The organism is Paenibacillus sp. 11B (assembly GCF_030487755.1).
Classification (GTDB): Bacteria; Bacillota; Bacilli; order Paenibacillales; family Paenibacillaceae; genus Paenibacillus; species Paenibacillus vandeheii.
This window is the reverse complement of the sequence record NZ_JAUKNS010000003.1, coordinates 173,015-288,357: the sequence shown is the minus strand read 5'-3', so window position 1 is coordinate 288,357 and position 115,343 is coordinate 173,015. Positions and strand designations below refer to the sequence as shown.

Annotated in this window: 106 protein-coding genes and 1 other annotated feature (2 of these 107 running past the window's edge); of the genes, 89 read left to right on the top strand and 17 right to left on the bottom strand. The window is 46.3% G+C overall.

All coding sequences use genetic code 11. The features are described 5' to 3' along the window. Positions 1 to 892, top strand: the 3' portion of a protein-coding gene (locus Q0V21_RS16335; protein WP_079350999.1) for a helix-turn-helix transcriptional regulator. The gene continues 74 nt to the left of window position 1, outside the view; 892 of the gene's 966 nt are visible here — the last part of the coding sequence; its start codon lies beyond the left edge, outside the window; it ends in the stop codon at positions 890 to 892. A gap of 54 nt (positions 893 to 946) precedes the next feature. On the opposite strand, the gene Q0V21_RS16330 is transcribed toward Q0V21_RS16335, so the two are convergent. Beyond that, on the bottom strand, positions 947 to 1,618 hold the full coding sequence (locus Q0V21_RS16330; RefSeq protein ID WP_285077932.1) for a 3'-5' exonuclease: 672 nt from the start codon (positions 1,616 to 1,618) through the stop codon (positions 947 to 949). 527 nt (positions 1,619 to 2,145) lie between these two features. Between Q0V21_RS16330 and Q0V21_RS16325 the strand changes: the two genes are divergently transcribed. Next, positions 2,146 to 3,927: a proline--tRNA ligase gene (locus Q0V21_RS16325; protein ID WP_301879715.1), complete on the top strand. Its 1,782-nt coding sequence runs from the start codon at positions 2,146 to 2,148 to the stop codon at positions 3,925 to 3,927. A 617-nt stretch (positions 3,928 to 4,544) separates the two neighbouring features. On the opposite strand, the gene Q0V21_RS16320 is transcribed toward Q0V21_RS16325, so the two are convergent. The 3 genes from Q0V21_RS16320 to Q0V21_RS16310 all read right to left on the bottom strand — a co-directional run bounded on the left by Q0V21_RS16320 (position 4,545) and on the right by Q0V21_RS16310 (position 7,429). Next, a complete protein-coding gene (locus Q0V21_RS16320) occupies positions 4,545 to 6,344 on the bottom strand; it encodes a 5'-nucleotidase C-terminal domain-containing protein (protein ID WP_301879714.1) in 1,800 nt (599 codons plus the stop codon). A 191-nt stretch (positions 6,345 to 6,535) separates the two neighbouring features. Beyond that, positions 6,536 to 6,943: an ImmA/IrrE family metallo-endopeptidase gene (locus tag Q0V21_RS16315; protein ID WP_285077937.1), complete on the bottom strand. Its 408-nt coding sequence runs from the start codon at positions 6,941 to 6,943 to the stop codon at positions 6,536 to 6,538. A 42-nt stretch (positions 6,944 to 6,985) separates the two neighbouring features. Then, complete coding sequence (locus Q0V21_RS16310; protein ID WP_301879713.1) at positions 6,986 to 7,429, bottom strand: helix-turn-helix domain-containing protein; 444 nt, start codon at positions 7,427 to 7,429, stop codon at positions 6,986 to 6,988. Positions 7,430 to 8,299: 870 nt separating this feature from the next. Between Q0V21_RS16310 and Q0V21_RS16305 the strand changes: the two genes are divergently transcribed. From Q0V21_RS16305 to Q0V21_RS16275, 7 genes are all read left to right on the top strand, one after another. Then, positions 8,300 to 8,782, top strand: coding sequence for an ArpU family phage packaging/lysis transcriptional regulator (locus tag Q0V21_RS16305; protein WP_053783401.1), 483 nt, complete (start codon positions 8,300 to 8,302; stop codon positions 8,780 to 8,782). 96 nt (positions 8,783 to 8,878) lie between these two features. Further along, positions 8,879 to 10,549, top strand: a complete 1,671-nt coding sequence (locus Q0V21_RS16300) for a GAF domain-containing sensor histidine kinase (protein ID WP_301879712.1) — start codon at positions 8,879 to 8,881, stop codon at positions 10,547 to 10,549. Positions 10,550 to 10,567: 18 nt separating this feature from the next. Continuing rightward, entirely contained in the window at positions 10,568 to 11,290 is a 723-nt protein-coding gene (locus Q0V21_RS16295) for a response regulator (protein ID WP_301879711.1), read from the top strand. A 180-nt stretch (positions 11,291 to 11,470) separates the two neighbouring features. Then, positions 11,471 to 12,046: an NADPH-dependent FMN reductase gene (locus tag Q0V21_RS16290; protein WP_079350992.1), complete on the top strand. Its 576-nt coding sequence runs from the start codon at positions 11,471 to 11,473 to the stop codon at positions 12,044 to 12,046. A gap of 61 nt (positions 12,047 to 12,107) precedes the next feature. Further along, positions 12,108 to 12,578 (top strand): VOC family protein, encoded by a 471-nt coding sequence (locus tag Q0V21_RS16285; protein WP_301879710.1) that lies wholly within the window; start codon positions 12,108 to 12,110, stop codon positions 12,576 to 12,578. Beyond that, positions 12,575 to 13,210 (top strand): VOC family protein, encoded by a 636-nt coding sequence (locus Q0V21_RS16280; protein WP_301879709.1) that lies wholly within the window; start codon positions 12,575 to 12,577, stop codon positions 13,208 to 13,210. Before Q0V21_RS16285 ends, Q0V21_RS16280 begins: the two co-directional genes overlap by 4 nt. Positions 13,211 to 13,354: 144 nt before the next feature. Further along, a complete protein-coding gene (locus Q0V21_RS16275; protein WP_301879708.1) occupies positions 13,355 to 14,308 on the top strand; it encodes a hypothetical protein in 954 nt (317 codons plus the stop codon). Positions 14,309 to 14,364: 56 nt separating this feature from the next. On the opposite strand, the gene Q0V21_RS16270 is transcribed toward Q0V21_RS16275, so the two are convergent. Then, positions 14,365 to 14,847 carry a hypothetical protein gene (locus tag Q0V21_RS16270; RefSeq protein WP_301879707.1) on the bottom strand — a complete coding sequence of 161 codons (483 nt, stop codon included), beginning with the start codon at positions 14,845 to 14,847 and terminating at the stop codon, positions 14,365 to 14,367. 353 nt (positions 14,848 to 15,200) lie between these two features. Here Q0V21_RS16270 and Q0V21_RS16265 point away from each other — a divergent pair, with 353 nt between their 5' ends. The 32 genes from Q0V21_RS16265 (at position 15,201) to Q0V21_RS16110 (ending at position 49,431) form a co-directional block, all read left to right on the top strand. After that, positions 15,201 to 17,054, top strand: coding sequence for a DUF4127 family protein (locus Q0V21_RS16265; protein WP_301879706.1), 1,854 nt, complete (start codon positions 15,201 to 15,203; stop codon positions 17,052 to 17,054). Between the two features lie 332 nt (positions 17,055 to 17,386). Then, entirely contained in the window at positions 17,387 to 18,448 is a 1,062-nt protein-coding gene (locus Q0V21_RS16260; protein ID WP_301879705.1) for a matrixin family metalloprotease, read from the top strand. Positions 18,449 to 18,501: 53 nt separating this feature from the next. After that, on the top strand, positions 18,502 to 18,861 hold the full coding sequence (locus Q0V21_RS16255; protein WP_301879704.1) for a hypothetical protein: 360 nt from the start codon (positions 18,502 to 18,504) through the stop codon (positions 18,859 to 18,861). 325 nt (positions 18,862 to 19,186) lie between these two features. After that, complete coding sequence (locus Q0V21_RS16250) at positions 19,187 to 20,152, top strand: hypothetical protein (protein WP_301879703.1); 966 nt, start codon at positions 19,187 to 19,189, stop codon at positions 20,150 to 20,152. A gap of 164 nt (positions 20,153 to 20,316) precedes the next feature. Beyond that, positions 20,317 to 20,517 (top strand): YqzN/YkzM domain-containing protein, encoded by a 201-nt coding sequence (locus Q0V21_RS16245; protein ID WP_301879702.1) that lies wholly within the window; start codon positions 20,317 to 20,319, stop codon positions 20,515 to 20,517. Beyond that, positions 20,517 to 21,980, top strand: a complete 1,464-nt coding sequence (locus Q0V21_RS16240) for a phage tail sheath family protein (RefSeq protein ID WP_301879701.1) — start codon at positions 20,517 to 20,519, stop codon at positions 21,978 to 21,980. Before Q0V21_RS16245 ends, Q0V21_RS16240 begins: the two co-directional genes overlap by 1 nt. A 94-nt stretch (positions 21,981 to 22,074) precedes the next feature. Further along, positions 22,075 to 22,482 carry a phage tail tube protein gene (locus tag Q0V21_RS16235; RefSeq protein WP_062323853.1) on the top strand — a complete coding sequence of 136 codons (408 nt, stop codon included), beginning with the start codon at positions 22,075 to 22,077 and terminating at the stop codon, positions 22,480 to 22,482. Positions 22,483 to 22,665: 183 nt separating this feature from the next. Then, a complete protein-coding gene (locus tag Q0V21_RS16230) occupies positions 22,666 to 23,100 on the top strand; it encodes a phage tail assembly chaperone (RefSeq protein ID WP_053783415.1) in 435 nt (144 codons plus the stop codon). A gap of 26 nt (positions 23,101 to 23,126) precedes the next feature. Then, positions 23,127 to 23,258: a hypothetical protein gene (locus Q0V21_RS16225; RefSeq protein WP_301879810.1), complete on the top strand. Its 132-nt coding sequence runs from the start codon at positions 23,127 to 23,129 to the stop codon at positions 23,256 to 23,258. Between the two features lie 25 nt (positions 23,259 to 23,283). After that, complete coding sequence (locus Q0V21_RS16220; RefSeq protein ID WP_301879700.1) at positions 23,284 to 25,074, top strand: hypothetical protein; 1,791 nt, start codon at positions 23,284 to 23,286, stop codon at positions 25,072 to 25,074. A 54-nt stretch (positions 25,075 to 25,128) separates the two neighbouring features. Beyond that, entirely contained in the window at positions 25,129 to 25,758 is a 630-nt protein-coding gene (locus tag Q0V21_RS16215) for a LysM peptidoglycan-binding domain-containing protein (protein ID WP_301879802.1), read from the top strand. Continuing rightward, positions 25,755 to 26,741: an XkdQ/YqbQ family protein gene (locus Q0V21_RS16210; protein ID WP_301879699.1), complete on the top strand. Its 987-nt coding sequence runs from the start codon at positions 25,755 to 25,757 to the stop codon at positions 26,739 to 26,741. Before Q0V21_RS16215 ends, Q0V21_RS16210 begins: the two co-directional genes overlap by 4 nt. Next, complete coding sequence (locus Q0V21_RS16205; RefSeq protein ID WP_301879698.1) at positions 26,734 to 27,144, top strand: hypothetical protein; 411 nt, start codon at positions 26,734 to 26,736, stop codon at positions 27,142 to 27,144. The genes Q0V21_RS16210 and Q0V21_RS16205 overlap by 8 nt, the downstream gene beginning before the upstream one ends. Then, complete coding sequence (locus Q0V21_RS16200) at positions 27,137 to 27,592, top strand: DUF2634 domain-containing protein (protein WP_301879697.1); 456 nt, start codon at positions 27,137 to 27,139, stop codon at positions 27,590 to 27,592. The genes Q0V21_RS16205 and Q0V21_RS16200 overlap by 8 nt, the downstream gene beginning before the upstream one ends. A 4-nt stretch (positions 27,593 to 27,596) precedes the next feature. Next, positions 27,597 to 28,736, top strand: a complete 1,140-nt coding sequence (locus Q0V21_RS16195) for a baseplate J/gp47 family protein (protein ID WP_301879696.1) — start codon at positions 27,597 to 27,599, stop codon at positions 28,734 to 28,736. 209 nt (positions 28,737 to 28,945) lie between these two features. Then, positions 28,946 to 29,536, top strand: coding sequence for a YmfQ family protein (locus Q0V21_RS16190; protein ID WP_301879695.1), 591 nt, complete (start codon positions 28,946 to 28,948; stop codon positions 29,534 to 29,536). Next, entirely contained in the window at positions 29,536 to 30,777 is a 1,242-nt protein-coding gene (locus Q0V21_RS16185; RefSeq protein WP_301879694.1) for a pyocin knob domain-containing protein, read from the top strand. The genes Q0V21_RS16190 and Q0V21_RS16185 overlap by 1 nt, the downstream gene beginning before the upstream one ends. Further along, entirely contained in the window at positions 30,778 to 31,419 is a 642-nt protein-coding gene (locus Q0V21_RS16180; protein ID WP_301879693.1) for a hypothetical protein, read from the top strand. It begins immediately after the preceding gene. Next, on the top strand, positions 31,419 to 31,982 hold the full coding sequence (locus tag Q0V21_RS16175; protein WP_301879692.1) for a hypothetical protein: 564 nt from the start codon (positions 31,419 to 31,421) through the stop codon (positions 31,980 to 31,982). Before Q0V21_RS16180 ends, Q0V21_RS16175 begins: the two co-directional genes overlap by 1 nt. Before the next feature lie 401 nt (positions 31,983 to 32,383). Next, positions 32,384 to 32,542, top strand: a complete 159-nt coding sequence (locus Q0V21_RS16170; RefSeq protein ID WP_301879691.1) for a hypothetical protein — start codon at positions 32,384 to 32,386, stop codon at positions 32,540 to 32,542. Between the two features lie 327 nt (positions 32,543 to 32,869). Continuing rightward, positions 32,870 to 33,157, top strand: coding sequence for a phage tail terminator family protein (locus Q0V21_RS16165; protein ID WP_367620531.1), 288 nt, complete (start codon positions 32,870 to 32,872; stop codon positions 33,155 to 33,157). A 125-nt stretch (positions 33,158 to 33,282) separates the two neighbouring features. Continuing rightward, positions 33,283 to 33,396, top strand: a complete 114-nt coding sequence (locus tag Q0V21_RS16160) for a CD1375 family protein (RefSeq protein WP_301879689.1) — start codon at positions 33,283 to 33,285, stop codon at positions 33,394 to 33,396. A gap of 81 nt (positions 33,397 to 33,477) precedes the next feature. Further along, complete coding sequence (locus tag Q0V21_RS16155; RefSeq protein ID WP_301879688.1) at positions 33,478 to 33,972, top strand: phage holin family protein; 495 nt, start codon at positions 33,478 to 33,480, stop codon at positions 33,970 to 33,972. 456 nt (positions 33,973 to 34,428) lie between these two features. Further along, on the top strand, positions 34,429 to 35,367 hold the full coding sequence (locus Q0V21_RS16150) for a glycoside hydrolase family 25 protein (protein WP_301879687.1): 939 nt from the start codon (positions 34,429 to 34,431) through the stop codon (positions 35,365 to 35,367). Between the two features lie 819 nt (positions 35,368 to 36,186). Beyond that, entirely contained in the window at positions 36,187 to 37,839 is a 1,653-nt protein-coding gene (locus Q0V21_RS16145) for an ABC transporter substrate-binding protein (RefSeq protein ID WP_024632913.1), read from the top strand. Between the two features lie 156 nt (positions 37,840 to 37,995). Next, positions 37,996 to 39,000: an ABC transporter permease gene (locus Q0V21_RS16140; RefSeq protein WP_024632912.1), complete on the top strand. Its 1,005-nt coding sequence runs from the start codon at positions 37,996 to 37,998 to the stop codon at positions 38,998 to 39,000. A gap of 291 nt (positions 39,001 to 39,291) precedes the next feature. Beyond that, complete coding sequence (gene nikC, locus Q0V21_RS16135; protein ID WP_301879686.1) at positions 39,292 to 40,191, top strand: nickel transporter permease; 900 nt, start codon at positions 39,292 to 39,294, stop codon at positions 40,189 to 40,191. Positions 40,192 to 41,439: 1,248 nt separating this feature from the next. Continuing rightward, positions 41,440 to 43,320 carry a molecular chaperone HtpG gene (gene htpG, locus Q0V21_RS16130; RefSeq protein WP_301879685.1) on the top strand — a complete coding sequence of 627 codons (1,881 nt, stop codon included), beginning with the start codon at positions 41,440 to 41,442 and terminating at the stop codon, positions 43,318 to 43,320. A gap of 576 nt (positions 43,321 to 43,896) precedes the next feature. Beyond that, the gene (locus Q0V21_RS16125; protein WP_301879684.1) at positions 43,897 to 45,312 is read left to right on the top strand and encodes a deoxyguanosinetriphosphate triphosphohydrolase family protein; all 1,416 of its coding nucleotides are present in this window, start codon (positions 43,897 to 43,899) and stop codon (positions 45,310 to 45,312) included. Positions 45,313 to 45,341: 29 nt separating this feature from the next. Then, entirely contained in the window at positions 45,342 to 46,340 is a 999-nt protein-coding gene (locus Q0V21_RS16120) for an MsnO8 family LLM class oxidoreductase (protein ID WP_301879683.1), read from the top strand. A gap of 361 nt (positions 46,341 to 46,701) precedes the next feature. Continuing rightward, a complete protein-coding gene (locus tag Q0V21_RS16115; protein ID WP_301879682.1) occupies positions 46,702 to 48,414 on the top strand; it encodes a methyl-accepting chemotaxis protein in 1,713 nt (570 codons plus the stop codon). Positions 48,415 to 48,453: 39 nt separating this feature from the next. Continuing rightward, on the top strand, positions 48,454 to 49,431 hold the full coding sequence (locus Q0V21_RS16110; RefSeq protein ID WP_301879681.1) for a TRM11 family SAM-dependent methyltransferase: 978 nt from the start codon (positions 48,454 to 48,456) through the stop codon (positions 49,429 to 49,431). A 136-nt stretch (positions 49,432 to 49,567) separates the two neighbouring features. Here Q0V21_RS16110 and Q0V21_RS16105 read toward each other — a convergent pair whose 3' ends face one another. After that, on the bottom strand, positions 49,568 to 50,524 hold the full coding sequence (locus Q0V21_RS16105) for a D-2-hydroxyacid dehydrogenase (RefSeq protein ID WP_301879680.1): 957 nt from the start codon (positions 50,522 to 50,524) through the stop codon (positions 49,568 to 49,570). Positions 50,525 to 50,713: 189 nt separating this feature from the next. On the opposite strand from Q0V21_RS16105, the gene thpR reads away from it, so the two are divergent. Both thpR and Q0V21_RS16095 read left to right on the top strand, forming a co-directional pair. After that, positions 50,714 to 51,316 carry an RNA 2',3'-cyclic phosphodiesterase gene (gene thpR / locus Q0V21_RS16100; protein ID WP_301879679.1) on the top strand — a complete coding sequence of 201 codons (603 nt, stop codon included), beginning with the start codon at positions 50,714 to 50,716 and terminating at the stop codon, positions 51,314 to 51,316. Positions 51,317 to 51,446: 130 nt separating this feature from the next. Then, the gene (locus Q0V21_RS16095; RefSeq protein ID WP_079350947.1) at positions 51,447 to 52,304 is read left to right on the top strand and encodes a cell wall hydrolase; all 858 of its coding nucleotides are present in this window, start codon (positions 51,447 to 51,449) and stop codon (positions 52,302 to 52,304) included. A 277-nt stretch (positions 52,305 to 52,581) separates the two neighbouring features. On the opposite strand, the gene Q0V21_RS16090 is transcribed toward Q0V21_RS16095, so the two are convergent. Beyond that, positions 52,582 to 53,802, bottom strand: coding sequence for an MGDG synthase family glycosyltransferase (locus Q0V21_RS16090; RefSeq protein ID WP_301879678.1), 1,221 nt, complete (start codon positions 53,800 to 53,802; stop codon positions 52,582 to 52,584). A 358-nt stretch (positions 53,803 to 54,160) separates the two neighbouring features. Here Q0V21_RS16090 and Q0V21_RS16085 point away from each other — a divergent pair, with 358 nt between their 5' ends. The 4 genes from Q0V21_RS16085 to Q0V21_RS16070 all read left to right on the top strand — a co-directional run bounded on the left by Q0V21_RS16085 (position 54,161) and on the right by Q0V21_RS16070 (position 62,881). Continuing rightward, positions 54,161 to 54,742 carry a TetR/AcrR family transcriptional regulator gene (locus Q0V21_RS16085; RefSeq protein ID WP_024632901.1) on the top strand — a complete coding sequence of 194 codons (582 nt, stop codon included), beginning with the start codon at positions 54,161 to 54,163 and terminating at the stop codon, positions 54,740 to 54,742. 208 nt (positions 54,743 to 54,950) lie between these two features. Continuing rightward, complete coding sequence (locus Q0V21_RS16080) at positions 54,951 to 57,233, top strand: YhgE/Pip family protein (protein ID WP_301879677.1); 2,283 nt, start codon at positions 54,951 to 54,953, stop codon at positions 57,231 to 57,233. A gap of 672 nt (positions 57,234 to 57,905) precedes the next feature. Next, positions 57,906 to 62,504 carry a glutamate synthase large subunit gene (gene gltB / locus Q0V21_RS16075; RefSeq protein ID WP_301879676.1) on the top strand — a complete coding sequence of 1,533 codons (4,599 nt, stop codon included), beginning with the start codon at positions 57,906 to 57,908 and terminating at the stop codon, positions 62,502 to 62,504. A gap of 221 nt (positions 62,505 to 62,725) precedes the next feature. After that, on the top strand, positions 62,726 to 62,881 hold the full coding sequence (locus Q0V21_RS16070) for a hypothetical protein (protein ID WP_161634243.1): 156 nt from the start codon (positions 62,726 to 62,728) through the stop codon (positions 62,879 to 62,881). A 101-nt stretch (positions 62,882 to 62,982) separates the two neighbouring features. On the opposite strand, the gene Q0V21_RS16065 is transcribed toward Q0V21_RS16070, so the two are convergent. Beyond that, positions 62,983 to 63,351 (bottom strand): helix-turn-helix domain-containing protein, encoded by a 369-nt coding sequence (locus Q0V21_RS16065; RefSeq protein WP_024632898.1) that lies wholly within the window; start codon positions 63,349 to 63,351, stop codon positions 62,983 to 62,985. A gap of 332 nt (positions 63,352 to 63,683) precedes the next feature. Here Q0V21_RS16065 and Q0V21_RS16060 point away from each other — a divergent pair, with 332 nt between their 5' ends. The 24 genes from Q0V21_RS16060 to Q0V21_RS15945 all read left to right on the top strand — a co-directional run bounded on the left by Q0V21_RS16060 (position 63,684) and on the right by Q0V21_RS15945 (position 88,683). Then, the gene (locus Q0V21_RS16060) at positions 63,684 to 64,118 is read left to right on the top strand and encodes a hypothetical protein (protein WP_079350943.1); all 435 of its coding nucleotides are present in this window, start codon (positions 63,684 to 63,686) and stop codon (positions 64,116 to 64,118) included. Positions 64,119 to 64,267: 149 nt separating this feature from the next. Continuing rightward, positions 64,268 to 65,044 (top strand): tyrosine-protein phosphatase, encoded by a 777-nt coding sequence (locus tag Q0V21_RS16055; RefSeq protein WP_301879675.1) that lies wholly within the window; start codon positions 64,268 to 64,270, stop codon positions 65,042 to 65,044. Between the two features lie 57 nt (positions 65,045 to 65,101). After that, positions 65,102 to 65,854 (top strand): YveK family protein, encoded by a 753-nt coding sequence (locus tag Q0V21_RS16050; RefSeq protein ID WP_301879674.1) that lies wholly within the window; start codon positions 65,102 to 65,104, stop codon positions 65,852 to 65,854. Further along, positions 65,835 to 66,518, top strand: a complete 684-nt coding sequence (locus tag Q0V21_RS16045) for a CpsD/CapB family tyrosine-protein kinase (RefSeq protein WP_301879673.1) — start codon at positions 65,835 to 65,837, stop codon at positions 66,516 to 66,518. Before Q0V21_RS16050 ends, Q0V21_RS16045 begins: the two co-directional genes overlap by 20 nt. A gap of 255 nt (positions 66,519 to 66,773) precedes the next feature. Beyond that, positions 66,774 to 67,682 (top strand): UTP--glucose-1-phosphate uridylyltransferase GalU, encoded by a 909-nt coding sequence (galU, locus tag Q0V21_RS16040; RefSeq protein WP_024632893.1) that lies wholly within the window; start codon positions 66,774 to 66,776, stop codon positions 67,680 to 67,682. After that, the gene (locus Q0V21_RS16035; RefSeq protein WP_301879672.1) at positions 67,679 to 68,347 is read left to right on the top strand and encodes a sugar transferase; all 669 of its coding nucleotides are present in this window, start codon (positions 67,679 to 67,681) and stop codon (positions 68,345 to 68,347) included. The genes galU and Q0V21_RS16035 overlap by 4 nt, the downstream gene beginning before the upstream one ends. Before the next feature lie 33 nt (positions 68,348 to 68,380). Next, positions 68,381 to 69,343, top strand: a complete 963-nt coding sequence (locus Q0V21_RS16030) for an SDR family NAD(P)-dependent oxidoreductase (RefSeq protein ID WP_483312377.1) — start codon at positions 68,381 to 68,383, stop codon at positions 69,341 to 69,343. A gap of 4 nt (positions 69,344 to 69,347) precedes the next feature. Then, entirely contained in the window at positions 69,348 to 70,541 is a 1,194-nt protein-coding gene (locus tag Q0V21_RS16025) for a glycosyltransferase family 4 protein (protein WP_301879670.1), read from the top strand. A gap of 41 nt (positions 70,542 to 70,582) precedes the next feature. Then, positions 70,583 to 71,836, top strand: coding sequence for an O-antigen ligase family protein (locus tag Q0V21_RS16020; RefSeq protein WP_301879669.1), 1,254 nt, complete (start codon positions 70,583 to 70,585; stop codon positions 71,834 to 71,836). A gap of 17 nt (positions 71,837 to 71,853) precedes the next feature. Beyond that, positions 71,854 to 73,020: a glycosyltransferase gene (locus Q0V21_RS16015; RefSeq protein ID WP_301879668.1), complete on the top strand. Its 1,167-nt coding sequence runs from the start codon at positions 71,854 to 71,856 to the stop codon at positions 73,018 to 73,020. Then, on the top strand, positions 73,013 to 74,095 hold the full coding sequence (locus Q0V21_RS16010) for a glycosyltransferase family 4 protein (RefSeq protein WP_301879667.1): 1,083 nt from the start codon (positions 73,013 to 73,015) through the stop codon (positions 74,093 to 74,095). Before Q0V21_RS16015 ends, Q0V21_RS16010 begins: the two co-directional genes overlap by 8 nt. A gap of 75 nt (positions 74,096 to 74,170) precedes the next feature. Further along, entirely contained in the window at positions 74,171 to 75,361 is a 1,191-nt protein-coding gene (locus Q0V21_RS16005; RefSeq protein ID WP_301879666.1) for a glycosyltransferase family 4 protein, read from the top strand. Between the two features lie 21 nt (positions 75,362 to 75,382). Then, positions 75,383 to 76,753: an oligosaccharide flippase family protein gene (locus Q0V21_RS16000; RefSeq protein WP_301879665.1), complete on the top strand. Its 1,371-nt coding sequence runs from the start codon at positions 75,383 to 75,385 to the stop codon at positions 76,751 to 76,753. A 20-nt stretch (positions 76,754 to 76,773) separates the two neighbouring features. Then, complete coding sequence (locus Q0V21_RS15995) at positions 76,774 to 78,162, top strand: sugar phosphate nucleotidyltransferase (RefSeq protein ID WP_301879664.1); 1,389 nt, start codon at positions 76,774 to 76,776, stop codon at positions 78,160 to 78,162. After that, positions 78,159 to 79,490 carry a UDP-glucose dehydrogenase family protein gene (locus Q0V21_RS15990; protein ID WP_301879663.1) on the top strand — a complete coding sequence of 444 codons (1,332 nt, stop codon included), beginning with the start codon at positions 78,159 to 78,161 and terminating at the stop codon, positions 79,488 to 79,490. The genes Q0V21_RS15995 and Q0V21_RS15990 overlap by 4 nt, the downstream gene beginning before the upstream one ends. 66 nt (positions 79,491 to 79,556) lie before the next feature. After that, positions 79,557 to 80,474, top strand: coding sequence for an LCP family glycopolymer transferase (locus tag Q0V21_RS15985; RefSeq protein ID WP_301879662.1), 918 nt, complete (start codon positions 79,557 to 79,559; stop codon positions 80,472 to 80,474). A gap of 44 nt (positions 80,475 to 80,518) precedes the next feature. Next, a complete protein-coding gene (locus Q0V21_RS15980) occupies positions 80,519 to 81,085 on the top strand; it encodes a VanZ family protein (protein WP_301879800.1) in 567 nt (188 codons plus the stop codon). An 87-nt stretch (positions 81,086 to 81,172) separates the two neighbouring features. Next, a complete protein-coding gene (locus tag Q0V21_RS15975; RefSeq protein WP_301879661.1) occupies positions 81,173 to 81,691 on the top strand; it encodes a hypothetical protein in 519 nt (172 codons plus the stop codon). A gap of 527 nt (positions 81,692 to 82,218) precedes the next feature. Further along, a complete protein-coding gene (locus tag Q0V21_RS15970) occupies positions 82,219 to 83,127 on the top strand; it encodes an ABC transporter ATP-binding protein (protein ID WP_301879660.1) in 909 nt (302 codons plus the stop codon). Next, positions 83,120 to 83,914, top strand: coding sequence for an ABC transporter permease (locus tag Q0V21_RS15965; RefSeq protein ID WP_301879659.1), 795 nt, complete (start codon positions 83,120 to 83,122; stop codon positions 83,912 to 83,914). The genes Q0V21_RS15970 and Q0V21_RS15965 overlap by 8 nt, the downstream gene beginning before the upstream one ends. Positions 83,915 to 84,138: 224 nt before the next feature. Beyond that, complete coding sequence (locus tag Q0V21_RS15960; RefSeq protein WP_301879658.1) at positions 84,139 to 85,212, top strand: AI-2E family transporter; 1,074 nt, start codon at positions 84,139 to 84,141, stop codon at positions 85,210 to 85,212. A 306-nt stretch (positions 85,213 to 85,518) separates the two neighbouring features. Next, on the top strand, positions 85,519 to 85,914 hold the full coding sequence (locus Q0V21_RS15955; protein ID WP_301879657.1) for a GntR family transcriptional regulator: 396 nt from the start codon (positions 85,519 to 85,521) through the stop codon (positions 85,912 to 85,914). A 24-nt stretch (positions 85,915 to 85,938) separates the two neighbouring features. Further along, positions 85,939 to 87,039, top strand: a complete 1,101-nt coding sequence (locus tag Q0V21_RS15950; protein ID WP_301879656.1) for a DUF1648 domain-containing protein — start codon at positions 85,939 to 85,941, stop codon at positions 87,037 to 87,039. A 54-nt stretch (positions 87,040 to 87,093) separates the two neighbouring features. Beyond that, positions 87,094 to 88,683, top strand: coding sequence for an alpha/beta hydrolase family protein (locus Q0V21_RS15945; RefSeq protein WP_301879655.1), 1,590 nt, complete (start codon positions 87,094 to 87,096; stop codon positions 88,681 to 88,683). A 140-nt stretch (positions 88,684 to 88,823) separates the two neighbouring features. On the opposite strand, the gene Q0V21_RS15940 is transcribed toward Q0V21_RS15945, so the two are convergent. Then, positions 88,824 to 90,170: a hemolysin family protein gene (locus Q0V21_RS15940; protein ID WP_301879654.1), complete on the bottom strand. Its 1,347-nt coding sequence runs from the start codon at positions 90,168 to 90,170 to the stop codon at positions 88,824 to 88,826. A gap of 377 nt (positions 90,171 to 90,547) precedes the next feature. Here Q0V21_RS15940 and cls point away from each other — a divergent pair, with 377 nt between their 5' ends. Together cls and Q0V21_RS15930 are read left to right on the top strand one after the other, a co-directional pair. Continuing rightward, complete coding sequence (cls, locus tag Q0V21_RS15935; RefSeq protein ID WP_301879653.1) at positions 90,548 to 91,987, top strand: cardiolipin synthase; 1,440 nt, start codon at positions 90,548 to 90,550, stop codon at positions 91,985 to 91,987. A 346-nt stretch (positions 91,988 to 92,333) separates the two neighbouring features. Next, the gene (locus Q0V21_RS15930) at positions 92,334 to 93,242 is read left to right on the top strand and encodes a YitT family protein (RefSeq protein WP_079350919.1); all 909 of its coding nucleotides are present in this window, start codon (positions 92,334 to 92,336) and stop codon (positions 93,240 to 93,242) included. A 61-nt stretch (positions 93,243 to 93,303) separates the two neighbouring features. Here Q0V21_RS15930 and ligD read toward each other — a convergent pair whose 3' ends face one another. The 5 genes from ligD to ku form a co-directional block, all read right to left on the bottom strand. Then, entirely contained in the window at positions 93,304 to 94,194 is an 891-nt protein-coding gene (ligD, locus tag Q0V21_RS15925; RefSeq protein ID WP_301879652.1) for a non-homologous end-joining DNA ligase, read from the bottom strand. 85 nt (positions 94,195 to 94,279) lie between these two features. Further along, positions 94,280 to 95,245: an ATP-dependent DNA ligase gene (locus Q0V21_RS15920; RefSeq protein ID WP_301879651.1), complete on the bottom strand. Its 966-nt coding sequence runs from the start codon at positions 95,243 to 95,245 to the stop codon at positions 94,280 to 94,282. A 69-nt stretch (positions 95,246 to 95,314) separates the two neighbouring features. Continuing rightward, positions 95,315 to 96,412, bottom strand: coding sequence for a GerAB/ArcD/ProY family transporter (locus tag Q0V21_RS15915; protein WP_301879650.1), 1,098 nt, complete (start codon positions 96,410 to 96,412; stop codon positions 95,315 to 95,317). Positions 96,413 to 96,627: 215 nt separating this feature from the next. Next, a complete protein-coding gene (locus Q0V21_RS15910) occupies positions 96,628 to 97,497 on the bottom strand; it encodes a VOC family protein (protein ID WP_301879649.1) in 870 nt (289 codons plus the stop codon). 269 nt (positions 97,498 to 97,766) lie between these two features. Further along, a complete protein-coding gene (ku, locus tag Q0V21_RS15905; protein WP_024632869.1) occupies positions 97,767 to 98,678 on the bottom strand; it encodes a non-homologous end joining protein Ku in 912 nt (303 codons plus the stop codon). A 194-nt stretch (positions 98,679 to 98,872) separates the two neighbouring features. On the opposite strand from ku, the gene Q0V21_RS15900 reads away from it, so the two are divergent. The 8 genes from Q0V21_RS15900 to Q0V21_RS15870 all read left to right on the top strand — a co-directional run bounded on the left by Q0V21_RS15900 (position 98,873) and on the right by Q0V21_RS15870 (position 105,507). Next, on the top strand, positions 98,873 to 99,169 hold the full coding sequence (locus Q0V21_RS15900) for a hypothetical protein (protein ID WP_301879648.1): 297 nt from the start codon (positions 98,873 to 98,875) through the stop codon (positions 99,167 to 99,169). Positions 99,170 to 99,174: 5 nt separating this feature from the next. Then, positions 99,175 to 99,351, top strand: coding sequence for an H-type small acid-soluble spore protein (locus Q0V21_RS15895; protein ID WP_024632867.1), 177 nt, complete (start codon positions 99,175 to 99,177; stop codon positions 99,349 to 99,351). 196 nt (positions 99,352 to 99,547) lie between these two features. Continuing rightward, positions 99,548 to 100,030, top strand: coding sequence for a tRNA (adenosine(37)-N6)-threonylcarbamoyltransferase complex ATPase subunit type 1 TsaE (gene tsaE, locus Q0V21_RS15890; RefSeq protein ID WP_024632866.1), 483 nt, complete (start codon positions 99,548 to 99,550; stop codon positions 100,028 to 100,030). Positions 100,031 to 100,032: 2 nt separating this feature from the next. After that, a complete protein-coding gene (gene tsaB / locus Q0V21_RS15885) occupies positions 100,033 to 100,881 on the top strand; it encodes a tRNA (adenosine(37)-N6)-threonylcarbamoyltransferase complex dimerization subunit type 1 TsaB (protein WP_301879799.1) in 849 nt (282 codons plus the stop codon). A gap of 239 nt (positions 100,882 to 101,120) precedes the next feature. Continuing rightward, on the top strand, positions 101,121 to 101,642 hold the full coding sequence (rimI, locus tag Q0V21_RS15880) for a ribosomal protein S18-alanine N-acetyltransferase (protein ID WP_301879647.1): 522 nt from the start codon (positions 101,121 to 101,123) through the stop codon (positions 101,640 to 101,642). After that, on the top strand, positions 101,639 to 102,694 hold the full coding sequence (gene tsaD, locus Q0V21_RS15875) for a tRNA (adenosine(37)-N6)-threonylcarbamoyltransferase complex transferase subunit TsaD (protein WP_301879646.1): 1,056 nt from the start codon (positions 101,639 to 101,641) through the stop codon (positions 102,692 to 102,694). The genes rimI and tsaD overlap by 4 nt, the downstream gene beginning before the upstream one ends. 534 nt (positions 102,695 to 103,228) lie before the next feature. After that, positions 103,229 to 103,420 (top strand): hypothetical protein, encoded by a 192-nt coding sequence (locus tag Q0V21_RS33015; protein WP_443146108.1) that lies wholly within the window; start codon positions 103,229 to 103,231, stop codon positions 103,418 to 103,420. Beyond that, positions 103,395 to 103,738, top strand: a binding site (T-box leader). Its footprint overlaps the gene before it by 26 nt. A gap of 212 nt (positions 103,739 to 103,950) precedes the next feature. Next, positions 103,951 to 105,507, top strand: a complete 1,557-nt coding sequence (locus Q0V21_RS15870) for a 2-isopropylmalate synthase (protein WP_079350909.1) — start codon at positions 103,951 to 103,953, stop codon at positions 105,505 to 105,507. A 560-nt stretch (positions 105,508 to 106,067) separates the two neighbouring features. On the opposite strand, the gene Q0V21_RS15865 is transcribed toward Q0V21_RS15870, so the two are convergent. Further along, entirely contained in the window at positions 106,068 to 108,026 is a 1,959-nt protein-coding gene (locus tag Q0V21_RS15865) for an ABC-F family ATP-binding cassette domain-containing protein (RefSeq protein WP_024630752.1), read from the bottom strand. Positions 108,027 to 108,302: 276 nt separating this feature from the next. On the opposite strand from Q0V21_RS15865, the gene Q0V21_RS15860 reads away from it, so the two are divergent. From Q0V21_RS15860 to Q0V21_RS15825, 8 genes are all read left to right on the top strand, one after another. Beyond that, a complete protein-coding gene (locus Q0V21_RS15860; RefSeq protein WP_301879645.1) occupies positions 108,303 to 108,941 on the top strand; it encodes a 5-formyltetrahydrofolate cyclo-ligase in 639 nt (212 codons plus the stop codon). Positions 108,942 to 108,956: 15 nt separating this feature from the next. Further along, positions 108,957 to 109,460 carry a cyclic pyranopterin monophosphate synthase MoaC gene (moaC, locus tag Q0V21_RS15855; protein WP_301879644.1) on the top strand — a complete coding sequence of 168 codons (504 nt, stop codon included), beginning with the start codon at positions 108,957 to 108,959 and terminating at the stop codon, positions 109,458 to 109,460. A 37-nt stretch (positions 109,461 to 109,497) separates the two neighbouring features. Then, positions 109,498 to 109,983: a MogA/MoaB family molybdenum cofactor biosynthesis protein gene (locus Q0V21_RS15850; protein ID WP_024630749.1), complete on the top strand. Its 486-nt coding sequence runs from the start codon at positions 109,498 to 109,500 to the stop codon at positions 109,981 to 109,983. Positions 109,984 to 110,182: 199 nt separating this feature from the next. Further along, entirely contained in the window at positions 110,183 to 110,434 is a 252-nt protein-coding gene (gene tatA / locus Q0V21_RS15845) for a twin-arginine translocase TatA/TatE family subunit (protein WP_301879643.1), read from the top strand. A 79-nt stretch (positions 110,435 to 110,513) separates the two neighbouring features. Then, positions 110,514 to 111,296, top strand: a complete 783-nt coding sequence (gene tatC / locus Q0V21_RS15840; protein ID WP_079350907.1) for a twin-arginine translocase subunit TatC — start codon at positions 110,514 to 110,516, stop codon at positions 111,294 to 111,296. A 457-nt stretch (positions 111,297 to 111,753) separates the two neighbouring features. Then, positions 111,754 to 112,035, top strand: coding sequence for a co-chaperone GroES (gene groES, locus Q0V21_RS15835; RefSeq protein ID WP_024630746.1), 282 nt, complete (start codon positions 111,754 to 111,756; stop codon positions 112,033 to 112,035). 73 nt (positions 112,036 to 112,108) lie between these two features. Further along, positions 112,109 to 113,740 (top strand): chaperonin GroEL, encoded by a 1,632-nt coding sequence (gene groL, locus Q0V21_RS15830; protein ID WP_301879642.1) that lies wholly within the window; start codon positions 112,109 to 112,111, stop codon positions 113,738 to 113,740. Positions 113,741 to 113,926: 186 nt separating this feature from the next. Next, positions 113,927 to 114,163: a hypothetical protein gene (locus Q0V21_RS15825; RefSeq protein WP_079350857.1), complete on the top strand. Its 237-nt coding sequence runs from the start codon at positions 113,927 to 113,929 to the stop codon at positions 114,161 to 114,163. Between the two features lie 124 nt (positions 114,164 to 114,287). Here Q0V21_RS15825 and Q0V21_RS15820 read toward each other — a convergent pair whose 3' ends face one another. Together Q0V21_RS15820 and Q0V21_RS15815 are read right to left on the bottom strand one after the other, a co-directional pair. Then, positions 114,288 to 114,980, bottom strand: a complete 693-nt coding sequence (locus Q0V21_RS15820; RefSeq protein WP_301879641.1) for a hypothetical protein — start codon at positions 114,978 to 114,980, stop codon at positions 114,288 to 114,290. A gap of 207 nt (positions 114,981 to 115,187) precedes the next feature. Beyond that, on the bottom strand, positions 115,188 to 115,343 hold the 3' portion of the coding sequence (locus Q0V21_RS15815; RefSeq protein WP_301879640.1) for a DUF2642 domain-containing protein. The gene runs 117 nt beyond the window's last position; only the last 156 of its 273 coding nucleotides appear in the window; its start codon lies beyond the right edge, outside the window; the stop codon is at positions 115,188 to 115,190.

Here is a 115,343-nt window from a genome sequence, read left to right as displayed (position 1 = left end):
GCTTGCCGAGCGGTGCGAGACAACGGAAAGGACGATATACCGCGACATGGAGGCCCTCAGTGCAATGCATATCCCCATCGCCAATATGGGACACGGGAGAGGATACATGTTTATCAGCCACTTTGCCATGTATCCGCTGAATTGGTCTGATGATGAAGCTCAAGCCTTTATGCACCTGGCAGAAGTCATGGAGAATATTCGTCCGTTGCTGAAGCCTGCTTTTGAGAGCGCGTATGAGAAAGTGGTTGCTTCGAGTCAGAAAAACAAAACAGAGCGAGTGGAATGGTCTGAGCAAATTAGCGGGATGTTCAAAGTGGGTACTTCTGCATGGCAGAATGAAAGTACCGAACTTCTGAATCATTCACTGGTGATGTTGCTTCAGGCTGGAATTTCCCAGAACACTATTGAAGGAGAATATCTGTCTCAAGGTAAAAAGGGGATTGTGCGAATGGATCCCTACTGTCTTATTCCGCGTGAATACCGATTTGATCTGTTGGCGTATTGTCACCTGTCAGAGAAACTGACATTATTTCAAGTGAATCGTTTACACAGGGTTCGGATTTTGCCACGCACGTTCCGCAAAGATGATTACCTTTTACAATCTCACTTCCGTACGCCACGGGAACTTGGCAGCAGTACGGAGTGGACTGCATTCAAAATCAGATTTTCGCCGCACGCTGTAGAGCGTGTCATGCAGGAGCAGTTTTTTGCACGCCCCATCTTGACGATTGAACCGGAAGGCACATTGTTGTTTGAGGCCATATTGAGTGATGAGCAAGGGTTTCTAACCTGGCTGTCTCAATATGGACCCGATGCCGAAATTCTGGAACCTGAGAAATACCGCCTCATAATGAAAGAACGTCTGGAGCGCTGGAGGGAGATATACAACTGAACTTCTATGTAGCTCATGGCTGGTTCGTCTTAGTTCAAAATACGTTATATGCAGTTACTCTTTAGTCTTGAACAGGTGTGCCAGGTTACCAAAAGGGGAATCGTTGTCATCGTCTTCTGTACTGCTCGAATAGACCACTTTGGACGTGATGCCTTCATCATCTGCGGCGCAATTGGTTTCCAGGTTGAACTGGTCAAATTGATGCATGAATACTTTGGCTGTATTAATAGCATCATCCAAAGCGCGATGCTGGGTGCCATCGAATTCAATACCGCACAGCTCAAGAGCCTGAGCGAGTCCAAGCTGACGGAATTTCCCTTCTTTGCGCACTGTGCGCGACCATTGCTGCTGAAGATCATTGTGATTGGTGATCCAGGCGACATCAAGCTGATGCGTGCGACAATGAGAGATCAGTTTGGTGCGGTCATCCGGTCCCCAGGAGCACATGTAATAGGATTCACTTCCCATCCAGGCAATAAATTGATTCAGCGCTTCCGGAAAAAGGGGAGATGCGTCGATATCTTTCTGCGAAATACCCGTAAATTGAATTGTATCGGCGGACAGCACCGATTTATTGGATGGACGAACATACGTATGGAACGTGTCTGAAACGTACAGGCCGTTCTCACTTTCCGTTACTTTAACGGCACCGATATCTATAATTTCAGAAGAGTAACGTGTATTGCGGCTTACTGTGAATTCAAGATCGTAAATAATATATGGCATAGGACAAACTCCTTTATCAATTAATACATGGTTTCTATTTCTCTATATTACAGGTAACGCACGGCCATGTCAGCCATCGCTCAGGAATTCATTTTAACGTAAAGCTGGCAAGCGTATGGTTGACAATTTCTTGTAAATACACTATGGTGATCAAAATGATAACAGCGATCAACGAGGACATAATGACGTTAGCCAGCTTCGGCAGAGAGGAAACCGCTTAGTGCAAGGTTTCTGTTGCTGTTTCGTTATTCCTACCTCGCGAGCTGCGGAGGAGAATGTCCAATTGGGCTGTACCCTCCGCCGGATGGGCCCGTTATGCCCTGAAGGACTGTAAGTTCACGTTTGGCACAGGTTGCAAACGGGGAACCGGTTATGGCAAATGCTCTGTTGATTGAATGGCAGGTCAGCCGGCAAAATGCAGTTAAATAAGGGTGGTACCACGACACATTCGTCCCTTGACGGATGTGTCTTTTTGCTGTTTATAACCTGATTCACAATAACGAATAGAAGGTAAGGGGTGTGACAAGATGCGTCAAAGTGAAATGCTTGTTCCAACATTACGTGAAGCACCAGCAGAGGCAGATGCAGCAGGACATCGCTGGTTACTGCGCTCTGGCATGATTCGCCAACTCGCAGCAGGGATATACAGTTATCTGCCCTTGGGACGTCGTATCTTGCTGAATGTCGAGCGTATCGTTCGGGAAGAAATGGACCTTGCAGGATGTCAGGAAGTATTGCTGCCAATCATGCAGCCTGCTGAGCTATGGGAGGAATCCGGAAGATATACACAGTATGGTCCTGAGCTGATGCGTCTGAAGGATCGCCATGCACGGGAATTCGCCCTGGGTCCAACCCATGAAGAAGTCGTAACTGCACTGGCTCGTGACGAAGTTAATTCCTATCGGAAGCTGCCGTTTACACTTTATCAGATTGGAACCAAATTCAGAGATGAACGTCGTCCAAGATTTGGATTACTTCGGGGACGGGAGTTCATCATGAAGGATGCGTACTCTTTTGCATCAGATTGGGAAGAGCTGGATCGCACCTATCAGGCTATGAATACAGCATACTCGCGCATTTTGGAGCGTTGTGGACTGGAATATATTCGCGTGGAAGCCGATGCAGGCACCATTGGTGGTCAGGGGGAGACCCATGAGTTTATGGCACTTGCCGATGTGGGAGAAGATACGATCGTAACCTGCAAACATTGTGGATATGCCGCAAATCTGGAGAAGGCAGGATATCAGACTTCTGAATCTTCTGCTAATCATGCAGGACCAGCTGATACTTCTACTGACCCCAAAACAGTCGATAAAGCCGATGGGAATACTAAAGGGGACACACTGGTTCGTATCGAAACTCCAGGGGTACGTACGATCAATGAGCTAAGCGCCTTTGTGGGTGAGGACGCTCGGCATATGATCAAAACGCTTCTTTATCAAGCGGATGGTCAACTAATCGCTGCGCTTGTTCGTGGGGATCATGAAGTGAATGATATCGCTCTGAAGCAGGTACTAGGTGCAGAGGAGCTGATCTTGGCTGATGAAACTGCACTTGCAGTTCATCCGAAATTAACTGTAGGCTTCCTGGGTCCGATTGGACTGGATCTGCCGATTGTAGTGGATGCGGATGTCGCTGTTATGGAACATGCAATTACAGGAGCGAATGAAGTCGATATACACTATTCGAATGTACGTCCGGGTATAGATTTTACTTTGGACAAAGTAGATCGAATTCGTTTCGCTGCTGAAGGTGACGGCTGCCCAACCTGTGGAGAATCGCTTGTATTCACAAAAGGAATCGAAGTGGGGCATATCTTTAAACTGGGAACCAAGTACAGTGACGCCATGGGAGCATCCTTCCTGGATCGCAATGGACGGCAGTGCGCACCAGTAATGGGTTGTTACGGGATCGGTGTGTCTCGTCTGATGGCGGCTATTGCTGAACAATATGCCGGAGAAGATGGTATCCGTTGGCCAGCAGCTGTCGCACCTTATCATGTACATCTGATTCCAATGAGTTGGAAGGAAGAGCAGCAGCGCGAGCTTACGCTGCAGCTGGAACAACAACTTACAGATGCCGGATACAGTGTATTGGTCGATGATCGTGATGAACGTCCAGGAGTGAAGTTCAAGGATTCGGAATTGATCGGATTGCCTGTCCAAATTGTAATTGGTCGAGGTGCGGCAGAAGGACAAGTGGAATTTGGATCACATGTTCTTGCAGTCCAAGGTGAATCCAAACGAATCAGTATGACGGCACAAGAGGCTGTAAGTCAGGTGAAAGTTCAGCTTATAGTCCGGAATTAAAAAAAGCCATCCTTATGGCACTGTGCACGTGTCTCTATATAATAGAACGATCTATAATAGGTCCGGATATTATGCGATAAGAGCTGCTTGTGGTTATGTAACGGAGTAAAGCGCTAAAAAGAGGGCTATAGTCACATAAGGATGCAACAATATTTGCGTATTGTCATACCAAGTAACTAGAATTTGAAAAATTGTATTCTGTATACAGTAGGTTTGTTCAGAAGAGCTACAGATATGGTGTGTTAGCAAAGTATGCATGTGCAAATATGCAAATCATGGACGATAAATATGTCGATTCAAATGTGAAATATCCGCATGAGAGTGGCAATTATAGAGATTTCTTCTATAGTCCATGATTGGGGACAAGGGATGAAGTGATTTCTCAAAGTGAATCAAGAGATTTATTTTTGCAGCAAAGCTATATTCACGTAGACATGAATTGTACAACTCAGCAGATTAACCATGGGTGAAGTAATTTGTAAATTAGAAAAGGGTGTCCATCAGCCGGTTATGGCTTGAGGGACACCCTTTCTTTGGAATGGATTGATGGCTACAACTATTTCTGATTCTGTCGCATCCTGGAGATCATCGGTTCGAGCTGTTTTTCTCTGATAATCTTAAGAGGCTGCAGGCAGTTTCAATTGTTGACCTGGATAGATCCAGTGTGGATTTTTGATTTTATTCAGCTTTTGCAGAGCTTGCCAAGTTGTACCGTATTGTTTGGAGATGGAGTACAGGGAATCTCCGGATTTAACAACATGCACTTTGGCTGGAGCTGGTTTGCTTGGTGTCGGTTTCGACGGTGTTTCTGGTTTTGGTGTCTCTGGTTTCGGTGTAGTTGGTGCTGGTGTTTCGGTTACTGGAGCTTCCGGTTGAACCGCAGGAGCTTTTGCTTCCTTGATTCGGCCGTCTGTTTTGATATCAACAGCGCCCAGTTTTTGCATGTATCCGATCAATGCTTCATCCATAGCACCGTACATGCCTGACGTTGCGTATTTTGCGAACATGGTGTACTCGTCACCACCAACAGCAGTGAAATCATTTGTAGCCAGCGTATACGTTGCTTTCGGGTCAAGGGCTTTATCGCCGATCATGACGGAATGTACACGGCTGCCTTTTGCAGCGGAAGAATCAATGCTGAATGTCATGCCGGATACTTGCGGGAATCCACCGCTTGGTTCCGGATAAGATCCTACACCGTTTTCAAGGGCTGCAAGTACATCAGAGCCTTTTACTTCAAGCGTTACAACCTGATTACCAAAAGGAAGTACTGTGATAACATCACCTTTGGTTACGATACCTTTTTCAATGGAAGAACGAATACCGCCACCGTTTGTGAGTGCGATATCAGCTTTGCTGACGTCACGGATGGCATCTGCCAGCAGGTCACCCAGGTTAGTTTCACCTGCACGTACTTGTTCACGTTTGCCGTCCAGCAGAATCGCTGTATTGGCTACTTCTTCTTTCAGAATAGGCTCTTGTTCTTTCTGAATGGAATTCACCAATGCGGCTACTTTCTCATTCGGTTTGATGTCTTTTGCTTCGGTTTCATCAATCAATGTTGCTTGTTTTTTGGTTACTTTACCGCCGTCAACCCACAGGTCGATAACACCTACAAAGTTAGTATACTCACCGGCGCTGGCGATCAGTGTTCCGTTATCGGATACAAGTCCATCCTGCAGAACCGTATGGCTATGACCATCGATGAATACATCAATGCCAGGCACTTCTTTCACAACTTTGAGGCTAGTATCGGTGCTGGACGCGTCTTGTCCAAGGTGTCCCAATACCACAACAACATCGACTTTGCTGCGAATTTCGTTTACGAGCACTTTAGCTTCCGCAGATGGGTCTGTAATGTCCAGACCTTCCATATTTTTCGGGTTCGTTTTGTACATCGTTTCCGGTGTGGAGAGGGCGATAATACCAATCTTCACGCCATCTACTTCTTTAATAAGATAAGGTTCAAACAGACGAGTACCGTCTTTTTTCTTCACATTGGCACTGATCATTGGAAAATTCATCATATCCGCCAGTTCAAGCAAACGCTTGGAACCGTAGTTGAATTCATGGTTGCCCGGAACGATGGCCTGATAGCCCATTTCGTTCATGACTTTGACAATGCTCTCACCGTTAACGAGCGTAGCAAAGGTTGTACCATGCACTGCATCTCCGGCATCCAGCAGAAGGGTGTTTGGGTTTTCGCTACGGTATTTGTCCGCAATTCCAGCAACCTTGGCGAAACCCATCGCAGGTGAGGACTCAACTGCGCGTGCGTGCATGTCATTCGTATGTAGAATAGTAATGTGCTTACCTGTGCCCGAAGTCGTATCTGTTGCAGCAGAGGCGAAGCCTACACTGCCAAATAACAGACAGAGCGTTAGCACAAGTGAAACGTAAGTCTTCCAGATTTTCATATGAATCAGTAACCCCCCAAAAAATAATAATCTCGTGAGCGTTTGCACAACTCATGTTGTATTTTACCAGACTATTATTAGGAAATCTCGAGATTTGTGTAAAAATAGGTAACCTGAAAGTGACATCTGATTTTAATAGTGGAAGATTAAGAGATGAATTGACTTATAAGGAACGTATGTTCTTAGGAAGACTAAAAAAAATGCTGCACTTCACGTGGCAGTCCTGTACGTAAACAAAATTTCTCCAGTGATTCATCCGGCTCAGGCCTTAATCCGGAAGTGAGAAGCTGTATGGCAAAACGATTGGCCTGTCTTTCCAGCTTGCCTGGTGCAAAATAGGAGTGTTCCTCCAGAAAGAACCGGTTTATGCCTTTGTGTAATCGGTCATGTCCAAGCTCATGGGCACACACGAAACGCTGCCATTCCGGCGGTAAATCATTGTGAATGACGATAAATCTGCGACGGAGCTTTCGGAAATACAGTCCTTTGGTAGACTTGCCCAGATTGGTGAACCGGATCTGTATTCCAATGGCTCTGGCAATGCTGAAAGGGCAGTTGGTCCGGTGTTTTCGAATCAGCTTTGTTACAATGTCATCCATATCATCTCACCTGCTGCTTTAGTTTATTCAGCTTGAAATGCTTCATGGGCGCTCGTCCGGATCATTCGTTTTTTTGCGTTTGTTCATCTGCTTGGCTTCCCAGAACAGACCTGTCAGGACATCCTTGATTCGTTTCTTGTCCTCATCATCCAGCGGGATGCCGTCAAACATCAGATCATCCTCGTCCTCCAGCATCCTTTTGAAGTCCCGACGGTCCTTGTACGTTGCCCATTCCGGAGCCTGCAACTCGATTGCTGTATTTGAGACTTCCAGATACCCGGCCTGCTTCATCATATCTGCGTAAGGAACCGAAAGCGCGTCAGAGATTTTGCGGATGGTGGCGGGCTTGGGAACACCGCGAACCCCATTCTCAATGCGTGAAATTTGCGAGTTGCTGATTCCTGCTGCTTCGGCGAGTTGATTGATGCTGTATCCCTGTTGCTCGCGCAGTTGTTTCAGATAAGGACCAAAAGCGTGCTCCACCATTCATGCCACTCCTTTGATTCGTACAAGTATGTTAACAATTATTAAGAAGACAGTTGGACGGGGGAGGTAGATGCGCACTCTAAGCCCGTTCCGGATTCGGATCGTTCTTTCGATCGCTGTTATCCCCAGATTTCTTTGTTTCCCTTTCCTAAAAGGGAGAAATCCGGTGATAAAGGCGAACGCTTCGCTTCTTCAGAATCGATTCCGTCTCCTTCACTACGTTTGCTCGTGATACGTACCTAAACACGACGCAGGACAATTCTCGGTAGCTTCTTAATAAAAATCAAATGACTTATACGAGGATCTTTAATTATCTGTACTATATCGTATATATACCATTAGGTAAAGGGATATGAAACAATTATGCCAAAAGGTAAAGGAAATGAGAGCGCGGCTTTTATTTTATAGTTAAAACGACCCAAAATGAAGGTTTACGCCGATCCCCAGAAAGTGGTATCCTCAAATAGAAATACGAACAAAATACGAACAAAATGTAAATTGGAGACAAGTTGAGTGATCGGGAAAATGAATTATTCCTGCTTCATAGCTGGCTTAAATTGATTCCAAAAGGCAACAGGAAAAATTGAAAAATGCCGTTACTATTTCAGAGAACTGGATAACCCTAATAAAGATGAGATGAATGCGAGTTTAATTTTTATAGAATGAACTTTAAGTTACGCAAAACGAAGAGGACAGAAAAAAGCTGGAGAAGCGAAGCGTTCGCATTTATCACTGGATTTTTACATTAGAAAATATAATCAAAAAAATCTGGGGATAACAGCGATCGTAAGATTTTTCTGTCATCGGAGTCGAACATGCGAGGCTACTAGACTTTCATTCTATAACGAATGTTAAAGGAGGAGAATGAATATGGAACTGATGCTGCCCGAATTGGACCGACGCAAAACACAGACTGCCGTAGAAGCCGCGCTGGAAAAATACCGGATTTATAAAACGATTGCTTTTGAAGAACGAGAGGTGATGGTGACGGCGAGTTACGCTGAGCGTTTCCATGGTGCAACGAATGTGACCGGGGATTCCACCGCCAGAACGGCAATCTATAATGTGGATGTGCAGCGCGCACGTCAGGCTTACTGCGATACGATTGATTTTGTTGTCTCTCGACTGAGCGAGAAGGAACGTGTACTTGTCAGCGAACGTTATCTGAAGGATGACGATGTATTTGACTATAAAGTGTATAACCATGTGTTTGATCCGCCTGTCAGCAAGGATACGTATACGAAGATTCGGACACGTGCTTTCTATAAAATGGCGCTGGCTCTGTCGGACCGCGGTCTGATCAATATGGAGCCTTTATCTGCATCTCGTAAAGAACGACAGAAGCTGGGTTAGATGTTAAGCCAGAAGTTCATCCTTTTATATCCTTCGCTGATTGTATACAATAATTGAAAAACAACACTAAGGATCAGTCAAAGGAGAGGAATCCGCATGACGGAACAAGCCGGAATGCAGGAGATGTACACACTGAAGACGATCGCGGAAACGCTCAACACTTCTAACGACCTGAATTTGATGCTGGATACGGTGCTCGGCAAACTGTTGGAACTGACAGGATTGACTGCGGGCTGGGTGTTCCTGATTGATACTCAGGGAGAATACGTCTGTATTGCTGATCACCGTCTTCCTCCTGCACTGATGCATCATGACAAGGAACCGATGCGCTGCGGGTCTTGCTGGTGCGTGAATCGCTTCCGTGACGGGAGATTGGATAATGCTGTAAATATTATTAATTGCAAACGTCTGGAGGATGCGGTTGAACATCAATGGGGAGATACCCATGACATCACCCATCATGCGACGGTCCCGCTCCGCTCAGGGGAGAAGATGCTGGGATTGCTGAATGTGGCTGCTCCGGGCAAAGAGCATTTTAGTGATAGTGAGCTGGCACTTTTGCAGGCTGTAGCTTATCAGATCGGCAGTGCGATGGAGCGGATGCGATTATACAGCGCGGAGCAAAGGCGGGCGGATCTGTATGCCAGGCTGGGAGAGTACAGCAGATCGCTGGGCCTGGCAGTGAACGAGTGCAGCAATTCAGACGACATGGCGAAGAAGGTTGTACAGCTGCTCGGGCAGCATTATGACTGGCCTTTTGTTGCACTGTTATCGCAGAAGAACGGAAGTTTTATGGTACAAGCTGCCCATATTCTTGGCAAGTTCGAGATGCTGACACGTTCTCAACTTTCTCTACAGGGGGAGAGTCGCATGCATCGAGTGATTGATTCTCATCGTGCGACGGTATTGGCGGCAATGGAGATTCAAGAAGTTTCAGCACTTTGCAATACTCTGCTCCCTATGTCCGTTTTGGCCTCGGGCCTGGCTGCTCCTATCCCGTTAAGCTCTCCTGGCGAAACGGCAATACTGGTGGTTGGCTTGGGTTCTTCCAATGGTTTCCTTCAGGCAGATCGTGAGGTTCTCGATGCACTCGCTGAACATATAACAGCCTCGTGGGAAAGTCTGAGACTGGTTTACAAACGCCGGGAATTAACCCGACTGGAGGAACGAAATCGGCTGGCAAGGGATTTGCATGATTCGGTGAATCAAATTTTGTTCTCCCTGTCCCTGACAGCTAAAGGTGCAGAGAGCATGTTATCCGGATCACTACAGCTGCATCCGGCCGCGGAAGCAATGAAGGATATACGTACCTTGTCACAGGAAGCCTTGAAGGAGATGCGTGCCTTGATTATGCAGCTTCGCCCGGCAGGTTTGGAGTCTGGTCTGCTCAGTGCTTTGCAGGAGTATGGTACAGGACAGGGGTTGCAAGTCGTTGTACACCGGACGGGTATGCGGTCCTTGCCTCAAAGTATTGAGGAAGGACTATGGCGTATTGGACAGGAAGCGCTCAATAATGTACGTAAACATGCGGGAGTTACTTCCGCTGAGATATCCCTCCAGCTAAGCGATCAGGAAGCGATATTCATCGTTACAGATCGGGGCAAAGGTGGAGCCAAAAGGCGTGAGGCCTTGCCTGCCAGTTCACTTGGTCTGTCCATCATGAGGGAACGGGCGCAATCGCTGGGTGGCAGACTAGAACTTGTAAGTTCATCCCGTAAGGGAACATCGGTAACGGTAGTCATTCCACTCCCGTCCGAATCTGTATAAAGTCAGGGGGATGAAGAGATGCCGATTACGATTTTACTCGCTGACGATCATGCAATGGTAAGACGCGGGTTGCACGTATTTTTGTCCACACAGCCAGATATGGAAGTCGTCGGAGAAGCCTCGAACGGACAGGAAGCACTGGAACAGGCAGAACAGCTGCATCCGGATGTGGTGTTAATGGATCTGCATATGCCAGTGCTTGACGGGATCGAGACGGCGAGAAGGCTTCGTGCGCTTTTACCTGGAATCCGTATCATCGTACTTACCTCTTTCTCGGATCAGGACCATGTGGTACCAGCCGTACGCGCAGGAGTGAAGGGCTATCTGCTCAAAGACATTGAGCCAGAGGATCTTGCCGTTGCCATCCGCAATGTGCACGCAGGTCAGGTAGAATTGCATCCTGCGGCAGCGGGTCAATTAATGCATGTGATGGCTTCGTCTGAGCTTCCGATGAATGAAGCACATGGACGTGCCAATCCCCTTACGTCCACTCGGCCTCCAGAACAAGAGCGGGATGGGGTAGGGATAGAAACTTCTGATGGACCGGACATGCTCACCCGGCGGGAACGAGAGGTGCTGGGACTGATCGCACAAGGATTGAGTAATAAAGAGATTGCCATAAAGCTGATCATAACCGAGAAAACGGTGAAAACCCATGTCAGTCATCTTTTGGACAAATTAGGACTGGCAGACCGGACCCAAGCTGCGCTTCATGCTGTAAGAAATGGCTGGGTTGTCTGATCCATCTTCCAATATTCTCAGACTAAAGTCGTAGAAACTCAACCCAAAGGTTGAGTTTTTTTGTGCTGGAAGTTAAGTCTATCTGCTGACGATTCGGAGACAGAAGCACGGTAAGATGAGAGTAACGAAATTTATAACGCAGCGTAGGGACGACTATTAAAACGTAGGAGAGTGACATAGATGAATATCTTGATTTTGGCAGGCAGTAATCGGAAAAATGCAACCAGCACACGTTTAGGGGAATATGCCGTGGAGGTAATCAGTGGTCAGGGACATGAAGCCAGCCTGTTTGATTTGTATCAAAGACCGCTTCCATTCTATGCACCGGATGAGAAACAGAACGATGATCAGAACCTCGCCGACCTGAACACACGTATGCTCGCGGCAGATGCCATTATTCTGTCTACACCAGAGTATCACGGCAGCATAAGCGGTGTGCTCAAGAATGCATTGGATCACCTGAGCCAGGCTCATTTCAGTGGTAAACCAGTATTGTCCATCAGCTCAGCAGGAGGAGCTGTTGGGGTAAGTTCGCTTTTGCAGCTGCAGGCGATCATTCGCAATTTGCACGGGATTAACGCACAGGAGTGGATTTCCATTGGTGGTGCGCAGCGGAGACGGTTTGAGGCAACGTTTGACGGATACGAAGAGTTTGAAGGCAGTCAGGACATTGAAGACCGGATCAAACGCGTGCTTGGTTCATTTTTGCACCTTGCCGAGACGTTAACTTCAGTACGGAAATCCTCCGGGAGTTAAGAGAGGGAAGTAGAGTAGCGGGATGCTAACCACAGATAAAGAGAGAAAAGAGGTTTTCATCATGATTAAAGGCATATTTGAGACGCATCTGAACGTAACGGATTTGGAGAGATCGCATCATTTTTATGAACAAATGGTTGGATTACGGTATGCCTATGGGCAGAAGGAACGTGGCAACTCCTTTTACTGGATTGGTGGTGAAGGCAACGCGATGCTCGGACTGTGGCAAAAGGACCCCTCCGAGGTGCAGCGGCAGCATTTTGCTTTTCAGGTATCGTTGGAGGACATGAAACAAGCTGTCACTTACCTGGAGGATAAAGGGATCAAGACGCGTAACTTTCTGGACGATGATATTGGCGAGTTGTATGTATTTGGGTGGATGCCTGCGGTGTCCGTGTATTTTACCGATCCGGATGGTCATTCTCTGGAATTCATATCGATGCTCCCGGATGAAGCGCAGCCTGAACTCGGCATGGTGCCATGGAGTGAGTGGGAGAAGATGCACGGTCGGGTGAAGGAGGACACGGCATGATTTTTGAAGAAGTCAAATTATATACAGCACGACTGGAAGACATTCAACCATTTTATGTGGATACTCTGGGATTGGAGTTGCTGGAGGAGTCCGAGCATTCATTTACGATTCGAGTCGGTTTGACGAAGATGATATTCGCTGAGAATGGAACGGAACAGGAACCCTTTTATCACGTTGCCTGGATGATTCCGAAGAATCGTTTTGAAGAGGCCAAAGCGTGGGCAGCGGCACGTGTCCATCTAAGTAGGTATGAAGGTAAGGATGAGACCTATTCAACCAATTGGAACTCGAATTCGCTCTATTTCGAAGATCCTGCCGGTAACATTCTGGAGCTGATTGCTCATCATACCGTTCATAACGAGAGTGACCATCCCTTTTCGAAGCAGGATCTGCTGCAGGTGTGTGAGGTGGGGTTAGTTACGGAAGATGTGCTTTCCACGGTGGATGAACTTGAGCAGATGGGGGTGAAGCGATGGGGTGAAGCTAGTGATACCTTTGCCCCTGTAGGGGATGTGAACGGACTGTTTATTGTGGTGAAGAAGGAACGTGTCTGGTTCTTTTCGGAGCAACAAGCACAGATGTATCCATTTGAAGTGGCCATCCGTGAAGTGGGAAAGCTTCGGATTGGTTAATATGGGAAGCAGCGGGCAAAACGGTCATATGTGCACCCTTTGAATCATCTTATAGAAGTAAACGCTTTAAAAGGAGTGTTTTGCTAAAAAAACGGTCTATGGTCGTTTGTGTTTCAGAATTGGCATCGATAGAAGGGTGGTGGCATGTTGGATCGACGTTTGTTGGAGGAAGGGCTGGATATTATGGTGTCCAGTCGGGAGCGTACAGGAGATTTGTGGCACGCCCATTATGGGGCGGGAGCTATTGCGGCTTATTTTTGGGTGCGGGAAAATCGTCTCACTGCCCTTGCAGCGGGCAGTGTTACGGCTGAAGCGAAAGCGATGCTTCGCCAGCATGGATTGAACGATGGTTTGACCTCCCAGAGGGGAGATGTTTTGCCAAGGGAAGAGGCCGAAGCGCGTATTACGGCAGCGCTGGATCGAACGATCGGAGAGCTGCATTGGGTTGGCCATCAGGTCATCTACGGTGCCCTTAGCCTGAAAGCCATTCGGGAACTGGATGGTTGGGGCTCGGACCACGACTTGAATCAGCTGGTTGCACTTATTGATTCTTTTGAACGAACCATTCCAGGCAGATCATGGATGAACACGACTGTGAAAGAAATTCGCGGCTTAAAAGTAGATGATGCAGACGGATTTCCTGAAGTTGAAAGCCCTGAACAATTGTCCCGTCTAATTCTGGATGAGCTTGGAGCGTTCCGCACGATCTATCACGCGGAAGCGCATCATGATCTGATCGGCCATATGCTGACCTATGGGCATGCGCTTAACATATTATATGAACTGGATTATCCGACCTTGTTCCACAAGGGCATTCCACCATTCCTGAAGATGGTCAAGGCTTTGCGACTGAGCCGGGATGTGGACGTTGAGCAGGAGATGCCAACGCTGCAATGTCCAGTCGATCGACTGCCATTGATCCGTGCAGAACGTTCTGTTGCACTGCCCCATGAACTGGAATACTGGCTGACCGACAGACGTTCCCACGATTGGCATGGAGGTCATCTGTTCAAATTTCCATTCAGCTTCTACCATCATGCCAGAAACGGAAATTCAGTTCCGGAAAGCTGGGAAAACTTCCGCTATATTATTGCGTGAGAAAAACATACATTTAAGAGAGCATTGCCTGAGATGGCTGTGCTCCTTTTATCTTTTTAAAGGAGCCAAATTTCAAGAATAAACAGGATCAGAATGACTCTGGATACCAGCATGTATGGTGATTTTCGGACGGGCTGACGCGCTGTCCATATTCCCCAGGAACTCATAAGTGCAATACTGCCCCAGAACATCCACAAGGGAATGCCTTCGGGCGTAAATGGAAAGGACAGCGAGGGCAGACCTGTGTTACCAGCTCCAAGAAGAACAGTGGTCATATAGACGAGCACAAGGAAAAGTAACTCAAATAGCAGGGTTTGCAGCCAGAAATAATAGATGTGGAGCACTCGGAGCAGAATGACTGTGACCAGGATAAACAGGATACCAACGGATGAGAATGTGGCAGCGGTCCATCCAATGAGTGATGAAGTTACAACAGCTGTTTCTTGATAAAAGGTGTACATTGTCAAAGCATACATAACGGGGCCAGCCATATAACTGGTGACAGCGATACACAGATAGAACCAGAGCTTTTTTTTCATGATCGTATCCATCCTTTACTGTAAATAAAGTTTAAAAGGCAACTTTTATCATATAAACAGCATCAGGAATGAATTTGTTGGGTTATCCGACAGAAGCCTCTGCAAGAAACCGACGTTTAACCGCCATGATGGCTACAACAAATAGACGTAATCCATACGGATAACCGTCAGCGCGACCAATGTAAACATGTAAGATTGTATTATCGGATCAATAGCAAGTGACACATCCCGATAAGCACATACGCTAATGTACAGACCGGCCTGGGGGGCCGTTTTTTTATGCGGTGAGTGCACACTTGCTCTGATCGGGTACTAAATAAAGATTGAATATATCTAACAGGAGGTTTTAGGATATGAAAACAGTATTGTATGTTCCACTGGATGATCGTCCAGCGAATCTGGATGACGTCGTTGTACAAGGAAAAGCAGCCGGTATCCATATCATTACACCGCACCTGGGTGACATTCAAAATCGTCTGGATTCCAAGAAAACGGTCGAAGGCACAACCTTACTTGGAACGTCTACGCCTACGTATGGTAAACCGTCCAACATTCATGATTTTATTCTGAAGCATGCTGCCAAAGTCGATGGATTCATTATCTCGTCGGATATGCTGGCATATGGTGGTCTGATTGGCAGTCGTCAGCTTCGTGAGGATGGAGGAGGCACAAATCCTGATTACGATCAGAACACAACCCGTTTGCTCGATGTGATTAAAGCCATTAAAAAGAAATATCCGCGCAAACCGGTGTATGTGATGGATACCATTATGCGACTCGCTACCACTTCATTTGCAGATGGTCTCGCATTGGATGCTTACAACGAATCTCGTGCATTGATGCAGCAGCCACGGCAGTCCTTTACGGCATTCGAGGATATTGTGAATGGGTATAACCTTTCTCCAGAGTCTACGGAATATGGGGAAACGACGTATTTTAATAAAGAACAGTACTACAACACCAGACAACATAAATTCAAAACAAATCTATACATTCTGGATCAGCTTGCTCGCAAAGGATATATTGATTTCCTCGCCGTAGGAGTCGACGATGCGAATACGCAAGGCGTTCAGATTAATGAGATCAATTATGTGGAAGCTCGGATAAATGAATGGCTTGGTGGGACGGATGGACAAAATCCGGATCGGGCGATTATTCTTCCGGATGCTGACGGCCTGGGTCACGCTCTGGTGGCACGCATGGCGAATCAATTGCTTCGCGGTGGGGCGAAGACACGTTATGCGGTAAAATATTTCGGCCCTCATGGTTCAACGATTATCAATGCCTACGAATATATGGATCTGCACAAAAATGTGGTGCGCCATGTAGATATTGTAGGTGGTGTGGTTGTAGCGGATTCCGCTTATCCAGAGCCTGATGTGGCAACGGATACAACTTCCGATGTGGAAAATGGAAATGAATTGACGAATGCTACATCTGCCGATGAAGCGGCTTCGTTTGACATGGCGTCTGAGCTGGATCGCATGACGAACTGTCATCCAGGAACACCGGGTAAAAGGCCTGTGGACATTGAGATTATTGCCATTACGGCGCTGGATCAGGTGCATTCGGCTGTGGCTCAATTGACGAGTAATAGTGAGAAGGGTCTTCCTTCGGTGTTGATTGATTTTGTAGGTAAAGGTCCAGCCAACGTCGATGTAGCCGAAGCACTCCTAAGCAGTCCGTATACGGGTCGGGTTCTGGGTTACAGTGCATGGAATACACCGGGGAACAAAATCGGTATGGCTGTGGGTATGGGACAATCGCGCTTTGCTTTGATTACAACTGAAACACATGCCCACACGTTGCGAGATGCCATGAATGCACAGGGGTCATTGTTGTTCAAACGCTTCCTGAAAGATTACTATTATAAAGCTGTAGCGATTGCAGATATTCGGACGTATTCGAGAGCGCATGCGCTGTATACCAATGTGGCAACCCTTGCAGATCAGAACATGTCACTCTTCAACTCCGAGGAGGATTACGCTCATCTGCAGACGCTGCTGCGGGATCTGATGCAGACCCATACAGCGACACTAGCGGGAAAACCGGCTTTTGCCCAAGGGAATGTGGCGATCAAACAAATCTGTAATGGCGAACCAGTCTATGCGGAGTACTGCAGCGCACTGCTGGAATATGCGAACCCCGATTTCATCTGGGGACGTGCGTTTGAGATTACGTTGAATCCCAAGGTTTCGCTGAAATAAGCTATATTTTTTAATTTGTGTTTTAGGAAGTGGAATGTGGCGAGCATCCATAAAGAAAGATTAGGATGCTATCTTTTGTATGAAAATGATCAGTATATTCAGGAATTAATTCAATTTATTTTTGTTCAATTCAATAATTGATTAAAGATTAGCACTTTTCTACTAAACTTCCACCAGGGAAAAATTAGTATAAAAGTGCTATTTTGTCTGTATTCTGTTGACCCTTTTGTATATTCAAGGTTATAGTTTTTTGTGGAAAAAAAATCCAATAACAGAAGAGTGGTTCTATGAAACATATTAAGAAAGCGTTATTATGAGGCTTAGGAGGATTATTGTTTAGTAACATACAAGCTTATGCGACTCCAGTAACTGGTTACTCTTGGGGAAGCAGAAATATAACTTATCAAAACAATGGTTTTAATAATTTCTACATAAACATATGGACAAATGCTAGAGATGAACGGAACTTATCTACTGATGTCTTTCTAAAAGCTGGTACGAATTCTAAATTTACTGCGGGCAATAAATCTGACAGTGGCGTTACTTGGGATGGACGTGCGGAATGGACATTTAGTATTATAACTGGAAACTATTCCACTATGAAAACATGGGTTAATACATACTACACAACGCAAAGTCATTACAATACAGACAATGTAGAGGGTATCGCAACTCATGAATTTGGTCATGCTCTTGGGTTGGATCATGCTCCATTTGGTAATCCTACAGTTATGACTCCAAATACATTTGAACGTAATTCTTCTGGAGCTTTAGTAGACGGGCGTCCAAACAAGTCACCAACTTCATGGGACATAAATACCATTAATGTTCTTTATGATAATAACTTTGCTAAAGCTCAGAGTGATGAACCTGTGCTAGATGTTCCCGAAAATGTTCTTCAAAAGGCTCAAATCACACAAAAAGATTTGAAAATAAATCATTATTCCTGGGCTATTGGCTATAGCACACTCGAAGCTCGTGCATATGATGCAGATCTTATTGTGAGTGGGATTGTTAAAAACAAACTTAGTCCTCTCATTAAAAATGATGGTGAAAACGAAGAAGCATTTCACCAATCGGAGGTAGCTATAGAAAATGTCATCAAAGGAGAAGGTTCAAAAGGAGATTTAATTAATCTACGACAAATTGGCGGAGAAACAGATACGTCTATTATTTACCATGAGAATTCTACCGAACTCCAAGAAGGTACAGAAGTATTGTTGTATCTAAAAAAGATCGATGATAATGTATACATTCCTATTAATGAGGATGAAAGTATCTTTATTAAACAGGGTGTACAATCATTTAAAACGGGTGACAATTCGTTTAAAAACCTATACGATAATCGTTTAGTTACTTTTGATGAAGTTTCAACTTCCACTTCCACTAATTAAAAGAAAAAGTCAAAGCCATCTAATAGGGGATCTAGTCTATACATGGAGGTAATATGAAAAGAAAATTACTACTCATACTGATCGTTTCATTGATTTTACTTTTGATTGGGTGCTCTTCATCCAGAGAAAGTTTCCCTTCAGATAAAATGATAAACCTAAAGGAAGAAGTCTATTTTACAAGCAATGACATCATCTCAGAGGAGGAACTAGCTGAACAAATAGGTGAAATAGAGGTATCCTCGACCAATGAGAGAGATCACGGTGATGGGAACGTTATAAGTTCCAACACCTACAAAGTAGGTACAAAACTATTTAAAATCAAAAACGAAAACAGTACAGATATGATTGCAGTAGAGGACTCTACAGAAGAATACCTCATTGCCTATAATACCAAATACAAAGAAATAAACTAATGTTAATAAGACATCTTATGCTTCAGCTAAATTTTCGTCTTTTTTCCACCCCAGTTACAACCTTAATCGCACCGAAGTCGTACGAATCACCATCGGCGCTAGGGATGAAAGGGTGTAAGATTGTATTATCGGATCAATAGCAAAGGACACACACCGAAAGCACATACGCTAATGTACAGACCGGCCACAAGGGGCCGGTCTTTTTGATGCGGTGAATGGTGTCCAGCTTCCGATTCGATGGAGAAACGCAAGTACAGAGACGTACTGGCGATGAGTCCCTTTTTCCTATAACAGATCGGTTAAAGGGGGAGTTCATCACTGCTACATGGTCGCTGCACTGTGTGGAGCAGAACGCAAACTTGCAGCTGAAGGGGGCGAAATGAATGTGTCTATAAGTAGTGGGCTGAACAACACAGCCAATACAGGGCAACTGAGTAACGTCATCAGGCGAACGTTGAAGCAGAAGCTGGCGGCTCTTGTTCCGGCATGGAATGGCAGAGTACTGGATGTACCTGCGCCGGGAGAAGTGTTGACTGGACCCTGTGCCGTAATTGCTTTTGCCGAAGAAGTACCGAAGTCTGCTTGGGCGGGGTATAGGAGGATCATCAAAATCTCTCCATATGCACGCTCCGAAGATGGAGGCGCAGAACAAGTGGAGGCATGGTCCTCATTGCTGATGGAAGGACTGCACCAGGTCAGGCTGGAGGATGAAGAAGGCGGGGCATTTACCTGTATCTACCTGGGTTCTTCGGATTGTGATCGTGTGGACGCCAGTTCTGGACTGGTTACGCGCAGCCTGCGATTTGGGGTGTATGCTCCGGAAACAGTGGAACACGCTCAGAGTGAAATAGCAGATTCGTGGATGGCTGCACTTCAAGGTTGGACACGAACTCAGCTCGGACAGGAATGGTCCATATATGGGGATGTTTGGCCTGGAGATTATGCGACCAAGTCCATACTGTGGCGATTGACGGGATGCAGTACAACAGCGGCGGGGACTTCGGCGTTGGAGATTCGGAAGCAATGGATTGGGCATGTGTTGGCTGCGAATGTAGGAGATGTCCGTCAAACGGTCACACATCTGGTTGAACAACTGGCTGTGCAGACCCGGATTGCTTTGACGGATACAGGCGATACGCGATATGTGACGGTGGATGAAGTTTCTGCCGACTTGCAGGCAGACGCCTACTTGAACGGGCAGATTCGTCTGACGCTGCAGCAGCGTATTCGCCGTCCAGGAACGGATGCACCATTGATCCGCGAGATTCACCATAGCAAGGGGATACAGTAAACGTTAGTCGAGAGGAACTGTAGATGGGTTCCAGATGAGAGAGATAATATCATAGCTTTAGCTTCAAATTCATAGGTTCATAGGGACAAAAATTCATAGGTCAAAATGATAGTGCAAGATCAGGTTCCACGAATTCAGTAGTCAAACAATGAGGTGAGATGGCCATGGCAAGCTCCGTGAAAAAAAGCAAACAGGCTGTCCCGCAATATACGCGGGCCGAGCTGATGAATCATGCTGAAGCCCTCTTTGCCATTAAGGCAGAGGTGCTGTACGGTGCGCTGTACGAAGCAGCGCAAGAGACGTTTTCCATTGAAGAAGCACAGGAACGTATCAACCAATTTATGAAAGCGAAGGTGAAGGAATAATGGCAGGCGGAACTTGGGAGCAAATGAATCGTCCGGTACTTCCGGGCTTATATATGAATTTTCAGGCGGCGGCATCTTCCGCCATTCAAGCTGGTAATCGCGGAACAGTTGTTGTGCCGATTAAGGCAAACTGGGGTCCGGTAGGCACTTTTGTAGAAGTCGGCAGTGAAGCTGCGATTGAACGTATTTTCTCGGCACATGCCCTGGATAACGGGACAGCTTATACTTCCTTGAAGCTCGCCCTGCTGGGTGGACCGAAAAATCTGCTCGCTTATCGGGTGGCCGGAGCAACAGCAAAAGCAGCCGCGCTTACGCTGAAAGACAGCAGTGATGCAGCCGTTCTGCAACTGGACGCGAAGTATCCGGGTGACCGGGGTAACGGATTCTACGTCACGATTCAGCCGGGTGTAATTGATAATACGAAGCATGAGGTTCGTCTGTTTGAAGGCAACCGGATGCTGTATGCACTGCTGACTGCGGATATTTCGGCAGCGTCGCTGGCGAAAGAGATCAATGCGGATGAAAGCAACATTTGGATTAACGCTCAGGCGATTGGTGAGGGTGCAGGTGTCGTGGCAACCGTTGCTGGAGCTGCGTTCAAAGGTGGCGCAAGTGGCAACGATGGTCTGACCAATGCAGAGTATATTGCTGTACAGGGCGCGCTGGAAGGTGAGCAATTTGACGTGTTGGCACTGGATCATGCGGCGGATGCACCTTTGCTGGCGAGCTTTGCGGCTTGGGTCAAACGTGTACGCAGTGAGGGTAAACCTGTGATGGCTGTATTCGGCGGCACCACGGCGGACGATACTTCCGCAACAGCTGCACAGAAGGCTTCTGCACGTTCACTTACGTTGAATCACGAAGGCGTAATCAATGTTGGTACGGGTGTGCGATTGGGAGATGCGTTCTACAGTTCGGCGGAAACGTCTGCTTATGTCGCGGGTCTGATTGCCGGACAACGTCTGAATGAATCCACAACATACGCACCTTCTCCGTTCGATGACGTAACACGCCGCTGGACGCGTGCAGAGCAGGAGCAGGCGGTACAGAACGGCGTATTTATTTTCTTCCATGATGGACGCCAGGTGAAGGCGCTTCGTGGAGTGAATACACTTGTAACCCCTGCTGCAGGACAGAATAATGCCTGGAAAAAAATTCGTTCCATTCGTGTTATGGATGCGATTAATACGGACTTGCAGCGTTCTGCTGAAGATACGTATATCGGCAAAGTGAACAATACGGAAGAAGGACGTCAGGCACTAATTGGAGCGATGAAAGCCTATCTGGCCCTGCTCGCACAGAGCAATGTCATTGAAGCTGAGGGATACGATGTCGTTCTCGATCCGGCGTATTATGGTGCTGCACCGATTCTCAAGCCGGAGGCAGATCAGGTATTCCTGCAATGGAATGTGAAACTGACGGATGTGATGGAGCAGTTGTTTGGTACGTTTTACGTGCAATAAGGTTTGTGTAGAAGGATAGGGTGTTTTAAACGAAACGCTGATTCGTTGGATAGATGTTATATACGATATTTTCTAATTTCAAGGAGGAATTGTCATGTTGGATGCGTCAAGAGTAATTCTCGGTACCCATGGTCAGCTGCATATCGATGGTGTGTGGCAGACGAATATTAATAAGCTGGAGGCCAGCGTTGAAATTGAGAAGCGTGAGCTGAATCTAGTTGGCAACGACTGGAAAGTACACAAGAATGGTGCGAAAAAAGGAACAGGTACGATGACGGGTTACAAAGTCACTTCGGATATGATCCAGCGCGGCTTCACCAAGTTCCAGATTATCTCCAAGCTGAACGATCCCGAGTCTTACGGACATGAGAGTGTCCTGCTGAAAGGTTGCATGGTGGACAAAATCCAGCTCGCTAACTGGACAGCTGGTGAGGAAGTTCCGGAGGAAACAGGATTTACGTTTGAAGGGTTTGAACTGCTGAATCCGATTGTGGCGAACTAAGGATTGGAATGACTTCGAACTTCGGAAAGACCTCGTAACGAAGCTTGTCTGATCAAGCATATTAGCTACGAAACTTAACAGAAGTGGGATAACATATGCAGGCCGAGAAATTCTCGGTCTCTTTGTTGTCCCTGTATGGAGATGTAATAACCCAATTGTGAAATGAGAAGGAGATCGCACCCCATGAGTATGAATGAGAATATGTCTGAAGAACAAATTTTGGATCAGTTGTTTGAAGCGGCGGAACGTTTGCCGGAAGAGAATGTACGCATTCAACGTCTGGACCTGCTGCTGACCCTGCGTGGATTAACGTCCTCCAAAGTGGATCAGATCCGTGAGCGCTGTACGATTCGGAAAACGGTCAAAGGCCGCACCGAGGAAAAGGTGGATACTGAAACGTTTAATGCGCTGCTGATCTCCGAAGCCACAGTGAAAATGAATGTGCGCGGACTCGAATTGTCCGGTTGGGGAGACAACCGTATTACCGGACGCATGAAGCTGTCCGGTGGGGAACAAGCGGTTCGTCGCATGCTGCTCGCGGGTGAACTAGATGCCGTTGGCGACAAGGTGCTGGAGCTGTCTGGCTTCGGTGTGGAGATTGAAGACCTAAAAAACTGATTCACTCCGGCGGGATGACCACGTTCTTGTATCACATGTGGGTCCGTCATCATCTACGGCCCGGAGAATTCTGGTCTTTGCCACGCGGGGAACGTTCGCTGTTGATTGCTTTCTCGGAAGAGGAAATGGCAGCGATCACCTCGCAAATGAATCGATAATTAGAAAGGGCAGGAGGTGAAAGAAATGGCAGAAATGATTGTAGGTTTGTCCAAATCCAATGCGGAAATGCGGACGACCATCCGCTATCTGGATCAGATTCAGCGTTCTACGGAACGGCTGGGCAGAGTTCGCTATCAGAGTCTGATTAAAGTGAACAATGAGCTGAGAACAACCGGGCGCAGGTTGGAAAGCATTTATAGCACGGCTGTGCGATTAAGTAGGTTGCGGATCACGCCGAAGATTGGATTGGATGACCAACTTAGTCCGGCACTTGATCGCGCGCTAGTGAAACTGAACAGCTTCAGGGACCAGGTGGTAAAGGCTTCTGGGACTGTGTCAGTGGAGGTTCGGCAGAAGGTTGAAGTGGCGATGGGAAAAATGAATCCGGCGAGTGGACCTTCGTTGGCATTGAATATTGGGAGTAACAATAATACGGTCAACAACACTGCGAAAGAAGAAGAGATTAGTTGGATTCGCGAAATGGCGCAGAAAACTAATGATTTTCTTGATCCGCTAAATAATGCGACAGACTTGATTGGCAAATTAAAAAATTTATTTGGAAAGTCCAAGGGGAGTTCCGGCTCTGTCTCCCAATGCTGCTGCTGTTCTGGTGGCAGTTTGGTGGGAAGACTCTCAAGGGGGGGAGCGAAAGGCGGCAAAGCTAAAAGTACAGGAAGCATCACTAAGGCTAAGAGTATTGCGAATTCTGAAAGTGGGAAAAAAGGTCCTTACAAGAGCGGTTCCAGGTCCTACCAAGAACGTTCGACTGGAACTGTAAAAACGCCTGTTTCCGATCCTGCGAAAAAGATTATAACCAACATCTCTTCAGCAGAAGAGAAAAAGCTGAAAATGGATTTTGATCAAAAAATGAATCCGAATCGACTTGGCATTAGCGCAAATGTACCCTCAGGTTCACCAATATCTAAGCTCTTCTCAGGCAATGGGATGTTCGGCAAACTGAGTGGAGGGCTTGCTAAGGGAGCCGGGAAATTGCTTGGACCAATCAGCATGCTCGCTGATGTAGCGAATGTTGCAACTGCACCTCCTGAGGAGCGTGGTCGAGCTGTGGGTTCCATGATTGGCGGCACAGCAGGTACGGCGATTGGCAGCGCCATCGGCAGTGTTCTTTTGCCTGGCATAGGAACTTGGGTTGGTGGTGCAGTAGGCGGTTGGGCTGGCAGTGCAGCAGGCGGCTGGATCGGGGACAAATCCAAGGATATTGGAAAATTTATGTCCAACGCTACCGAGGGTGTGGGTAATGCATTGTCGGGTGCAGCGGATTATGTCTCTGAGAAAACGAAAAACATAACCGATGGCATATCCAGTTTCTTCGGTTTTGGCTCGAAGAAGGAGGACAAGACCGTATCGGCAACAACGGTTGCTACCCCAACTCAAGTAGCTACGGTTCCCATGATGCCGCCTCCATATGTGCCACCTGCGCTAACAACAACGGGGCCAGTTGCGTACTTGAACAGCAAGGGAGGCCAACCTACGTCTGCTGCATTCATGGGAACAAGCGTGATGCAGACACAAGCCATGGGTCTAGGTAATGTAGCTCAGACGAATGCCAATGGGAAATCGTCCACGATGACGGTACAAATATCAGAAGACCAGATGAGTAGTCTGTCCGGTTACTTGAAGGATTTTAGAACCGAGACGACCAACCAGATCTCCGTAAACGTACCACAAGGTGCTGTGCAGGTGACTGTCCGGGAGAACGCCATCGACTACGATGCGATCTCACATCAGGTTGGCATGAGATTTGCAGGGGAAGTGCGCCGTGCGATGGAAAATCGAAAAACGATTATGGCCTAAGCAGAAAGGAGGCCTGTCATGACTGTATTTAAAGATAATGTGGAAGGTATCAAAATGGAATTTACCCTGATCGATGGGAAAACGAAGTTTCAATTTCCGGTGAAACCGGAGGAACTGACGATTTCCCGATCCAAAGGGTACGAAACGATTAATATGCTGGAGTATGGCGAGTTTGATTTTGCGCAGGGGGAGAAGGTGAAGGAGATCACCTTCTCTTCTTTTTTTCCCAAAGACTACGATGCGTCCTATTGCATGTACGAGCCTTTGCCTGATCCGCGGGTAGCGATGAATATGCTGAATACGTTTCTGGTATCGAAAAAGCCGCTGCGCTTCATCATTACCAACACGGGGGTGAACGTGCCCGTGTATCTGATCTCTCACAATACGAACTTTCGGGGTGGTGAGAGTGGGGATATTTACTTTGATATTACGATGCGCACCTGGCGGGATTCCAAAGTGGAGAAGGTTGGCGGTGCAACATCTGCGAGCAAGTCGGGTTCTCGTACTGATCTGAAAACGAGCAGCAAGACCTACACCGTGAAATCCGGCGATTCCCTGTCCAAAATAGCAAAGCTTGAGCTGGGCAGCAGTTCCAAATGGAACGAGATCTACAAGCTCAATGTGAAGACCATCGGCAGTGATCCAAACAGGATCAAGCCAGGACAAAAGCTGGTGATGCCATGACCTACAAAGTCATTGTCGACGACAAATATGACATCACCAAGCTGGTGGAGACGATTACGCTGAAGGACTCGCTCGACCAGATTGCTTATCAGGCCAACATCCGGCTGGCGGTGTCTGCGTCTTCGGGTCTGCCTGCGATATCACCGGGTCTGCCGGTGCGGATCAGCGGGATTCCTTTTGGCGAAAAATCAATGGTTCACTTGCTGCACCCTGCGGTCATCTGGGAAGTGGAAAGCTCGAACAGCGGCACCAAGCGACTGTCCCTGACCGTCTACGACCGGATGATTTATCTGGAAAAATCAGAGGACGAGTTCCTGCTGCCCAAAGACCAGACTGCCACACAACGTCTCAAAACGTACGCCAAGGAATGGAAAATTCCATACGCCGCGCTGCCGGATACCAAAACGAAGCTGAGCAAAGCGGTGTATCGGTCGCAGACAATTTTTTCGATGATGTTTGCCGATCTGAAGGAAACGGTGAAGTCTGGCGGGGATATGTATCATCCGCGGATGACGCCCGGCGGGTTGCAACTGTTCAAAGTGGGCAGCAATGCGAAAGTGCACGAGTTGGATCGACTGATTGATCTGACCCAGATGCGTACGCTCGAAGGCGCCGTTACGAAAGTTAAAGTGATGGCAGCCTCGGAGTCCAGTAGCGGCAAAGAGGTTCCTTCCAAAGTGCTCGCGATTGAGCAGGATGGTGTAGCCGAGTTGGGCACGCTGCAAAAGCTGATCGAGGACGATCAGGTCAAAACAGCGACGGCCGCCAAGAAGCTGGCGAAAAGCCGTCTGACGGGTATTCAGGAAACCTTTACGATATCTGCACCGGATGTGAATACGATTCGCGCCGGAGACGCGGTGTTAGTAAAAGGACTGAAGCTGATCGTCATGTCGGTTAGCCGCGATCTGTCTGCCGGGCCTGGAACGATGACGCTGGAGCTGGGGACGGCAGAGATGGTGAAAAGGAGGTATTACCTTGAATAAAGATGATCCGTACGGACATTTTGCCGAGGTCATGCGCGGTGCGATGAGTACGCATACCCGTCAAGCCGTGAGTGGCATGGGCGCGGTACTGGGTACGATGACTTCGTCCGGCGTGAAACTGGATGACTTCAAGCACGAAGTGCAGGACTATCTCGTGGCCGAGCTGCCGGGCACGCTTGGGTTACCGGAGCGCGAGGCTGCTGGCGCGATCTCCGGTATACCTGACGTGGCAAACGGCGGAACGACGGGCACGGGACGGTTTCTTTTGCAAAAAGGGGAAGTGGAAGAAGCGGTGTGGTCTCTCGGTAAAGGATTGAAGGCTGGAGACCGTGTGCTGGCGATGCGGGTGAATGGCGGTAACGACATTGTGGTGCTGTGTAAGGTGGTGAGTGCGAATGCCTAGTTTGTTCCCGGAAACGGGTGTGGTATGGGGAGATGAGGAAGATCTGTCGGGGGCGGCTTCGGAAGCGGTACGATTTGGACGGAGCTGGCGATTCGATTACGATGCGGGGGATTTTGTGCTGACCCCAAGTGGCAAAGTCGCTGCGGCAGGTGCGCATGAAGCCTGGGTGCAATGGTGCATCAAGGCGGTGAAGACGCCGCGGTACAGGCATGTGATTTATTCCCGGAACTATGGATCGGAGCTGGATGAATTGGTTGGTCAGGGTGACAGCCGGGGGGTTATGGAAAGTGAGATTACCCGGATGGTTACGGAGACGCTGCTGGCTGATCCACGCACAGATTCGGTAGACCAGTTCTCGTTCGATTGGAATCGGGAGCAATGCATGTTCTCGTGTCGGGTGGCGAGTGTGCAGGAAGAGATGTTTATTTTGGAAAGTGAGGTGATCTGACGGGATGGCTGAGATTCCGCGTTATTTGGAGGACCAGACGGAGGAACAGATTATGCAGCGTATGCTGGATCGTTTGCCCGCGGATCTGGACAAGTCGGAAGGTTCTTTTCTGTGGGATGCGGAGGCTCCGGTGGCGTTTATGCTGTCTGAGGCGGCTTTGTGGGCGCAGGAATTACTGCGACGCGGGTTTGCGAGTACTGCGGCGAGCAGTGATCCGAATTTTCGTTCGGAGGAGCTGGATCTGCGGGCGGGAGAGCATGGCATTACCCGGCGGGCTGCGGTAGCGGCACAAGGTTCGGTTAAATTTGCTGGTGCGCCGGGGAAAGTGGTGCCTGCGGGCACGGTTGTGGCGACTTTGGCAGATGAAATCTCCGGTGAAGCTTCACTCGAATATGAAACCGTTGGTCGTGTGGAGTTGGGAGAAGATGGTCTGGGTAGTGTTGGCGTGCGGGCGCTTGTTGCCGGAAAAGAGAGCAATGTGCCTACGGGCACAGTAAATGTGCTGTCTACACCTGTAAGTGGCGTGACTTCTGTCACGAATGTTGAGGTGATTAAAGGCGGTGCAGATATTGAGGCAGATACGGCGTTGTTGGAACGCTTTTATGCCAAAGTCCGTAACCAAGGAACCAGCGGCAACAAATCGCAATATGTGCAATGGGCCAGTGAGGTACCAGGTGTTGGTGCAACGCGGGTTATTACGTTATGGCAAGGGCCGGGCACGGTGGGATTGTATTTGCTGGATACGGACAAACGTGCCGCGGGCAGCGATCTGGTGGCGGCTGTGCAGAAATACGTGGACCCAACGCAGGATGGACAGGGTGAAGGCGTTGCACCAGCTGGCCCGGTGGTGACCGTGATGCCCGCAGAGGAAGTCCCGATGAACATTCAGGTGAAGCTGACCCTGGCAAGCGATGCGACGCTGGCAGACGTGAGGGCATTGATTGAGGGTGGGGTGACCGCATATCTGAAACAGTTGGCTTTTGCCGATCCACTCGTTCGTTACACTCGTATTGCCGCGATCCTGCTTGATATTCCGCCGATTATCGATTATTCGGAGCTTACCGTGAACGGTGTGAGCGACCAGAATATCGAGATGACCGCGAGTCAGGTGGCCGTGCTGGGGACGGTGGATGTGCATGAGTAGAGGTGTAGTGGAGGATACGAAGTGCGGGTGTGGGTGCAGAGGCAGTGTGGGACAAGGGAGATGTTCCAGCTGTGCTATTCCCGACTCATGTGGAAGTGAAGAAAACTGCGGGCAAGAAGTGTGCTTGAGTCGTGCGGTACGCCGCTCGGGAACGCAGCATTTGAGCGAAACTGTTTACGTTGATGTGAAAGGAAAGGAGGATGCGGGTCATGAGTGCACCTTCTGCTGTACATGTTGGACTGACGAGTGAGAAAGGTCGGGAGCTGTTCTCGTATTTGCCGAGCTATTATGAGACTTCACGTGTGATGCAGGCTGATATGCAGTCCAAAGGAACCGAGATGGATCTCTTGTATCAGGCGCTGGATGAGACGTTGGATCAGTTTTTTGTCCGCACCGCGACGTGGGGCCTGGATTTTTGGGAACAGGAGCTTGGCATTGAGACGGATCGTCTCAAACCTGTGGAGCAGCGGCGTGCTGTGGTGGAATCGAAACTGCGCGGTGCCGGAAAGTTTTCGGGCAGACTGGTGGCGAATGTCGCTGAGGCGTATGCCGGAGGCAAGGTGGATGTCACGTTTCAGCCGGAAGCGTGGAGTTTTACGGTGAGCTTTGTGGACACGATGGGCATCCCGCCCAATATTGATGATCTCAAACGCGCGATTGATGAACTAAAACCGGCCCATATGGCCGTGGAATATGAGTATCGATATTTGGTGTGGGACGATCTGGACAACAAACAGATGACCTGGGATAAACTCGACGCCGCGTCCCTGACGTGGAATGAACTGGAGGTGTGGGCGTAATGCCAAAAGAAACGGATCGACTGAAATTACCTCTTCCCTTAGGGAACGAGAATGTGACCCGGGAGAGTATTAACAGGATTTTTGAAAAGATTGACGCAGGCGTTGCAACACGTGAATCCATACTTATACCTGCGGGATCTGATCTTAATAGCTATATTACAGAAGGGGAATATTATTGCCCAACGAATGTCACTGTAGAAACCTTGCTTAATTCCCCAACTGGAGATGCGTTTCACTTGACTGTAGAGCCTCATGCGGGAGTGTTGCAAACCCTGACCACCTTCCAGCCTGGCAACTTAGAGGTTTTTCAAAGAAACTACTATTTTGGTTGGGGTCCATGGAATAAAGTACCTACTAGAGACGAACTTGGAGTGATACTGCCCCAGGCTGACGAGAATGCTCAGGCGGCTGTTAACGTCGCTGTTAAACCTATAATTGAAAGTTATTCGCCCAACCTTGTGAAGAACTCTTCCGCTAATTTAGGGATGTCAAATTGGAATTACCCAGAAGGGCCTTCTCTTTGGGCGGTTACCACAAGCGTGGACAGCAGGGTATCAAAATACTTCGGCATGTCTTACCCGCTAACTAGTGGTTTATACTCTATGTTGGATTCTGATTCTATAATTGTAAGTCCAGGCGATTACATGTTACAGGCTGTATTCTATACATGGGGAATGAATGAGGGAAATCTATATATAGAAGTATTAAACTCCGCTTCTAATACGACTATAGCTTCATTGGTAGCAAACGGGAATACGGGTTGGCATCGAAAAAGGAAGGTTGTAACAATTCCAGCAGGTGTTTCCGGTATTAAGTTGCGTCTTGTTGTTTCCGGTCCTGTACCAACCACAACTAAAGCAATCAGTAGAATCAAGTTCTCGGGAGGTTCGGCAGATGTGCCGTACAGCGCCGAGGGGGATGATTTGGCGATTTTCGAACAAGGGCAAATGTTCAAGTTAACACGCGATAACGGGCGATTGAAGTCAACTCTTTCTACGATTAACTTCAATGACTTGATTACCGCAGGGCAATATTTTGTTAATCCAAGCGTTCCGAATGCCCCAGTGGGCGGTGGTACTGGCGGGTTTTACGTTGAGGTCATTGTTGATTCTGACTTATATATTTTGCAAAGAGCTACCAAACAAAATTCCGTTCCAACTCTTTGGGTGAGGACTAAGCAGGGCGGAGTGTGGGGTGCTTGGGTGTTGCACACACAATCTAAAGTATGGGGGGCGCTATAGATGGCGGTAGTTAAAATATACGGGGATAGACTCCCCACAACAGCAAGCACAACCATGTACACAGGAAAAACGGATAAGACGTGTATTATAAAATCCATTATCCTATGCAATGTCAACTCGGTGGACACCACCGTTACCATGGCGCTTAACAGCTCGCCTATTAATTATTTAATTTACGCCAAGCCTATGAAAGCAAATCAAACATTGGTTATACCTATCTCTGATGTTGTTATCTCTCCAGGCGAAACCATTCGTATGTGGTGCTCAGCCCCCTATGTCAACGCTAGGGTAACGGCAGAAGAAAGGGATGGAGCACCACTTACATTGGGGCTTAACTCGTTCCGCATTAGTATGCCAGCAAGTTCAACACCAACAACGATGGTTCCAGCCCTCGGGAGTACAAATCGATTAGTGAAATCACTTGTACTTTGTAACGTAACAGGCACAGCACAAACAGTAACTATCCGTTTTGGATGGAGTGGCGACAATTGCAATTTGATTAACAAGTACACTATAGCGGCAAACGATACAATTTTGATCCCGTTTGCAGATATGATCATTTCGTCAAACGAATTTATCGAGGGTTGGTGTTCAGCTTCTGGCGCTGTTCATGCCCATATAGTCATGGAGGTGGTGACATAATGCCGACACTTGATTTTTTCTCATTGGATAACCAAGAGTTATCTGGGCCTCAAGTCGGCGGCAAGTATAGTTTGTTAAATCCCGGCCCAAATGCATCCACAGGCGTAACCTTAGCCGCAAACAACAGGAGCTACCTAGCCTACACATATGCAACGTTTGAGGCGGGTACGAAATTGATAACGGGAACGGCCAGAAATACAGGAACCGTGTCGTATATTTCTCTACCGACGACAACCGACAGCGTTTATGCTTTTTTCTCGCTATATGATGGGGTTAATTTTTGGCCCATTCATGCTTCCTCTGCTTCAGGTCAAGGGCTAAAAGTCATTAATATACTGTACTTTGTTATTGATTTGCAGTCGAAGGTTTCGACTTGTCAATACAGGACAAACAACTCATCTTTCACTTCAACAGATACTATAAATTGGTCTTTTGGTCAAAATCCCGCTCCAGTTAACTTTGATGTAACCGTACCTTTGAAACTCGTTTTTTGGGGCGATAACACCAGTGCTGGGCCTGTAAATGCTTCGCATTATTTCAATACAACACTTGTTTCGCTGTAAATTAAATAGATAGAGGGAATCAGGGGGAAAGGGTGTGACGTTGTGAGCCGGGAAAGCTTATACTGTTGTCTGTTAAAACCCGAATAAAGGTATTCAGGAAAGGAAGTGAAAATACAAATGCAAACAGGAATGAGAATTATATATATGATCAATACGGTGAAATTGTAGCTTCAATTTGGCAAGGTGACGGCTCGACACGAAACGAGATTACGAAATTGGAACACATTGATCTTGAATATGATGAGACGCCTTAACATTTATCGAATTGTGAAAATTGATCCTTAAACAAAACTGCCAGTGCTGGAAAGGATTCTTACCGAACTGACAGTGGAAGAGAACATAAAAGAATTGGAAGACCAAATTTTGCTCATGGCTAATGAAAATACAGGAGCGATTTTGTAATGGTTAACCAAGTGGTTGTAAGGAATGCAACGGAAAAAATCTTGGACAAAGGACGTTATCCAAAAACGGGTCAGGTGTACTTGTTGGATGACATCACCAATGCTGATTATCGGGAAGCAGTCGAGGATTACATTTTAGAACAAACTGAAGGGATTTAAATAGCGTACCTAAGTGGTGCGCTATTTTTATGCTCTAGAGCCGTCAGGGGCTTTCATATTGAATTCAGGGGGAGTTGATTTAGAGACAAGTAGGTAAATGTATTTTGGCAGCAGGTAGCTCAGCGGCTTCATATATAGGACACGAAAAATCGGATGCCAGTCCGGTGTCATATAGAAACGATACCTTTTGTAAAAATATTCAACCCCAAAGGAGGTGAACCATGAGCATAAACCACTTAACCGACTCTATCTCTACAACACTAACTCAGCACTTCCCGAACATCCCGATCCTCCCCCCCCCAAACGGGCACTGGTTCCACCCCGGGCATATCCTACCGCCTGCTTTCCGCTCAACTCACCCGCGAACGCAGCGATCGCTTTGTGCAATCTCACGTCTTTGAAATTCGCTGGCTAGAAGCAGACAATATCCCGGTGATTCTACCGGACCAGCTGTTTGAAGCATTGGAAACCATCGACATGGAGGGAACGCCCTGTCGCGCAACGGAATTGCGTTGGGAGACGGAGAACGATACTCTGCGATTGCTGGTGTACTATACCATGCGAACCACTAAAGTGTCGGAGTTCGCCCCTACCATGCAACAACTGGAGCAGTGACCCACCGCACTTAAAGCTACGAGAGAATAACTATATGAGTTCCACGTAACGGTGGATCGATAAGGGATAGGTTTTCTGATCTGCTAATCCGCTGTGGTACAGGACTCATGAGGGGTGGTGAAACGATGTTGGCTGTATATGTGATGTTGATTCGAAAGGGGATGATCTCCCTTGAGCAAGTACCATCAAAGAGCCGTGACAAAGTGGCTGAGGCACTTGGCGAAGGGGACAGTCAGTAGTAGGAACGCACGATAATGGAACGTTTTTTAATCCATTTGGAGAGGTATGGTTTTTTATTTTGAATATAAGGAGGTGAAACCATGGAACAGGAAACCCTATGGAAATGGCTCCTCGCCCTAATAACCAGCTCAGCAACCTACTTCTTCGGAGGTTGGTCAGGCGTGCTCGGCGTACTACTCGTATTCGTCATCCTCGATTACCTAACCGGCTTCGCTGCGGCGGGGATGACTGGCAAGCTGGAGAGCAATGTCGGGATGTTCGGCATCGCACGAAAAGTATTTATTTTTGCAATGGTATCGGTGGCTCATCTGGTGGACGGTGTTCTGGGAGACGGACATTTGTTCAGGGATGCGGTCGCCTTTTTTTATATCGCGAATGAGTTATTGTCCATCATTGAAAATGGGGGCAAATTGGGCGCACCAATCCCGCCTGCAATTCGGCAGGCAATTGAAGTGCTTAAGGGTAAGGGTGGAGATGGGGGGATTCCCGACAACTATACTCCTGATTCCAGAGAATCTTTTGTACCGTCAGATGGTAAGGAAGTTGATCAACAGGCCAGAGATGAAACAAAGTAAGTGTTTATCATTCAAATTGCCTTATAGCAGGAGAAAGGGCAATATTCAAATCGAAGTTCGATCCGTAGCTACAAGTAGTGAAGGAGAATCGATTCTGAAGAAGCGGTAGCGGTCGCCTTTGTCTCCGAATTTCTAACCTTTAAGAAAATGAATCAAGAAAATTTGGAGACAACAGCGATCGGAAGAACGGTCCGTATCTGGAACGGTCACGTACCGACTCGGTATTTTTCCTTAGTGAGTTAATGGATATCTAGTAGTCTCCCGACAGACGACATAGAATACGAAGCAGACTGACCAAGTAGCACCTGATCTTACCCAAATAGCAAAACCGACATAACCCATAGCAATCCAAATTCAGCTTTTCCCAACATCAGGGACACGCACACAAGCAACCCCTGCCCCCCAAGCATTAACTATATACAAACGGCAATTTGCCGCATAAAGGGTGTGAGAAACATGCAAACCAGAAGCTCGGGCAATACGCAGGGCATTGACGTCTCCCGTTATCAGGGCACGATCGATTGGGCCAAAGTGAAGGCAAGCGGCATGACATTTGTGTTCATCAAGGCGACTGAAGGGCAGACGTACATCGACCCGAATTTCCAAAAAAACGTAACTGGAGCACTGGCGGCAGGCATGCTGGTCGGAACGTACCACTTCTTCCGTGCAACATCCACCGATGGTGCCAAGGCTGAAGCTGCGCATTACGCCAGTACACTTAACAAAGTAGGAGGCGCCAAGGCGCTGCAATTACCTCCTGTCATGGACTACGAGAATAATCCGGGTAACCTGAGCAAAGCTCAAATCAACACGGTTGCTAAGGCTTTTTTAACGGAATTGCAGCGTCTCACAGGTGTAAAACCGATCATATACACGGGCAATTCATTTGCCGGAAATTTTGATACATCACTCAGCTCATACGATCTGTGGATCGCACGTTACAGCAACACGCGTGTACCGGATGACCAGTCTGCCTGGAAACGTTGGATGTTCTGGCAGTATACGGACTCTGGCAATGTGAACGGAATCAGCGGCAACGTGGATATGAACGAGTTCCAAGGATCGGCAGCGGAATTGAGAGCGAGATATGCAACAGCAACACCAAAGCCGCCAGAGCCATCCGAACCGACCAATCCCACGAATCCAACCGAACCACCGAAAGGGGGCGAACCGATGACAGCCGAAGAGAAAGCAGCGTTTGATGCGCTCAAATCCCAGGTCGATAAACTGCAGGCGCGCCAGCAGATGGAAGTTCCAGTCTGGGCAAAAGCTGCGGTGGACGCAGCACTGGCATATGACACCAAAAATCCATTGTTTAGCATCGATAGTGGGGCGAGTTATGATTTTTACCGTTTTATCACGGTCATGTACCGCAGAGGTTTATTCAAAAAATAAGCTGACATAGCTTAAATATAAGTTGGACCCGGTTTGTAAAGAGGGAATACAGCAAGGAACACACGACGTTTTTTGTCGAAAGGTGTTCCTTTTTTGTGTTTTATGTAAATGATATTAACATATATAATAAAGTTGAAGACTTATGTCCGTAAATCTCTTGTCTAATTGATGAATGTGATGTAAAGTAAGTTACACGAAATCGATTTTCACCACTGTTTATTTACGCAATCCTCCTCATCATGACAAGACTTTAACATGAAAAGTTATTGTAATGTCTCCCTGTTGTAAAATCCAACATCTCTAGATTAATTTCACAACGTATTGAAACTATCCAATCCAACCTGTTTGAGAAACCACTAAAATGTCCTGTTTACCAACTTTCTGTTCCAGCTAATCGCTATCATTAGACTTTGCCAATGACACTTTAGCCATGACGAACTAACTCCAAGTTACATTCCAAGCCAAACTCCATACCAAACAACACTAGCGTTCTCTCAAAATCAGCCTTGTTAAGCCTCTACCAAGTCGGTACCATTCTACTGTTGCTTATTGACCTAAGTTCAATTATTACGCAACAACCACAGGTATTTAGAACTCGTCACATCATCCGAAAAATCTAACAAAATGTGTACGGTTACATCCCGTTTAACATTTCACATATGTGCCTCAGCTTATCCAGATTTACATCACAGGTATCACAGGCATTTAAAGCCTTTCATATGATACAAAGCACCAAACCGAACCATTGTAATCATTGGAGTTTTTTCACGCCAGTATCACACACATTATGAGACAGGGAAGGGTGTTGTACGTATGCAAATGAGAAAAAAGTGGTTATCCGGGGTCATGGCCATGGCCATGAGCACAGTGTTGATTCTATCGGGCTGCTCCAGCGCAAGTAACGAGGGTACGGGTAATTCCCCTGCTCCAGCGGAAGGTAGCGAGCCTCCGGCAGAAGTGGCAGCACAGGATACGATGATTATGGGACGCGGCGGAGATTCCGTGGCGCTGGATCCGGCAATCGTTACAGATGGGGAGTCGCTGAAGATTGGACATCAGGTATTCGACTCATTGCTGGACTACAAAGAAGGTGGAACCGAGGTTGTTCCTGGACTGGCTGAGAGCTGGGAGATTTCGGCGGATGGACTCAAGTATGACTTCAAGCTGAAGTCCGGCGTGAAATTCCACGATGGTACCGACTTCAACGCAGAGGCTGTGGTGTTCAACTTCAACCGATGGAGTGATCCGGCCAGTGAATATAAATTCGAGGGGGATTCCTTCGATTATTACGATTCCATGTTTGGTCCGGAAGACGGACGCGTGATCAAGGAAGTAAAAGCGATTGACGAGACAACAGTCGAGTTCACCCTGAACCAGCCACAAGCGCCTTTCCTGCAAAACATTGCGATGACGCCATTTGGCATTGCAAGCCCAACCGCGATTCAGGAGAAAAAGGAAAATTTCAAGAGCGAGCCGGTAGGCACAGGCCCGTTTGTATTCAAAGAGTGGAAGCGAAACGACTCCATCACTCTGGAGAAGAATCCGAATTATTGGAAAGAGGGACTGCCGAAGCTGAACAAGGTGATCGTACGTTCCATTCCGGATAACACGGCTCGCTTCAATGCGCTGCAAAACGGCGAGATTGATATCATGGAGGACCTGAACCCGGACGACCTGTCCATCCTTGAGGGGAATAGTGAGCTGCAAAAGATCGAACGTCCACCATTTAACGTGTCATACATTGGCTTCAACTTTAAGAAAAAACCGTTTGATAACGTGAAAGTAAGACAAGCCCTCAACCACGCGGTAAACAAACAGGGCATTATTGATGCCTTCTTTGCGGGACAAGCACAGCCAGCGGTGAACCCGATGCCGCCAACGCTGTGGGGATATAACGACAGTATCGAGGACTATGCTTACGATCTGGAAAAAGCAAAAGCTTTGCTTGCCGAAGCCGGCTACCCTGACGGATTGCCTGATCCGGTAACATTCTATGCCATGCCGGTATCCCGGCCATATATGCCTGACGGCAAGAAAGTTGCCGAAGCGATCCAGGCCGATTTTGAGAAAATCGGAGTGACCGTCAACATTGAATCACCAGAGTGGGCAACGTATCTGGATGATGCCAAAGCCGGGGAGAAAGACGACATTTACATGCTCGGCTGGACCGGTGATAACGGGGACCCGGATAACTTCCTGTACACGCTGCTGGATAAGGATGCAATCCCTGGCAACAACCGCAGCTTCTACGTCAACGAAGAATTGCATACGCTGCTGACGAGTGCGCAGAAAGAAACGGATCAGGACAAGCGTGCGGATCTGTACAAGCAGGCGCAAGTGATTATTAAGGAAGATGCACCATGGATTCCACTTGTGCACACCACACCTATTTTGGCAGGTAAAGCGAACCTGAAAGATTTTGTACCGTCCCCATTGGGTACGGAATCCTATGCCAATGCCTACTTTGAATAACTTATATACGAGCCGCAATTAGTATTAAATAAGAACCATTAGTTCAAAAGCGCTGGCGAACATGCAATGCTTGGCAGAACCCACATCCGGATGTAACTATCTAAAGCATGCATGTCTGCCAGCGCTTTTTATACGTTAAAGGCAGGTGAATGAGGAGTGAACAGTTACATCGTCAAACGTGTACTCGTGTTACTGCCCGTGCTGCTGGGCATGACCCTGATCGTCTTTTCCATTATCCACGCTATTCCGGGTGATCCGGCAGAGACCATACTCGGGCAAAAGGCCACCGAACAATCCAAGCAAGCCCTGCGTGACCAGCTCGGACTGGACAAACCATGGTTTCAACAATATTTCGCTTATCTGGGCGATCTGTTTAAGGGAGATTTGGGCACATCCATCCGCACCAAGGTTCCCATTGCCCAGGAAATTGTGCCGTATTTGACAGCAACCCTCGAATTAACGATGGCAAGTATGCTGTTTGCGATTATTATTGGCGTGAATGCCGGGATTGTCAGTGCGTGGAAACATAACTCGTGGTTCGATTACTGCTGCATGGTCATTGCATTGGTTGGTGTATCGATGCCAATCTTCTGGCTTGGTTTGATGGAGCAGTGGCTGTTTGCAAACAAACTGCACTGGCTGCCGTCCATCGGCAGAATGAATGCACGTGATCCGATTGAAGCCATTACGGGCTTGTACGTGCTGGATACGATGATTGCCGGACGTTGGGATCAGCTGTGGACGGTAACGAAACATCTGCTGCTGCCAAGTATCGCTCTCGGCACCATTCCTATGGCTGTTATTGCCCGGATGACCCGTTCCAGCATGCTCGAAGTGATGAGTTCGGATTATATCCGTACCGCGAAGGCGAAGGGACTCGGTCCATTTTTTGTCGTATATGGACATGCGTTGAAAAATGCGTTTATTCCTGTACTCACCGTCATCGGCATACAGACCGGATCTTTGCTGGGTGGAGCGGTGCTGACGGAAACCATCTTTGCCTGGCCTGGTGTCGGTCGCTATATATATGAAGCAATTAGTTCGCGGGACTATCCGGTGATCCAGAGCGGTATTCTGATCGTGGCATTCTTCTTCGTGGTGATTAACCTGATTGTGGACTTGCTGTACGCCGTATTTGATCCTCGAATTAGTTATAAATAGGAATTCATCATTTGGGTTGATGAATGGAACTTCATATAAGTTAACTTTAAAAAATTAAACGACACAAAGAGTCAGAACCAATCTGTAGGAGTGAAGCTAAGAGTTTTCTGGAAGAAAGTTGCTTCGAAAGCATAAGCTTCGCATTTATCACCGGATTGTCACCTTTAAATAGGTGGATCAATAAAATCTGGGGTAATAGCGATCGAAAGATGGTACTGCAATCGTAATGCTTTAGTGTAATAGAACTCGTTGATCTTAAATTTCATTCATATCCTAGAAGGGAGACGCCGCATGGCCAAATTATCGACCAATACCGGAGAATCCGTTGGCGCCGCGTCGGCACCCGCATCTGGTCCATGGCGGGAAGCCTGGAGAACGTTTCGGAGAAATCGGCTTGCGCTGGCAGGCTTGATCATTATCGTTTTTTTCATCCTGTTGGCCTTTGTGGCCCCGTATATTGCCCCGTATGATTACAAAGAGCAGGTACTTACAGATCGTCTGCAAGCCCCTTCGGCAGAGCATTGGTTCGGTACCGATGATCTCGGGCGTGACGTATTTTCCAGAGTGCTGCACGGAGCGCGCATTTCATTGTGGGTCGGCTTCTTTTCGGTCATTGGCTCTATTATTGCGGGTGCATTGCTCGGCCTGATTGCCGGGTATTATGGGAAATGGGCGGACATGCTCATCTCACGTTTGTTCGATATCTTGCTCGCTTTTCCAGCTATTCTGCTGGCAATCGCCATTGTCGCGATTCTGGGTCCATCCTTGCAGAACGCACTGCTCGCGATAGCGATCGTGAACATCCCGACCTACGGACGACTGGTACGTTCAAGGGTACTTAGCTTGAGACAGGAGGAATTTATTACATCGGCACGTACGCTGGGGGCTGGCAATATGCGAATTCTGTTCCGGCACATTTTGCCCAATAGCCTCACCCCGCTCATCGTACAAGGCACACTGGGGATTGGAACAGCGATTATTGAAGCAGCTGCACTTGGATTCCTCGGCATGGGTGCGCAACCACCTGATCCGGAATGGGGCAAGATGCTGTCAGATTCCCGCCAGTTTCTGCAAAAAGCGCCGTGGACGCTTATTTTCCCTGGGCTTTCCATCATGTTCACCGTGCTCGGTTTCAACTTGCTGGGGGACGGTCTGCGCGATACCTTAGATCCAAAGATGGCCAAAAAGTAGCAGTTTGCATCTCTGGTTGCTTTTCTATATCAATTGAACTAAAGAATATGTACACTTGCCACTCCGATGACAGAACAACCTTCCGATCGCTGTAATCCCCAGATTTTTTTGAAACCCTTATATAAAGGGGGGAATCCGGGGATAAAGGCGAGGTGTTTCCGATGCAGCTTTCTTTCAGAAAGCTTTTAGATCCGCTTCTTCAGGTTATTTCTGTACTCTTCGTTATCGTGTAAATGTTTAGTTCAATTTATATAGTTTCAACTCTAGTTGCATCTCTAATTAAGTCTCCGACTCTGTTCCATATCTAACGAATCTGGAAAGCCTTATTCTACGATTTACTGCCAATTCCCCAGTCTAACGAATTTCACACACCCTATTTTACGAAAAACCTGAGGAAAGTTTCGATAGATCCGCTAAAGGTGAGAAATAGCGTGTCGACGATTCTTTAGATTATGAAATTATCCTATAAAGGCCAATTAACGTCTGTCAGGTTCGTTAGCGTGTGGCTTGCCAATGCTGCACATACTCATTCCAATCTGTTCTCCAAGCCGGTTCGAACTTTGGTTCGAGGCGGCTTTTGTATTGCATGATGTATTGAGCTAAAATGGTTAGAGATGTGCAAAACTTGAAGTGTTATTCGATCATTTTGTTAAAATAACCGGCTTCGTATTGACACCCAATTTTCCCATATGTTATATAAAAGGAAGGGTTTAGCACTCTGACGAACGGAGTGCTAACAAATGATGTTTTACTACACGACTACATATGGAATGATTGTGTTTTTGAATATGGATAATGTTAAACCTGAATAGGACATGCATGAGCGTGGAGGGGCTAGGAAAGATTTTGGGAATCGTAGTTTGTCTCACCGGATTTTTTATATTTTTAAAGATGTCTTAGCATTATCAAGTATTTGGCGAAACAGCCTCACCAGTGGAGGGGACGGAATCGATTCTGGAGAAGCGAAGCGTTCGCCTTTGTCTCCGAATTTCTAACCATTTCAGAATAGTTCAAGAAAATTTGGAGACAACAGCGATCGAAAGAACGATCCGTAACCGGAACGGTCACCAGAAGAACATCAATTACTTGTATTAGTGTTGAGCCCTAAATATGAAATCAAAAAATCTGGGGATCAAAGCAATTGAAGGCTTTTCTAGCAATGTTACGTTCTGCATGGACAATTCAAGGGTTTGCTTTCTATATTCAATCTAATCATTCTATTCCAAATTTGAAAGGAGACACCCATTCATGGCTAAAAAAGAATTCCAGGCTGAATCCAAACGCTTGTTGGATATGATGATCAACTCCATTTACACCCAAAGAGAAATCTTTTTGAGAGAACTGATCTCCAACTCCAGTGACGCCATTGACAAAATATATTACAAAGCACTGACGGACGACACACTCATCTTCAACAAAGAGGACTACTACATCAAGCTGACCATCGACAAAGAAAATCGCACGCTCACACTGACCGATACAGGAATCGGGATGACCCAGGAAGAGCTGGAAAACAATCTGGGGGTTATCGCGAAGAGTGGCTCTCTGGCGTTCAAGAAAGAGAATGAAGCCAAAGACGGACACAACATCATCGGACAATTCGGGGTTGGTTTCTACTCCGCATTCATGGTAGCGGACAAGCTGACGGTAACGAGTAAAACGCTGGGCAGCGACGAAGCATGGAAATGGGAATCCGAAGGCGCGGATGGGTACACGATCTCTCCAGCCGAGAAAGATTCCGTGGGTACGGAAATCGTCCTAACGATCAAACAAAATACCGAAGAAGATTCGTATGACGAATTTTTGGAGGAGTACCGCCTGAGATCCATCATCAAGAAATACTCCGACTTCATTCGTTACCCGATCAAGATGGATGTGACAGGTCAGCGTCCGAAGGAAGGTACTGAGAACGAGTTCGAGGAGTACAAAGAAGAGCAAACCGTGAACAGTATGGTGCCGATTTGGCGTAAAAATAAAAGCGAATTGACTGAAGAAGATTACACCAACTTCTATATGGAAAAACGCTACGGTTTTGACAAACCGCTCAAACACCTGCACATCAGCGCAGATGGCGCAGTGGTATATAATGCGATCCTGTTTATCCCGGAGAACACTCCGTTTGATTATTATACAAAAGAGTATGAAAAAGGTCTTGAACTGTACTCTAACGGTGTATTGATCATGGACAAATGCGGTGATCTGCTGCCGGATTACTTCGGATTTGTCAAAGGTATGGTCGATTCGGAAGATCTGTCCCTGAACATTTCCCGTGAAATGCTGCAACACGACCGTCAGCTCAGCCTGATCGCGAAGAACATCAAGAACAAGATCAAGAGCCAACTGCAAAGCCTGCTTAAGGATGAGCGTGAGAATTACGAGAAGTTCTATCAAGCGTTTGGCCGTCAGCTGAAGTATGGCGTCTACAGTGACTATGGCGTGAACAAGGATACGTTGCAGGACCTGCTTTTGTTCTCTTCTTCCAAAGAGAAGAAACTGGTGAGCCTGGACGAGTATGTTTCCAGAATGCCGGAAGATCAGAAGTACATCTACTACGCATCTGGTGAATCCATTGAACGGATTGAGAAGCTGCCACAGATCGAGGGTGTGCTCGACAAAGGCTATGAAGTGCTGTACTTCACTGACGACATCGACGAATTTGCAATCAAGATGATCACGAACTACAAGGAGAAAGAATTCAAATCCATCTCCAGCGGTGACCTGGGCATCGAGGACAGTGCAGATAAAGAAGAAACAGACGCACAGGACAACGACAACAAAGAGTTGTTCGAAGCGATGCAAGCGCAGCTCGGCGGCAAAGTAAAAGCTGTTAAAGCTTCCAAACGCCTGAGAAGCCATCCGGTATGTTTGTCCACTGAAGGTGAGCTGACGATTGAAATGGAGAAAATCCTAAAGGCTATGCCGAACAGTGAAAATGTACAGGCAGATAAAGTGCTGGAGATCAACGTAAATCACGATGTCTTCAAATCCCTGAAAGACGCATTCGCACAGGATAAAGAAAAACTGAGCCTTTATACAAGCTTGCTGTATCATCAAGCATTGCTGATCGAAGGACTGCCAATTCAAGATCCGGTAGAGTTCACCAACGATATCTGCAAGGTTATGGTCTAACCAACCATCTTCTCCCCGACAGGGCACTTCCGCCCTGTCGGTTTTTTATTTTACCTACCCCATACCGGGGAGGGTAAGGGGGAAGACAGACTATTAATGAAGTGATGAAATAAACAATTTAATGGTATTCTTTAGCCTCTTAAAGTCTTGATTGAAGTCCCCCTTTAAGGGGATGTAATGTCATTTTAGAGTGGGTGTGAATCAAACAGCGACAGTAGTGAAGGGGACGGAATCGATTCTGAAGAAGCGAAGCGTTCGCCTTTATTCCCGAATTTCACCCTTTCTAAAGGGAATCAAAGAAATTTGGGAATAACAGCGATCGAAAGAACGATCCGTAACCGGAACGGCCAAGCAAACTGTATAAGGCACTTTTTTCGTCATAAGTTACTTTCAATATTAATCATTACCATTTAGGTGCACGGATGATAGTCTGGCGGGGTATAATAAGAGAAGACGACTGTGCATCACAAGTTGATGTGAGAAGAGATGACAATCGCAGACAGGTTTTGCTTTTCGAAACTGCAGAATATGTGTATAATCACTCAAAATAGAGACAGTCGGCTAGGAGTGATCAACATGCAATGGAACGATCTGAGAGAACATAGACAATATCCTGAACTAACGAAACTGGATGGGGTTCGTGCAGCCTATGAGCGCGACTATTCCAGACTGATACATTCACCGACCTTCCGTCGGCTGCAGGGCAAGTCACAGGTGTTTGGTGCAGGAACGGGCGATTATTATCGCACACGATTGACCCACTCCCTTGAGGTGGCGCAGATTGCGCGAGAAGCGGCAAGAAGCTTGCTGCGACGCTACCCGGAGGTGGAGTTGAACCAGGCAGACAGCCCGGGACTGATTATTGATTCGGAAGTGGTGGAGTGTGCCGCGATTGCGCATGACTTCGGTCACCCGCCTTTTGGGCATAAAGGGGAAGAAGTGTTGGATGGCATCCTCGATGATCTCATTAACACTGAGATCAAGAAAATCATGAAGAAAAATCGTGGAGCAAAATCACCCCAACCGGAACAGGAGATTCGTGCTGAGCTGAAGCGGAAATATGAGCATTTTGAAGGCAACGCACATAACTTCCGTCTCATTATGTACTTGGAGAAACGGGAGGATATCGATGGACTGAACCTGTCCGATGCAGTGCTGCTCGGCATCAACAAGTATCCGTATCCAGGTACGGAGAGCAAGAAGGGCATGTACCATCATGAATGGCAGTATATCCGCGAGATTCGCAATCGTTGGGATATTCCTGCTGGCAAAAAGACGCTGGAAGCACAGCTGATGGACCTCTGCGACGATATTGCGTATTCCGCACATGATCTGGAGGATGGCATCAAGGCAGGCAAAATCGAAGTACATGAGCATTTCCTGCAAGATCCGCATATCAATCGACTGATTGTGGATAAGATTACAACGCTGGAGGATCTGTTCTGGAACGGATGGACAAGGGAAGCGATTGGCAAAAAAGTCGAAGAAGTCCTTGCTTCGTTCCTGCGCATCTGGAATGAAAAGATGCCGTTTTGTGAGCATGACTACTCACGCACCCGCCGGGAGGTCAAAGCTTACTGGGTCAGTCTTTTTGTCGCAAGTCTGGGAGTTATTGATAACGGAGACTGGAAAAAGGTAACGTTTGTCCGTGAAGGTGCCGAGGATCTCGATATGCTGCGCACGGTGAGTGTGCTCAAGAGCTTTGCCTGGGTGACCATGATTCGTGACCTGCGTGTGCAGAGGTTGCAAAAGCGCAGTGAATGGATGATTAAGCGTCTGTGGGATGCTTTCCTTGACCCGGAAACGTCCAAATCCATAATTCCGTCCGATTGGCTGCAGCGCTATGAGAAGGATCAGGCGAAGGCGAATCCGATCTGGACCTGGGAGCATATGGTGATTGATTATATTGCCGGGATGACGGATGCATTTGCCGAGAAAATATACAATGAACTTTACGGTCTCAAGGTCGGCTCCATCTACGATTTGGACTAAGATAAGCGAGACGAAGGGAGATGAGACGCTTGGGTGCGACCATCAGTGGAAAATACAATCTGGGCGTACTTGACCTTGTTCCAAGGCTGAACGGCGCCACAGCAGAACAGGCGCTCCAACAATCCGTTAAACTTGCGCAGCGTGCTGAAGAGTGGGGCTATTCGAGATACTGGACGTCTGAACATCATGACATGGATGAACTCGCATCGGCATCGCCGGAAGTGCTGCTTGCCCATATTGGCGCACGAACGAACACGATTCAGCTTGGTTCCGGTGCTGTGCTGTTACCGCACTATAGCCCGCTCAAGGTAGCAGAATCGTTCCGACTGCTGGCGGCGCTCTATCCGGGGCGCATCGAATTAGGCTTGGGACGTGCTCCTGGGGGCGGCCCCCATGCGACGATGGCCTTGAGTGGCAATTACTTGCAACATGTGTCCAAGCTGCCTGAATCGCTCGCGGCACTGACCGAACTACTGGAAGACCGTTACACCTATGAAGAACATCCGGTGACGGCCCGACCGATTCCGGAGCTTCCGTTATCCTTATGGATGCTGGGTACCAACGTAAAAAGTGCCGAGTTTGCCGCACGTTTTGGTATGGGGTATGTATTTGGACAATTTATGAGTGACGCGGATGGTACAGAGGCCGTGCGGCGTTATCGGGAGGGGTTTATCCCCAGCGCCAACAGGAAAGAACCGGAGGTTATGGCTGCAGTCAGTGTTCTGTGTGCGGAGACGCAGGAAGATGCGGTGTCCTGGAGCCACGAGATGGAGGAGAGACGCAGAGCCGGAGGGAAAGAGCATTCGACGCAGTCTGACATTGCCAGCACGAGTACCCGCTCCAACGACGACAGTGCCAATGTTGATGGAAAAGAAGTACAACGACATTACGCAGGCACACCTGCACAGGTTTGGAACCAATTGCAGCAGGTGTGCCACAGACTAGACACGGATCAGCTGCTTATAGTGACCACTGGACCAGATTACGAGCGAAGGTTGGCCTCTTACAAGTTACTGGCGAACGCATAAGGGTGGCTGGTTAGCTGTTATGATATAAAGAATGGCGGGTTCCATACCTGCCCCTCTGTTAGATTCAAATCTTATGAGCTGCAGATCGGATATTTGCCGTATGCTGCAGCTCTTTTTTGCTTCATTTTGCTCATAAATTTACATTATTCGATTCCGTTCAACAGGTAATGTGGAATAATCACAAGATTTTACAAAATAAAGCATGACTAAAACAAAAGAATGTTATAATACTTTACGTCCCTTTTCCTATGGATATAATATAGAAAAGAGTATTTTGCAAGATGCCAAAAGAAGGGGAAAACAACGACAAAAGCACCTAAAATACGGAAGTGGCCGAAGATGGGCACAAGGGGGAAATCATATGTTTAGCAGATTCAAGATCAAGAGTATCGGTCTGCGTATCAGCATCGCGTTCTATCTATTAATCCTCTGTTTAATTCTTCTTAGTGTCACGATTGTTACACAAATGAACTCAATGGAAAAAAACACGAATAGGATCACCAATAACTGGATGCCTTCGATCCAGCAGATTAACCGTTTGAATTATACAACAGAACATATTTTGTCATTGAGCTATCGCCATTATGATGCACAGGCTGGGGCCAAAGCAGACCTCGCTGAAGAGCGCACCAAATACATTCGTGAAACAGCTCAGGCCATTAAAATATATGATCAGCAGGAAAAGGCAGCTGAAGAGAATGAACATTGGGAAGCTTTAAAGACAAAATGGGAAGCTTACCTCAAGATTAACACGCAATCCATCAAACTGAGTGACGAAGGTCAGGAACAACTGGCGAAGGAAGTCTCAGAAAAAGGGGCGGCTTCTTTCGATGCCATGCAAGTCCATATGGACTTTCTGGTGGGATACAATCAGGAGCAGTCTGACCTCTCGGCGGCTCAGACCATTAGATCCGTACAGGACGGACGAATAATTATTATTGTAGGTGTACTGGTGATGATTCTCATCACGGCAATCAGTATCCCGATCATCCGTTCACAAGTCGTGAAACCGCTGCTTCGAGTAATCAGTGCTGTGAAACTGATTGCGGAAGGTCAATTGAATGTTCAGGACATACATACCAAACATGAAGACGAGGTTGGTGTGCTTGCCAAAGCCGTGAACGACATGAAAGGTAATCTGACCTCCATGGTATTGAATGTCAGACGGATTGCTGAAGCCGTCAACCGCCAAAGCAGCGAATTGGCCATTTCTTCTGAAGAGGTTAAGATTGGCAGTCGCCAAATTGCCATAACGATGGAAGAGTCGGCAAAAGCAGCAGAGAGTCAAGCGGAAACGGCTGTTGAATCTGCTCGTACCGTCGAGGGACTGAACGAACATATTCAGCAACATTCGGAGCAGGGAAACCAGCTTCGCCTGATGTCAGACCTTATTCTGAAACAAGGACTGACCGGCCGCGAGTCCATGGAGCAATCCGTGAACCAGATGCAGCAGATTGCTGGGACAGTTTCGTCTTCCATGCACAAGATGGAACAGCTGGATCGCAAAAACGGAGACATATCGCAGTTGGTTCAAGTCATTCATGACATTGCGCGCCAAACCAACCTGCTCGCATTGAATGCTTCCATCGAAGCTGCCCGTGCAGGAGAGAGTGGACGCGGATTTGCAGTTGTTGCAGCAGAAGTGCGTAAATTGTCCGAAGCCGTTCGGACATCTGTAGAAGAGATTACCGTCATCACGGAAGATATTCAGAAGGATTCCCAGGGTGTGGTTGAGGAATTGCGAACAGGTGTACTGGAGACAGAGCGCGGGCAGCAGCAAGTACGTAATTCCGGCAATCTGTTCCGTACCATTAGTGAGTCGGTAGAGGGCATGGTTCAGGTCATTGGTACAATGACGGATGGTCTGGAGGGCATGCAGGAGGCGAGCGGACGCATGAATGATTTCAGTCAACAAATTTCGGCAGTATCGGAGGAATCCGCGGCCAGTGTAGAGGAAGTGTCAGCGTCGGCTGAGGAACAGGTGAGCTCCATGGAAACGATTAGCGGCAATATTCAAACCTTGAAAGAATTGTCCGAAGACCTTCTTGTTTCCATTGAAAAATTAAAAATATAACCTCTTCTTATAATAGAAGAGACATGAAGGACGGCTACCATGTTGAGCTCTACAAACAGCAAGGATTCAGTTGCTGGAAATTACGTATATACCTTTGCTTGCCATGAGAATGAACGTGCTTTATGTGAACTGGAGTTGGAAACGATGCTCGCTTCTGGCACAGATATTCATTCCGGCGATCATGCTTATGTTCGCTCCATTCTATGCATTCCACCAGGTAGAAGTCCATTTGTCCGAGGCAGACTGGATGTGATGGCTGAAGCAGATACGGTGGAGGATTTGAAGCCTGCGGCTTCACTGATCGATCTGTCTTCTGATGAAACGTTCAAGGTGGTCTGCCTGAAAGAGGGCGATGACATGCCGGATTATGCACATTCCCGTTTGCTGGAAAAAGAGCTGGGCATGTGCATTAGAGGCAAGGCGATGATGAAACAACCTGATGTGACTTTCGGACTAATCCATGCGAATGGGAAATGGCTCCTTGGTCAATGGACAGAAGCTGATCGCTCGTGGCAAACCCATCATCAGAAGCCGCAAAATTATTCCACAGGTCTGGGTGTGACGTTAGCCAGAGCATTAGTCAATATTGCGATTCCGCATGTGCAGGGGCATCAGTTACTCGATCCGTGCTGCGGAATGGGAACGGTAGTTATTGAAGCATTGTCGATGGGGATTGAGGCGAAAGGGAATGATTTGAACCCTTTGGCGGTACAGGGTGCGCGCATTAATCTTCCTCATTATGGTTATGATCCAGCCAGAATTACCCTCGGAGATATGAATGATCTGGAAGGTTTCTACGATGCAGCCATCCTGGACATGCCATATAATCTCTGCTCTGTTCTTCCCGATGAGGAACAACTTGCCATGTTAACTAGTCTGCGTAAGCTGACAGGACGGGCAGTTATCGTTTCCACCGAATGGGTGGAGGGGCACATTCTGGATGCCGGGTGGAACATCGATCAGTATCGAACGGTGAGCAAAGGCACGTTTATACGTCACATTTGGCTATGTAATTAACACGATTGTACTGAAAATAACAGAAAAAACCTCCACACGGGAAAAGATTCATTTTCCGGTGTGGAGGTTTTTGATTTTCACAGGAAAAATACCTCACATGGATTTGTACAATTTCACATAGGAACATCAAGCGTTTTTAGTATTTATGACTATAATTTACCAGATTTACAGGAAGGGGTTTTCCGTCAATATACGCCTCCAGATTTTGCACAAAAATATCAAGAGCCCGTTCGGTGTACTGTTCTGTACTTCCGGCAATGTGTGGCGTAATGAGGACGTTTTCCTTGCTCCACAGGGGATGGTCGGAAGGCAGTGGTTCCTCCTCGAATACGTCAAGTGCAGCAAAGGCAACCTGTCCACTATCCAGTGCACCCAGCAGGGCTTCCGTATTCACGCTTGGACCACGTCCCACATTGACGAAGCAGGAACCGGATTTGAAATGTTCAAATGCAGCCTGATTATAAATATGATGGGTTTCATCCGTAAGTGGCAAAATATTAATGACGTAATCGCCTTGACTCAGTGCTTCATGCAGACCGGACATATTGTACATTTGGTCTACATTCGGAACGTCTTTGCCGGAGCGCCGAACCCCAATTACGTTCATGCCCAATGCTTTGAGAATACGCGCGGTTTCTGATCCGATCTCTCCGACACCGACGATAACGGCTGTTTTTCCATGCAATTCCGGAAGCGCTTTGCCTGGTGATTTCCACTCCGCCCGCTGCTGGTGCAGCATCGCTTGTCTGAGCCAGCGGCTGTGGGACAACATCATGCCCAGAATAATCTCGGTAATGGGAATGGCGTGTACGCCATTAGCACTGGTTAATGAAATTCCTTTTTGTTCCAGATCAGAGAATGGAAGGTTGTCTACACCTGCGGACCAGACTTGAACCCATTTGAGAGGGCTGTTTTCTTTGAGTGCATTCTCAGTTACCAGAGGAGACCAGCCTACGATAATTTCGGCTTCTTTTAACTCCGATGTATTAATCTCTTTGGCTTTGCCAACCGTAAGTGTATAACCTGGCGCTGCATCCAGAATCCGTTGCTGCTGTTTCGTGGTCAGGGATGGAAAACATACAATTTTACCCATAGTTAGTGGCCTCCTGAATTCAAATATGTTGTGATTTTAGTTTAGCAGAAAAGAAGGTGATGTGCGTAAAAGGCAGGAATACAGCCTCATGTGCAAATCCCATAAATTGTGTCACTCTATAATTAACCAACTTGGAACCATAGAGACGACTATGAAATAATAAAACGAACTTTAGAAGAGGTGTTTACCATGAGTAACTATTCATATACGGATCTTCCATCCCGACGGGAACGATTATTTACTGCACTTCAGGTGCCTGCACCCATTCAGAACTCACTTCGGATGACTGCCGAACAGGTGCAAGGAAAGCTTGATTTTCGCAAGTGGACCGATTATAGAGATTATCATATTACATTGCAATTTCTGGGAGATACCCTTGTTAGTGACATTGGACATCTTCGGAAAACGCTGCGCTCGGCGACGGACGGATTTCAGCCTTTTGAGCTGCAATTATCCGGATGGGGAACGTTTGGGTTAAAAGAGGCACCAAAGGTGTTGTGGAAAGGTGTTGAGGGAGATATGGATCAACTTCATCTTCTGCAAAAACGGATTGTGGACGCAACTTCCTCCCTCGGATTCGAGGTCGAATTAAGACCGTATTCTCCTCATATTACGATTGCGCGTAAATTTATGGGTAAGGACCCAGGAAATGAAGATAAAGGGATATTTGGAGTGCTTCCTGAAGACTTTTTGGGTGTTAATTCTTGGATGGTACAAGATTTTGTGCTTTATGTGACACAGCCAGGTCAGGCGCCGATGTATGAGGTCGTGGATACGTTTTCTTTTTCCTGAAACTCATGGATATGACATAAAATCACATTGACATTACGTTATTCCCTATGTAATATTAGCCAACGTTATTCAAATTCTTTTTTTGTGGTTACTTAGATTAGGGAATTGTTTCGACAGGAGGAATCTTCGAATGGATATTATAAGCAAGAATCGTTGGGTGGCACCGATGTTATCTGTGCTGCTTGTATGTATAGTGGGGGCTAATGTCGTTCAGGCGACTGGAAAGTGGAATGAGGCAAGTGATAGCAAACAGATGACTGAACTTGCGGGTTCGGCAGAAAATAGCGAAAATTCTTTTAGCGAAGACAGGCGAATGATGGCAGACGGGACAAGTCTGTCTGCTGATGCGTCTATTCAGGCCGATTACTGGACCCAATCGCTCCCAGCCAAAAACTGGCTGACGGCTGCTCAGGAAGAGCAGGAACAGAAAGAAGCCAAGGCTAAACATGCGGCCCGAGCGGCAGCTGCGGCCAAAGCGAAAAAAGAGGCAGCTCTGAAATTGGCCAAAGTAGAGCGTGCCAAAGCTGTAGCTGCAATTACGACTCCCCCCCAAAAACTTTACTTTACACGGACCAAACTTCTGAACCAGGAAGACTCGAAACTTGCAGCCTGGTCATACAGTGTGTCCGATAAAGAGCTGCTTCTGCTGCAAAAAATCGTCATGGCAGAGGCGGAAGGTGAACCGTACGAAGGCAAAGTGGCAGTTGCCAATGTTGTCTTAAACCGGCTGCGGTCAGCCAATTTTCCCGATACTATTTACAAAGTTATCTATCAAAAATCCCAATTCAGTCCTGTAGCGAACGGGCGTTTGAAACGTGTTACTCCCAATGAGGACAGTATCAAGGCTGTTAATGCAGCGTTGAATGGGAAAAAGGAAGTCGCCGATGATACGTATTATTTCTTGTCATTGACGCTTGCGGATGATCTGACAGTGGCTCGTTCTCAGAAAAAAGTAAAAACGATTGGGCATCATACTTTTTACAAGTAATTGACCTTTAAATTCTGCAAACAGGCAGGGTAGTTAACTATGTATTCACTACATAGACCTCGAAAAGCCCTGGAATACAGTTTTATTTCATCGTTTTTAATTGAATTGTTGATGAGGGCTTGTTATTTAAATTACCCTTTTTTCCAGCAAATCATACGGAGATATGAAGGAAATAAAAGAAGGTTCCCTTCCGGATCAATGGAGGGGAACCTTCTTTATGCATGTCCTCAAGAGATGAAACGTCCTCGTAGAACGATTAGAAGGGGTCATAGAGCTGCTAGAATGGGATTCGGGTACCTGACAGCGAAGTGGCCCCAATTCCGGCTGTGAAGCGCTCCTTGGGTGCGGATGTGACTTCCGCTGTAGCCGGGAACAATAAATCATGAACAGCCTGGGCACAACATGTTGGATCATAGGTGCTCCTGCTGTCTGGTTTGAGGGCTGATTTCAGCTGGCTTTCAGCTTGACGCGGTGCATAGACCTGCTCACTCAAGTATTTGAAGCGATTAGTAATAACGTCAGCAGAGTGAATGACCTGGCCGTATCCGGCTTGTACAAAATATTCACAGTTTTCTTCTTCCTGCCCCGGTAATGGAGGCACGAATAACATCGGCAAACCTTTAGCCAATGCTTCCGTACAAGTCATGCCGCCTGGCTTTGTAATGAGCACGTCGGATACGTCCATCAGTTTGCTGACCTCGCGGGTATAGCCTAGAATGCGTATATTCGGATGCTGGAAGCAGGGCATTTCCTTCAACTTGGCAATCATTTTCTCATTGCTTCCCAGACAGAACAGCAGCTGTACCCGATCCGCCCAGGAGGCGAGAGCCTTCATATGCTCTTCATCAAAGGAAAGTCCCCATCCGCCACCCATCAGCAGAGCAGTGGGCATGTTCTGAAGCCCCATTTCCTGTCGGAGGCTCACTTTGTCTCCTGCTTCCCAGAAATCAGGATGTACAGGAATGCCGGTGATTTGGATGCGAGAGGGCTCAACACCCCTGATTTCAAGCAAAGCCTTTACCTGCGGTGTGGATACCAGATATTTGTTGACCTCGGGATTAATCCACGTTGCATGTACGTCATAGTCTGTGACGAGCGTATACAATGGAATATCGAGTCCCTGACGTTTCAGCCGGGAGATGACCGCATTTGGAAAAGGATGGGTACAGATCACGGCATCGGGTTTTAATTGGGATACGACTTGGGCCGTCTGTGTATAGAAAATCCGGTGCAAGGCCAGTTTGGTAAATCCGTTTAGTGATTTGTTGTATTGCGTCCGATACAGCAGACTGACCAGCTTGGGCTGAACCGTTAGCGTCTTACGGTAAGCGGACAGAATAAGCGGAGCCATGGTTGGATTTAAAAATTTGCCAAGCTCAATGACCCGACTATGCACATGTGGACTGACTTTCTTAATGCCGCTTGCGAGCGCATGGGCGGCCTGGGTGTGACCGGTGCCGAAACCTTCGGATAACAAGAGCACTCTTGGTTTTCGCATGAGTTCACCTTTATTCATCAATTTAAATTTAACATCTCATAGTCATACCGCACGTTGCATTACTACATGAATATACAGCGAAGCGGAAAATCATGTTCATTCGTTACATATTTACACTATAGTTGATGTTCTGATACATCGAAACTTCGTCTTTATCCGTGTTATTGGAGTCATCTTACACTATAGACGACGACACGAGCAGTTTCCACTGCATTTCGGTTAAAAAAAATTAACACAAATTTTTAATGTTAGGGTTGCAATCTGATGATGAGAGTGGTAATCTATTTTTTGACCGAATGACCGAATTGTATTTTTGGTCATTTAAAGAGAACGATCAAGAAAATAAGGAGGGGATATGATGGCTCCGATTGACAGGAGACAGCAGGTCATTCATGCAGCCTCGCAGTCTTTTGCCATGTTTGGATACAAGGCAACCACGATGGATCAGGTAGCGAAGATTGCGAACGTTGGCAAGGGAACGATCTATACGTTCTTTACGAATAAGGAACAATTGTTTGATCAGATTTTGGTGGAAGTAATCCAGGAAATGAAAAACATTGCTCACCGTGAAGTTCATCAGGAAAGTGCTTTTTTTGATAATCTGTTTCGTGTGCTTGATTCACTGCTGGAGTTTCGCCGTGATCACGATTTGCTGGTTAAATTGTCCCAGGAGCTTAAGGATTTTGGAACTCTTCAGGCCAAGGAAGGTTTGGAGAAAGTGGAGAAAGTCATCTCTGATTTTCTGGCACAGGAGCTAGAGAAGGCAAGGAGCAACGGAGAGATTCGTGACTGTGATCCACAGGTAGTAGCCTTTATGATGATTCGTTTGTACATTGCCCTCACCTCAGATTGGAGCAAGCAGCACGAGCCGCTGAGCAAAGAGGAAATCAAGAATTACTTTCGCCTTTTCTTAATGGAAGGAATTGCTGCCGCAACGTAACCCGAATTTATTCTACTATAATATGGGTTAATTATAAGCATGCAGGCAGTGAGGCTTGTCGAGAGACAGGTTTGTTTTTTTGCTCTAAAGTGACCGTTTGAGGGAAGTAGTCACTTCGTGTTTCGGTAATTTTCCGTAACAGGTCAAATGAATTTCATATTTTGGTTATTCTGCTCATGGAGCAGAGAGAACAAGGGGAGAAAATAACATGAAATCTTTATCCGTGTTTTTCAAGGATGTGGGATCGGCCGTGAGAAACCCGAAGGTGTTGATCCCCGTCATTGCTATTTTGTTTATTCCAATTCTATATAGCGGTATTTACTTGGCTGCTTACTGGGACCCATATGGTCATGTCGATGAAATGCCGGTTGCAGTGGTCAACCTTGATAAAGGTGCAGAGCTGGAGGGCAAATCGCTGCATGTTGGTAGCGACCTCGTCGATGAATTGAAGAAAAATGCAGATTTTAAATGGGACTTTGTCAGTGCCAGCCAAGCCAAAGAAGGCATGGAAAACGACAAGTATTATATGCAAATTACGATCCCGGAAAACTTTTCATCCCAGGCAACCACGTTGCTTGACGACAAGCCCGAGCCGGCTGATCTGATCTACGAACCAAATGGCAATTACAGCTTCGTGGGTGCGCAGATTGGCAAGACGGCCATCAAGGATCTGAAAGCTAAGGTTTCGGCCAAAGTAACGGAATCCTATGCGGAGACACTGCTCGACAAGTTTTCCGAAGTATCGGACGGATTGGCTGAAGCGGGCGACGGTGCAGGAGATTTGAATACCGGCGCAGGCAAGCTCGATGATGGGGCCGTGAAGCTCAAGGATAATTTGGAAAAGCTGGCATCCGGAACATTGGAGCTTCAGGATGGCTTGTCTCCATTAAGTGATGGTGTCAGTGCACTGCACACGGGTGCGACCAAACTTGAAAGTGGAACATCAAATCTGGTATCCGGTTTGCAGCAGCTTCAAGCGGCGGCAACAAGCCAGCTTCAGAGCGGTGCAGACCAGTTGAAGGACGGCAGTGCCAAGCTGGAAACTGGACTGAAGTCTTCCGTGGACGGAGCAGGCAAGCTGCAAGCGGGTCTGCAATCGTCTGAGCAGGGCAGTGCGAAGCTGTCCGATGGTCTGCAAAGCGCAGTGCAAGGCAGCGGCACATTGGCAACTGGCCTGCAATCGGCAGTAGACGGCAGCAGCAAGGTTGCAGACGGTGCACAGAGCGTTGCAGACGGTTTGAAGCAGCTTGCTGCATCCAACCCTGAATTGGCAGCCAGTGAGGATGTACAGAAGCTGCTGGCGGCCAGTGCGGCAGTAGCCGAAGGCAGTAAGCAGCTGCATGAGAGCGAACAGAAGCTTGCGCAGGGTGCAGATCAACTGCATCAGGGCAATCAGCAACTGGCAGCAGGTGCAGCTGAGCTCCATGGAGGCCAAAAGCAGCTTCTTGCGGGCGCAAATCAGCTGGTGGATGGACAGCAGCAATTGCTGGCAGGCGCCGGTCAGCTTAGCCAAGGCGGAGCGAAGCTCTCCGATGGTCTGAAGCAGTTCAGCGGCAAGCTGGGCGAAGCTGCAAGTGGCGGTACGTTGCTGGCAGATGGAGCCAAGCAATTGGGCTCAGGTACAACTGCCCTGCAAACAGGTGTAGGTAAGCTGAGCGGTGGCGTGAGTTCACTCACGGACGGCTCTAAACAACTCGGTGACGGAGCAGGCAAGCTGGCGGACGGCCTAACAGAGCTGAAAGACGGCTCAAGCGAACTGGCTACCAAGCTGAATGATGCTGCTCAGAAAACGTCAGAAGTCAAAAAGACAGACGATGTGGTGAACATGTTCGCCGAACCTGTGAATACGTCCGAGAACACAACAGAGAACGTAAGTAATTACGGTACAGGCTTGACACCATTCTTCCTGTCCATCGGTTTGTTTGTGGGATCGTTGATTTCAACGATTGTTTTGAAAATGCGGGAAACTTCCGTACCGGGCGCAACGGGCTGGAACCGTTTCGTCAGCCGTACACTCGTATTCGGCTTTGTGAGCATCATCCAATCCGTGATCGTGGCAAGCTTCATGCTGTACGGTCTTGGATTGGAAACACACAGCGTACCACTGTTCTATCTGTTCACGATCTTTACGGGGCTGACCTTTATGTTTATTGTTCAGGCCCTCGTTACCTGGCTTGACCTGCCAGGACGTTATGTTGTCATTCTGTTGTTGGTCTTCCAACTTGCAGCAAGTGCGGGAACCTTCCCGGTAGAGCTGATTCCGTCGTGGCTTCAGGCATTTAGCCCTTGGTTGCCAATGACGCACAGCATCATGGGCTTCAAGGCAGTTGTATCCAGTGGCAACTTCGATGTGATGTGGCATCAGGTCGGCATTCTGGCAATCTATGCAGGCGTATCCGTGCTGCTGACCTTGGCTTTCTTCCTTTGGAGCGGCAGACGTCGCAAAAAAGAAGCCCAAGTGGCTGAATCCGGTCAAGTTGTGACGGCATAAGCGGAATTGGACCGGAACAGGACAAAATATTGAAAATAAACTTTGAACTCAAGTATCAAAATTATGCAATATAGTAGTCAAATAGTGCAAAGAGTCTGTGACCCGAAAATGGGTTGCAGACTCTTTTTTTATACCAATGCATAGGGATGAAGATAATCGCTGGAGGATGGCATGAGATATTGGCCCAACTATAGATAAACACAGGCCACATATGGAATGATTTTCTTTTGTCAGTAATTAAAATCAGTTGTACTCTGACATAAAATGTGTATAATTATTCGAAAAAGAGATGAATTTTAGCATCAGTACACTAAAGCTGTACTGCAAAACATTTCTTATCAGAGGTATTAAAAAGTTTAAATTGCGCTGATGTTAGGTCGGTGTTAAAATAATAGAACTATATCAAAAAACGTCGCTCCATATCAGCGGCCGTGCCTGCGGTTGCGTGTTGTTATACCAAGCTGTTTGCCGGATAATCCGGATCAGCTCCTCTCATGGATGGCATGTCGCAATAGCAGCACTTATAAGATTGACAGCCATATTGCTGTCGCCCTCGTCCATTTAGCAGGCTTTTAATCAATGAATAAATGCCCGCTCCTCCCGATTTATTGTTGCTTGTTGCCTATGTTCTTGATCTTTCCGAAATACTTCATTATAGAAAGGTTGCGTTCCATGAGACACATCGGATTACCTCCTAAACAGGGTCTGTACGACCCACAGTTCGAAAAAGACGCATGCGGAATGGGTTTTGTTGCCAACATCAAAGGAGTACCTTCACACGACATCGTTAGTCAGGCACTGACCATGCTCAGTAACATGGAACACCGCGGAGGACAGGGCAGTGAGCCGAATTCCGGTGACGGAGCCGGTATCTTGATCCAGATTCCACATCGCTATTTTGCACAGGAAGCGGATCGTCTTGGTTTTGCTTTACCTGAACAGGGCTTCTACGGCGTAGGGATGTTGTTCCTTTCACAGGACCCGGTTATTCGCAGTGCACATGAAGAGAGTCTTAAGAAAATTATCGAAGAAGAAGGCCAGACATTCCTGGGTTTCCGGGATGTGCCTACGTTTGATGAGATGCTTGGGCGTTCTGCGCTTGCAGCAAAGCCATATGTACGTCAGGTGTTCATTGGAAGATCGGCAGAAGTTACGGATGAACTGGGATTTGAACGGAAGTTGTACGTCATTCGCAGACGTGCTGAGCTGGCTATTCGTTATTCAGCGGATGAAGCGGAAGGCGGTTCATTTTACCTGCCAAGCTTGTCCTGTCGTAAAATCGTTTATAAAGGCATGCTGACAACTGAACAGGTGGGACAATTCTATCTGGATCTGCAGGAAGATCTTGTGGAATCAGCGATTGCGCTGGTGCACTCCCGTTTCAGTACAAATACATTCCCAAGCTGGGAACGTGCTCACCCGTATCGCTTCATGATCCACAACGGTGAGATCAATACGATGCGTGGTAACGTGAACTGGATGCATGCCCGGCAGTCGCTGTTCGAAAGCGAATTGTTCGGTAACGACATCTCGAAAGTAAAACCGGTTATCAACCCGGATGGTTCGGATACAGCGATGTTTGATAACACGCTGGAGTTCCTGTACCTGAGTGGCCGTTCATTGCCACATGTGGCAATGATGATGGTTCCTGAGCCTTGGAGTACGGATGAGGGAATGGACCCTGCCAAAAAAGCATTCTATGAATACCACAGCACAATGATGGAGCCTTGGGATGGACCAGCAGCAATGGCCTTTACCGACGGCTTGCAGATTGGTGCAACACTTGACCGTAACGGTCTGCGTCCTGCACGTTACTATGTAACGAAAGACGACCGTATTATTTTGTCCTCCGAGGTTGGGGTACTTGATATCGCTCCTGAAGAAATTCTCTACAAAGACCGCCTGCGTCCAGGACGTATGCTGCTTGTCGATACACAACAAGGACGCATCATTGCAGATGAGGAAGTGAAAGCTCTCATTGCAGCCGAGAATCCGTATCAGGATTGGCTCGATGAGCATCTGATGGACCTGAATGAGCTGCCTGATGCACCGGAACTGCCTGATCCAAAACATGCTAACGTGACCCAGCTTCAGCTGGCCTATGGATATACATTTGAAGAATTACGCAAAGTGTTGGAGCCTATGGCTTCAACAGGTATGGAAGCCACAGGCTCTATGGGTTATGATGCACCGCTGGCGGTTCTGTCGGATCGTCCGCAGCGTCTGTATAACTATTTTAAGCAAATGTTTGCACAAGTTACCAATCCACCGATCGATGCGATCCGTGAAGAGATTGTAACGTCAACGGCAACAACGATCGGACCCGAGCGTAACCTGTTGAATCCTGAACCGGAGAGCTGTCGTCAGATTCGGTTGGATACACCCGTACTTTCCAATGAGGATTTTGCGAAGATTCGCCACGTTCGTCGTCCAGGCTTCCGCTCGATGACGATTCCGATCTTCTTTACAGTAAAAGAGGGCGCAGAAGGACTTCGCAAAGCGATGGAACTGCTCTTTGAAGCAGCGGACCGTGTCATTGACAAAGGCCATAACATTTTGATCCTGTCTGACCGTGGTGTGGACGCCGAGAATGCGGCTATTCCTGCATTGCTGGCTGTAGCAGGTTTGCATCACCATCTGATTCGTAAAGGAACCAGAACCAAAGTCAGCATTTTGCTGGAATCGGCAGAGCCGCGTGATATTCATCACTATGCCTTGTTGCTTGGTTACGGCGTGAGTGCCGTGAACCCGTATCTGGCCTTTGAAACGCTGGATGACATGATTCAGCAAGGACTGCTGCGTGGCATCTCACATGAGAAAGCCGTGAAGAATTATATTAAAGCCGCTACCAAGGGTGTTATTAAAATATTGTCCAAAATGGGAATCTCGACGATACAATCCTATCGCGGAGCTCAAATTTTTGAAGCAGTGGGTCTGAGATCGGACTTCGTTGACCGTTACTTTACCTGGACACCTTCCCGAATTGGCGGGATTGGTCTGGAAGAAGTAGCAGCTGAAGCACTGACCCATCACAACCGTGCCTTCACGGACAAAGATGGCAATGACAAAGTACTGGATTCCGGCGGGGAATACCAATGGCGTAATGACGGAGAAGAGCATCTGTTCAATCCGCAGACGATCCATACGCTGCAACATGCAGTACGGACCGGGGACTACAAGCTGTATAAAAAGTATTCCAAACTTGTGCAAGGTGAAAACGATCAGTTGCTGACGATTCGTTCCATGCTGAAACTGAAACCGGTCGGTCCTGCGATTCCTTTGGAAGAAGTGGAATCCGTGGAAGACATTATGCGCCGTTTCAAAACCGGAGCAATGTCCTTCGGCTCGATCAGTAAAGAGGCACATGAAGATCTTGCCATTGCGATGAACCGTGTTGGAGGTAAATCCAATACAGGTGAGGGCGGGGAAGATCCGGCTCGCTTCATTAAAGATAGCAACGGTGATTCTCGTCGCAGTGCGATCAAGCAGGTGGCATCCGGACGTTTTGGTGTAACATCCAACTATCTGGTCAATGCCGACGAGATTCAGATCAAGATGGCACAGGGAGCAAAACCGGGTGAAGGTGGACAGCTGCCTGGACGTAAGGTATATCCTTGGGTTGCTGAGGTTCGTGGATCAACACCGGGTGTGGGTCTGATTTCCCCGCCGCCACACCATGATATCTACTCGATTGAGGATCTGGCTGAGTTGATTTATGACTTAAAAAATGCGAATCCACGTGCAGAGATCAACGTTAAATTGGTATCCGAAGTCGGCGTTGGAACGATTGCCGCGGGTGTAGCCAAAGGTCGTGCCGATATCATTCTCGTCAGCGGTTATGACGGTGGTACAGGTGCATCCCCGCAAGGCTCCATTCGTCACGCGGGAATGCCTTGGGAGCTGGGTCTTGCAGAGACACATCAAACGTTGATGCTGAACAATCTGCGTGATCGTGTTGTTCTTGAAACAGACGGTAAAATGCTGAATGGTCGTGACTTGGCTATCGCTGCTTTGCTGGGAGCTGAGGAGTATGGATTCTCTACAGCACCACTCGTTGCACTCGGCTGTATTATGATGCGTGTCTGCCAGATGGATACATGTCCGGTAGGTGTAGCGACACAAAACCCTGAATTGCGTAAAAATTACACGGGAGATCCTGCACATGTCGTTAACTTCATGCGTTTTGTTGCTGAAGATGTTCGCGAAATCATGGCTGATCTTGGATTCCGTACCATTCAGGAAATGGTGGGCCGTACCGATTGCCTCGAAACGGTAGAGGCTGTAGACCATTGGAAGAAAAAAGGTGTAGATCTGTCTGTATTGTTGCATGTGCCTGAAATGCCTGAAGGCTCTGCACGTTACCGTACACAGCATCAGAACCACCAATTGGAAGAGACGCTGGATATGCAGCAATTGCTGCCACTGGCACAACCTGCGATCGAATCCGGTCAACCGGTTGAAGCGGTGCTTCCGATTACCAACGTAAACCGTGCAGTGGGAACCATTTTGGGTAGCGAAATTACACGCAAATATGGAATTGCAGGATTGCCAGAAGATACGGTTCAATTCAAATTTGTCGGCTCTGCTGGTCAAAGCTTTGGGGCCTTTGTACCTAAAGGTATGACATTGACCGTTGAAGGGGATTCCAATGACTATGTAGGCAAAGGTTTGTCCGGAGGTAAGCTGATCGTCATGCCTTCACCAAAAGCCACATTTGATGCCGAGGATAACATCATTATTGGTAATACCGCTCTATACGGGGCAACCAGTGGTGAAGCCTATATTCGTGGTATCGCTGGGGAGCGGTTTGCTGTACGGAACTCGGGTGCCAAAGTCGTTGTTGAAGGTGTGGGTGACCATGGCTGTGAATACATGACAGGTGGGCGTGTTGTCGTTCTGGGTGATACAGGCCGTAACTTTGCAGCCGGGATGTCCGGAGGTATTGCTTATGTTTATGATCCAAAAGGCACATTCCTGCAACGTTGTAATCTGGAAATGGTACTTTTGGAGCGTATCGAAGATGTTTCTGAAAGTGCAGATCTGCGGGGCATGATTCAGCGCCATGTTGCGAACACAGGCAGTGTGGCTGGTCAGCGCATTCTGGATAACTGGCAGCAGTCCGTAGATCAATTTGTTCGGGTTATACCAAAGGACTTCAAACGAATGACAGAGCAAATCGAACGGATTCAGGCAACAGGTCTCACCGGGGAGGCTGCTTTGCTGGCAGCTTTTGAAGCCAACATGCGTGAGCTTGCACGTACAGGAGGTTAATTTGTTCCTTTTCGAGTGCATGAACTGGTTGTATTAAGAATAATAGGAGCTTTATGGCGGCCAATGCGGCGCCATAGGGCTCCTATTTGGTTTTCGACAAAATTAGAACCCGCACAAAAAACGCTATCGCCATGAGACGACAACATTGAGGAAGTTTCTCAAGTATAATAAGGCTAGTTTTGGAGTGCAGCGAAAGTATAAAGATAAGAGAGGTTAGCGGAATGAATATGAAGCATCCAAACAGGGGCGATCGTAAGCCGAAAGGTAAACCAGTCGAAGCAACCCAGATGGACATCATGAAAGTTTTACTGCAATGCGGAATCGACCCGGAGCGTTGGAACCATTTCGTATCCTCCGACAACAACAAGCGGGCTTGACAACACATCGACAAGCATAGAATAGATGGAGGGAACACAAGACTTAAAAAAGCCCAGAAACCGGAGAAGTGTATTTCTCGGTACTGGGTCTTCTTTGCGGATTAATCCATGCTGCGTTCCATGCGGACAAAAGCAATAAAACGACGTGCCTCTTCTTCTGTTAAGGGTTTACCATCAATCATCAGGCCGAAGCGTTCCAGCACTTCCTTATCCGATAATTCAAGGGCGTCGACAAATTCCCTTACGTCCTCATCCATCACGACATCACTTTGTTTCGTCCGTCCAATGAGATAATCAATGGATACGCCAAAGATGTCAGCAAGTCTCGTTAACACTTCGAAATCCGGTTTGCGTCGGTTCTTCTCGTAGTGGGAGAGAGCAGCTCTTGTAATATGAATGGAGCTCGCAAGTTCTTCTTGAGTAAGTCCCCGCTGTTCCCTTAATTCAGCAATGCGATTTCCGTAGCTCATATGCTATTTCCCCCTGAACGCCATCAAATATATATTGAAACAATCCTGAGCCAAGTGTTTGATCAGGGCAGCTTTCCTGCATAATCGTAATGCCTTATTAGTCCTAGTTGTATATAGGTCTGTCTAAGGACATCTCATATTGTCGTAAATCAAAAGAACCATGTCCAAATACTGCTTGACATGATACAAATTGTATCGTAAATTGGACGTATGGAGTTACAAAATGTATCATTTGGGATATTTTAAGTATGACCACGTTGCCTAGCCAATATACCTGTGAGAAGGAGTGTAGGCAACTCTTGCAAGCTAAACCATTCTAAAGGAATGAAGCCATGAATTCAATGATTCAGGAATGGGCGGATCTCAAATTAAATGTCCATATGTACATTCAGGAGTTCCATGGCAAATGGGTAGACCGCAAAAGACGCCCCGTTTTGTTGCTTGGTATGGACACACGAGCGATCACCTTCCTGAGCGACCTGGACTTGCCAATATCATCAGAGATGCTGATCGGTTTGGATGTAGAAGATAGCCATGTATGTGTACGACTCCACGCAAGGTTGCAATGGAAACAGCCCTTCGGTGAGCTCACATTGTATCATTCAATCTTGCATATTCAGCAAGAGCAGACACTATATATAACGGGACAGTTAAATACAATGATTCGAGAAGTACAGTTTCCGACCATTTCCCGGTTCCAGTATGAGAAGGCATCGGAACAACCTAACTTGCAGGAAACCTATCATTACATTGATTTTACCATATGAGTTGAACATTCTAAACATATTCTGAACAAGCATGTACTTAACGCCATTTTACTATATTTCATAGCGTTATGCATTAGTTCTTTAACACCAAAAGCATTTGCGCAATGAATAAAGGGGCGAGGGGGATCATACATTGAGGAAGTTTGGATATGGTTGAAATGCACTGCCACATTTTATCCGGTCTGGATGATGGTCCTGTTCATATGGAACAGTCCATTGCGATGGCTGAGAAAGCGGCAGCCTCAGGAATTACCTCGATCATTGCTACTCCGCATCACCTGAACGGGCAGTACAACAATAAACCCAACGTGGTCAATCAGGCAGTGGACCTGCTACATGCAGAACTTCGCAAACGCAACATTCGCTTGGAGATCCGTCCCGGACAGGAGATCAGGGTGCATGACAACCTGATTGCAGACTTATACGCAGGAACGTGCTGCACACTCGCCGGGAGCCGTTACATGTTGCTGGAATTGCCCTTTGGTCATATCCCCTCGCAGTTCCCCGGGATACTCCAAGAACTTAAGTTAGCGGGTATCATTCCTATTATTGCTCATCCCGAACGAAATCGTCCAATCCAGAACAATCCCGATTTATTGGTTGAATATCTTGGGCAAGGTGCTCTATGTCAAATCACGGCTCAATCGGTCATGGGACTTTTCGGGCGAAAAGTTCAGAAATGGTGTTTCCATTTTTGCAAAGAAAACGGATTTCATTTCATTTCATCGGACGCCCATAATATGGTAGAAAGAACATTCTTGATGAAAACCGCATATCACCTGCTTGAACGTCGTTTTGGGAAGCATCTGGTTCGAAGTTTGCAAAATAATGCACGAGCGGTATGGAACAATGAAATCGTAAAGCTTGAAGTGCCCACGATCAAGAAACGCAGGGTGTTGTTCTGGAGACCAGCTAAACATGTTTAAAAGAAATAAGTTCTTTATCTTCATCATAATTGCAGACTTGAATGGGAGGAATACAAGGTGGAACTGAAAGAGTATATGCAAATTTTACGTAAACGAATTTGGATCATCATAGCCTTTGTTGCAGTTGCTTGTATAGGGGCGGGTGTTAAAAATTATTTTTTGACTGTACCTTTATATGAGGCAAACGCCAAATTAATCGTGAACCAGGCATATAACGTTCAAGGTGTTCCAAGCCTTGATATTAGTTCAATTCAAACCAATATTAAAGTGATTAGTTCTTATATGGAAATCATTAAATCTTCGGCAATCCTCGATAAAGTAGCTGCTACATACCCCGATCTTGGCATGAACGGTAATGAGCTGGGACAGATCCTACGGGTATCCACGGCAAATGAATCCCAGGTTATGAATTTGACCGTCACCGGTTTATCTTCTGAGAAAGCGGCAAAAACCGTAAATGCCGTCGCCAAAGTGTTTAAATCCCAAATCCCCGAAATTATGAAAGTGGATAATGTAACCATTTTGAGTGAAGCCAAACCTACGGATTCCTCAGGACCCATCAATGTAAATCCCGTTATGAATATCCTCATCAGTTTCCTTGTTGGTCTCCTACTATCTATAGGATTTATATTCCTGTTGGAATATCTGGATGATACCTTGAAGACGGAGGATGAATTGGAAAAAGAACTGGGTATCCCCACACTTGCTGTTATCTCCAGAATCAGAAAAGAGGAAGCTCGTTTATCCAAGCAATCAACAACATCTCAAAAACAGGTAGGTGATGGCCAGTATGCCACGGTTAACCAATGAAAAAGGAACGCTTGTAACAATGGCTAATCCTAAGTCTACTTCATCTGAATCTTACCGAAAGTTAAGAACCAATATTCAATTTTCATCTATTGATAGTCAGATTCAAACGATCATGATTGCTTCGGCATTGTCCGGTGAAGGGAAAACGACAACAATCGGTAATCTGGCAGTTACCTACGCGCAGGAAGGGAAGAAGGTCCTGCTGATGGATACCGATTTACGCAAACCTGCGGTGCATCGCATGTTTAATGTTCCCAACCATGTGGGGTTGACCAGTGTGTTGTCCAGCCAGTATAAGGTTACAGAAGTACTTCGGGAAACCGGAGTGGAAGGACTACATGTCCTGTCCTCCGGTCCCATACCTCCCAACCCTTCAGAGATGATTGGTTCCCGTAGAATGACAGCTCTGCTTCAAGATTTGAAGGAAGAATATGATGTTATTTTGTTTGATACTCCACCTGTTCTTGCAGTTACGGATGCTTTAATTATTAGTTCATTGTGTGATGGCGTCATTCTTGTCGTGAGCGCGGGCAAGGTAAAGAAGGATTTGGTCAAAAAGGCAAAAGCTCACCTTGAACATGTGAATGCACGTATTCTAGGGGCCGTATTGAATAATGTACAACTGCCCAAAAGGCGGAATAATTATTATGGCGGAAAAGCATAACGAATGCGCATTTAATTAAAGAGAATATCGTCAAGGTCATGTCTACTATACCTTTATCAAGGTAGGCACTCGGTCACACTGTGGGTAGTGTACCTTAGACGTATATCGTCAAGGGTGTGATGTGAGGATGGGTTTAATGCCCTTTTGTGAAATTAAAAGTAAGAATTGCATCAATTTATTTCATGGTTTCATGGATTTAAATGATCCAACTCATGCTTTTAAACATACAAAATAATAATGGATAGGGTGGTATTTATGACTAGAGTGAGGAAAGCAATCATTCCCGCAGCCGGATTGGGAACCCGATTTTTACCCGCTACAAAGGCAATGCCTAAAGAGATGCTCCCTATTGTGGATAAACCGACCATTCAATACATCGTGGAAGAAGCTGTAGCTTCTGGAATAGAGGACATTATTATTGTAACGGGCAAGGGAAAACGTGCAATTGAAGATCATTTTGACAGCGCGTTTGAACTGGAGCAAAACCTTCTTGAAAAAGGAAAGCTCAGCTTACTGGAAGAAGTCCGGAAGTCCTCCAACGTTGATATTCATTACATAAGACAGAAGGAAGCACTAGGACTCGGGCATGCGGTATGGTGTGCTCGAAACTTTATTGGTAATGAACCGTTTGCTGTATTACTTGGTGACGATATTGTGGTGTCTGATGTGCCATGCACGAAGCAGCTCATCCAACAATATGAGAAGGTCAACCAGTCTGTACTCGGTGTGAAAACGGTCAGTCCGAGTGAAACCTACCGCTACGGAATTATTGATCCCCTGCATACAGAGGGGCGCTTGTCCTCTGTAAACAGCATGATTGAGAAGCCGCCGTTGGGTACAGCGCCTTCTAACTTGGCTATTATGGGTCGTTATATTTTGACACCTAAGGTATTCGAATACCTGGAAGAACAAAATGTGGGTGCAGGCGGTGAGATCCAACTCACTGATGCGTTGCAAATGCTGAATCGGGATGAAGGTATTAGTGCTTATGATTTTGAAGGTTCACGGTTTGATGTGGGTGAGAAGCTGGGCTATATTTTGACTACACTTGACTTTGCTCTTAAAAATAAAGAATTGCGTGCACCTGTCCTCATGGCGATTGAAGAGATTTTGATGAAGGAACAATTGAATCAATTGCTTGTAGCTGGAGGGGATAGTCTGTGAAACTTTCAAGACCGGAATACTTTGGCAGTGGAGAAGCCCTGGCCAAGGATGGCACTTCGGCAGTATTGGAACAGCCTTACTCGCAGCGTGTTGGCGGATATGCTGACGTAATAAAACCGTTTATCGATTTTATTATTGCAGCGGTGCTGTTGCTGATTACATCACCGGTCATGCTTGTTGCAGCGATTATGATTAAGATTGACTCCAAAGGACCCGTGATATTCAGACAAGAACGTTATGGGAAAAACGGAGTTAAATTTAGTATCTATAAATTCAGAACCATGCGTACGGACGCTCCGAAGTACAGCGCCTCCCCCACAACAAGCGATGATCCGAGAATTACACGGCTGGGTAGATTACTTCGTAAAACTAGCCTGGATGAGCTGCCACAATTGCTTAATATTATCAAAGGTGATATGAGCTTCATAGGTCCCAGACCTGAAATGAAGCGAATCGTAGAAGAAAGCTACACAGATCTGGAGCGTAGACGTTTTCTGGTAAAACCAGGTATTACTGGGCTGTGGCAAGTAAGTGATGTTCGTAAGGAACCGATTCACCATAACCTGCAATATGATTTTCACTACATCTCTAACGTCTCTATGAAGATGGATATCATTATCATTTTTAAAACCGTTGGCGTTATGATTAAAAGTAATACATTTTAACCTACTCATTAGATAATATGGAGCGTGATCGTATTGAAGCATGTTGTAGTGACGGGCGCGGCCGGTTTCCTGGGCTCACATCTAGTCAAAACATTAATAGATCAAGGACATCAGGTTACCGGAATAGATAACCTTTCAACAGGCGTTTCTAAAAATCTGCAAGAGGTGGCTAACAACCCCCTCTTTTTTTTTCGTGAAGCTGATGTTTCGCTGTCCGACTCACTGGATTTTCTAGTAGATCAGCCAGTGGATGAAGTCTATCATCTGGCTTCACCTGCTTCACCCAAATTCTATCAGGCAGATTCGATCGGTACGATCTGGGTGAACACTCGAGGAACCTATCATTTGCTCGAACTGGCCCGTGTTAAAGGAGCAAAGTTCCTGTATTCGAGTACGAGTGAAGCTTATGGAGATCCTGAGATCCATCCACAACCTGAGAGTTATCGGGGGAATGTGAACACCTGGGGGCCTAGAGCCTGTTACGATGAAGCTAAACGATTGGGTGAAGTTTTCTGCTATGAATACTACACGAAACACAGTGTTTCCGTGAAGGTGGCACGCATTTTTAATACGTACTCATCCGGACTTAGAAACGATGATGGTCGTGTTATTTCCAACTTTGTGACACAAGCACTCACGGGGCAGGACATAACCGTTTATGGGGATGGCTCGCAAACCCGTTCGTTCTGTTATGTGGATGACAATATTCGTGGCCTGCAAAAGCTGATGGAAGCGGAAGAGGCGAATGGAGAGATTATCAATATCGGCAACCCAACGGAGTACACTGTCCTTGAAGTGGCGTATTTGGTAAAAAAGTTGGCCCAATCTGACAGCAAGTTGGTATTCCTGCCTTTGCCTCAGGATGATCCCAAAGTCCGTCGTCCTGTAATTGAAAAGGCACAGAAATTGCTTGGCTGGGAGCCGGAAATTTCACTTGAAGAGGGGCTGGGACGCATGATTCAACAATACCGTTCCATGCTGCTGGGGACGACCTGATCTCATGGTCAAAATATTGATTGCTCACAGCCTGTATCCGCCGAACATCATTGGGGGAGCAGAGGTATCCACCCAAATTTTAGCTCAGACATTGGGACGTCGATATGAAGTTCAAGTCATGACGGTTGGCCAACACAATGATAAGCGGATCCGATCAGATCGTGTCAATGGAATCGAAGTGTTCCGTTTGCCATACAACAATCAGTACTGGGTTGGTGATATCGGGAGACGTTTATCGGTGGCAAGTAAAATTATGTGGCGCGTTCAGGATATATTCAATGTGAAACAATATCGTCACATCAAAGAGCTTCTTGTCCGCGAAAGGCCTGATCTGGTTCATACGCAAAATTTACCGGGCATTAGCTTGGCCGTTTGGAGGGCTGCCCGTGAGCAGGGTATTCCGGTTGTGCATACACTTAGGGATTACTCTTTAATCGAACCGATTAATATATCGATGTATTCCAAAATCTACAGAGTCTTTTCACGAAAGTCTAGCCAGACTATATCGTCAGTCATAGGCATTTCCAGCCATATTCTTGACAGTCACACTGGAATTGGATTTTTCGAGGACTCCAGCAAACATATCATTCACAACATTGTAGAGATGGATGCAAGTTCGGTTAGGCTATATGAGCAGAAAAAAGTTAACGTTAACGCTCCGCTCCATATTGGGTATTTTGGCCAACTTACCGAAGTGAAGGGTGTTCAGTATCTGATTGAGGCGTTCAGAGGGCTGGGTCATGATATTGCAGACCGACTGCATATTTTTGGCGAAGGCCCCTCGCTTTATTCTCTGCAGCAATCCGCAGCGCCCGATAAGCGTATCGAATTCAAAGGTAAAATTGACAAATCGGAGATTGCCAGACAGATGGCCGCGATGGACCTTGTCATTGTTCCTTCAATTTGGGGGGAGCCATTCGGAAGAGTGGTCATTGAATCCTATCAGGTAGGAACACCTGTGTATGCATCGCATGTTGGAGGAATGGTGGAGATCCTGTTGGATACAGACGAGTTTTCGTTCGAAAGTCAAAGCTCGGAAGCGATTAGGCATTCCATCTTACATTATTACCACATGAGTGCAGAAGAGAAGGAAAGGCTGAAACATCGCTGTTATTATCATAGCCAAACCTTTAATGAATCGTATCTCCTCCAGAATCATGCAGATATTTACGATAAGCTGATCAGACATGGGGGTTAAATTTACAAATGGTATCTATAGTGGCAGGAAAACCTGTATATATGGAAACGTTGGGTGAACCCAAGTACTCCCTATTGAAGCTTTCGATCCACGTTTTATTAGTATACTTGGCCTGTTATGGCCTGATTTCGATATACGTTGATAACATCATTATTCGTTCTTTGAAGGACGTGGGAATGTCCTTGGTAGCAATTATTGCTTTAAGCAAAGTTTATCAAGATCAAAAAAACTTTACCGTGCCCTTTTTATTTTTGCTTGGGTCTATTTTTTTCTTAGGTTCATTGAATTTGTTACTCGGAGGAAGTTCTGTTGCGCTGATTTATGGGCTTAAGATTACTTTTTTGCCGATGATGATGCTATTCATTGGCATGTTAATTGCTAAATCCAATGCTACAGAATTGTTCGCCAGAACGAATCTGTTTATCCTGATTCTTCTGATTGCAGGCTGGCTAATTCAATATTCACTTGGAATAGAAAAGTTGATTTCGCTTGGGTTCATATATGGTGTGAATATAAAAAATTATCTTGAGGGTGTACCGCGACTGTCCTCTATTACATATTCACCAGACGGATATGCTTATGCTCTGTTGATCTCAGGACTGATTGCTGAGAAGGCTCGTTTAACTAAAAACTATCGACTAGTTCGCCTGCTGATACAACTCCTTACGATTAGTTTTTTGCTCATGTCTACCATTCGGTCTGCGTTGATTATGTGGGGTGTTTACCAGATTGCAATGTTCTTTCTTCGTATGCGTCGATATAACAAACATAATATGTTGTTATTGTCTGGGGTGTTTATTCTGCTTCCAGCGACAACTGTGTTGGGGATACAAGTTTTGAATAATTACAACTTATTATCAATTACGTCTATGCTTGATCGTTTTCAGAGCTGGGGATCTGATCTAACCTCACCATTCATATTAGAGGGGATTATTGGTAATGGAATTGGTTCTGTAGGTGCAGCCAGTCGCCGGACAAATATCATTGGTCTACAATCCAGAGATTATGCTGTGGATAGCCAATATTTCTCCTTTTATGAACAACTAGGTGTTATTGGAATGATATACATTTCGATTTTGTTCCTGTGGGTTTTGCGTAGCCTTATCCAAAGAATGAAGCAGTTGCCAGAGTCAGATAGCATGAAATTGCCGCAAACAGCTATCGCGCTTGTTGTAGGTGTTGCAGCAGCGAGCCTTACGACCAATGTGCTTGAGATGTTTCCTTCGAATGTCTCTATTTGGTTACTTGTGGGAGCAGCCTTGTATCAGCATCGCGAAACGGCAGAAATACCTTAAAAAATGGGGGATTGTCTTTGAAGATTTTGCATATAGGAGAATACGTTGTTGGGGGAGTTGCGACTTATTTAAACGAGGTCGTTGCATATCAATCTCGTTTTTTTGACGTTTATCTGCTGATGAGTGACTATAATTCGGCTTCGGACTTTGATTTGGAGCCGGATCGGATTGTACGTTACCAATATAAGCGCCATCCCAAACACTTTTTCTCTGCGATGAGACAGATCAACCAAGCCATCAAACGAATTCAACCGGATATTATTCACGTACATAGCTCTTTTGCAGGCATGCTTGTAAGAGGCTTATTTTTTGTTTCCCGGCGCCAAGCCGGCGTGATTTACTGCTCGCACGGCTGGTCTTTTCTGATGGACACCAAACATTGGCTTAAAAAGGTTTATTTTATGATAGAGAAGATACTGGAGTTCAAGACCGACTGTATTATAAATATTTCAAAACGTGAACAGGAACAGTCCATTCGGTATGGAATGTCACCTTTCAAATCGAAATTAGTCTACAGCGGAATTAGTGAGAAGCAGAGTAGTGAGTCTACTCATTTTCAACGGCCAGAATATCAATCATTGGAGGAACCATCTAGTATCAAGCTTTTGTACGTAGGTCGTTACGATTGGGCCAAAGGATTAGACATCATCTTGGATGTATTTCAACGACATCAACACTTACAGAAGCGTATTACATTAAATGTAATAGGCGAGCCTGTGTTAGATGATATTAAATTGCATTTTTCAGATAATATTGTCCGAATAGGATGGGTTAATCACGAGGAAATCGATGAACACTATCAGAAATGTGATGCGGTTATTGTGCCTTCCAGATGGGAGGGATTCGGTCTGACCGCAGTGGAGGCGATGAAAAACAAGAAGCCCGTGATCGCCAGCAATCGTGGAGCGTTACCGGAATTGGTATCGCATGGGATAAATGGTTACGTATTCGATGTAGATCAAACTGACGAATTATCAGAATTATTGATGAGTTTGGACAAAGCCACTTTATCCGAAATGGGAATGAAAGGGTATGACATTTATAAAGAAAAATTTAGTTCTACAAGAATGAATGAAGAAATTGTAAATCTTTACTATGAAGTATCTAATCTACGGGGGGGAATTCAGGTGCCTACAACGAAGCAACCGAAATTTTCGGAGAGAATGGGAGACGCACATGATTAAAATATATATCAATGCCCGGTTCTTGACCCAGACTGTTACAGGGGTACAAAGGTATGCAATAGAGTTGGTGAAAGAAATAGATAGACTGATTGAACAAGGTGTTATTAATTCAAATCAATATCAATTTTTCTTATTGTCACCTAACAATGTAATCACAAAACTTGAACTTAAACACATTTGTCATAGAGTTGTAGGCAAATTAAAAGGCCACCTGTGGGAACAGTTTGAACTTCCTTTATATTCAAGAGAGGGAATGCTGATAAACATGTGTAATACAGGGCCGGCTTTCAAAAAAAACCAAATCGTCACCATTCATGATGCAGCAGTATTTAGCTCCCCGGAAGGGTTCTCGTTTGCTTTTCGTAATTGGTATAAATTTTTATTGGCGCGCTTAGGAAAATCATCGAAGAAAATAATTACGGTATCTCAATTTTCAAAAAAAGAATTGATTCATAATTGCAAAATAGAGGAAGAAAAGATTGAGGTGACTTATTTAGGTATTGATCACATTCATCGTATACAGGCTGCACAGGGAATCTTAGAGAAGTATCAATTACAGAGTCCATATATTTTGGCTGTGTGCGCGATGAATCCCAATAAAAATTTTAAAATGATCTTTGATGTGTTGCCTGAGCTTGAAGGGCATAACTTGAAAGTTGTTATCGTGGGATCTAAAAATAGCAGGGTGTTCGGAGAGCAAGATACGCCATACTCTGATGCTGTTCATTGGCTGGGATATGTATCTGATGAAGAACTACTGGCTCTATACGAACATGCAGCGGGTTTTATTTTCCCCTCGCTCTACGAAGGATTTGGCTTACCTCCTCTCGAAGCAATGGCGCTGGGATGTCCAGTCGTTGTATCTTCTCGAGCTTCGATTCCTGAGATATGCGGGGACGCTGGCCTATATTTTAATCCGCTTGTTCCTCAGGAAGCGGCCGCGCATTTGATCGAGATTGCAACAAATTCAGAACTAGGTGAAAAAATGTCCGTGAAAGGTAAGGAGCATTCGGCGTTCTTTACCTGGAATAAATGCGCCAAAGACACTGTCAACATTATCATGAATGTGGTTTAGGTAAAGAGGCTTAAGGGGAATTTCAAAAAATCACATGATTAAAGGGGAAGAATAGAAGCTAAGGGAGGTTTAAACATGAGAATTTGCATCGTTAATCATAAATTTGTCAAAGGAGAGGGGCAAGGGAGAGTAAATTATGAAGTTGCTTCTGAGGCATTAAAACAGGGACATAAAGTTATATGCATTGCCAGCGAAGTTGATCCTCATTTACTGGGTACCCCAAATATGACATGGATCAAAGTATGTCCTTCACCCAAATTGTATGTACTTCTACGTCACCAAATTTTTGCCTTTCAAAGTGCGGACCATATACGCAGATTAAGAAATTCCGGGCAGGTCGATGTAGTTATTGTTAATGGTTTCATTACTTGGGCAAAGGCAGACATCACTGCTGTACATTTTGTTCACAGCACATGGATTAAATCCCCAGTACATGGTTTTCGCACACATCCAACTTGGAGACGTTGGTATTTGGGGTTTTATTCGGTTGTTAATTCCTATCTTGAACGTCGTGCATTTCGCAAAAGCAAAAAGATTGTTGCTGTATCTGAGAAAGTTAAAAGTGAGCTTACTCAACTTGGAAATACTCCAGATAAGATAGATGTCATTAATAATGGAGTGGATATTTTCGAATTTTACCCAACAGAGCATAAAAGCAAACTGCAGTTAGATAAAAAAAAAGTCGTGGGATTGTTTGCAGGAGGTATAGCTGATCCTCGAAAAAATTTAGAAACTGTCCTGAGGGCGATGGAATCTGTGCAGGGATTTTCACTTGTTGTGGCAGGGTCTACATATAAAAGCATATACCCACAAATGGCTATAGACTTGAAGATTGAAGACAGGGTCCACTTTTTAGGGTACCGGAATGATATGGATCATATCATGCGCAATGTCGATCTATTTGTTTTTCCTTCTCGTTATGAAGCTTGCAGTTTAGTTGTTTTAGAGGCACTTGCTTCGGGAATCCCGGTAATTATAACCGAAGAATCAGGAGTAACCGAAATGATATCGGCCATTAATGAGGAACACCAACCTGGTTTCATTATGCAAAGTCCTGATGATGTAGAGGGACTGTCTAATATATTGACTAGACTTGTTCAAGCTCCGGATGAATTGAAAAGGATGGGTGAAATAGCACGAAAAGTAGCTTTAAATAATACTTGGACGAATATGTCTCAGAAGTATCTGCATTATTGTGAAGAGCTGATTAATGAAGACGGCCGATTAGGGAGAGAGCGAAATGTAGGCAGTAGTGTTGAAGTGTAGTAATGAGAGGCGGAGTATTGGATGAGCATTGCTATTACTAAAGTGCATAGGCCGCAAAGTATGATTAAAACCATCCTCATGACCAGCATCATCAATATTCTTATCATGGGCATTACCACCCTTACCTCTATCTTAACGGCCAGGGTATTTGGAGCAGAAGGCAAAGGAGAACTAGCTGCCATATTATTTTGGCCAGGGTTCCTTACCAATCTTGCAACATTGGGATTGCCGACGTCATTAATTTATCATATCAAAAAAAACAAAGATTTGACTCCGATGTATACCAGCATGAGTTTTATGGTTCAAATTCCGATTAGCATCATCATTGGTATTATAACCTGGTTCGGGATCTCATCGTGGTTATCGAATTTTTCAGCAGATGTTATTTACATTGCGAAGATGTACATTCTCTCTCTGACGCCTGTCTTTCTCATGGCTGGCGTTCTGGCGGCAACTGCACAAGGAACCGAAAAATTCCATATTTTTAATATGGCCAGGCTTTTTGCTTCTTTAATCAATTTATTGGGACTGCTTTTGTTGTGGATAAGCGGGATTCTCTCTTTGGAGCGCGCCATACTTGTTAGTTTTATGTCACACGCTATTGTTTTGCTATTTTATTTTTATATGTTAAGGATGCATATCTCTAAACAGGTTAAGGAAGTCATTCTTCAGATTAGATCAAAATTATACTTATTTTCTTTTGCTGGAAGAGTTAGCGGAGTTGAGTTGTTCAATACGTTATACAATCAATTTGATAAAATAATCATTTTGGCTTTGCTCACGCCGCGTGATTTTGGTTTGTATTCTGTTGTTTACGCACTTTCCCGCATGTTTAACGTTATTCAGACGGCCATCGCCAATGTTATTTTTCCAAAAGCCGCAGGCCTGGAGAAGGAAGAGGTCTTCAGTCTTGTCAGTAGATCATTTAGAAGTAGTATGGTTCTTATGATAATTATAATCATACCCAGCATGGTTATTGGCCGATTTTTAATGGGGCTTCTATATGGAGAAGAGTTTTTGGAAGCAAGTATCGTTTTTTATTTGCTTTCATTGGAGTGCGTTGTTGCTGGAGGTGCCGGTATCTTGGCTTCTTCATTTAATGCACTAGGTCGACCAGAAGTAATTCTTGTCGGGCAAATTTCTTCAGTGTCAGTTATGATTTGTTTGTTTTTTTACATTACTCCGACTTTAGGGTTGAATGGGGTAGGGATAACACTGCTTGTTGGCTCCATTATACGAGTTTTTGTTTCGATGTTAGCTTTAAAAATGATTTACAAAATTTCCTTTAAACGGATTGTTTATGACAAGGATGATTTCCATTTTTTACGCGAGCGTTTGTACGAAAAAAATATTTTGAAGAAAGACACAGATATTAAAAGTGCCATGAAATAGAGAAGGAGGGAGTGATAACCATGAGAATCGTACTTCTCTCTGGTGGATCAGGCAAGAGGTTATGGCCCTTATCCAACGATACGAGATCGAAACAGTTCCTGAAAGTACTGGAGGGCCCAGAAGGGCAAACTGAATCCATGGTTCAACGGGTATGGAGGCAACTGCAGCATACGGGACTAAGCGAACAGGCCACGATAGCAACGAGCAAGCCGCAGGTGGAGATTTTACGGAGTCAGCTGGGCGATGAGGTTGATCTTGTCGTTGAGCCGGAGCGCAGAGATACCTTTCCCGCGATTGCCTTGGCAGCTGTATATCTGTACTCCGTACAGGGTGTCAGTCTGAACGAAACGGTGGCTGTACTTCCTGTTGACCCATATGTGGAGGAATCCTTTTTCTATAAAGTAACGGAGCTTGAAGGAGTATTGGCTGAGTCTGGTGCGGAGCTCGCATTAATCGGGGTGAAACCCACTTATCCGTCAGAGAAATACGGTTATATTATTCCAGATCAAGATGAAGCTGAAAAACACAAGCATTACGCCAAAGTATCACGTTTTCAAGAGAAACCCTGTGAGACTGAAGCGGCAGAGATGATCGAGCAATCTGCCCTTTGGAATTGCGGGGTTTTTGCATTTCAATTGAATTATTTAATCAATCTTCTCATTTTGCTTGAACTGCCAATACAGTATGAAGAGATGCTGAAACAATACGGAAGATTGAAGAAAATCAGCTTTGATTACCAGGTGGTTGAGAAGGCTAAACATATTGTAGTAACACCGTATGATGGATACTGGAAAGATTTGGGTACATGGAACACATTAACAGATGAGATGAGTACCAACATCGTAGGCAAAGGTGTCATGACGAACAGCTCTGTAAATACCCATTTAATCAATGAATTGAATATCCCAGTTTGTGTGCTTGGCGTCTCCAATCTCATTGTTGCTACAAGTCCTGACGGTATTCTTGTGAGCGAAAAGGAAGCAAGTCCGCAGATTAAGGAAGTGCTCAAAGATAGCACTGAACGCCCTATGTATGAGGAGCGCCGCTGGGGCTGCTATAAGGTCCTGGACTACACACGCAATGATAAAGCGGAAGAGGTTTTAACCAAACGGATGATTATAGGAGCGGCGAAGAATCTTTCTTATCAATATCATCTCAAACGAAACGAAGTATGGACGGTCGTTTCAGGGCATGGCGAATTGATTCTCGATGGTGAACTGAGTCGGATTCATCAGGGAGATGTCCTTTCAATTCCGGCTGGCAGCAAACATAGCGTGAAGGCTGTAACCGAACTTGAGATCATTGAAGTGCAGATGGGCAGTGAACTGGTGGAAGAGGATATCGTGCGAGTAGAGATGGAATGGACAGATATTATCCAAAATTGCGTGAATTGGGGGAAAACAAGATGAATATTGCAGTGATTGGAACAGGGTACGTAGGTCTGGTATCGGGAGTATGCTTTTCAGAAATCGGCAATCAGGTCATCTGCGTAGACAACAATGAGGCCAAAGTAGAGATGCTCAACGAGGGTAACGTTCCCATCTATGAACCTGGCCTCAAAGAGTTGATGGCTTCCAACATGCAAGCAGGTAATCTATCGTTCACCTCCAATATTGCTGATGCGATTAGCCAGTCGGATATTATCTTTATCGCTGTAGGCACTCCTTCTCTTCCGAGCGGCGAAGCCAACCTAAGCTATGTAGAGCAAGTAGCTATAGAGATTGGAAGCCATATTGAGAGCTACAAAATTATCGTGACCAAAAGCACTGTTCCTGTAGGCACCAATGATCGTGTTCGTGAGCTGATTAGCAGTATCTCATCTCAGCCTTTCGATGTGGCTTCTGTTCCCGAGTTCCTGCGCGAAGGATCAGCGGTCAAAGATACGTTGAATCCTGATCGCATTGTTATCGGAACAGACAGTGATCGGGCGATTAAAACGCTGAAGAAGCTTCACCGTCCATTAACAGAGAATCTTATAATTACAGACATTCGTTCAGCCGAAATGATTAAATACGCATCCAATGCGTTCCTGGCAACTAAAATATCATTCATCAATGAAATCTCGAATATATGTGAAAAAGTAGGAGCCGACGTTACTCGTGTAGCCGAAGGTATGGGGTATGATAAGCGTATCGGATCGGCTTTTTTGAGAGCCGGCATTGGATACGGTGGCTCATGTTTTCCGAAAGACACGCAGGCGTTAATTCAGATTGCGGGAATGGTGGACTATGATTTCAAAATATTGAAATCTGTGGTGAAAGTCAATCAGGAGCAGCGTTTTCATGTCATTCACAAATTGGAAGAAGCGTTAGGGTCATTGAAAGGAAAGACAATTGCAGTCTGGGGACTCGCTTTCAAGCCTGATACTGACGATGTAAGAGATGCTCCAGCTATTGACATTATCCAGCAGTTAAGCGAAGCCGGTGCAATGATTAAGGCTTATGACCCGATTGCAACAGACAATTTTTGCAAGGAAGTTAATGCCGTTTCCATTACGTGGGAAGAAAATCCACTTGAAGCCGCCAAAGGGGCTGACGCATTATGTGTTTTGACCGAATGGAAGGAATTCGTCCATATTGATTTAGCGGAACTTGCTGATCTGATGAATGATCCTGTCATGATTGATGGACGCAATCTGTACAGTCCCGAGCAGATTCGTGCATCCCGTCTTCAATATTATTCCGTAGGTCGTCCGGGGTTGACATCCGCGAAGGGGAAGACGGCCGCCATTATCTAATCAGCAGCTATTTAGGTCGAGCTCAAACATTTAGCTTTCATCTTGATTGTGAGTGAGGAAAAACGAATGAAAAAGTGGATGAAAATCTCGATTTGGATTGCTTCCTTTTTTGTAGTTGTTGTATTTGGTTATGCCATATATCTCTACCAATCCGTGAAAACAACTGCAGACCAAATTTATGAGCCTCGAAATCCTGTAAAGCCCGTCTCAGTCACAGATAGCAGGGGTGGGCTACCGGTGGATATTAACAGCAAAGAGCCTTTTAATGCGCTAATTCTGGGCGTGGATGAGCGTCCGAATGATCGAGGACGCTCGGATACGATTATCGTACTAAGTGTAAATCCGGGAAAAAAACAAGTACTCATGTTTAATATTCCAAGGGACACACGGACAGATATTGTGGGACACAATACGGTAGATAAGATCAATCATGCTTATGCCTTTGGGGGCGTGGACATGTCGGTAAATACCGTCGAGCAATTTCTGGGAGTCCCCATTCATTATTATATGAAAGTGGATATGGAGGGGTTTTCCAAAATTATTGACCTCGTCGGCGGTGTAGATGTAAATAATCCTTTTGCATTTGATTATGAGGGCCAGCGTTATGATCAAGGGAATATTCATCTGGATGGTGTTGCTGCGCTTGGTTTTTCAAGAATGCGTTATGATGACCCGAAAGGGGATTTGGGACGTAATGATCGACAGCGAGAGGTACTGAAGCAGATGCTTAAGAACACGATGCAATTCTCCAGTGTATTTAATATCCAAAATATGCTTGATGAACTAGGTAATCATGTCAGAACGGATGTAACTTTTGATGAGATGAAGGAACTCCTCCTCGATTATCGTAATGATTTGGAGAATGTAGATACGGTGGAGATCCAGGGCAAAGGTGAGAAAATCAATGGGATTTATTATTACATCGTGGACCAGCAGGAAAGAGATCGCATTCACGGAATAATTGAAGAACATTTGGAGAAATAAACAAAATCCATGAATGGCTTATGAAAGTGGTGAGAATCTTGCTTATGGAGGAGGAGTACGGGAAACGAAGGTATAAGCATAGACGTAAACAGCGACATTATGTTTATATCTTGTCTTTGCTGCTGATTGCGGCCTGGGTTCTGGTGATCTGGCACTTCTCGACACAATCGTATCAGCAGCAGACCATTCAGCCTTGGCTGCATAAGTGGTCTGAAAGAGTGAAGATCGGATTTGCATTACCCGATGTGCAGTTCACGTACGGTGAGCTTGATTATTCCTTAAGACAACGACCTTATGAATTTGTTGAGTTTATATTTCGGAAGAGTGCACATTTATTTGTATATGCTGTGTTGGCGATACTTATCTATGGTGGGCTGAGATACAGGAAAATGCGAATATTGGCTTGTTTCGCTGCTGCCCTGACCGTAGTAGCAATGATCGCCTCCGTTGATGAATATATTCAGCAGTTCAGCGCTAACCGGACGAGTTCGATCCGTGATGTTGGCGTGGATCTGCTTGGCGGATGTGGCGGAATTGCCATATATATGGGGGCTAATGCCGTTTTCAGAAGATTCAGGTCTCCAAGAGGATCTTCGATCAAAAGAAAGTGATTTCCCAGGAAATGCTGCTCGTTAGTTCCAGCTTCTACTTGCTTGCTATCCATCATAAGTATGGAAGTAGGACAAGGGGGACGGGGCATGCTGCGAAGAAGGAACCGGAATGCATTACTTAAAAAGATCGGATTCATAGCACTTGTATTGCTGCTGTTGTGGCTCATCGGCAGAACCATCCCATACCTGTTTCGTGCGGATGCACCAGACGAAGCTGCTGCTCTTGCCGAAGAGTTTTACAAATATGAGCAAACGGGTGATTTCGGCAGTTCATGGGAATTGTTTCATCCGCTGATGAAAGAGCGTTTTCCCAAAAGCGCTTATTTACAGTCCAGAGCGCATATTTTCATGCAGCATTTTGGGGTGGAAACCTTTGATTTGGAGATGGAGAAGCCGGAACGGGAGTTTGACGTTACGGTAATAGATGGCGTTAAGCCATTTGCAGAGGCGTATCGCATTGGGGTTACCCAGAAGTTTACGGGAACCTTTGGTCAATTTAAAATCGTGCAGAATTGTTATATCGTAAAGGATGGGGACGATTGGACGCTGCTTTGGTATTATCCGAAAAATGGGGACAACGAGACCGAGCATGACAAAACTGATTGATAGTATTAACCCATACTATGAACCGAATTGTATCATTTGAACTTAAAAAGGCTCTATGAATGCGAGACTTTAGTCGCATTTATAGAGCTTTTTTTGCATTTCATTTCTTTTTAAACCTGCAAGGGGTTGACATTAGTCCCGGTGTCAAGTAAATTACGAGTTAGATACAAAATGTATCAAAATTCAGCGTCTAACGACAAATAACAGGGACTTCAATGCTCCTTGTGAGGGGAAGGAATATCATTGATCGAAATGGACCGCTTTTACTGTGTCAGTTGTGGGATGATTGTGTCGGTCGCTAGGGGCTCTGTCGAACTAAAGGAAGAGGACTGTGGAGGCAATCACGTATTTCGCACCGGATTTTATCGGAGTGAAATGCCGCTTGGATGCTGTGAAGCGTGTGTAGTTCATACGAAACGTCAGGGGAAATCCCAGTTTGCGGGACAATATACTAAAGATTATGATACACTGTGTTCATATGAGAAACGGGCATGATGTGAATGTCCGTCGATGAAGGAGGGAATGGAATGCAGCAGGAGCCGGTCGTCCGTCTTCAGGGCGTCAGTAAAATCATCTCCTCCCGATCATTGGTCAGTGACCTGACTCTGGATATTTCTCCGGGGCAGGTTTTTGGTTTTTTAGGACCCAATGGGGCGGGGAAAACAACAACGATTCGAATGATGGTGGGACTGATGTCTATTAGTAAAGGAGATATCATCATCTCGGGACACAGTGTAAAGAATGAATTTGAGCAGGCCATAGCTCAGGTTGGGGCAATTGTTGAAAATCCTGAAATGTACAAGTTTCTGACTGGATACCAGAATCTCGTGCACTTTGCCAGAATGTCGCCTGGCATTACGAAAGAACGCATTGCCGAGACGATTGAACGTGTTGGGCTCACAGCCCGCATTCATGATAAGGTAAAGACCTATTCTCTGGGTATGCGACAGCGTCTGGGTGTTGCCCAAGCCATATTACATAAACCAAAGCTATTGGTATTGGATGAGCCTACCAATGGGCTTGATCCACAGGGAATACGGGAACTTAGGGATTATTTGCGTCAGCTTTGTCAGGAGGAAGGCATCACCGTCTTTGTATCCAGCCACTTGCTGTCGGAGATGGAATTGATGTGTGACACCGTTGCAATTATCCAGAACGGCAAGCTGATTGATGTGAGAAATCTCAGAGCTGAGGCGGGGGCAGATGCCCTTACTGAAGTTGCTTTTGAGGTGAATGATGCACCGCGTGCAGCTGAACTGATTAGTGAGGCTACAGTTCAGGGCAATGCTATTGTGATTCGGTTATCCCGTGAGCAGATTCCGGACTTGAATGCGAGGCTGGTCAGTGAAGGGTTCCAGGTATATGGTATCCGTAACGTTACCCATACGCTGGAAGATCAATTTTTGCAAGTGACTGGGGGCGGCAGCATTGGGTAATTTCGGCAATCTCATACTGAATGAAAATATGAAAATTTTCCGTCGTCCGCGTACCTGGATTATGTTATCCATTCTGGCATTAATCTCGCTGTTGATGCCGGTTCTGCTCAATGAAGGCATGGGGTCCAGTGAGGTTCCATACTGGCAAGCAGCTATTACAACCGTTCAGATCGTCTTTTTCCTGAATACTATCTTCTGTGTCGTCATTGCAGCTGAAGCGGTAGCTGGTGAGTTCACCTGGGGAACGATTAAACTACTGCTGATTCGTCCGTGGTCGCGCAGCAAAATACTGGCATCCAAATATTTGTCCGTGATTGGATTTAGTATTCTGAGTACGTTACTTGTTGTTATTCTGGCAACTGTAATGTCGTATATGTTATTCTCCCATTCTGCAGCTCAGGATGGAAGTGGTGCTTCTGCTTCGCACGCATTTGCACTATGGGGATATCTGTACGTGGACTTGTTTATTACACTCGCTATAGCCTTTATGGTCTCCTCCGTATTTCGTTCGGGAGCTCTGGCAATCGGGCTGTCTCTGTTTATCATGTTTACACAGAATTTGTTCTCACTAATTTTCAACCCCGAACGGTACGATTGGGCCAAGTATGTTCTGTTTAATAACATGGACCTCAGTCGATACATGGGTTCAGCAACAGACTTGGGACTAATGGGTGGAGGCAATGCAGGCATGACACTTGGTTTTTCTATTGCCGTACTGGCTGTATATTATGTGATTTTCATGGTGATCTCATGGGTTGTATTCAACAAAAGAGATGTGGCAGGCTAATCGCCTGCTTCTTTTTTTTGCCCAATTTCTACTTCAGGGTGGAAAAGAGAGTATATTCAGCATTCGCTGTGGCATGACTAGCATTTAAGGGTACATATAATCATACATGAGAATATGGCTTGGAGTGGAACACGCTGCCCAAGCTGTAGTAAGTTGCATTAATTACATACATATTATCGCCGCAGTCGTATTTGGCAAAGCAGCGTATGGAGGGATCACGTTTCTTGATAAACAACAAGTTTTACCGTATATGCACAGCGATTATTTTGCTGCTGCTCATCGTGTATTTGGGGGATAAAGTCAACTTTATCTTTACTCCCTTGACCTCGCTGATTCACATCATCATCATTCCGCTGCTAATTGCTGGTTTTTTCTATTATCTGCTGCGTCCGCTTGTCGACTATATGGAACGGCACAAAATGAAGCGTGCACTGTCAGTCCTTATCATTTACGTGGTGATTGCCTTAATTTTGGCAGGATTCAGTGTACTTGTATGGCCTTCACTGCGTGAGCAGCTGTTGAACTTTGTGGAGAATGCCCCGGTACTGGTTACTTCGCTCAGCGATCAATTGGCTGAATTCGAAAGGAGCGGTTTCCTTTCAAAATATTTACCTGAGGATTCCGATCTCTTCTCGCGCTTTTCTGATTTTCTGAGTCAAGGGATTGCTCAGGTAACGGATTATGTATCCGGGTTATTCTCGGTCGTATCCAATCTGGTTATCATTCTGGCGACGTTCCCGATCATGCTGTATTACATGCTTAAGGAAGGCAGCAAATTCGGAACCAATCTCACACTTCTGCTCCCGAGACGTTACCGTAAAGATGGAGAAGAGACGGTCCATGAAATCGATGAAGCTTTAAGCAGCTATATTGTAGGCCGTGTCATTGTCAATGTGGCCTTGGGAATTTTGATGTACATTGGTTTTCTATTTCTGGGGTTGCCGTATGCACTTCTTCTGACAGTTGTATCCATCATTTTGAACTTCATTCCTTATGTGGGGGCCTTGCTGGCAGCTATTCCTGTCGTCATTGTGGGGTTCATTGAATCACCTTCGATGGCGATCTGGTCGCTTGTCATTATTGTCATTGCCCAGCAAATCCAGGACAATCTGATCTCTCCATATGTCTATGGCAAACAGTTGGATATTCATCCGTTGACTACCGTCATCTTGCTGCTTGTAGGGGCGGACCTGGGGAACATTCTTGGGATGATTATCGTTATTCCGTTATATATGATCCTGAAAATTATAGTTCGCAAAATCCATTATCGGATTGTCGAAGATAAGACTGAACTTTGAATGAAATTTGAATACAACTCTGTCATGTGCCTCCACTAAGCTCTTGAATCACATAGATAAGCTCATCAGGATAAGCCGCATACCAATGGTGAAGGGTCAGGTAAGCTTGCCCTCGCGATTGATATGCGGCTTTATGCATAATAGGCTACTCAAAATATGGGTGAGCCAAAATAACTAATATACTCGTGATATAAACTCCCGCATCAATCCCCCTTGTACTCACACTTCATTATTTCATACGTATTGCTCACTCGTGTTATATCTGTTATACTTGATATATAACAGATAACAAAAGAAGGTGAACTCTTGATTATTCAACTTGATATGCAATCCGAACTTCCCATCTATTCACAACTTGTTTTTCAAATTATCGAAGGGATTGCTAGTGGTGAGTTACAGCTAGGTGAGGCGCTACCTTCGGTTCGGAATTTGGCAGCAGATATTGGAGTTAACCTTCATACGGTCAACAAGGCTTATACATTACTCAAGCAAGATGGATACATTCTAATTCATAGACAAAAGGGAGTCGTAGTAAACCCTGATGGAATGCCTGATTTAACGGATGATTTTTTGAAAAAGCAGCAAAGAGAAATAAGACCGATTATTGCCGAAGCGATATGTCGCGGAATGACCAAGGAGGAACTATCTGCGGTATTAGACCAAATTTATGATGATGTTAAGAGGGGTTACAACAAAGAATAAAAGAATCAAGGGAGTGTGTTATCTATGCAACTATTTAGTATATTACCTATCATTTTAATCTTTGCTCCATTAGCTTTATTTCTATCCTTTACACCATATGTGACAAGGGAAACAATTAGCTTTGGGGTTACGGTAAGTGAATATAATTACTACACACCAACCTTACGTAAGCTACGGAGTACGTTTGCTAAAATAAGTCTGATCGGGAACGGAATGGTTATACTTGTCTGTCTGTATTTACTCCGATCTGCTAATGAAGAGTCTAGCGCAATGATTACCGGTGTTTGCACAATTATGTTCATTGTGTATTGGGCAGCACTAAATATAGTATTTCATTTCAAAATGAAAAAGATAAACGGAACACATACAACTGTAGAAGCGCCTCAAAGGGTTAAAATTGATACCACCTTCCGCCAAAATAAGCTCACCTATTCCAACTATTGGTTTCTCATTCACATTACTATTATTGTAGCCATTGCGATCATTTCGATCCTGAATTATAAGGCTCTACCTAACGTCATTCCTATAAAATATGATCTTCAGGGCAATGTCACTTCCAGTGTGCCTAAAACCTACCTTTCCGTACTGGCTATTAATCTTGTACAGCTAGGAATAATTGCACTGATGATGTTGGTTAACTGGAGTATTAAAACAAGCAAACAACAGCTTACCACTTCTGATCCTTCCCAATTTGCTGCTAAAAATATTCAATTCCGCCGTAAATGGTCCCTATTTACGATAATAACAGGGTTGCTTCTTACCATTTTATTTGCCTTCATTCAGATAAATATGTTCGTCCCTAATCTGGTCTTGTTGACAGCTATTAGCTTCATCACCCCTGTGGTGATCGTGTTAGGTGCTGTATTACTGTCTCTAACAGGCAGACAAGGTGGTGGGAAGATTCGGAATCATCAAGAGGAACGCGAAAGATCCAAGGAGCAGCCTGTGAATGACGATGATTATTGGAAGCTTGGTTTTATTTACTTTAATGCCAATGATCCTTCCTTTACCGTAGAAAAACGTTATGGAATAGGCTGGACTATAAACTTCGCTCGTCCACTATCTTGGGTCCTGCTGTTATTCATCATTGCTATTGTTGTTATAAGTATAGTCCTGAGCCAATAAATGCTCATATATCTATGCATATAATAAATAAAATTATCAGGAGGAGTTATTACGATGAACAATTGGAAAAAGCTATTACTTTCTCTTACTTTCGTAGGTCTCATCCTGCCGGTGACATCCATCTCAGCAGCTGCTGAGAAACCCGCTGGTAGTGAAAATCTAGTTCCTATTCGTGAGATTGCAGAAAAGAATGGGGCAGAGGTATCCTGGCAACAAAAAACAGGACAAATCACAATAAGTAAAAATGAACTTACTATTGTAGTTAAGGTAGGAGAGAAACAGGCGATTGTGAATGGCCAAGTCATATCCTTAGACAATCCTATTCAGTTAACGAAAGGAGTTACCTTTATGGATGGGGGATTTCTTACCAAGACATTGAAGGCAGCGCCTGAGGATATATTCATTTCACTTATTAGTGAGGGCAATGGCAAGGAAGCTGCGAAGTATGTTCATACCTCTGTTAGCGGAGTGTTGTCACCCACGTTGTTGAGTCAGCTATGGGCAGCATTAGAAGGTCAAAATGGAAAAATTTCAAGTGAAGCCATAGCTAAACACGTAGAAAATAACACAGTGCATCGCAATGTTACCTATACTTTTAAGACAAAGCTGACTCCTTTAAATATTACGGTCAGAATGAATCATAACGGACTTGTGGATGACTTGTATATTGCCGCCGCTACTCCAGATGTATATCAAAAACCAAGCTACGACAACCCATCTGCCTATACAGAACAAGACATTACGGTCGGTCAAGGTGATTTAGCTTTACCAGGGACATTAACTTTGCCCAAGGGAGAGGGACCTTTCCCGGTTGTAATTCTGGTACACGGATCCGGGGCTAGCAATCAAGATGCTGCCATTGGTGGTGCAAAGCCGTTTCGCGATCTTGCGGTAGGCTTAGCTTCACAAGGAGTTGCTGTATTGAGATACGATAAGGTCACGTATGAGCATACCTATAAGGTGGCTTCACAGCCTAAATTCACATTAAAACAAGAGAGCGTGGATCAGGTAAACGATGCAGTGGAATTACTTAAAAAGAATACACATATTGATTCTACAGCAATTTTTGCTGCAGGACATAGTCAAGGCGGGTTTGCAATGCCGTTAATCATTGCTGAGGATAAACAACATGATATTGCAGGAAGTATTCTACTTGCTGCACCAAGCAGTAGCTTTGTGGATGTGCTTACCGAGCAGCAGGACGAATTAGTAGAGCGGATGAAGCAGCTCGGCTTAGACACGGAGATGATTAAAAGACAAGCTGATTTTTATAAAAATGTTGCTGCGATAGTTAAAGATCCTAAATATTCTGTAGATCATCTTCCTGAGGCGTTTCCACTTCAACCTGCTTATTGGTGGTTTGAGCAGAGAGATTACGTGCCTGCGGAACTGGCTAAAACACAAAATACCCCTATGCTTATTATACAAGGCGAAAATGACGTGCAAGTGTCTATGAACCAATTCCAAACCTGGAAATCGTCTCTTCAAGGTCATTCCAATGTAACGTACAATAGCTATCCAAAGGTAAATCATCTTTTATCCAGCTATGATGGACTTTCGATCGGTCAAGAGTACGCTGAGCCATCTAATGTCTCCAAAGCCATTATAGATGATATTGCGAAGTGGGTATTAAAATCAAACTAAAAAACGGAATGGTAAGATAGATTCTTGGTTAGTGATAACATGGGGAAGTGACACATTGAGCGGGAAATAATAAGAAGAGCACTTACCAAAGTAGGCAAGTGCTCTTCTTATTATTTATAAAGTTGCTTTATTTAGCCCAATTAGCCCTCTTTCTCATCTTCATCCGTGTAGTCGGACATGGTCAGTGGTTCCTTGGGAACAACAGCGACTTTGTAGAAACGATTCTTGTCTTTTTCCAGCAAAACAAAAATCAGATTCTCGAACTCATATTCTTCCTGTTCATTCATCTCTGGACGATGGCTATAAAGCCATCCGCCAATGGTGTCCCATTCGTCAGCATCGAGGTTTGAGGTGAACATGTCGTTTACCTTGGACAAGGATACCTTGCCATCCATAATCACATAGTTCTCATTGATGACTTGAATATCTTCCACTTCATCTGCGTCGAACTCATCCCGGATTTCCCCGACGATCTGTTCAAGCACATCTTCAATCGTTACGATCCCGGATGTACCTCCATATTCATCGACTAGCACGGCAATATGCACGCCATCTTTCTGCATCTTTTTCAGCAGGTCCTTAACGGGAGTCGTTTCGTGAACAGCAGATACAGGCTGAATCAGGGAAGATAGATCGACGGGCTCTTCATTTCCATACAACTCCAGGAAAAATTGTTTGGTATTAATAATACCGATAATATCGTCTTTGCTCTCATTTACCACTGGAAAACGGGTGTATTGCTCTTGCCGGATAATATCCAGGTTTTCCTCGTTTGATCTATTGACATAAAGGCAGACCATATCAGTCCGGGGTACCATGATTTCTTTGGCAAGCATCTCATCAAAAGCAAAGATCCGGCTTACATATCCGAACTCAGCTTGATTGATTTTGCCGCTCTCAAAACTTTCATTGATGATAATCTGTAATTCTTCTTCTGAGTGCGCATCCTCATGCTCCGATGCGGGTTTGATTCCGAACAACTTGACCAGTTGATTCGCTGAGCTGTTTAACAGCCAGATAAAAGGATACATAATTCGGTTAAACCAGATGATAGGTGTAGACGTCCACAGTGCAACGGCTTCGGCTTTACGGATTGCAATCGTTTTAGGTGCAAGTTCACCAACAACCACATGCAAGTACGTGATGGCAACAAACGCAATAACAAACGATAAGAATGAAGAAACCGTCTCAGGCATGTGCATGCTTTCGAACACAGGGTGGAGAATTTTCTCAACCGTTGGTTCACCCAGCCAGCCCAGTCCCAGAGATGTAATCGTGATACCCAACTGACAGGCGGACAAATATCCGTCCAGGTTGGCAACGGCTTGTTTGACAGCCAAGGCACGCTTGTTTCCCTCTGCAATCATTTGGTCGATCCGGCTCGGACGAATCCTCACCAATGCGAATTCCACCGCAACAAAAAACGCCGAAAATCCTATCAAAATCGCAACCAATACTAAATTTAACGCATACCTCTCACTGTCCATTAACTAGTCTTCTCCTTTAAGTAATAAGTTTTTAACGAATATTATATCTAATTTTACGTAAGAAGACCACCTTCCGGTCAAGAAAAGAGGAAGAGTCTGGAAGGCAATGTGTGCGAAATGGCGATGGAGTACTGATCTGCTGACTGGGAAGAAGCATATGTAGAAGGGAACACAGTCAGAATTTACAACAGCGAAGCTTGGAATGAAATGGCTTAGTGCTTTTTGCAGATCAGCTTTGTATGTAAAATTTTATCTAAGCAAACGTTACGAACAGGGTATACATTGGGTATCTAATGATTAGCTAAAGGCTTTATCGTCAAAGCTTATACAGTGAGAGAGAACGGCAGGGTTACACCTTGCCATGAGGAGGAAGCCGAATGTTTTGGCTGGTCATTATTTTGCTCGTATTTACTTTTCAGGCAGCCACCATTCTGTTGCTGGAATTCCGCAATCCGGCGAAAGCTGTGGCATGGCTTTTTATTTTATTCTGTGTACCTTTGATCGGCTTTGTTGTGTATTATTTTGTGGCCCAAGACTACAACAAACGCAAGAAGGTGCGTAAAGGCGGTTCACGTATCTTTCGTGAAATACGGGAAACGATCTGGGAGCAGGCTCATATTATTGATCATGCCGATCAGATGTCTGGCAGCCGATACACCCATCAGCACCGTTTGTTTAACATGCTGTCACACCTGTCTGAGAGCCCGATTACAGGCTGCAATCGGAGTCAAGTACTTACGAATGGTGAAGAGACATTTGGAGCCATGTTGAGGGCAATGGAGCAGGCAGAGCACCATCTGCATGTTGAATTTTATATTTTTCGGGATGATGTCATCAGTACCAAGTTTCAGGACGTGATGATTCGCAAGGCGAAAGAAGGCGTCAAGGTGCGGTTGATCTGCGATGGACTCGGCAGTCACAAGATGAGCTGGAGCTTTATTCGCAAGTTTCAGGATGCAGGCGTGGAATTTCATTATTTTCTGCCGCCGCTCATTGCAACGATTGACCGAAGGGTAAACTACCGGAATCACCGTAAAATTGTGGTGGTGGATGGAAGGATTGGATTTGTGGGTGGAATTAACATAGGAGACGATTATCTCGGACAATATCCGGAGGTTGGATTCTGGCGTGATACCCATGTACAGATCGAGGGAGATGCCGTATATTTCCTGCAAAATACGTTCCTGAACGACTGGAAACTCGCTTCCGGCGAGCAGATTACAGAGCCTCAACTGACAGAACTGTTCCCACCACATATTTGCAGCGGAGAAGAGCGGATTCAGATTCTGTCCAGTGGACCGGATCAGGACTGGGATGCCATTCAGGAAATGTGCTTTGGTGCGATTTCCGTGGCTTGCGAGCGCATATACATCACAACACCCTATTTCATTCCCGATCCCGCATTGTATGAAGCAATCAAAACGGCCGCTGTCAGTGGCGTGGATGTGAAAATCATCATTCCGTATCAATCGGATTCCCGACTTGTGCATTGGGCCTCAATGTCCTATGTAGAAGAATTGTTGCGTGCCGGAGTGAAGTTCTATCAATATCGTAAAGGTTTTGTGCATGCCAAGGTCCTGATTGTGGATGAATTGCTTGCAACGGTAGGCACAGCCAATATGGATATGCGCAGCTTTTTCTGCAATTTCGAGTTGACCGCCGTGTTGTTTGATACTTCATCCATGGATCGGCTGACTGAGGACTTTGAACGTGATCTGGATCAATGCAGCCAGATTGAAGTGAAGGTGTTTCAGCGGCGTTCACGGTGGCAAAAAGGGGCAGAAATCCTTTCTCGCATGCTTTCTCCGCTGCTTTAGCCGTTATAGGGCGAATTTCTCAAGATAAGTTCACTTTTTGTGAATTTATCTTCTTTTTGCTAACTATTTTGCTCAAATTTGATCTTTTATGATATAATGTTTATATAAATTATGTCTTGGCGAAGGAGGGGAGTCTGCGGGATAACAGGCTCCCTTTTGCTCTCTTTTGGAAGTGTTAACCAGAATTAAGACATACTTGAATACATTTCATATAGCCTTTAGGTGCTTTGATAACGGGGTGCATATCGCATTAGGACGGTGTTGTTCTTCTGTATGCAGGGTTCCTCTCGGGTACTTAAATGATTTATGAAATGGATTCACATATTGATCATAACGGGGGGATACGATGTCCAATGTATCGGTTAAAGAACTAACATCCAAGCCGGACCGCAATGTTAAAAGCTCGGTGTTTTCACTGAAGCTTCTGCAGCGCATTGTGATGATTCTGGTCGGTGCTGCACTGATGGCTGTGTCACTCGAAGTATTTCTCGTGCCGAATGGCGTTATTGATGGCGGAATAACAGGGATCTCGATTATGGTGTCAGAGCTTACGAATCTGCCACTCGGAATGTTCCTAACCTTGCTTAACTTGCCTTTCCTTATTCTAGGGTATAAACAAATTGGTAAAACGTTTGCGTTATCTACATTGCTCGGGATCGTCGTGATGTCCATTGGAACGTCGTTGCTGCACCATGTTCCTGCACTTACGCCAGGTGAACCATTGCTTGGAGCTGTATTTGGCGGATTGATCTTGGGTGTCGGTGTTGGTCTCGTCATTCGTTCCGGCGGTTCACTGGATGGTACGGAGATTGTCGCCATTCTGCTGAGTGAGAAATCACCATTGTCTGTAGGTCAGATCGTACTGTTCATTAACGTATTTATTTTTGCTGGTGCAGGTTTTGTATTTGGCTGGCCAAACGCCCTGTATTCCATGATTGCCTATTATATTGCAATGAAGATGATTGATATTGTGAATGAAGGATTGGATCAATCCAAATCGGTATGGATTATTAGCGAGAAGTATCGTGATATTGGTTCAGCGTTGACCGATCGTTTGGGTCGTGGCGTCACTTATCTTGATGGAGAGGGCGGCTTCAGCGGAGACGAGAAGAAAATTATCTTTGTGGTTATTACCCGTTTGGAAGAAGCGAAGCTGAAATCCATTGTTGAGGATTGGGACCCGCATGCCTTTGTGGCGATTGGTAACATTCACGATGTGAAGGGCGGACGTTTCAAGAAAAAAGGTATACATTAGCGAATCTCATCGCACATAAACAGAAAGATAGCCGGTACCCTTGGTTTGAGGGTGTGACCGGCTATTTTTGTTTTAAATGCTGGATGATCAGTTCAACAGGCTGGGGCTCGAGAGCTGCGATCAGGTCCCCGGTCTGCGTCAGGCGTTCCACGATGTTCATTAAGTGGTAATCCTTGACCGAAACGTTGCTCCGAACCTCATCCCATGTGAGTGGAGTGGACACCGTACCGCCTGGTTTGGCGCGGGGAGTGTAGGGAGCTGCGAGCGTTTTGCCACCGTAATGCTGGAGGTAATCGAAATAAATGCGGTCCCCCCGGTCTTTTTTAAGACGCTCCAGTGTAAATAGATCCGGATGTTTTTGAGTGACATATTTGCCTACAAAATAACCGATGTCCCTTAACTCATCGAAGGTTACACCTTGGTGAATCGGAACAATAATCTGTACACCTGTGGCCCCAGAGGTCTTTGGTACCGATCGTAAACCAAGCGAAGTCAGCGTTTCGCCCACAATTAGGGCAGCCTGCATGATGCGAGGTTCTTCTTCCTGGGAAGGATCGAGATCAATCATCCACTCACAAGGAAGATGGCTGCCTACGGCATGCAAGGAAGGGTGAAACTCCAGAGCAGCCAAATTCCCAAGCCATAGCAGGTCTGGAAGGTCGTTCATCACCACATATCGTATCCCCTCATGCACCTCGGTTCGTACAAACTCGGGAACGGGATCTGGAGCATTTTTCTGATAGAAAAACTCACCGCCTGCACCATGGGGATAACGTATTGTAGTAAGCAACCGATTTCGCGTGTAAGTCAGCAGATAGGGAGCCAAAGCCGCCAACTTTTGCAAATAGATGGCCTTGGTTACACCTGCTTCGGGCCATAACAGCTTGTCTGGATTGGTCACTGTAAGTTCCATTCCATTAATGGTTATGGTGCCCTTGATCGAACGGGGCATGAAGAACACCTCCTGTAGTGAACAAGTATGATTTTAAAGGGGAAGAGAAAGCCCTCTTACTATCTCAAGCGGATGGAAAAATGGTTTATCGTTCAAGTAAAAGGTGACTGATCTGACTGGCCTGGCACTCCTCCCGGGTCACGGAAGCAAAAGCCTGGATACTGGGATGACGTAGTGTTCGATGATGGGTGAGTTCCATGAATTGCACTTTGACACCGATTTGTGGTTCGATCCATGTCGTCTCCGCGCTTCTCTCGGGTAGGTTGTGAAAGGGTCTATCCTTCCGAATAAGAGGTTGTACTTCTTCAGTTAGTTTACGCCAGGAGTCCGAGTTCAGTTTACCCGTGCCGACATGACCAATATAGACAAAGTTAGGCCCATCATATACACCGACGGCGATTGCATTGACGATACCACTGCGGTACGTGACCCCGCCAATCATCGCATATAGATCGTGGAAAATCTTGACCTTCTGCCAGCGTTGATCCTTGCCGTTGATTCCATAGGTGCTGGAAAGGTCTTTACATACAATTCCCTCCATCTGGTGCTGTCTCATAACCGCGAGCAGGGCGTCGGGATCTGACGTGTTGGTCACCTCCTGAACATGAGGAGCAGGATTCAGAACTTGATGCAGAAGACGTTGACGTTCTGAAAGAGGTTGATCTGTGACCCATACCCCATCGCAAAAAAGAATATCAAACACCATATAAGTGACCGGAATCTGGTGTATAGCTTGGGCAATGCCATCCGGTCTGCTCATGCGATCTCGCCGCAGCACGTGATAAAAGGACGGTTTTCCCGTATTCGGATCAAGCGCAATAATCTCTCCATCCAAAATATAAGAAGGGACGGAGCACAGATTGCGTGGCTGGACCAACTCAGGATATTGTGCAGTTCGGTTGTGCAATCTGCGATTAATCAACTGAATTCCCTGTCCGTCCTCGTAAGCAAGCATACGAACCCCATCCCATTTGATTTGGGCAATCCAGTTGGGCCCGGTAGGGATTACATCTCGAGATACAGGTTCAAAAGGAACCAGGGGCTTGAACATGTGCTTAAAACTCCTTTCCTCTTTCAAATCTGCCTGAGCTTGATCATCCAAGGTTTGATTGGCGCAAGTTTAACCCTTACGCAGCCGTGTCTTTAGTTTATGTACCATAATGAGCAGCAAAGGAATTCCGATGCCACAGGTCAAGTCCCAATCAATCCAATACGGAATGACAACCTTGAGATAGAAAATTTCGTTGGGAGCTAGAACAATAGATATGGCCAAAATCAACAGGGCACCCGGCAAAATGAGTGGACGATAGCTGGACAATTTGAAGAGGTGAGTGATTCCCAGTACAAAGCTATAGAAAAACAGAATGCTCTTGAAAAAGACAGCAATAATCCAGACGGAGGCCATAAAGGCCTCAATGCGCTGCAAAAAGTTGCCTATATTGATTTTCAGCGACAGATTAAATGCTGCAAACCAATGGTGCTGGGTCATAAAGGGCCCCATGACCAGCAGACAGATGGTTAACGTTAGGGTAAGCATTAATCCGCCTATCATGGCTGCCAAGAGGACATCCTTTTCCCAATGAGTTTCCTTTTTGGCATAAGGAAAGAGCATAAGAAAGATGCACAATTCACAGTAAGGATAGGTAAGCACAGCGACAAAGCCTTTAAAAGGATTCAGAAAGCCTTCCGCAAGAATAGGCTTGATGTTGTCCAGATGTGAATGTGGGAACAGACATACAGTCAGAATGAGCAGGAAAACCACGATCAGGGGAAGAAAAACTTCGGCACTCCTGCCTATGGGTTCCAGACCGGAAAAGAGTCCCCAGGCAAGAGTACAAACAAAGAGAAAATTAACAATAAAGAGTGGAGATTCAGGCAGGATCTGGGTCGTCATGAAATCCCCAATTTCTCTTATGAAAGTGGAGGTACACATCAGAAAGTAGAATAAATAAAAACAGCTGAATAAGGCCCCAATCCAGGGTCCCAGAGTATGTAGTACATGTTGAATCAAATTCATCTGAGGCTGCAGTTTGTATACAACGAGCATAATGGCCAATACTCCCATACCTCCAGCAACACCTACTAATGCGGATAACCATGCATCCTGATGCGCATATGAGGTGATCATAGAGGGGAAGACGATAATCTGTTCACCAATTGTGCACAAGAACATCAGGGAACCCAGTTGTCTTACGGTTATACGCCCCTTCTCAATCATGTGGGATCTCCTTCGCATGTCGATCTAGATATTTGGTTAGGATGCACCAATTACACCAATTTTATTAGGCAATGGATAAAGACATATCAATATAAAAAAAGAAAGCAAAAAAAGCCCGGACAACTAATTTCCCCATATGGAGCGAGAAAATTTGTGTCCAGGCTAATCAGTATACTCAACTTACCGCATAACATTCTCGTCACGAATTTCCCGTGTTAGCTTGTTGTAGTCAAGCGAATGCGAATATTCTGTGGGTCTACAGTAAACCAGTCCGTTCCTTGCTGTTCAATAGACGCATTCGATTGACGCAGTTGTTCTACAGCTTGTTCCAATGGTTCTTTTCCGTCATAAATGATGGTGAAGTAGTCAATTCCCGTCGCATTGTCCGGATTCACTGGTGCACCTGCACCAGCCCAAATGTTCAGGCCGATGTGATGGTGATAACCACCTGCCGACACAAACAGGGCGGACATGTTGGCGAAATTGCCAACGACATCAAAACCAAGCACTCCCGTATAGAAACGACGTGACTCTTCCAGACTGCGTACATGGAAATGAACATGACCAATGACCGTTCCGACAGGCAGGCCTTGCCACGGCTCGTTTGCGGCCAGAGCGAACAGGCTGTCTACATCAACAGGATCACTTGACATAATGTAGTTATTATCTGCATCCCGTTTCCAGGTGTCGCGGGCACGGTCTGCATAGATTTCGATCCCGTTCTGATCCGGATCGGAAATATAGAATGCTTCACTGACCAGATGATCACCCTGACCAATTTCGATGCCGGATTCAGCCAGATTACGGAGGGCAAGGCCCAGCGATTTACGGTCAGGCAGCAGAATAGCGAAATGATACAGGCCTGAAGTGGAGCGAACAGGCATCGTCACTGCATCGGTTAACTGCTCAAGGCGTAGGAGGGACTGCTTTCCATCGGCTGTCAACGTAGCGACTTTTTCACTGCGTTCAAGCAGTTTAAGCCCGACCACCTCGGTGTAAAATTGAATGGATCGCTCCAAATTGCTGATTCGCAGACTTACTTCACCCAGATGGGTTGTAGCAGGAATCTGATAAGTAGTAGTCATAATGATTTCCTCCTGAAAACAAGTTTAGTTGGTTTGTTAAGGTGCTGTCCTCGGCAATGTATTCGGGCTATTGTAAGGTCTGGCTCATGTAGATATGAGGCTCATCTGTACATTTATAAATAAGTTACTTTTCATAAGTTAATATAAAATATAAACCAACTTTCGTCAATTGTATTTTCGGTTTATAAATATAAAACAAAAATCCGGCTTCAGGGCCGGATCTCCAATGTTGATGTTGAGGACAAATCAATCTATATGCTTCTTGCCGCTTACGCCTTGGGTTTGGGAGCAGCTTTTTTTCTTTTGGCAGGAGCAGGAGTGTCCGTTTCTCCTCCAGCCGTCGCTTGTGCCGAGGTTTTCTTGGGAGTACGTTTTTTGGGTTTGGCTGTGGTGGTTCCAGGGTCGGAAGGTATGGGCTTCACAGCTTCAATACTTGCTTGCAGCGCTGCCATCAAATCCATGACATTGGCTTCCGGTTTGGCAGGGGCGATCTTGATTTCTTCACCTGCCACTTTGTGATTGATCAGATCCAGAAGTTTGGCGCGGTAGTCGTCTGTATATTTACCCGGTTCAAAAGGAGTAGATAACTGATCAATCAGCAGTTTTGCCATGGTCAATTCCTTCTCATTAACGTTCAGAACCTCTGGGAGGTTTGGAACCTGAGAAACGGGACGAATCTCATCCGGATAGAAAATGGTTTCCATGGAGAGGCAATCTTCCAGCACACGAATCGCAGCCAAACTGCTTTTGGAACGAATGGATATTTTGGCGATGCCAATTTTGCCTGTATCGCGCATAGCAGTCATTAACAGCTGATACGCGTTTCCACCCGCCTGATCAGGGGAGAGGTAATACGTTTTTTGAAAATAAATCGGATCAATCTCCGTTAAATCCACGAAGTCCAGAATGGTAATGGTTTTACTGCTGGACTCATTTAACGCCTCAAGCTCGTCCTTCTCGAACAAGACGAATTTGCCTTTCTCATACTCATATCCTTTGGTGATTTCTTCCCATTGAACCTCAACGTCGCAGGAAGGACATTTGCGTACATATGCGAGTGGACTACCGCAGACTTTGTGAATATAACGCATGGAGATGTCTTTGTCTTCGGTAGCCGAAAACATTTTGACAGGAACATGAACCAGACCAAAGCTAATTGCACCTTTCCAGACCGTATGCATGAACGGCTCCTTTCCGAGAACATTTTATGATTAGTATGGGCATTTCACGGGCGGGATAACCGTATTTGCCCGGAACGGTATGCTTCAGAAAGAGTGGGGGATGATAACAGAAACATCCTTAAGATCTGCATATGTCAACGCTGGTTAGAAAGAGGATGATATTAGTTATCAACTATCACGTAAGGAGGTACCCCATGAAGAACAAACGAGACGAAGATGAAGCTCACGCCCATACGTTCTCTCCGTATCCTCCTGCTGAGTCGGAAGGATCTGAGGATTTTCATACGCCTGCAACAGCGGTTAACTGGGAGGCTGTCACTTCAGAAGAGCTGCCGCTGGACCGGGAGTCGTTCATGCTGGATATTGACCGGATGGTGAATGAGGGCCTGGGCGGGGGACAAGTCACGGAAGATAACGGTTATATAGGTGATAGTACAACGGACAGTATGATTCGGGAATCACATGAAGATCCGGAAGGGGAGTATGAATAATCATGATGGATGTGCAACGCGCCAAAGCTATTTTTGAATCAAAGGATACGATTGCTGTTACGTTGGAGGGAGATCCGGTCTGGATCGAAAATGTAGATGAAGCCAACGGCATGGCAACGGTACAAGTAGGCAGCAGACCGGGAAATACCCAGACCGTTCGTGTAGATCGTTTGGAAGAATAGAAGCAAAAGGACGTGCTGCGGGATGTCCAAGAAAGGCCGGTGCCGTCAGGGACCGGTTTATTTGTCGTTCGTGTGAATGTTTGGCTTGGCTTCTATCCTGCTTCTGATCCTTCGATGTTGCGGGGGAAGAATGGGACCGATATAATAAGGTTCAAAGTGAACTCAGGCGGCAGGACCGCCAAAGGTGGGGCGTATATTGAATCAGACGCACGAGCAGTGGGTGTATCACTCCCATGGCATTGCAGATACAGAAGTACTCGCGTCCGCACTCGCTGAACAGGCAACCGCCGGCATGGTGATTGCACTGGACGGTGATCTGGGCGCGGGCAAAACAGCATTTTCACAGAAGTTTGCCTGGCATTTGGGTGTACGTGATGTGGTCAACAGCCCCACGTTTACACTGATTAAGGAATATGAAGGGCGTCTGCCCTTGTATCACATGGATGTGTATCGCATATCACTGGAAGAAGCGGACGAGCTTGGACTGGATGAGTATTTCTATGGAGCCGGAGTCAGTCTGGTGGAATGGTCCAGCATTATTCCCGAATTGCTGCCGCAAGAACACTTGCATGTGCAGATCGAGACGACAGGTCCTGAGGATCGAACGATTACGCTGGATGGGTATGGTGAGACGTATGCTGCCATGTGCCAACAGTTCAGACAGAATGGAGTCAAATGATGATGGAAGATTTACAAAAAAAGCCGCGCCAGCGGTTTTTGGCGTTGGATACGTCGACTGCGGTGATGGCAGCCTCAGTTATGGAAGGTCACGCCCTTCTGGAAGAACGCAATGAACGGGCAGAACGCAACCATTCAGTGCACGTGGTGCCTGTGATGGAGCAGCTGCTGAAAGCCAGCGGCACGCAGCCGGGACAGCTGGACGGCATTGCCGTCGGCATTGGCCCAGGCTCGTACACGGGCATCCGCATTGCGGTGACCGCGGCGAAGACGCTGGCCTGGGCATGGGACATCCCCGTTGCCGGGGTGTCCAGCCTTCAGGCTCTGGCCTGGGGCGGCTGGCACAGCGGCCTCGCCGCCAAGGCCGAAGCTGCGGCAGAGGATGCCGCAGCAGGGGCTGGCGGAACGCCATCCGCGGACCAGGGCGGCACAGGTGCCGCCCCTGTCCACTGGATCGTTCCGCTCGTGGATGCACGGCGCGGTCAAGCCTATACCGCGCTGTTTGCCTCCGCCGGGAGCGCTGCGCCCCGGCGGCTCGCACCGGATGCCATCCGTCTGGTGGACGGATGGCTGGAAGCCCTCGCCGCCCGCATGGCGGAGGCGGCGCCGGAAGAGCGGCCCGCTGCCGTCTGGATTGTCGGCGAGACGGGCCCGCATGCGGCAGCAGCGGCTGAGCTTTGCTGCCCCGCAGGAACGGCGCTCCAGCTCGTGCCCTATGAGCTGGAAGGCCGCTGGGTTGGGCGCCTAGGCGCCGAAGCGCTGCTTGCAGGTCAGCGAGATGACGTGCATGCACTGGTACCCAACTATACCCAGCTGGCTGAAGCGGAAGCCAACCTGCTGCGCAAAGGCTAAAAGAGGTTGTTCAAAAAGTCCGCTTTTGATTACGAAGGATGCCTAGTGGCATCATCAGCATCGAATATGGAATTCAGCCGAAATAAGCGGATGCTTGCGAAGTATGTTTCCTTCGGAAACATTGTAGTTGCTCACGTAGTTTTCCCTACGCTCCGCTACTCCATTTCTAACTGCATCCCATCTTCTCGATACTGAAAACCGGTCTTTTTGAACACGCACTAAAGGGGGAGGGGAAGCAGATGGACAACGTGGAGAAAGAAGAGCAGGAAGCAGCGTTTCAGTTCAGGTTCATGACTCTGGATGATATTCCCGATGTAATGATTATTGAACATGAAGCCTTCACCCTGCCTTGGACGGAAGAAGCGTTTCAGAATGAATTGACACACAATCATTTTGCAAAATATATGGTCATGGAATTGGAAGGAACGGCGATCGGCTATGCCGGCATGTGGACGATCATGGATGAAGCCCACATTACCAATATTGCGGTCAGGGAAGCCTATCGTGGACGCAAGCTGGGCGAGAAGCTGCTGGACGAATTGATGAGAACAGCGGCTTATCTCGGGATGTTACGAATGACCCTGGAAGTCAGGGTTTCGAATCGGATTGCCCAGAGCTTGTATCAGAAAAAAGGGTTTGAATCGGCGGGTCTTCGCAAAGGCTATTACTCCGACAATGGGGAGGATGCGATGATTATGTGGGCGAATTTGCCGCCCGCAGACCGAAGCGGCGAAGAGGAAGGAAGCGTAACGGATTCATGAATGATTTCAAGGAAAAGCTAAGTTCGGAACCATCTTATATATTGGCTGTGGAGACAAGCTGTGATGAAACATCCGTTGCGGTAGTCAAGGATGGACGGGAAGTGCTGTCTAATCTGATCTCCAGTCAGATCGAGACACATAAGGCATTTGGCGGCGTTGTGCCTGAAGTGGCTTCGCGTAAACACGTTGAAGTCATTACATTGATGTTGAAGCAGGCTATTGAGCAATCGGGCATTCGTCCCCGTGATCTGAGCGCGATCGCCGTCACGCAAGGGCCTGGCCTGGTCGGTGCATTGCTGGTCGGTATCGTGGCAGCGAAAACGATGGCCATGGCGCTTGGCAAACCGCTTATAGGTACACATCATATTGCAGGACATATCTATGCCAACAGACTTACCCATGAGCTGCAATATCCAGCGATGGCACTGGTTGTTTCGGGTGGTCATACAGAGCTTGTGCATATGGAATCCGAAGGCAAGTTTAAACTGATCGGGCGTACGCGTGATGATGCAGTAGGCGAGGCTTATGACAAAGTGGCCCGTGCACTGGGTTGTCCCTACCCGGGAGGACCGCATGTGGACCGGATGGCTGCTGAAGCCGAGCAGGCGGTACCTTTGCCGCGCGTCTGGCTTGAAGCGGATTCGTATGATTTCAGTCTTAGCGGCTTGAAATCTGCTGTACTGAATGTGTTGAATCAAGCCAAAATGCGTGGAGAAACACTTGAACCATCTGCTGTGGCAAGGGGCTTTCAGGAAGCTGTTGTTGAAGTGCTGGTAGAGAAAGCGGTAAGGGCTGTCCGTGAGTATGGATCACGTCAATTGCTGTTATGCGGTGGCGTTGCGGCAAACCGGGGATTGCGTTTAGCTTTGCAGGAGCGTTGTGCGAAGGAAGGGCTCGAATTGCTGATCCCGCCGATGGAATATTGCACCGACAATGCAGCGATGATTGGAGCTGCGGCATATTTGAAATGGCAGCGGGGAGAAATCTCGGAATTCGATGCCAAAGCAGATCCTGGACTTTCACTTGAGGCATGGTCAGTTCAATCGCTATAGAATAATTCATGTATATCCATACTTGACAGCCTCATATGAAGACTGTATATTAATTACAAATTAAATCAGGAATTCGATATGTTCAACTAAACATTTACACGATAGCGGAGAGGACAGAAATAACCTGGAGAAGCGAAGCGTTCGCCTTTATCACCGGATTTTCCCTTTTAGAGAAGGGAATCAAAGAAATCTGGGGATAACAGCGATCGGAAGGTTGTTCAGTCATCGGAGCGCCAGTGTAAATACTCATTTGTTGACTTATATAGATTCCTGAACTGAAAACGCAATGAACAGGAACAGTAGGGTAATTCCCGGTCATAGAGAGCTGCGGGGTGGTGCAACGCAGTCGAAGGAAACCTGAAACTCACCTGGAAGCGGAACGATGGAACACGGTAACTCCCCGGGAGAAGCCGAAGGCCGATGATGGCCCAAAGTACATGGTTACGGGTTGCCTCCGTGAAAGGGCCGTTGTTGATGGAATACGGATGACATATCGGTAGAAAATCAACAATAACTGAGGGGGCTTTTGTCACTTTGGGCAATGATAACGGTATGGACGCATACAGGATCAGCTCGAAGAAAATGAAAGTCAACAAGAGTGGTACCGCGAAGGTGAACAGCCTGTCGTCTCTTGCAATATTGCAGGAGATGGCAGGCTTTTTTGATTCTCAAAATGGTGATGGGTCCATGATCACATATCATAAATGTAATGAACGGGAGCAGTAAAACGATAAAGCGCACAGAGAGCTGCGGGGTGGTGCGACGCAGCAGCTGAAATCGTTCGAATCTCGCCCGGGAACGGAGCTATGGAAGCATGGAGACCGATGTCTCATCCCATTGTCCTTGCGGACGAATGGGCATGTGGTACACAGCAACGGCTAACCCCCGTTACAGGGTGTTTCTCCGGCTGTCGGTTGTACGTGTTGCATGTACGCAGAGACAACTGATATGCCCGGAGACGACGAGGTGGATGGTGCCTGGCGCAAGCCTGGACCATCAAGCAAGAGTGGTACCGCGGAGGGATAATAACCCGCCGTCTCTTAGATGAGATGGCGGGTTATTTGTGTTTGCTGCCGGCAGCAGGGTGGGCGATGGGAATCAATAATCACAGTTAAAAGAAAATACGCATGGTGTGCAAGTCGACGTGCACACTGGCATGGATTGCGAAATGAATAAACATAGAAAACGAGAATTGAACGCTTCGTTCTGATCCCCAGTAACGAATAATCATTCAAAATTGATGGAGGTTAATGGATATGACAACGAACAATAACAAACGCATGATAGAGATTTTTGATACAACACTGCGTGATGGAGAACAAGCACCGGGAGCGAGTCTGCAGCCTGAGCAAAAAATTGAACTGGCACATCAGTTGGCTTCTCTGGGCATTGACGTCATCGAGCCTGGATTCCCGATCTCAAGTCCAGGTGAGTTCGCGGCGGTTCAGGCGATATCCAGACAACTGCAAAATGTGGAGATTTGCGGATTTGCGCGTGCGGTCAAAGGGGATATAGATGCAGCCGTTCGAGCAACGGCTGACGCAGCACGCCGCCGAATTCACCTGTTTATCTCCTCTTCGGACATTCATATTGAGCATCAACTGCGCCGTCCGCGCAGTGAAGTGGTGGCTACCGCGCGGGAGATGGTCTCCTATGCACGTCAGTTCACGGATATTGTGGAATTCACCGCCATGGATGCGGCTCGTACGAAGATGGATGATCTGATCGAGATGGTTGAAGTGGCCATAGAAGCGGGAGCAAGTATTATCAACTTGCCAGATACAGTCGGGTACGCACTGCCGCATGAATATGGAGAGATGTTCCGTCAGGTACGTGAGGGTGCAAGGGGCGGAGACAAGGTTCGCTACAGCGCACACTGTCATAATGACTTGGGGCTTGCGGTTGCGAACAGTCTGGCTGCCATTGCCAACGGTGCTTCCCAGATTGAAGTAACCATTAACGGTGTGGGAGAACGGACGGGCAACTGTGCACTGGAGGAGCTGATTATGGCTCTGGAGACACGGGGAGACGTGATTGGCGCAACGACGAATATCAAACTGAACCAGATGTATGAGACATCCCGTCAGATTAGCCGTGCCATGCATTTCCCGATTGCCTACAACAAACCGGTGGTGGGACGCAATGCTTTCCAGCATGAGTCTGGTATTCATCAGGATGGTTTGCTCAAGAACCGGAGTACGTATGAGATTATGGACCCGGAAGCGCTGGGGATTCCACGCAGCATGATTATTCTGGGCAAACACTCCGGTCGTCACGCTTTGAAAGATCGGGTCCGCAAATATGGTTTTGAACCGGATGAGCAGCAGATGGAACAACTGTATGAGGTATTTAAAGAAACTGCCGATCAACAAAAAGTGGTCAGTGATGATCAGTTATTGCAGATGGTTAGCCAAACTATGAATATCCCTGCACAGGATTATGAGCTGGTTGAGTTGCAGGTCACCGCAGGCAGCATGACCGATCGAATGGCAGCAGTTCGTATTCGTACGAGCGCAGGGGAGCATTCCTATTCTGCGGTTGGTGGTGGTCCGGTAGATGCAACCATTCGTGCGATTGGCCAAAGTATTTCGGACGATATTACGTTTGTCGACATGGAGATGCACGCGCTGAGCGGAGGAGAGGCAGCGAGTGCGGAAGCCGCGGTTACCGTGGAGCGTGCAGGACGTGAATTCAGAGGGACAGCCACTCACAATGATATTGTCATGGCTGCGGGTCTGGCGTATGTCGCAGCTTGTAATGCTGCCGGATTGAAGGCAGAGTCTTCCGAGAGTGATGAACCTATACACGCATAATAGTACTTCAGCAAATCACATAAATTTGTGATCACAAGCAGACCAATGGCAGGCCTTGAATACAGAGGTCTGCTTTTGTCCTTTTATAGGAGATAAAAAGAGAATGAATGATTACGTTTGTCAAGATGTGAGTATAATTATCCACATATCCAGTGCAAATTGTGGGTAACTGCACCAAAGTCAAACCAGTAATGTTTTCGAAAATAAAAAGCATTAGGGGATAGAATGTCTGCTATATATCCACAAAGTTGTGGATAATGTGTATAACTCGGTGGATAAATATGGTTTTTGTGCAAAATAAGCTATTCTACCGCCGTATAATTAAATAGATTCGATTGTTGGCTATCTTGCTTTTTTGTGGATAAATATGATGCTGCCGAGCGGAAAAAAATTTTTCGGATTTCGAGTGAATTTGACAAATATGAAAACACCCTTGTCAAATCTCTCCCATTATAATCAACAAAAAAAGCTGACCCCATCTAGGAATCAGCTTTTACTGTAGTTGCTTGTTCGGTATAAGAGTGCAGTATGGATTAGATTGAAAAAGGTCATCTCCGCTGCTATTCCAGAGCTAATTCTTCCCACTCTTCGTAAGCCTTGGCAAGTTGAAGCTTGTGATCCTCCGCCGACTCTTGGAGTTCTTGCAGCTTCATATAATCCTGATATATTTCAGGCAGAGCCATCTGTGCCTCAAGCTCCGTAATCTCCGTTTCCAGCTTCGCAATCTGTTGTTCCAGAGCCTCCTGCTTGCGCTGGCGGTTACGTTCTTCCCGCTTGGCCTGTTTGTCGGCTTCGAATGAGGCGGCACCGGATTTCTCGGTTACGGATAGGCTCGGGTCAGACTTGGCCGAGTTCTTGGAAGAGGCAAGGCGTGCTTCAGCAGCTTCACGCGCGATGTCTTCAAGCTCCTGTTTCTTCTCCACATAATCATCATAGTTGCCGAGGTAATGCTCTGTCCCACCGGGGTGCAGTTCGACAATACGCTCAGCCATTTTATTGAGGAAATACCGGTCATGCGAGATGAACAATAATGTGCCCTCATAGTCCATCAGCGCCGCTTCAAGCACTTCTTTGGCGAAGAGATCGAGATGGTTCGTAGGCTCATCCAGAATGAGCATGTTGGCTTCCTTGAGCATGAGCTTGGAGAGAGAGACACGTGCCTTTTCTCCACCACTGAGGGATGAGATTTTTTTGAGCACATCATCTCCACTGAACAGGAAGTTGCCAAGCACCGTACGAATTCTCGCTTCCTCCATGCCGGGATAGGCACTCCACAGCTCTTCCAATACCGTATTGGAAGGGTTAAGTCCTGTCTGCTCCTGATCATAATAGCCAATCTGCACTTTGGTTCCCCATTGGATCTCACCGCTTACGGGGCGTAAACTTCCAGTGAGGCATTTCAGCATGGTGGATTTTCCGATTCCGTTCGGCCCTATCAATGCAACCGTCTCCCCGCGTCTTAGATCAAATGAGACATTGCGGAACAACGGAGAAGCCTCATCGTAGGCAACCGAAAGCTGATCCACACGGAGCACTTCCTTGCCGGACATAACAGCCGTTTCAAAAGAGAAGTGAGCTTTCTTCAGATCTCCCATTGGTTTGTCGAGCCGTTCCATCTTATCGAGTGCCTTGCGGCGGCTCTGCGCCCGTTTGGTCGTTGAAGCCCGCACGATATTCTTCTGAACAAACTCCTCCATCTTGGAGATTTCATCCTGCTGTTTCTCATATTGCTTCATCTGGCTTTCATATTCAGCAGCTTTAAGTTCCATATACCGACTGTAATTGCCTGTATATTTTTTGGAGCGGTGCCGCTCGATCTCCACGATGGTTGTGACAAGCCGATCAAGGAAATACCGGTCATGGGATACAACAAGCAGGGCACCTGAATAACCCCTCAGGTAATCTTCAAGCCACGTCAGAGTGGCGATGTCGAGATAGTTGGTAGGCTCGTCCAGCATGAGCAGGTCAGGGGCTTGAAGCAAAATTCGAGCAAGCGCAAGACGTGTCTTTTGCCCGCCGCTCAGCGTGGCAATCGGGGTGTTTGGCGAGAATTCACCGAATCCCATTCCGTGCAGAATACTGCGAATACGGGTTTCCATCTCATAACCGCCATGATCCTTGAACCAGTCAGAGCGTTTGGCATAACGCTCAAGCAGATCGGCATATTTCTTTTCATCTTCCATCTGAGCCGGGTCGGCAATATCCTGTTCCATTTGACGCAACTCCGCTTCTGCCTGGGTCAGATGGGCAAATACATTCATCATTTCTTCCCATATGGAGCGATCGGATTGCAGTCCACTGTTCTGCGCGAGATAACCAAGTGTCGTTTCCTTGGATTTGAATATTTGTCCGCCATCGTAAGACATTTCCCCAGCCACAATTTTAAGCAAAGTGGATTTCCCTGCGCCATTAACACCAACGAGGCCGATGCGCTCGCGTTCTAATATTTGTAAGTTCACGCCGTCCAGGATTGGATCGACACCAAAACGTTTGATAATTCCGGATACTTGCAGCAGCATAAAATTAAGTTCCTCCATGGTCCAGTTCTTGATTTGACAACTACATCCCAGTTTACATGAAATACAGAGCAAATGCACCGATTAGGAGTGCCTGGGGCGTGTAGTCTTTTTGGTCAATCAATGATAAACTGAAAGAAGGCATGTTAATACATGAGGATTTTGCAGAAAATGAATCATTTTAACGATTTCAACACGATGACAACTGTGCATAACATATAAATGGTTTTAATTGAGAGCTAGTTTACCTTCTCGATCAACAGGAGGTTATTCAAAGACATGCAGGATCATACGGAATTGAAAAGCCGCCTTCGTTCCAAACTGAGACAGAGCCGGGATCTGATGGATGAAACCATGCGTCAGCAGGTGATGAATGAGATTAATGTGGTGACGAAGCGGGAGCTGGAGCGTCTTAGACAGGACAAATGGAAGCTGGGGAGCAAGCCGCTTGTGATATTCAGCTATTTGTCTTATGGAGGCGAAGCATCCACAGCCTTTTTATTTGAAGAGGGCTGGAGGCATGGAGATGTGATGCTCGCACCAAAAGTGCAAGCGAATCCGGCTCGAATGGAATTGCGGCGTGTCGTGGGTGCACAGGATATTCAACCGGGAATATGGGGGATACCTGAACCCAGGGATTCCTGTGAAGTGATGCAACCTGATCGCTGGCCTGATATTGACCTTGTCATAGTACCAGGGCTGGGATATGACCTCCATGGAGGGCGCATTGGATACGGCGGCGGTTATTATGATCGTTTTGCCGAGACACTTGCAGCAAAGTGCACGATGACGGACAAAAGACCACGTATGGCTGCATTTGTATTGCCTGGCCAGCTGCAGAACGAAATTCCGATGGACCCGCTTGATCTGCGGCTTGATCTGTTGATAACAACCGAAGGTATATTACATATCGAATAAAGGGTTGTGATGTGATTGAATTCAGAAGCGAATAACGACCAGGCTTTCAGCAGTAAACTGACTCATTTTAATGAACAGGGACGAGCTCGAATGGTTGATATTTCGGGTAAGGAAAGTACCGTGCGTACAGCTGTGGCGGTATCCAAAGTGACGATGAATCCGGCTACGCTTGAAGCGATTCGGGAGGGCCGCATCGGCAAAGGTGACGTTCTGGCTGTGGCTCAGATTGCGGGTATCCAGGGCGCGAAGAAAACATCAGACTGGATTCCGATGTGCCATCCATTGGCATTGACGGGTGTGGATATCCGTTTTCATGACAACGGTGTCGATGAACTGCAGATTGAAGTTACGGTCAAAACCGAAGGGAAGACAGGTGTCGAGATGGAGGCGCTCACGGCGGCCTCGGCTGCGGCACTGACGATCTATGACATGTGTAAAGCCATGCAAAAAGATATGATGATTGGTCCAACCATGCTGAATTCCAAGAGTGGTGGCAAGAACGGCGATTTCAGCCGATAAAGGACATTTATTTTCATAAAGGAGAAGGGTGATCTTTATGGTGTGGAGAACAGCAATCCTGACAGCCAGCGACAAAGGGGCCCGCGGGGAACGTGAGGATACGAGTGCCCAAGTGATCCGGGAGCTTGTGGAAGAAGAACTGGGTGGGGAAATCGTGGAGTACCGCATCGTTCCGGATGAACCCGATGAGATTATTGCGGCTTTGATTGAGATGACAGATTATTTTCACGCTGATTTGGTATTGACCACAGGGGGTACGGAGCTTGCGATTCGTGATATTACTCCGGAAGCGACCCGGCGGGTTATCGAACGGGAAGTTCCAGGCATGGCTGAAGCCATGAGATACAGTGTCATGGGCAAGAATCGTTCTGCGATGCTGTTCCGTGGCGTATGCGGCATTCGCGGACGTACATTGATTGTCAACCTGCCAGGTACACCGAAGGGTGTGCATGAGCATTTGGCGGCCATTATGGACCAACTTCCGGAAGCTCTGTTAATGGTTACAGGTCAGTTCAAGCAATAAGTGAGAAATGGCCTTAGCAGCAGGTGTGAAATCAAGCAGGAAAAAAGATTGGGTATCGAGGTCTTTTTGTGAAAAATGTGGGTTATGTAAGTGGTTACATCTATGGTATGATTGACATAATTCTGATAGTAGACAAGACATCTTTTGAGAATGCATAAAGAGTGCGCGATCCAAAAGCTTGAAGCTAGGAGGGATAACAATGGGATTTGGGGGCATTGGAACCACAGGAGTCATTTTGCTGGTCATCGTTGCTTTGCTTTTGTTCGGTCCGAACAAGCTGCCGGAACTGGGACGCGCCGTTGGGCGTACTTTCCGTGAATTCAAGGAAGGGGCCCGCGACATCATCTCGGATGACAATTCATCCAAGCGCAAAGAGCAGGAAAAAGCGAACCCGGCAGTGTCAGAAGCTGTACAGGTAGACAAGCCGGAGGATAAACGCCTGCCGGAATAATTGTGACGGCAATGAATGAGAACTCCCTTCCCGCTGGAAGGGTTTTGTATTTTAAAGCTGACAACCATGGAGGGCAGGAATGACGCAGCAGAATGAAGAAATGACCCTTACGGAACATTTAAGTGAGCTGCGCAAGCGGCTAATCTATGTGTTAAGCCTTTTTGTGTTGGGTCTGGTAGCAGGATTTTTTGTAGCAGACCCGGTGTATCGCTACTTGACAAAGGCAGAGACGGCGCAAGGTTTTGTGCTCCATGCCTTCTCGTTCTGGGACGGGATCGGGATCTACATGAAGATTGCCGGTCTGTTCTCATTAATTATTACGCTGCCGTTTACCGTGTATCAGATTTGGAAGTTTGTTAGTCCAGGGCTGCGACCGATGGAGCGGAAAGCTACATTGCGTTATGTTCCTTATGTGCTTTTGTTGTTTCTGTTCGGTCTGGCGTTCTCCTATTATGTTGTGTTCCCGATGGCATTGGCCTTTACAACATCAATTACGGAGAAGATGGGGCTTGTGGAGACGTATGGAATGAAGCAGTACTTTAGCTTTTTGTTTGGCATTGTACTTCCGGTTTCCCTGTTGTTTGAGCTTCCATTAATCATTATGTTCCTGACAGGACTGCGAATATTGAATCCAATTCGACTTCGCAAAATGCGCAGGATGGCTTATTTTGTCCTGATCTTCATTGCGGTTGTGGTTACACCGCCTGACTTTATATCCGATTTTCTCGTGATGATTCCCTTGCTTCTGTTATATGAGATCAGTGTGTTTCTGTCTGGCTTTGTGTATCGCAAACAGCTTGCAGCTGATGCGGAGGCTGAATCCCGTTACATCCGTGCCGAGGATAAGCAGAGTGCAGTATAACAAGAGAGGAATTTCATCCGCTTGTTGAAACGGTAATGATCTTGTATGATGCCCGTCCTGGGATAAGCCGATCGTTTCTTACCCGGGATATGAAGGGCTGTAGAGCGATAGCTTTTACAGCTTTTAGTCAGACATACGGGACAAGTAGGCATATTATGTTCAACAATGGATACAATGGAAAAGGGCTGCCTGAAACGTTGCAGGAGGACCAATGGATTCTGTGGAATAAGTTATATGGTATTTATGACATTTGCTCAGGTAAATCGGGCGTTTTTTGGCTGGGGTGGTGTAAATACAACGTAAAATCTCGCAGGAATTCATGAAAAGGACTTGAAATCATGCTTCAAGTTGAAGTATCATAAAGTTGGTTGTTAGCACTGAACACTGTCGAGTGCTAATACATATGGCTACAACCTACAAAGCAACGTTATATAATTTCAAAAGGAGGCTATTTTTCATGATCAGACCTTTAGGTGAACGCGTATTGGTAGAACCACTGGAGCAAGAGCAAACTACTTCTTTCGGGATCGTACTGCCGGACTCCGCTAAAGAAAAACCGCAAGAGGGTAAAATTATTGCTGTTGGCGCCGGAGTATTGAAAGACGGAGTACGTGTAGCTCTGGAAGTGAAAGAAGGAGATCGCGTTATTTTCTCCAAATATGCCGGTACAGAAATCAAGTTCGAAGGTAAAGAATATTTGATTATGAAAGAAAGCGATATTCACGCGATTCTCGACTAATTCAAATTTAATCGGTTAACCGAACCATATAGCAACACCATTTTACACAATATTCTAGGGAGGTTTTCTTAACATGGCTAAAGACATTAAATTCAGTGAAGACGCTCGTCGTTCCATGCTTCGTGGTGTGGACGCATTGGCTAATGCAGTAAAAGTAACACTCGGTCCTAAAGGCCGTAACGTGGTTCTGGAGAAAAAATTCGGAAGCCCGCTGATCACGAATGACGGTGTAACGATTGCTAAAGAAATCGAACTGGAAGATGCATTCGAGAACATGGGTGCACAACTGGTTAAAGAAGTAGCAACCAAAACCAATGATGTTGCCGGTGACGGTACAACAACTGCAACTGTATTGGCTCAAGCGCTGATCACAGAAGGTTTGAAAAACGTAACTGCAGGCGCTAGCCCAATCGGTATCCGTAAAGGGATCGACAAAGCGGTTAAAGCGGCTGTAGCTGAACTGCAATCCATCTCCAAACCAATTGAAACCAAACAATCCATTGCACAAGTTGCAGCAATTTCTGCAGCTGATGATGAAGTAGGCGAACTGATCGCTGAAGCTATGGAAAAAGTGGGTAAAGACGGCGTTATCACGGTTGAAGAATCCAAAGGATTCGCTACAGAGTTGGAAGTGGTTGAAGGTATGCAATTCGACCGCGGTTACATCTCTCCATACATGATCACAGATACGGACAAAATGGAAGCCGTTTTGGACAACCCGTACATCCTGATCACAGACAAAAAAATCTCCAGCACTCAGGACATTCTGCCATTGCTTGAAAAAATCGTTCAACAAGGCAAACCGCTTGTATTGATCGCTGAAGATATCGAAGGCGAAGCACTGGCGATGCTGGTTGTGAACAAATTGCGTGGTACATTCAACGCTGTAGCTGTTAAAGCTCCTGGCTTTGGTGACCGTCGTAAAGCAATGCTGCAAGATATCGCTGCCCTCACTGGTGGCCAATTGATCACGGAAGAACTGGGTCTGGACCTGAAATCCGCTGTTGTGGAACAACTGGGTACAGCTCGCCAAATCCGTGTAACCAAAGAAAACACAATCATCGTTGACGGTGCTGGTAACAAATCCGATATCGATGCACGTGTAAGCCAAATCCGTACACAACTGGAAGAAACAACTTCCGAGTTCGACAAAGAGAAACTGCAAGAGCGTCTGGCTAAATTGTCCGGCGGCGTAGCAGTAATCAAAGTCGGTGCGGCTACTGAAACAGAATTGAAAGAACGCAAACTTCGCATCGAAGATGCCCTGAACGCAACTCGCGCTGCGGTTGAAGAAGGTATCGTATCCGGTGGTGGTACAGCGCTTATGAACGTATACAACGCGGTTGCAGGAGTAGCCCTGTCCGGTGACGAGCAAACAGGCGTAAACATCGTCCTGCGTGCTTTGGAAGCACCAATCCGTACAATCGCAGCTAACGCTGGCGAAGAAGGTTCCGTAATCGTGGAACGTCTGAAAAAAGAACAAACTGGCGTAGGCTTCAACGCTGCGACTGGCGAGTGGGTTAACATGATCGAAGCAGGTATCGTTGACCCTGCGAAAGTAACACGTTATGCATTGCAAAACGCTGCTTCCGTAGCAGCAATGTTCCTGACTACTGAAGCAGTTATCGCTGACAAACCAGAACCTGCAGGCGCTGCTGGCGTTCCTGACATGGGCGGTATGGGTGGAATGGGCGGCATGATGTAATAAAGGTGTAAAAACCTTTGTAATGCCGATAGATGAAAGGCTCCCGAAAGGGAGCCTTTTATATATTTAGAGTAGGGTGCTTTGAATTATGTTTTAACACTGAATCGATATCTGTTAGCTTACTTCTTCGTATGTACAATGAAACATATATATGATTATATGGAATTTGATTGAGGAGGAAATGAATTGAGAAAGAGTACAAAGTGGACGTTGTGGATTCTTGGCTTGATGGTAGGTGCAATTTTCATCAATTTTTACATGAACCTATATAGTTTCGCTTATGCTTTGATTACTGTGCTTTTATTTGTATTCATGGGGTGGGGATTCTTGGCCAAGTTAAAGAACGACGTTCGTCAGCATGAAGATCACCATAGAAGAGAGCATCAATCTGCGATCGATGACATTGATCGATACACGAGGTAGTAATCAATGAGCATACCATACATAGCTGTGTTGTTAACAGGCAGACCACCATTTTTTATTAAGCAGTTTCATACCACACGTTAAGTCGTTCCTCAATGGAACGACTTGTTTGCACATTCGGAACTTATTTAACTGCTTTTATTCCAAAAGTAGAAATATCGTCTTGGATGCTGAAGCGATATTCAAATTCATTTCGAACAGTCGCTTCATCAAATTCACTCTGACTTACATCGCGATCTAATATGCCGATATCCTGAATCACGTCTTGCGCATCATTATATGTGTACTCGTTATTGGTTGTCAGAATAAGTGTAGCGATCGCAGTTAATAGGTTACCACCGGTTGGTTTACTGACATCACCAGACTCGTATAACATGACTTCCTGAACTTTTTGCTCTGAATTTAACACACCAACCATACGTAAATTGTCTTTGAAGATATACTCAAAGGTTTTTGTGCCATGTTCTGAGGCCTCTTTCACGTTCAAGACGGTTATACTCAGACCATTTAATCGGTATTTGCCTACGATTGAATTGAATTTGTTTTTGAACGCATCGGTAGTCATATTCAAAACAGAGAGAGCGGTCTGGTCTAGGTCATCATTGTTATTTTCAACTGTAGTATTCACTTTGTTCGTAGTCGAAGCCAACATACCATACATTCCTATAGAAGCAATTGCAAAACACATCGCTGTTAGCATAACGTGCTTTTTCGTTATCCGGTTATGCTTTCTTATGGATAAGATCATCAAAAGAAGAAAAACGAAGAAAACAATAAAGCCTAGTGTGAATAGTATTGTGAAAAACGCTTGCAACAAAATCTCACCTCGTAATACATCTTTATGTATTCTCATTATAATGTTGCTTTGGGAAACTTTAAACCTATACTCTTCATTTCAAAAAAAGCACTGCTGGCATACGGCCAGCTAATCAGGTACCCATACACCGGACACTTAGAAAAAGAAGTGTTTAGGGTATGGGTACCTTTGTAGTTGCCTTCTGTTCGTTATTACCTCAATCTCTGTTTAATCAGGCATGATCCAGACGATTTCGGCGATACGAACTAAGAATTTTTTGTGTCTTTCTTCCAGGACAACATGATCATGCTTAACAGCGACGACGCATCCATCAAGTCTGCCGCGAGTTGTTTCCAGGATAACCACTTTTCCCATCAGGGCCAT

What these genes read in the sequence shown, in the direction of transcription:
- Q0V21_RS16330 (WP_285077932.1), bottom strand. Translation starts at nt 1,618, where the DNA reads ATGCCATATATTATTTACGATCTTGAATTCACAGTAAGCCGCAATACA.
- Q0V21_RS16325 (WP_301879715.1), top strand. Translation starts at nt 2,146, where the DNA reads ATGCGTCAAAGTGAAATGCTTGTTCCAACATTACGTGAAGCACCAGCA.
- Q0V21_RS16320 (WP_301879714.1), bottom strand. Translation starts at nt 6,344, where the DNA reads ATGAAAATCTGGAAGACTTACGTTTCACTTGTGCTAACGCTCTGTCTG.
- Q0V21_RS16315 (WP_285077937.1), bottom strand. Translation starts at nt 6,943, where the DNA reads ATGGATGACATTGTAACAAAGCTGATTCGAAAACACCGGACCAACTGC.
- Q0V21_RS16310 (WP_301879713.1), bottom strand. Translation starts at nt 7,429, where the DNA reads ATGGTGGAGCACGCTTTTGGTCCTTATCTGAAACAACTGCGCGAGCAA.
- Q0V21_RS16305 (WP_053783401.1), top strand. Translation starts at nt 8,300, where the DNA reads ATGGAACTGATGCTGCCCGAATTGGACCGACGCAAAACACAGACTGCC.
- Q0V21_RS16300 (WP_301879712.1), top strand. Translation starts at nt 8,879, where the DNA reads ATGACGGAACAAGCCGGAATGCAGGAGATGTACACACTGAAGACGATC.
- Q0V21_RS16295 (WP_301879711.1), top strand. Translation starts at nt 10,568, where the DNA reads ATGCCGATTACGATTTTACTCGCTGACGATCATGCAATGGTAAGACGC.
- Q0V21_RS16290 (WP_079350992.1), top strand. Translation starts at nt 11,471, where the DNA reads ATGAATATCTTGATTTTGGCAGGCAGTAATCGGAAAAATGCAACCAGC.
- Q0V21_RS16285 (WP_301879710.1), top strand. Translation starts at nt 12,108, where the DNA reads ATGATTAAAGGCATATTTGAGACGCATCTGAACGTAACGGATTTGGAG.
- Q0V21_RS16280 (WP_301879709.1), top strand. Translation starts at nt 12,575, where the DNA reads ATGATTTTTGAAGAAGTCAAATTATATACAGCACGACTGGAAGACATT.
- Q0V21_RS16275 (WP_301879708.1), top strand. Translation starts at nt 13,355, where the DNA reads ATGTTGGATCGACGTTTGTTGGAGGAAGGGCTGGATATTATGGTGTCC.
- Q0V21_RS16270 (WP_301879707.1), bottom strand. Translation starts at nt 14,847, where the DNA reads ATGAAAAAAAAGCTCTGGTTCTATCTGTGTATCGCTGTCACCAGTTAT.
- Q0V21_RS16265 (WP_301879706.1), top strand. Translation starts at nt 15,201, where the DNA reads ATGAAAACAGTATTGTATGTTCCACTGGATGATCGTCCAGCGAATCTG.
- Q0V21_RS16255 (WP_301879704.1), top strand. Translation starts at nt 18,502, where the DNA reads ATGAAAAGAAAATTACTACTCATACTGATCGTTTCATTGATTTTACTT.
- Q0V21_RS16250 (WP_301879703.1), top strand. Translation starts at nt 19,187, where the DNA reads ATGGTCGCTGCACTGTGTGGAGCAGAACGCAAACTTGCAGCTGAAGGG.
- Q0V21_RS16245 (WP_301879702.1), top strand. Translation starts at nt 20,317, where the DNA reads ATGGCAAGCTCCGTGAAAAAAAGCAAACAGGCTGTCCCGCAATATACG.
- Q0V21_RS16240 (WP_301879701.1), top strand. Translation starts at nt 20,517, where the DNA reads ATGGCAGGCGGAACTTGGGAGCAAATGAATCGTCCGGTACTTCCGGGC.
- Q0V21_RS16235 (WP_062323853.1), top strand. Translation starts at nt 22,075, where the DNA reads ATGTTGGATGCGTCAAGAGTAATTCTCGGTACCCATGGTCAGCTGCAT.
- Q0V21_RS16230 (WP_053783415.1), top strand. Translation starts at nt 22,666, where the DNA reads ATGAGTATGAATGAGAATATGTCTGAAGAACAAATTTTGGATCAGTTG.
- Q0V21_RS16220 (WP_301879700.1), top strand. Translation starts at nt 23,284, where the DNA reads ATGGCAGAAATGATTGTAGGTTTGTCCAAATCCAATGCGGAAATGCGG.
- Q0V21_RS16215 (WP_301879802.1), top strand. Translation starts at nt 25,129, where the DNA reads ATGGAATTTACCCTGATCGATGGGAAAACGAAGTTTCAATTTCCGGTG.
- Q0V21_RS16210 (WP_301879699.1), top strand. Translation starts at nt 25,755, where the DNA reads ATGACCTACAAAGTCATTGTCGACGACAAATATGACATCACCAAGCTG.
- Q0V21_RS16200 (WP_301879697.1), top strand. Translation starts at nt 27,137, where the DNA reads ATGCCTAGTTTGTTCCCGGAAACGGGTGTGGTATGGGGAGATGAGGAA.
- Q0V21_RS16195 (WP_301879696.1), top strand. Translation starts at nt 27,597, where the DNA reads ATGGCTGAGATTCCGCGTTATTTGGAGGACCAGACGGAGGAACAGATT.
- Q0V21_RS16190 (WP_301879695.1), top strand. Translation starts at nt 28,946, where the DNA reads ATGAGTGCACCTTCTGCTGTACATGTTGGACTGACGAGTGAGAAAGGT.
- Q0V21_RS16185 (WP_301879694.1), top strand. Translation starts at nt 29,536, where the DNA reads ATGCCAAAAGAAACGGATCGACTGAAATTACCTCTTCCCTTAGGGAAC.
- Q0V21_RS16180 (WP_301879693.1), top strand. Translation starts at nt 30,778, where the DNA reads ATGGCGGTAGTTAAAATATACGGGGATAGACTCCCCACAACAGCAAGC.
- Q0V21_RS16175 (WP_301879692.1), top strand. Translation starts at nt 31,419, where the DNA reads ATGCCGACACTTGATTTTTTCTCATTGGATAACCAAGAGTTATCTGGG.
- Q0V21_RS16170 (WP_301879691.1), top strand. Translation starts at nt 32,384, where the DNA reads ATGGTTAACCAAGTGGTTGTAAGGAATGCAACGGAAAAAATCTTGGAC.
- Q0V21_RS16160 (WP_301879689.1), top strand. Translation starts at nt 33,283, where the DNA reads ATGTTGGCTGTATATGTGATGTTGATTCGAAAGGGGATGATCTCCCTT.
- Q0V21_RS16155 (WP_301879688.1), top strand. Translation starts at nt 33,478, where the DNA reads ATGGAACAGGAAACCCTATGGAAATGGCTCCTCGCCCTAATAACCAGC.
- Q0V21_RS16150 (WP_301879687.1), top strand. Translation starts at nt 34,429, where the DNA reads ATGCAAACCAGAAGCTCGGGCAATACGCAGGGCATTGACGTCTCCCGT.
- Q0V21_RS16145 (WP_024632913.1), top strand. Translation starts at nt 36,187, where the DNA reads ATGAGAAAAAAGTGGTTATCCGGGGTCATGGCCATGGCCATGAGCACA.
- nikC (WP_301879686.1), top strand. Translation starts at nt 39,292, where the DNA reads ATGGCCAAATTATCGACCAATACCGGAGAATCCGTTGGCGCCGCGTCG.
- htpG (WP_301879685.1), top strand. Translation starts at nt 41,440, where the DNA reads ATGGCTAAAAAAGAATTCCAGGCTGAATCCAAACGCTTGTTGGATATG.
- Q0V21_RS16125 (WP_301879684.1), top strand. Translation starts at nt 43,897, where the DNA reads ATGCAATGGAACGATCTGAGAGAACATAGACAATATCCTGAACTAACG.
- Q0V21_RS16115 (WP_301879682.1), top strand. Translation starts at nt 46,702, where the DNA reads ATGTTTAGCAGATTCAAGATCAAGAGTATCGGTCTGCGTATCAGCATC.
- Q0V21_RS16110 (WP_301879681.1), top strand. Translation starts at nt 48,454, where the DNA reads ATGTTGAGCTCTACAAACAGCAAGGATTCAGTTGCTGGAAATTACGTA.
- Q0V21_RS16105 (WP_301879680.1), bottom strand. Translation starts at nt 50,524, where the DNA reads ATGGGTAAAATTGTATGTTTTCCATCCCTGACCACGAAACAGCAGCAA.
- thpR (WP_301879679.1), top strand. Translation starts at nt 50,714, where the DNA reads ATGAGTAACTATTCATATACGGATCTTCCATCCCGACGGGAACGATTA.
- Q0V21_RS16095 (WP_079350947.1), top strand. Translation starts at nt 51,447, where the DNA reads ATGGATATTATAAGCAAGAATCGTTGGGTGGCACCGATGTTATCTGTG.
- Q0V21_RS16090 (WP_301879678.1), bottom strand. Translation starts at nt 53,802, where the DNA reads ATGCGAAAACCAAGAGTGCTCTTGTTATCCGAAGGTTTCGGCACCGGT.
- Q0V21_RS16085 (WP_024632901.1), top strand. Translation starts at nt 54,161, where the DNA reads ATGGCTCCGATTGACAGGAGACAGCAGGTCATTCATGCAGCCTCGCAG.
- Q0V21_RS16080 (WP_301879677.1), top strand. Translation starts at nt 54,951, where the DNA reads ATGAAATCTTTATCCGTGTTTTTCAAGGATGTGGGATCGGCCGTGAGA.
- gltB (WP_301879676.1), top strand. Translation starts at nt 57,906, where the DNA reads ATGAGACACATCGGATTACCTCCTAAACAGGGTCTGTACGACCCACAG.
- Q0V21_RS16070 (WP_161634243.1), top strand. Translation starts at nt 62,726, where the DNA reads ATGAATATGAAGCATCCAAACAGGGGCGATCGTAAGCCGAAAGGTAAA.
- Q0V21_RS16065 (WP_024632898.1), bottom strand. Translation starts at nt 63,351, where the DNA reads ATGAGCTACGGAAATCGCATTGCTGAATTAAGGGAACAGCGGGGACTT.
- Q0V21_RS16060 (WP_079350943.1), top strand. Translation starts at nt 63,684, where the DNA reads ATGAATTCAATGATTCAGGAATGGGCGGATCTCAAATTAAATGTCCAT.
- Q0V21_RS16055 (WP_301879675.1), top strand. Translation starts at nt 64,268, where the DNA reads ATGGTTGAAATGCACTGCCACATTTTATCCGGTCTGGATGATGGTCCT.
- Q0V21_RS16045 (WP_301879673.1), top strand. Translation starts at nt 65,835, where the DNA reads ATGCCACGGTTAACCAATGAAAAAGGAACGCTTGTAACAATGGCTAAT.
- galU (WP_024632893.1), top strand. Translation starts at nt 66,774, where the DNA reads ATGACTAGAGTGAGGAAAGCAATCATTCCCGCAGCCGGATTGGGAACC.
- Q0V21_RS16025 (WP_301879670.1), top strand. Translation starts at nt 69,348, where the DNA reads ATGGTCAAAATATTGATTGCTCACAGCCTGTATCCGCCGAACATCATT.
- Q0V21_RS16020 (WP_301879669.1), top strand. Translation starts at nt 70,583, where the DNA reads ATGGAAACGTTGGGTGAACCCAAGTACTCCCTATTGAAGCTTTCGATC.
- Q0V21_RS16010 (WP_301879667.1), top strand. Translation starts at nt 73,013, where the DNA reads ATGATTAAAATATATATCAATGCCCGGTTCTTGACCCAGACTGTTACA.
- Q0V21_RS16005 (WP_301879666.1), top strand. Translation starts at nt 74,171, where the DNA reads ATGAGAATTTGCATCGTTAATCATAAATTTGTCAAAGGAGAGGGGCAA.
- Q0V21_RS16000 (WP_301879665.1), top strand. Translation starts at nt 75,383, where the DNA reads ATGAGCATTGCTATTACTAAAGTGCATAGGCCGCAAAGTATGATTAAA.
- Q0V21_RS15995 (WP_301879664.1), top strand. Translation starts at nt 76,774, where the DNA reads ATGAGAATCGTACTTCTCTCTGGTGGATCAGGCAAGAGGTTATGGCCC.
- Q0V21_RS15990 (WP_301879663.1), top strand. Translation starts at nt 78,159, where the DNA reads ATGAATATTGCAGTGATTGGAACAGGGTACGTAGGTCTGGTATCGGGA.
- Q0V21_RS15985 (WP_301879662.1), top strand. Translation starts at nt 79,557, where the DNA reads ATGAAAAAGTGGATGAAAATCTCGATTTGGATTGCTTCCTTTTTTGTA.
- Q0V21_RS15980 (WP_301879800.1), top strand. Translation starts at nt 80,519, where the DNA reads ATGGAGGAGGAGTACGGGAAACGAAGGTATAAGCATAGACGTAAACAG.
- Q0V21_RS15975 (WP_301879661.1), top strand. Translation starts at nt 81,173, where the DNA reads ATGCTGCGAAGAAGGAACCGGAATGCATTACTTAAAAAGATCGGATTC.
- Q0V21_RS15970 (WP_301879660.1), top strand. Translation starts at nt 82,219, where the DNA reads ATGCAGCAGGAGCCGGTCGTCCGTCTTCAGGGCGTCAGTAAAATCATC.
- Q0V21_RS15950 (WP_301879656.1), top strand. Translation starts at nt 85,939, where the DNA reads ATGCAACTATTTAGTATATTACCTATCATTTTAATCTTTGCTCCATTA.
- Q0V21_RS15945 (WP_301879655.1), top strand. Translation starts at nt 87,094, where the DNA reads ATGAACAATTGGAAAAAGCTATTACTTTCTCTTACTTTCGTAGGTCTC.
- Q0V21_RS15940 (WP_301879654.1), bottom strand. Translation starts at nt 90,170, where the DNA reads ATGGACAGTGAGAGGTATGCGTTAAATTTAGTATTGGTTGCGATTTTG.
- cls (WP_301879653.1), top strand. Translation starts at nt 90,548, where the DNA reads ATGTTTTGGCTGGTCATTATTTTGCTCGTATTTACTTTTCAGGCAGCC.
- Q0V21_RS15930 (WP_079350919.1), top strand. Translation starts at nt 92,334, where the DNA reads ATGTCCAATGTATCGGTTAAAGAACTAACATCCAAGCCGGACCGCAAT.
- ligD (WP_301879652.1), bottom strand. Translation starts at nt 94,194, where the DNA reads ATGCCCCGTTCGATCAAGGGCACCATAACCATTAATGGAATGGAACTT.
- Q0V21_RS15920 (WP_301879651.1), bottom strand. Translation starts at nt 95,245, where the DNA reads ATGTTCAAGCCCCTGGTTCCTTTTGAACCTGTATCTCGAGATGTAATC.
- Q0V21_RS15915 (WP_301879650.1), bottom strand. Translation starts at nt 96,412, where the DNA reads ATGATTGAGAAGGGGCGTATAACCGTAAGACAACTGGGTTCCCTGATG.
- Q0V21_RS15910 (WP_301879649.1), bottom strand. Translation starts at nt 97,497, where the DNA reads ATGACTACTACTTATCAGATTCCTGCTACAACCCATCTGGGTGAAGTA.
- ku (WP_024632869.1), bottom strand. Translation starts at nt 98,678, where the DNA reads ATGCATACGGTCTGGAAAGGTGCAATTAGCTTTGGTCTGGTTCATGTT.
- Q0V21_RS15900 (WP_301879648.1), top strand. Translation starts at nt 98,873, where the DNA reads ATGAAGAACAAACGAGACGAAGATGAAGCTCACGCCCATACGTTCTCT.
- Q0V21_RS15895 (WP_024632867.1), top strand. Translation starts at nt 99,175, where the DNA reads ATGGATGTGCAACGCGCCAAAGCTATTTTTGAATCAAAGGATACGATT.
- tsaB (WP_301879799.1), top strand. Translation starts at nt 100,033, where the DNA reads ATGGAAGATTTACAAAAAAAGCCGCGCCAGCGGTTTTTGGCGTTGGAT.
- rimI (WP_301879647.1), top strand. Translation starts at nt 101,121, where the DNA reads ATGGACAACGTGGAGAAAGAAGAGCAGGAAGCAGCGTTTCAGTTCAGG.
- tsaD (WP_301879646.1), top strand. Translation starts at nt 101,639, where the DNA reads ATGAATGATTTCAAGGAAAAGCTAAGTTCGGAACCATCTTATATATTG.
- Q0V21_RS15870 (WP_079350909.1), top strand. Translation starts at nt 103,951, where the DNA reads ATGACAACGAACAATAACAAACGCATGATAGAGATTTTTGATACAACA.
- Q0V21_RS15865 (WP_024630752.1), bottom strand. Translation starts at nt 108,026, where the DNA reads ATGCTGCTGCAAGTATCCGGAATTATCAAACGTTTTGGTGTCGATCCA.
- Q0V21_RS15860 (WP_301879645.1), top strand. Translation starts at nt 108,303, where the DNA reads ATGCAGGATCATACGGAATTGAAAAGCCGCCTTCGTTCCAAACTGAGA.
- Q0V21_RS15850 (WP_024630749.1), top strand. Translation starts at nt 109,498, where the DNA reads ATGGTGTGGAGAACAGCAATCCTGACAGCCAGCGACAAAGGGGCCCGC.
- tatA (WP_301879643.1), top strand. Translation starts at nt 110,183, where the DNA reads ATGGGATTTGGGGGCATTGGAACCACAGGAGTCATTTTGCTGGTCATC.
- tatC (WP_079350907.1), top strand. Translation starts at nt 110,514, where the DNA reads ATGACGCAGCAGAATGAAGAAATGACCCTTACGGAACATTTAAGTGAG.
- groES (WP_024630746.1), top strand. Translation starts at nt 111,754, where the DNA reads ATGATCAGACCTTTAGGTGAACGCGTATTGGTAGAACCACTGGAGCAA.
- groL (WP_301879642.1), top strand. Translation starts at nt 112,109, where the DNA reads ATGGCTAAAGACATTAAATTCAGTGAAGACGCTCGTCGTTCCATGCTT.